Source organism: Comamonas sp. JNW (assembly GCF_003105075.1).
In the GTDB taxonomy this organism is placed as follows: domain Bacteria; phylum Pseudomonadota; class Gammaproteobacteria; order Burkholderiales; family Burkholderiaceae_C; genus Comamonas; species Comamonas squillarum.
In genome coordinates, this window is the sequence record NZ_QETI01000002.1 from 396,707 (window position 1) to 510,500 (window position 113,794).

Consider the following 113,794-nt stretch of genomic DNA (forward strand, 5'->3'; position numbering starts at 1 on the left):
TACGTTTGTTGGAAGCAGTGACCAATTGAATGCTTTGCCGCCGCCGCCGAACCCCTCGACATGGGCGTCGAGCAGGATGGCCTTGGCGTGTGAATATCGATGGGCATATTCTACGAGGTCGAACTGCACCGCAGCGTCGCCAAGGGGTATGCGTGCGGCGCGCAAAAAGCTGCGCTCGCCGCCGCCCGTCGACGCCAGGCATTGCTCCGGGCTCTCGTCGCCATGGAACTGGGCGATGGCGCCGGGCACGCGGGCGCAGGCAGCCATTACCTGGGCCGGGGTCTCGTTGACAAACAGCAGCACGGGGGTGACGAAGGCGGGCAGGCGGCGAGCCAGCTCAGCGGCGCGCTCGGCGGTCACGGCCCGGGGGCTGGCGGGGTAGAGCACAAAGCCGATGGCATCGGCGCCGGCGGCCACGGCCGCGTCCACATCCTGTTCGCGGGTCAGGCCACAGATCTTGATGCGGGTGCGGCCCGCAGTTGCTTGCATGGCGGTCAATGGAGCTCCTTGTTCAGGCAAACCAGTCAAACGATATGGCCTCGCTGGGCAGGCCCCAGTGCGCATCGTACTGCGGGCCCAGAAAGTACAGGCCATCGGGCGAGAAGGTGGGGGCGGCGGTCTCGCGGCTGCGCGCGTCGAGCACCTCTTGCATCCATTCTGGCGGCTTGGTGCCCTGGCCAATCACGACCAGGCAGCCCATGATGTTGCGGATCATGTGGTGCAGGAAGGCGCTGCCCTGGAAATCAAAGCGCCAGTAGCAGGACGGCACGCCATCGCGCGAGGCACTGGCGCGCTGGGCGCTGCGGCCAATATTGATCGCATACAAGGTCTTGACGGGCGACTTGGCCTGGCAGCCGGCGGCGCGGAACGAGGAGAAATCATGCTCGCCCAGCAGATACTGCACCGCGCGCTCCATGGCCTGCAGATCCAGCGGCTGGAACACCCAGCCGACCCTGCCATGCTCCACGCTGGGGCGCACCGGCGACTGCAGCAAGGCATAGCCATAGCGGCGGGATGTAGCGCAGGCGCGGCTGTGGAAGGCATCGGGCACGCTGCGCGCCCATTGCACGGCTATGTCCTTGGGCAAGAAGGTGTTGGTGCCACGCACCCAGGAGGCTTCAGTACGCTCGACAGGGGCGTCGAAATGCACCACCTGCATGAGGCCGTGCACACCGGCATCGGTGCGGCCAGCGCAAATGGTGGAGAGGGGGGAGGCGGCAAAGCGGCTCAGCGCCACTTCAAGATGGTCTTGGACAGTGTTGCCGCTGGGCTGGCTTTGCCAGCCCTGGTAGGCCTGTCCGTTGTAGGTGATGCCCAGGGCGATTCGCATGGCGCCATCATAAGGCTGCCGGCCCACCCGGCCATGAAAAAGCCCCGCAGAGCGGGGCTGGTGCCAAGGAGCGGCTGCGGGTTAGCGGCTTTGGTCCAGCAGGCGCTGGGCGTGGGCCTTGACCGTGGCGCTGGACGACTCGGCCATGACTTCTTCGGCCAGCGAGCGCGCGCCTTCCTTGTCGCCGATGGCCAGGAATTCCTGGGCCAGGGTCAGCTTGGTGGCCAGCGGATCGCTGTCATCGATCTCCAGACCGGCCATGTCATCGGCCAGGGTGACCGGATGGGTGTGGTCGGGCTCGCCACTGCTGGGCAGGTCCAGCGACAGCGAGGTCATGTCAAAGTCCATCGTCGGCATGGTCTTGTCGCCGATAGGCATCTGCGCCGTGCTTTGGCTGTCGAAGTCGCTCAGCTGGAAGTCTAGCGAGCCAGGCTGGGTCTCCAGGCTCTGCGCGGCGCTGTGGTTGGCACTGGGCGAGAGCTCGGACGGAATGCTCAGCGCTTCGGCCAGCTGGCGGTCAAAGTCTTCCATCGACAGTGCGGGCTTGCCTGCGGCAGGTGCCAGCGCTTCGAAAGCCAGGCCCGTATCAGCGGCCGGCGCAGCTGGCGCGGCCACCGGGGTGGCGGGCACTGCCGGTGCCTGGAACTGCGAGGCGGCATCCGGGGTTTCGGTCAGCTGGCTGCTCATCGCGAAATCCAGACCGGTGGAGGGGCTGAATGCGCTGGCAGGGCTGGAGGCTGCCATCGTCGTGGGTGGCAGTGTGTTCTCGAATGGAATCGGCTCGGCGCGCGCAGCAGCGGCGGCGGCGGCCAGCGCCGCAGGCGTGGCGATCTCGGCCGCAGAAGGCACCGCAGCGGTGCTGTTCTGGTAGATCGGGTTGGCCGCGTCCAGCTCCTGGCCCAGCGCGGCGATGCGCAACCAGTCGGGGCCGGTGCCACCGGTCAGCTGGCGGGCATCCTTGGCGATGCTCTCCAGCGCCAGGCGGTCCTTGCGCTTGGCGTAGATCTCGGCCAGCTTGGCATGCAGCGCGCTGCGGGTTGGGCTGGTGCGCAGCGCTTCCTTGAGGATTTCCTCGGCCTGCAGGTCACGGCCGTAGGCCAGGTAGACATCGGCTTCGGCCACCGGATCGACATCTCCGGCATCGAGCTGGCTGGGGGTGTAGGCCAGCGAGGAGTTGCCGGTGGTCATCGCGCTCACCGAGGTGTCGATGTGCTGGCCACCGCTGGCGCCAAAGAACGAGTCCTGGGCCAGGCTGCTCTCGAGCACCGAGTCGGTCGCGGCGTTGACGCCTTCGTTGCGTTTTTTGTTGCGGTACCACAGGCCGCCGAGCAGCGCGAGGATGGCCAGGCCGCCAGCCACGGGCATCAGAGGGTTGCCCAGCAGCTCATCGACAAAGCTGGGCTCTTCGACCGGCGCGGGAGCTGGAGTGGGCTTGGGTTTGGGTGCCGGGGCAGGAGCGGGCGCTGCTGCAGGCGCAGCGGTGTCACCGGTGCCAGCAGCAGGCGCTGCGGCGGGCGCGGTAGCGGGGGCTGCTGCCGGTGCTGGGGCCGTTGCCGCAGGCGTTGCGGGTGCAGCAGGTGCAGTCGTGCCTGCAGCAGGCGCCGGCGTAGCACCAGGTGCAGCGGCTGCAGGCCCATTGCCCGTGGCAGCAACGGTGGCCGTAGCGGCAGGCTTGGCGTCTGCCGGGACGCCCGCGGATGCCGCCGAGGCTGCGGTGCCCGCAGCGGCTTGCTTGAGCTTGTTGAGCTCTTCGATGTTCTTGTTCAGCTCGGAGCTGCGCTCCTGGGCCGCATTGGCCTGCTGGGCGCTGGCGACGCTGGCTTCGGCCGACTTCGTGCCCTTGGCCGCTTCCTTGCTCAGCTTGAGCTGGTCCGGTGCCACGCTCTGGGGCTTCTTGTCGTCCACCGAGGCCTCGACCTTGCCGCTGGCAGCGCGCGTATCGGTGGCGACCTGGGCGGGCGCGGCCTTGGCCGCGAGCTGGCTGCGGTAGCTGTTGAAGTCGCGGCTTTGTGCGGCCACCATCTGGCGCGCCTGGCGGGGCGATACCGCGCGGGCCTGCTCGGCCGTCGGCATGGTCAGCGTGACACCTGCCTTCATGCGGTTGACGTTGCCACCGACAAAGGCGTGCGGGTTGCTCTGCACCACGGCGATGAGCATCTGGTCGAGCGAGATATCAGCGGGCTTGTTCTGCGCGGCGATGCGGCCCAGCGTGTCACCCCGTTGGGTGCGCACGGTGTCGCCACCGCTGTTGTTGCTGGCGCTGGGCGGAATGTTGGCGCGTGGTGCTGGTGCAGGGCGTGGTCCTGCAGCACTGCGGGTGGCCGGGGCAGGCGCTGGCGTGGCCGATGCCAGGGGTTCTTCGATCACGCGCACAGGTGGCGCCGGTGGGCGCGCTGCTGGGGCGGCGGCTGCGCTCAGCTGTGGGGCCACCGTGACGGCGGGTTCGGGCTTGCGCAGGTTGGGCGGGTCGAACAGCATGGTGTAGCTGCGTACGACCTGGCCGGAATTCCAGTTGGCGTCGATCACATAGTCGACAAAGGGGTCGTTGACCGGCCGCTGCGTGGTCAGCACGATCACGGCTGTGCCATTGGCGCGGCGCTGCAGCTGGGCGCGCACGGCGCTGGCCGTGCCCGAGTAGTCCATGCCCTGGGTGCGGAAGACGGCCGACGAGGCCGTCTTGACCTGCAAGGTATCGGCCTCGGCGTCGGTGATCTGCGGAACTTCGATTTCCGCGCGCAGGGGCTCGCCCAGCGCGGATTTCACATTGATCTTGCCCAGCGCGAGCGCTGATGCTTCCCCTGTGTACAGGCCAAAGGCTGCCATGGCGGCGGCAAGCGCAGTGATTTTCCAGCGATGCATAGTGCTATTTGATTGAATAGTAGAAGCGCGCGGGGTTGTTTTTGTACCCATGAGAAAGCCCTCCCCCTAAGACGCGAAATCGGTAATTATCAGTAAAAAGAACCTTAACAGTAATGTGTTGGGGTGACAAGTTAAGGAATGGGCATCTCATTTGATAGGGTGCTTGGGCTCGCTCCGGCCTGTTCGATTGTTGTTCCGGAGCAACTCTCCAGAAGGCGGGCGCCGAGCAGCGCCGTGCCTGAGGCCTGCGCCAACGCACTATGAAAAACACCTTCCAGCTGCTGGGAGCAGATCCGGAAGGTGGGATGGTTGGGCTGCTGACGAATCAGGCGGGCATCAAGCGGCCAGCAGGATACGCAGCATGCGGCGCAGTGGCTCGGCAGCGCCCCACAGCAGCTGGTCACCGATCACGAAGGCCGAGACGTACTCGGGACCCATGTTCAGCTTGCGCACACGGCCGACGGCCACTTCCAGGCCACCGGTCACGGCAGCCGGGGTCAGTTCCTGGACGGTCACGGCGCGCTCGTTGGGCACCCACTTGACCCAGTCGTTGCCGCCCTTGATCAGTGCTTCGATCTCGGCCAGCGGCAGGTCCTTGTTGAGCTTCAGGGTCAGCGCCAGGCTGTGGCAGCGCATCGCGCCAATGCGCACGCACAGGCCGTCGACGGGGATGGTGGCATCGGTGCCCAGGATCTTGTTGACCTCGGCCTGACCCTTCCACTCTTCCTTGGACTGGCCGTTGTCCAGCTGGGCATCGATCCAGGGGATCAGGCCGCCGGCCAAGGGGGCGCCAAAGAATTCGGTGGGCACATCGCTGCGGATGGTTTGGGCCACCTTGCGGTCGATCTCCAAAATGGCCGATGCGGGCGTGGCCAGCTCATCGGCCACGGCCGCGTGCACCACGCCCATGCCCTTGAGCAGTTCGCGCATGTGGTTGGCGCCGCCGCCGGACGCGGCCTGGTAGGTCATCGACGAGACCCATTCGACCAGACCGGCGTTGAATAGGCCCGACAGGCCCATCAGCAAGATGGAGTTGGTGCAGTTGCCGCCAATCCAGTTCTTGCCGCCAGCGGCCAGCTTGCGCTGGATCAGTGCGTCATTGACCGGGTCGAGCACGATGACGGCATCGTCTTGCATGCGCAGCGAAGAGGCGGCATCGATCCAGTGGCCATTCCAGCCGGCAGCGCGGATCTGGGGGAAGACTTCCTTGGTGTAGTCGCCGCCTTGGCAGGTGATGATGATGTCGCACTTGGACAGCTCGGCAATGTCATTGGCATCCTTGAGCTGGGTGTGCACGGTCGCCATCGCCGGGGCCTTGCCGCCTGCGTTGGAGGTCGAGAAAAACACCGGCTCGATCAGCGCGAAGTCACCTTCTGCCTGCATGCGGTCCATCAACACCGAGCCGACCATGCCGCGCCAGCCCACCAAACCTACCAATTGCTTGCTCATAAAACGCCCTTGTGTACCTAAAGGAAATACCACGTGGGGCTGAGGGCCTGGCTCGTCGGCCAGGGGGAGGCGCACGACGAACCAGGCTGGATCAGCCGGTAATCTTCGTGGTGGTTGTGAATGTGTATGCGCGCGCAGCCATACCCGCCTCAATGGGGGTGATGGGGTTCAGCCAAGAAATAGGGCAGTGCGCAGACATAGGACCTATTCTAGCGCCAAATTTTAAAACCTGTGCAGAAATTTTTATAAATTTCGAGTGCTGGCGCATCGAAGCGCATGCATATACGACATTAAAAACTATTTTTCGACCATTTATGGTATTTTATTTCGTCGAAATGACTAAAGTCGAAAGCGTGCCGTGCTTCTGTCGTCGTTTTGGTGTTGAAACGGGGTGGCTACATGCGTTGTCGAAGCGCTTCATTGTTCTGCAGGCGCAAAAAAGCGACCCGCAGGTCGCTCTTGGAGAGGCCTTGTGAAGACGGTTGCTTACAGAGCGGCCACCACGGCGTCGCCCATTTGCTGGGTGCCGACCTTGGTCGTGCCTTCGCTGTAGATGTCTGGCGTGCGCAGGCCCTGGGCCAGCACCTTTTGCACAGCCGCTTCGATCTTCTGGGCAGCGGCTTCCTGGCCCAGGCTAAAGCGCAGCATCATCGCCGCCGACAGGATGGTGGCCAGCGGGTTGGCAACACCCTTGCCGGCGATGTCCGGTGCCGAGCCGTGGCTGGGTTCGTACAGGCCTTGCTTCTTGTCGTTGAGGCTGGCCGAGGGCAGCATGCCGATCGAGCCGGTCAGCATCGAGGCTTCGTCGCTCAGGATGTCGCCAAACATATTGCCGGTGACGACCACGTCAAAACGCTTGGGTTCCTTGACCAGCTGCATCGCGGCGTTGTCCACATACATGTGGTCCAACTGCACATCAGGGTACTGCTTGCCCACGTCGGTCATCACGTCCTTCCACAGCTGGAAGGTTTCCAGGACATTGGCCTTGTCCACGCTGGTCACGCGCTTGCTGCGCTTTTGCGCGGCCTGAAAGGCGACATGGCCGATGCGCTCGATCTCGGGGCGGGTGTAGCGCATCGTGTCGAAGGCTTCTTCGGCGCCGGGGAAGTGACCGTCCGGTGCGCTGCGGCGGCCGCGCGGCTGGCCGAAATAGATATCGCCGGTCAGCTCGCGGATGATCAGGATGTCGAGGCCGGACACCAGCTCGGGCTTCAAGCTGGAGGCGTGGGTCAGCTCCTTGTAGCAGATCGCGGGGCGGAAGTTGGCAAACAGGCCCAGCGCCTTGCGCAGGCCCAGGATCGCCTGCTCGGGGCGCAGCGCGCGCTCGAGCGTGTCGTACTTCCAGTCGCCCACGGCGCCAAACAGGATCGCGTCCGATGCCTTGGCAAGCTCCAGCGTGGCGGGTGGCAGCGGGTGGCCGGAGGCCTCATAGGCGGCGCCACCGACAGGTGCGCTTTGCAGGTGCAGGTCGAGCTTCAGGGCGTCGAGCACCTTCACGGCTTCTGCAACGATTTCTGGACCAATGCCGTCTCCGGGCAATACAGCGATTTTCATGGTTTTTTCTCAGTCAGGATGGCAGGGCTGCGCCCGGGGGGGCGCAGCGGGGATGGCGTGAAAGGGATGCGCGCGGCGCTCAGGCCTTGGCTTGCACCAGGCTGTGTGCCAGCCAGGGCTTGGTGGCCAGGCGGTTGGCTTCATAGGCCTGGATCTTGTCCTTGTGGCGCAGCGTCAAGCCAATGTCATCAAAGCCGTTGAGCAGGCAGTACTTGCGAAAGGCGATCACATCGAAAGGGATGGTTTCGCCACCGGGGCGCAGGATGACCTGCTGGTCCAGGTCGATGGTCAGGCTGTAGCCGGGATGCACCGCGACTTCGTTGAACAGCATGTCGATCGTGGCCTCGGGCAGCACGATGGGCAGCAGGCCGTTCTTGAAGCAGTTGTTGAAGAAGATATCGGCAAAGCTGGGGGCGAGAATGGCGCGGAAGCCAAACTGGTCCAGCGCCCAGGGCGCGTGCTCGCGGCTGGAGCCGCAGCCAAAGTTCTTGCGGGCAATCAGGATGCTGGCGCCCTGGTAGCGCTGCTGGTTGAGCACAAAGTCCGGGTTGGGCTTGCGGGCGGACTCGGGCACGCCTGGCTGGCCGGGCTGGTCCAGGTAGCGCCATTCGTCAAAGGCGTTGACGCCAAAGCCGGTCTTCTTGATCGACTTGAGGAACTGCTTGGGGATGATGGCGTCGGTGTCGACGTTCTCGCGGTCCATGGGTGCCACGAGGCCGGTGTGGATGGTGAATTTTTGCATGTTCAAGCCTTTGGGCTGGCCACGTTCATGGGCTGAGCGTGGCCAGCGGTGTATGGGAGGGGGTTAGCGTGCTGCGCGCGAGATGGCGTTGCCCGCCCCCTGCACGTCCTGGCCAATGCCGTGGACAGTGTTGCAGCCCGACAGCAGCGCGGCGAGCACGATGGTGAAGAAGGCAAAACGGTTTTTCATCGCATAGCTCCTGGGGTCATGCAAAACGGCGGATGTCCACAAAGTGGCCGTGCACGGCAGCGGCTGCAGCCATCGCGGGGCTGACCAGATGGGTGCGGCCCCCAGCGCCCTGGCGGCCTTCGAAGTTGCGGTTGCTGGTCGATGCGCAGCGCTCACCGGGCTCGAGGCGGTCGGCGTTCATCGCCAGGCACATCGAGCATCCGGGCTCGCGCCACTCAAAGCCGGCGGCGGTGAAGATCTGGTCCAGGCCCTCGGCCTCGGCCTGGGCCTTGACCAGACCCGAGCCCGGAACCACCATCGCCAGCTTCACATTCTTGGCCACTTTCTGGCCCAGTTTCTTGACCACGGCAGCGGCTTCACGCATGTCTTCGATGCGGCTGTTGGTGCAGCTGCCGATGAACACCTTGTCGACGAAGATGTCGTTGATCGGCTTGCCTGGTTCCAGGTTCATATAGGTCAGCGCGCGTTCGATGGCGCCGCGCTTGTTCGGGTCCTTTTCCTTGTCCGGATCGGGCACGGTGGCATCGACACCCAGCACCATCTCGGGGCTGGTGCCCCAGGTGACCTGGGGAACGATGTCTTCGGCGCGCAGGGTGACCACGGTGTCGAACTTGGCATCGACGTCGGAGTGCAAGGTCTTCCAGTAGCTGACGGCCTGGTCCCATTCGACGCCGGTAGGCGCCAGCGGGCGGCCCTTGACGTAGTCGATGGTCTTGCTGTCCACCGCGACGAGCCCTGCGCGGGCGCCGGCTTCAATGGCCATATTGCAGACCGTCATGCGGCCTTCGATGGACAGGTCGCGGATGGCCGAGCCGGCAAACTCGATGGTGTAGCCGGTGCCGCCTGCGGTGCCGATGCGGCCGATGATGGCCAGCACGATGTCCTTGGCGGTCACGCCGGGGGCGACCTTGCCGTCCACCTTGATCAGCATGTTCTTGGCCTTCTTGGCCAGCAGCGTCTGCGTGGCCATCACGTGCTCGACCTCGGAGGTGCCGATGCCGTGGGCCAGCGCGCCAAAGGCGCCATGGGTGCTGGTGTGGCTGTCGCCGCAGACCACGGTCATGCCGGGCAGGGTGGCGCCTTGCTCGGGGCCCATCACGTGGACGATGCCCTGGCCCTTGTCCATGAAGGGGAAGAAGGCGGCGGCGCCGAATTCGCCGATGTTGTCATTCAAGGTGACGATCTGCTCCTTGCTGATCGGGTCCTCGATGCCGTCATAGCCGCGTTCCCAACCGGTGGTGGGGGTATTGTGGTCGGCGGTGGCGACCACGGAGCTCACGCGCCAGAGCTTGCGGCCCGCCATGCGCAGACCTTCAAACGCCTGAGGGCTGGTGACTTCGTGCACCAGATGGCGGTCGATATACAGCACGGCGGTGCCATCCTCTTCGGTGTGGATGGTGTGCTCGTCAAAAATCTTGTCGTAGAGGGTGCGTCCGGTCATCGTGGTTCTCTTTGGGTCAAGGGTCTCATCAAGGGGCTAAATGCTGGATATCAAAGATGCGCAAAGGTCTGCAGGTGCACGGCCAGGTCCGCGTCCTGCTGGTCGGTGGCCTGGTCCTCATTGGCAGACCGGGGGCTCAGGTGCTCGACCAGCAGGCGGGCGGTGACCGGCAGCGCCTCAAAATCACGCGCCATCAGCCGCAGCTCGCGCTGCGCCCAGGCGTCGGCCAAGCGGATGCCGCGCAGGTTGCCCACGCCATGCATCAGCGCAAAGGCGCGGTCGGGCAGCAGGCCGATGCCCAGGCCGTTGTCGATCATGCGGCACATGGCGTCCAGGCTCGTGACCTGGATGCGCTGGCGCAGCGGCCGGCGCAGCTGGGCCGATGCGGTGCGCATGGCCTGGCTGATGCTGCTGCCCGATTGCAGGCCGACAATGTCCCATTCCAGCGCTTCTTCAAAACTGATGCTGTTGCGCTGGGCCAGTGCATGGTCCAGCGGCACCACCAGCATCAGGTGGTCGCTGCGGTAGGGGCGCGACTGCAGATCGAGCTCGGCGGTGTTGGCGACGGCATCGGGGTTGCAGATGCCCAAATCAGCTGTGCCTTCATGCACGGCCTGGATCACCTGCGCACTGAGGTGCTCCTGCAGGTCGATCTTGATCTGGCTGTGCGCGCGGGCAAAGCTGCCCAGGTCCTCGGGCAGAAACTGCACGATCGCCGAAATATTGGCATGGATGCGCACATGGCCGCGCACGCCATCGGCGTATTCGCTCAATTCGCCCTGCATGCGCTCCAGCCCGAACAGCACATTGCGGGCATGGTGCAGCAGGCTCTCTCCCGCTGGCGTTAACGTCACACCCCGGCTGTGGCGGTACAGCAGCTGGGTGTCGACGGCCGTTTCCAGGTCGGACAGGCGCTTGCTGACGGCCGAGGCCGCGATGAACTCCCGCTCTGCCGCCCGGCCAATGCTGCCCAGCTCGCACACCGCCACAAACAGCTGGAGCGAGGTCAGGTCAATGCGGCGCGCAAAACTGCGCTCTGAGCTTTTCATGGCGGGGGAGGTATCGTGTTTTTAGAAATCAGCAGCCATTTTATCGCCAAATATCGCGTTTGGTATCGCGGATGGCGATGGCTGATGTGTCATTTGCATGAAAACGTAGCAGCTTGCGCCAACTACGGCCTTCACCAATCTGCGCTGAATGTGTTCGTTTTTGTAAAGGCATCACCCCATGGGGCAGTCTCACCGCGATTGAGCAGACATCGCAAGCAGCGATGCTCTAGAAACGGAATCACCCATGTTTTCTCGCTCCCCTTCTGTTGGCTTGTTCAATGCGCGTCCTGGTGGCCTGGCGGCCATTGCCATCGCGGTGGCGGCCCTGCTGGCCGGCTGCTCGCCAGATGCCGGGCAGAGCGCATCGACGGCCGAGGCCCACATGGCCATCCCGGCTGCGCCCGCGCCGGTAGCGCCTATGGCCGCCCGCTCCATGGCCAAGATGGCGACGATGGAGGCAGCGCCCGCTGCCGATATGGCCATGGGCCAGGGCGGGGCGGCCGCGCCCAGCGAGCGCTTCTTGGCGATCAGCCACCGCATCCAGGTGGAGACGCCGGCGGCCGATCTGGCCGCGCTGTGGGAGGAGGTCAAGGCGCGTTGCGAGCGGCTGGACTGCTATGTCGAGGGCTCGCAGCTGCGCCGCGAAACCCCGCAGTCGGCGGCCGAGGCTATGCTGGCGATGCGGGTCAGCCCTCAGGACTTTGCTGCGCTGACCGCGTCGCTGGGCGCTGGGGCCCGCGTGCTCAACCACCAGACCACGACCGAGGACAAGACCTATGAGGTGGTCGATGTGGAGGCACAAATCAAGAACCGCACGGAATACCGCGACAGCCTGCGCGCGCTGATGCTGGAGAAGAATGTCAAACGCAGCCTGCAGGACCTGATGGCCATCCGCGACACGCTCTCCCAAGTGCAGGCCGAGATCGATGCGTCCAACACGCACCGCGCGCTGTTGCAGCGCGATACCGCCAAGCAGTTCGTGCAGATGCGCTTCCAGCCCACGCGCGCCATCGTCAGCGGCACCTACAGCCCCTGGCAGCAAACCTGGCAGCGCAGCTGGGATGGCCTGACCCGCAGCGTGCAGTCGCTGATTCTGACTGCGGCGCAGTCGCTGCCCTGGCTGCTGGCGCTCGCGCTGGTGGTGCTGCTGCCGCTGCGCTTCGCCATCCGGCGCTGGATGCGCCGCAGCGCCGCGCGGGCGCAGCGTGCAAACCAGGCAGAAACCCAGGATTGACAAGCGCAGCCGCCATGAAAAAAGCACCAGCGAGGCGGGTGCTTGGCTAGGCTTGGCGAAGGAAGGAGGCGCCGCATCGGATGGATGCGGCGTTTCTTTCTATCAGGTGAACAGGTTCTTCAGACGGTCGGCCCAGGACTGGTTGTTGGGTGTGTGCTTGGCGCCGCCCTTTTTCAGCGATTCATCGAGTTCCTTGAGCAGCTTGCGCTGGTGCTCGGTGAGCTTGACGGGGGTCTCGACGACGATGTGCACATACAAGTCACCAGGGTAGCTGGCGCGCACGCCCTTGATGCCCTTGCCGCGCAGGCGGAACTGCTTGCCGGTCTGGGTGCCTTCGGGGATGTCAATCGCAGCCTTGCCACTGAGCGTAGGCACTTCGATCTCGCCGCCCAAGGCAGCGGTGACCATGCTGACCGGCACTTCGCAGTGCAGGTCATCGCCATCGCGCTCGAACACCTCATGCTTGCGCACGCGGATCTCGATATACAGATCGCCGGGCGGGCCGCCATTTTGGCCAGGCTCGCCGTCACCGGTGGAGCGGATGCGCATGCCGTCGTCGATGCCGGCAGGGATGCTCACTTCCAAGGTCTTTTGCGACTTGGTGCGGCCCTGGCCGTGGCAGCTGGTGCAGGGCTCGGGGATGATCTTGCCGGTGCCCCGGCAGTGCGGGCAGGTCTGCTGCACTGCGAAAAAGCCCTGGCGCATCTGCACCTGGCCGCTGCCGTGGCAGGTGCTGCAGGTCTTGACCTGGGTGCCGGGCTTGGCGCCGCTGCCATGGCAGGTATCGCACTCGTCCCAGGACGGAATCTTGATCTGCGCGTTCTTGCCTGCGGCTGCCTCTTCAAGGCTGATGTCCATCGCGTAGGACAGGTCGTTGCCACGGTAGACCTGGGGGCCACCGCCGCCACGGCGCCCACCGCCAAACATCTCGCCAAAGATGTCGCCAAACGATTCGGCAAAACCACCAAAGCCCTCGCCGCCCATGCCCGAGCGCATATTGGGATCGACCCCGGCGTGGCCGTACTGGTCGTAGGCGCCACGCTTTTGGCTGTCGGAGAGCATTTCGTAGGCTTCTTTGCACTCCTTGAACTTCTCTTCCGCTTCCTTGGCCTTGTCGCCCTGGTTGCGGTCGGGGTGGTACTTCATGGCCATCTTGCGGTAGGCCGTCTTGATTTCGACTTCCGTGGCGGATTTGCTCAGGCCAAGGACTTCGTAGTAATCGCGTTTGGACATGGTGTTCTTGAATTCTGTGGGGTTTAACCAGCGGCGTTCAGGTACGCCCGGGCATGGGTGCCCACAAAGCTGCGGCCGGGATTGTCGCCGTCAATCCATTGCTGCGGTGGAAATAGCTCAAACAAGCCCACCTTGAACAAGGTGGGGATTGCCATCTTCAGCTCTTGTTCAACAGCGCCGCGCTCGCCGGCATTGTAGAGCGCGATGTTGTAGAGCATGGTGGCCACGGTGCCGGTCTGCACCCGGCTGCCGTCCTTGAGCGTGACGGCGGGCAGGTCTGCTGCGCCATCGGTGATCTTCTGGTTGACACGGCTGAGCTCTGCAACATGCAGTGCGTCGCTCGCAGGTGCTGTAGTAGATGTCATCGTGTGCCTTTGGATGCTTGCGTGAAAGGGAGACAGGGCCTGCAGCCCTCTGACCGGAGCTACGTGCTACAGAAGAAAGAGCGATTCTGTAGAAAAGCCATGCCGGAGTGCGGCAATGCGAACTCCGGCATGGGTGCTGGGTAGCGTCGGCTCCAAGCCTGTCAGAAGGCGATTAGTCCTTCTTGACTTCCTTGACTTCGGCGTCGACGACATTGTCATCGGCTGCCGCGGCGCCGGCCGCGCCAGCTGCTGCACCGGCGGCTCCGGCCTGTGCAGCCTGGGCGTCGGCATACACCTTCTCGCCCAGCTTCTGGCTGGCGGTCATCAAGGCCGTGGTCTTGGCTTCGATCGCGTCCTTGTCCTCGGTCTTCAGTGCTTCTTCCAGCGCTTGGACCGCAGTGTCGATGGCCGACTTCTCAGCAGCATCGAGCTTGTCGCCATGCTCGCCCAGGCTCTTCTTGACGCTGTGGACAGCGGCTTCGCCTTGGTTGCGGGCCTGCACCAGCTCGAGCTTCTTCTTGTCGTCGGCAGCGTTCAGCTCGGCGTCCTTGACCATCTTCTGGATCTCGTCCTCGGACAGACCGGAGCTGGCCTTGATGGTGATCTTGTTTTCCTTGCCGGTGCCCTTGTCCTTGGCAGAGACGTTCAAGATACCGTTGGCATCGATGTCGAAGGTCACCTCGATCTGTGGCGTGCCACGGGGTGCGGCTGGAATGCCTTCGAGGTTGAACTCGCCCAGCAGCTTGTTGGCGCTGGCGATTTCACGCTCACCCTGGAACACCTTGATGGTCACGGCAGGCTGGTTGTCCTCGGCGGTCGAGTAGGTCTGCGCGAACTTGGTCGGGATCGTGGTGTTCTTCGTGATCATCTTGGTCATCACGCCGCCCAGGGTTTCGATACCCAGGGACAGAGGCGTCACATCCAGCAGCAGCACGTCGGAGCGGTCACCGCCCAGCACCTGGCCTTGCACGGCAGCGCCCACGGCCACGGCTTCGTCAGGGTTCACGTCCTTGCGTGGGTCCTTGCCGAAGAATTCCTTGACCTTCTCTTGCACCTTGGGCATACGGCTCATGCCGCCCACCAGAATCACGTCGTCGATGTCGGACACAGCGATGCCTGCGTCCTTGATCGCGGTGCGGCAAGGGGCGATGGTGCGCTCGATCAGCTCGTCGACCAGGCTCTCGAGCTTGGCGCGGGTGAGCTTGATGTTCAGGTGTTTGGGGCCCGAAGCGTCAGCGGTGATGTAGGGCAGGTTGATGTCGGTCGCTGCCGAGCTCGACAGCTCGATCTTGGCCTTTTCAGCCGCTTCCTTGAGACGTTGCAGCGCCAGCACATCCTTGGACAGGTCCACGCCTTGCTCTTTCTTGAACTCGGCAATGATATATTCGATCACGCGTTGGTCGAAGTCTTCGCCGCCCAGGAAGGTGTCGCCATTGGTCGACAGCACTTCGAACTGCTTTTCGCCGTCCACATCGGCAATTTCGATGATGGACACGTCAAAGGTGCCGCCGCCCAGGTCATACACGGCGATCTTGCGGTCACCCTTGCCGCCCTTGTCCAGGCCGAAGGCCAGGGCTGCAGCGGTCGGTTCGTTGATGATGCGCTTGACTTCCAGACCGGCGATACGGCCAGCGTCCTTGGTGGCCTGGCGCTGTGCGTCGTTGAAGTACGCAGGCACGGTGATCACCGCTTCGGTCACGGGCTCGCCCAGGAAGTCCTCGGCGGTCTTCTTCATCTTGCGCAGCACTTCTGCGGAGATCTGTGGCGGGGCCAGCTTCTGGTCACGCACTTGCACCCAGGCGTCGCCGTTGTCGGCCTTGACGATCTGGAAAGGCATCAGGTCGATGTCCTTTTGCACTTCCTTCTCGTCGAACTTGCGGCCGATCAGGCGCTTGGCAGCGTAGATCGTGTTCTTGGGGTTGGTGACGGCCTGGCGCTTGGCAGAAGCGCCCACCAGGATTTCGCCGTCTTCCTGGTATGCAACGATCGAAGGCGTGGTGCGTGCACCTTCGCTGTTTTCGATCACGCGGGTGGTGTTGCCTTCCATCACGGCCACGCAGCTGTTGGTCGTGCCCAAATCAATACCGATAATCTTTCCCATTTCTCTACTCCTGTATTTGTTGGGGCGGCTCAGCCGCCCTGATTGACTGTTATCTGTGGCTTTTTGGCCGTTGTTCAAGTGCGCAGCGCAAAAAAGCCGGGAGCTGCGTTTTATTGTGGTGCCGCAACGGTCACCAGCGCCGGGCGCAGCACGCGCTCGGCAATGGCATAGCCCTTTTGCAGCACGGCGACCACGGTATTGGGGTCCTGCGCCGCAGGCACGGCCGAGATCGCCTGGTGGTGGTGGGGGTCGAACTTGTCGCCGGCAGCCGGGTTGATCGCGACCACCTTGTTGCGCTCCAGTGCGGAGACGAGCTGGCGCAAGGTGGCGTCCGAGCCTTCGCGCAGTTGCTCGGGGCTGGCGTTCTGGATCGCCAGCGCGGCGTCCAGGCTGTCGATCACCGGCAGCAGGCTCTCGGCAAAGCTCTCGACGCCGAACTTGCGGGCCTTGGCCACTTCGTCATCGGCGCGGCGGCGGGCATTTTCAACTTCTGCCTTGGCGCGCAGGTACTGGTCGGCGAGCTCGGCATTCTTGGCCTTCAACTCCGCCAGCTCTGCTTCCAGTTGCGACTGGTTGGCAGCGGCAGCGGCTTCCAGCTCTTCGGCGGACATGGGGTTTTGGCCTTCGGGGTGGAGGTTGTCTGACATGGTGCTGTTCGTATTTCGTTAACAAAAAGGACTCTTGTGGCCGCACCTGGGGGCATTTCCTTGCTTTTCAAGGGGCTTATTTGGCATTTCCGCTTGGGAAGATGCACGCCGAGGCGTCTGCAGCGGCCCGTGTTTATAAACCATGTTTGACGGTTTTTGAATTGGTTTGTATAATCGTTGGTTTCCCTTGCCACACCGCGCTGCATTTGCAATCAAGTGCACTAGCGGGTGGCGCAATCCACAAGGAGTTTGCATGCGTCACTATGAGATCGTGCTGCTGATCCACCCCGATCAGAGCGAACAAGTTCCAGCTATGCTGGAGCGTTACAAAGGCATGATTACCGCCGGCGGCGGTAAGATCCACCGCGTTGAAGACTGGGGCCGCCGTCAACTGGCCTACATGATCAACAAGCTGGCCAAGGCCCACTATCTGTGCCTGAATATCGAAGCCGACCAGGCTGTGATGGCTGAACTGGAACACGCGTTCAAGTTCAACGACGCTGTGCTGCGCCAACTGACTGTGCAGAAGAAGAAGGCTGACACCGCTCCTTCGGCCATGATGAAGACCGTGGAACGCGAAGAAGCGCGCAAGGCCAACCAGGCTGAGCACGCCGCTGCAGAGCGTTAATCACACAGGAGGTGGAGAACCGCGTACTTGTCACCGCCGTCATCGCTGAAATCAAGATTTTGCGATACACGCCGGCTGGGCTACCTGCTGTAGATGTTGTGCTGGAGCACCGCTCCACCCAGACCGAAGCAGACCAACCCCGACAAGTCAATGCCGTGCTCAAGGCGATTGCCTTTGGTGCACTGGCAGAGCGAATCGCTCGGCAGGCTGTAGGGAGCACCTGGACATTCCAGGGCTTTTTGGCCACACCGCGCAACAGCAAATCGCTGGTTCTGCACATCCAGGATATTCAACAAGATACTTATTGAGAGGTCCGAAAATGGCCACGTTCAAGAAATTCAACAAAGACAAGCGCCCAAAGCGCAACACCCAGTCGCTGCTGTTCAAGCGCAAGCGTTTCTGCCGCTTCACCGTGGCTGGCGTCGAAGAAATCGACTACAAGGATGTCGACACCCTGCGTGACTTCGTTGCTGAAAACGGCAAGATCATTCCCGCTCGTCTGACCGGCACCCGCGCCATCTACCAACGTCAGCTGAACACTGCCATCAAGCGCGCTCGCTTCCTGGCCATGGTTCCTTACTCTGACCAACACAAGATCTAAGGAGCACGAACATGCAAATCATTCTGCTCGACAAGGTCGTGAACCTGGGCAACCTGGGTGAAATCGTGAAGGTCAAGGACGGCTACGCACGTAACTTCCTGATCCCTTCGGGCCGCGCACGCCGCGCTACCGAAGCTGCCAAGGCTGAATTCGAAGCCAAGCGCGCTGAGCTGGAAAAGGCTGCTGCTGAAAAGCTGGCTGCTGCCCAAGCACAAGGCGAGAAGCTGTCCGGCCAGACCGTGAAGCTGACCCAAAAGGCAGGTGTGGATGGCCGTCTGTTCGGCTCCGTCACCAACCACGACATCGCTGATGAACTGGGCAAGATGGGCTTCCAAGTGGTCAAGTCGCAAGTGCGTCTGCCCAACGGTCCTATCAAGACCGTGAGCGAGACCGCTGTGGAAGTGGCTCTGCACACCGACGTGGTGGTGGAAGTGAATGTGTCCGTCTACGGCGAACACGTTTAATTCCTGCGCTCTGCGTTGACAAGCCGCCCTCGGGCGGCTTTTTCGTTCCCGGCCGCAGCGTTTCCGGGATGCGGGTTTTGTTTGTCGCTGCCAGCCTTGCGCGGCATCTGCGCTATTCTTGCGGATTGCTGGCTGCCGGGCCAGCGTTTGCTCATTTGGATTTCCCATGTCAGAGACCTTTCCCCCCCTGGATGACACTGCCTTCATCACCCCCGACAAGCAGGTGGCGCAGCTGCGCATTCCGCCGCATTCGATCGAGTCGGAGTCCAGCGTGCTGGGGGGGCTGCTGCTGGACAACAACGCCTGGGACCGGGTGGGCGATGTGCTGGCCGAAGACAACTTCTACCGCCATGAGCACAAGCTGATCTTCGCGGCCATGGCCAGCATGATCAATGCCGGCAAGCCCGCCGATGTGATCACGGTCTATGAGCACCTGCAAAGCATCGGCAAGGCCGAAGAGGTGGGCGGACTGGCCTACCTGAACCAGCTGGCCCAGTATGTGCCCAGCGCCACCAATATCCGCCGCTATGGCGAAATCGTGCGCGAGCGCTCGATCCTGCGCAAGCTGGTCACCGCCAGCGACGAGATCGCTACCAATGCCTTCAACCAGCAGGGCAAGACGGTGGACCGCATTCTGGACGAAGCCGAGCAGAAGATCTTTGCCATTGGCGAAGAGGGCTCGCGCATGAAGCAGGGCTTCCAGTCGCTGGACAACCTGGTCGTGGATCTGCTCGACCGGGTGCAGGAGATGGCGGACAACCCGGTCGATGTGACCGGTGTGCCCACCGGCTTTGCCGACCTGGACCGCATGACCAGCGGCCTGCAGGCCGGTGACCTGGTGGTGCTGGCCGCGCGCCCCTCGATGGGCAAGACCTCGTTCGCGGTGAACATTGCCGAGCATGTGGCGCTCAATGAAGGCCTGCCGGTAGCCATCTTCTCAATGGAAATGGGTGCCGCCCAATTGGCGGTGCGTATCGTCGGCTCGATCGGCCGGGTCAACCAGGGCAATCTGCGTACCGGCAAGCTGACCGATGAGGAGTGGCCGCGCCTGTCCGAGGCGATCGAGCGGCTGCGCACGGTCTCGCTGCACATCGATGAGACCCCGGGCCTGACGCCGTCGGAGCTGCGCGCCAACTCGCGCCGCCTGGCCCGCCAGTGCGGCAAGCTTGGCCTGATCGTGGTCGACTACCTGCAGCTGATGAGCGGCTCGGGCTCGGCCGCCAGCTCGGACAACCGGGCGACGGAGCTCGGTGAAATCTCGCGCGGATTGAAGATGCTGGCCAAGGAGCTGCAATGCCCGGTGATTGCGCTGTCGCAGCTCAACCGCTCGGTCGAGCAGCGCACCGACAAGCGCCCGATGATGTCCGACCTGCGCGAATCGGGCGCCATCGAGCAGGATGCGGACATCATCATGTTCATCTACCGCGATGACTACTACAACAAGGAGAGCAATGAGCCCAATGTGGCCGAGGTCATCATCGGCAAGCAGCGTAACGGCCCGACCGGCACGGTCAAGCTGTTCTTCCAGAAGAACCAGACCCGCTTTGAAAATCTGGCGGTGGGCGGCGACGACTATTGATGCACGCCAGCGCCGGGCAGGCTGGGGTGGGGCTCAGTCCTGCTGCCCCTGGCTTTGCTGGAGCACCCATTGCTCAAAAGCCTGCAGTGCGGCCGACGGTTCGCGGTAGGTGGGGTAGCTGAACCAGTAGCTTTGCGTGCCCGGCAAGGTCTGGGTATGGGCGGGGATCAGCTGGCCCGCATCAAGCGCCGGTTGCACCAGCACCTCGGGCACCAGGCCCACGCCCAGGCCGGCGGCGGCCGCCATGATGACCATCGAGAACAGCTCATAGCGCGGCCCGCGCGAGGCCTGCACCGAGTAGTCCCAGCCCAGGCCGTTGTACCAGTCGCGCCAGGCAGCGGGCCGGCTCTCCAGCCCGATGTGCACCAGCGGCTGCCAGTCCTCCTGCGTGGCCAGCGCATGCTGCGCTGCAAAGGCCGGGCTGCAGACGGGGATGCAGGCGCCATCGCGGGCAATGCGCTGCCCCTGGGTCTTGGACCAGAGGCCGTCGCCCGAATAGATGGCTCCGTCAAAACCGCTTTCCTCGAACGCAAAAGGCTCGGAGCGCACCGACAGGTGCACATGGATGTCCGGGTGCAGCTGCGCAAAGGCCGGCAGCCGGGGCACCAGCCACTGCGTGGCAAAGCTGGAGACGACGGCCAGGTGGATGGCATAGCCCTGGGCGCGGCTGTTGGCGATCTCTTGCGTATCGCGCTCCAGGCCGTTGAGGTGCACACGCACACGCTGCGCATATCGTTTACCCGCATCGGTCAGCATGACGCGGCGTTTGTGGCGTACAAAAAGCGGCACCCCCAGCCGGTCCTCCAGCGCCGCGACATGGCGGCTGACGGCACTGGCGGTCAACGCTAACTCATTGGCAGCGCGGGAGAAATTGCCGTGCCGGGCCGAGGCTTCAAAAGCCATCAACAGGCCGATATTGGGAATCGCGTTGCGCATGGGTGGGGACTTTGTTCAAAAAACGCACTATGTCTCACCATTTTCTCATTTTGTTGTTCCTGATAGTTCACATAGTATTTTTAAGTTTGGTGCTTCTGCCCCCGCCGCGCACTGCCGCAGGCGGGCCCTGTGCAGCCCTGTCACGGGCAGGGTGTACAAAGCGCTGTGCCCGTGTCCGGGCGCGCAGCGCTTTAAGCTGCGATGGCAGCACCCCCCATCATGGTCCGGGCCCGCACAGAGGGCCGGACAGTTTCTGTTGTGATAGTGAATAGGAAAGACGAGCGATGACGCAATCCACCCAACGTTTGAACGATATTCTCAAGGCGCTTGCGCTCGACCTCCAGCCCCTGGCAGGCCAGGACATCACCAGCCGCTCGCCCGCCGACGGCGCCACCCTGGCCGTGTTGAAAGCCCACAGCGCGCAGCAGGCGCAAGAGGCGATTGCCGCTGCCCACCAGGCCTACCTGCAGTGGCGCACCGTGCCCGCCCCCGTGCGTGGCGAGTTGGTGCGCCGCTTTGGCCAGACCCTGCGCCAGCACAAGGCGGCACTCGGCGCCCTGGTGTCGATTGAAGCGGGCAAGATCACCTCCGAAGGCCTGGGCGAAGTCCAGGAAATGATCGATATCTGCGACTTTGCCGTTGGCCTGTCGCGCCAGCTCCATGGCCTGACGATTGCCAGCGAGCGCCCCGGCCACCGCATGATGGAAACCTGGCACCCGATGGGCGTCGTGGGCATCATCTCGGCCTTCAACTTCCCCGTGGCCGTCTGGTGCTGGAACAGCGCTTTGGCGCTGGTCTGCGGCGACGCGGTGGTGTGGAAGCCTTCCGAGAAGACCCCGCTGACGGCCGTGGCCTGCCAGCACCTGCTGGAGCAGACGATGGCTGCCTTCAACCAGGAGCAACCCGGCGCCGTGCCAGCGGGCCTGGCCCAGCTGCTGATTGGCGCCCGTGAAGTGGGCGAAGTGCTGGTGGACAGCCCGCTGGTGCCCGTGGTCAGCGCCACCGGTTCGACCCGCATGGGCCGCCAGGTCGGCGTCAAGGTGGCCGAGCGCTTTGGCCGCTCCATCCTGGAGCTGGGTGGCAACAACGCGATGATCGTCACGCCGTCGGCCGACCTGGAGCTGGCCGCCCGCGCCATCACCTTTGCAGCCGTCGGTACTGCCGGCCAGCGTTGCACCACCTTGCGCCGCCTGATCGTGCACAAGTCGGTGGCCGACCAGCTGGTGGCACGCCTGGAAAAGATCTACGGCAGCGTCACCGTGGGTGACCCGCTGACCGACGGCACTTTGGTGGGTCCGCTGATCGACAAGGCCTCGTTCGACGGCATGCAGGCCGCACTGGCCCAGGCCAAGGAAGAGGGCGGCACCGTCATCGGCGGCCAGCGCGAGCGCGAAGACCTGGGCCAGGACGCCTACTATGTGCGCCCGGCTCTGGTGAAGATGCCTGCGCAGACCAAGGTGATGGAGCACGAAACCTTTGCGCCCATCCTCTACATCGTCACCTACGAAGGCAGCGCCGACGACGCGATCGCGGTGCAGAATGCGGTGCCCCAGGGCCTGTCGTCCGCCATCTTCACCAGTGACCTGCGCGATGCAGAGCGCTTCATGTCGCCCGCCGGCAGCGACTGCGGTATTGCCAACGTCAATATCGGCACCTCGGGCGCGGAAATCGGTGGCGCCTTTGGTGGCGAGAAGGAAACGGGCGGCGGCCGTGAATCGGGCTCGGACGCCTGGAAAGGCTATATGCGCCGCGCCACCAACACCATCAACTACAGTGGCGCGCTGCCACTGGCGCAAGGCGTGCGCTTTGACGTGTGATGAGTGGGCAGCCGCAGGCTGGCGCCGTGGGCATGCTGCCCGCTGCCCGGGCCTGCAGGTTTCGCCACCGGGGCGGCCACTGCGCCGCCGGGTGTGTGCTGCCAGCGCAGGCCACTGATATGCGGGTGCCCCATGCGGCTTCCCACCCAGACAGGGGCTTGGCGCTCCTGTCTCCAACCCCACCAGCATCTGCCAAGGGCTGGCCTGCCACCGTTGCAGGCCAGCCCTTGTTGCATCCGATGCTGCCGTTATTTGTGGCGCTGCGCAGCCATTTGCTGCGCTGGCGCAATGTGTAGCCAGGCCAGATCGGGTCCAATGCCCCGCTTCTGGCGCATCGATGACAAGACCAAGGAGACAAGACATGGCAGACAAGCAAGCAACACGCACCGGTGGCCAGCTGGTGGTGGACCAGCTGCTGGTGCACGGCGTGCAGCAGATTTTCACGGTGCCGGGCGAGAGCTTTCTGGCGGTGCTCGATGCGCTCTATGACGCGCCCATCGAGACGACGATCTGCCGCCAGGAGGGCGGCGCCGCGATGATGGCCGAAGCCCAGGGCAAGCTCACGGGCCAGCCGGGGATCTGCATGGTCACGCGCGGGCCAGGTGCTACCAATGCCTCGGCCGGCTTGCACATTGCGATGCAGGACTCCACGCCGATGATCCTCTTCGTCGGCCAGATCGAGCGCTCGGCGCGCGGCCGCGAGGCCTTCCAGGAGCTGGACTACCGCGCGGTGTTTGGCAGCATGGTCAAGTGGGCGACCGAGATCGATGATGCGGCGCGCATCCCCGAGACCATTGCCCGTGCCTTTGCCGTGGCCACCAGCGGCCGCCCCGGCCCGGTGGTGATTGCGCTGCCCGAAGACATGCTGCGCGATGCCGTCAGCGTGCCCGATGCGCGCCGCTACCAGCCCGCGCCCGCCAACGCCGCCGATGCCGATGTGGCCGCCGTCGTCGCCCAGCTGGCCGCCGCGCAGAACCCCATCATCATTGCCGGTGGCTCGCGCTGGACTGCGCAGGCCCATGCGGATATCGCCGCCTTTGCCGCCGCCCATGCGGTGCCGGTGGCCTGCTCCTTCCGCCGCCAGATGGTGTTCCCCGCCCACCACGGCAACTATGCTGGCGATGTAGGCCTGGGCGTCAACCCCAAGCTGATTGCCCGCATCAAGCAGGCCGATCTGGTCGTGCTGCTGGGCGGTCGCATGTCCGAGGTGCCCTCGCAGGGCTACAGCCTCTTGGGCATTCCGGCCAGCAGCGGCCAGCGGCTCATCCATGTGCATCCGGATCCCGATGAACTGGGCCGGGTCTACCAGGCTGACCAGGCGGTGGTGGCGGCGCCCGACTCCTTTTGCGCAGCCCTGGCACGCCAGCCTGCCGCTGCGCCGCGCGCCGAGCGCCAGGCGCTGGTGCAGCAGGCCCATGCCGACTACCTGGCATGGAGCAATCCTGCGCCCATCCAGGTGCCTGGCGCGCTGCAAATGGGCCAGCTGATGGCGCATCTGCGCGAGGTGCTGCCGGCCGACACGGTCTGGTGCAATGGCGCTGGCAACTTTGCCACCTGGGTGCACCGCTTCTGGCCGTTTACGCACTACGGCAGCCAGCTCGCTCCCACCAGCGGCAGCATGGGCTATGGGCTGCCTGCCGCCGTGGGCGCCAAGCGCCTGGACAAGCGGCGCAGCGTCGTCTGCATTGCCGGAGATGGCGACTTTCTGATGCATGGCCAGGAGTTTGCGACCGCCGTGCAGTACCAGCTGCCGGTCATCGTGCTGCTGATCGACAACGGCATGTACGGCACCATCCGCATGCACCAGGAGCGCGACTACCCCCATCGGGTCAGCGCCACCGAGCTGCGCAACCCCGACTTTGTCGCCTATGCCAAGGCCTTCGGCGGCAATGCCGCCCTGGTCGAGAAGACCGAAGACTTTGCGCCCGCGCTCGCTGCCATGCGCAGCTGGGCGGAACAGCACCAGCTGCCGGTGATCCTGCACTGCAAGCTCGATCCGCAGGCGATCACGCCGGCGCGCAGCCTGGACCAGATCCGCGGCACCGGCGTTTAAACGCAGGCTGAAGGCACGAAAAAAAGGCACCGAGTGGAGACTCGGTGCCTTTTGTGCTTAGGCGCGTTGGCAGCGGCTACAAAGCCCCCGCTGCAACCTAAAGTGGTTTACAGCACATCGCTGGCAAAGTCGGCCAGGCGCGAGCGCTCACCGCGTGCCAGCGTGATGTGGCCGCTGTGTGGCCAGCCCTTGAAGCGGTCCACCACATAGGTCAGGCCCGAAGAGCCTTCGGTCAAGTAGGGCGTGTCGATCTGGGCCAGGTTGCCCATGCAGATGATCTTGGTGCCAGGGCCGGCACGGGTGATCAGGGTCTTCATCTGCTTGGGCGTCAGGTTCTGCGCCTCATCGATGATCACGTACTTGTTCAAGAAGGTGCGACCGCGCATGAAGTTCATGCTCTTGATCTTGATGCGGCTGCGGATCAGGTCATTGGTGGCAGAGCGCCCCCATTCACCGGGGTTGCCGCCGTCGCCCTTGGCCAGGAACTCGAGGTTGTCATCCAGCGCGCCCATCCAGGGGCCCATCTTCTCTTCTTCGGTGCCGGGCAGGAAACCGATGTCCTCGCCTACGCTCACCGTGGCGCGGGTCATGATGATCTCGGTGTAGCGGCGCTCGTCGAGCACCTGGTTCAGACCAGCAGCCAGGGCCATCAAGGTCTTGCCGGTGCCTGCCGTACCAGCCAGGGTGACAAAGTCCACATCCGGGTCCATCAGCAGGTTCATCGCGAAGTTCTGCTCACGGTTGCGCGTGGTCACGCCCCACACATTGTTCTTCTGGTGGCCGTAGTCCTTCAGCGTCTCGAGCACGGCGGTCTTGTCGCGGATCTCGATCACGCGGGCAAACAGGCTGTTCTCGCCCGGTGCCTCGTAGAAGACGAACTGGTTGATGTGCAGCTGCTGGGTGATGGCGCCGCTGATGCGGTAGCAGGTGGAGGCGCCCGACTGCCAGCTCTCGACCTTCTTGCCGACCTTGGCCCAGAAGTCCAGCGGCAGCTGCAGCATGCCGGTGTAGAGCAGGTCGCCGTCTTCCAGCGTCTTGTCGTTCTGGTAGTCCTCGGCCTCCAGGCCCAGTGCGCGCGCCTTGACGCGCATGTTGATGTCCTTGGACACCAGCACGACGGGCCGGTCAGGGTGGCGCTGGCGCAGGGCCTCGACCACGCCCAGGATCTGGTTGTCGGCCTTGCCCTGGGGCAGGCTCTGGGGCAGCTGGTAGTTCAGCGGCTCGGTCTGGAAGAACAGGCAGCCGCTGGCGCCCTTCTGGCCGGTGGCATCGAGGCGAATGCCCTGGGCCAGGTGCGCTTCCTGGCTGGCCACCAGCGCGTCGGGCGTGCGGCTGGCCTGCCGGCCGTTGCGGGCCACTTCGGTCATGCCCTTCTTGTGGCCATCGAGCTCTTCGAGCACGATCATCGGCAGGTAGATGTCGTGCTCTTCAAAGCGGAACAGGCTGCTGGGGTCATGCAGCAGCACATTGGTGTCGAGCACAAAGAGCTTGGCCTTGTCGCTGCGCGGCTTGGTGGCCTTGGCCGGCTTGCTGGCCAGCACCGGGCTGGCTTCGGCCACGGCAGGGCTGCGGGCCGGTTGCGCAGGCTTGGCTGCTGCTGGCGCCTTGGCGCTTGCGGCCACGGTCGCAGGGGCTTGCACGGGAGCAGGGGCGGCCGCCGCTTTCTTGCTGCGGCTGCTGGTCCTGGGCGCGGCAGCGGCTTGCGTACCACGGCGCGGCGCAGGGCTTGCGGCCACGGTGGCGGGCGCCGTGTCCAGGTCTAGAAGATCGTTGTCTTGTTCATCGCGCGCAGCGGCCGCGGATGCACGGGATGGGGTGTTGGTCTTGGCGGAAAAGTCACCAGCGGATAGCTGGCTGCCACGGCGGGTAGGTGCGGGAGGCAAGGGCATGGAGCTCGGGGCCTTTATCTAAACACTCGCCAAATGGGCGAACTCACTCCGAACGCCTGCCACCCCGGATGCAAAAAAGGCCATCTCGCAAGCAAGACAGCCTTTTTCATGGGGAATGACAGAACAATCCGGACTCACATACATATGGAGCCCATTATGCACATTCTGGGCGTCCCGAAACCAGCAATCGCAGTCATGGATCGCGGTGTCGGCCCAGAAAGACGGAAACAGCAACGGCGCGCATCCGCAGATCGCGCGCCGCCGCACGGTCGCCGCCTGGCGCAGCGGCTTAGGCAGCCTTCTTTTGCGCAGCCTTCATCGACTTGACGGCCTTGAGCACTTCTTCGACATGGCCCAGCACCTTCAGGCCGCGCCATTCTTGCACCAAGATGCCATCAGGGCCGACCAGGAAGGTCGAGCGCTCGATGCCCTTGACCTTCTTGCCGTACATGATCTTGTTCTTGACGACGCCGAACATGTGGCACAGCTTCTCTTCGGTATCAGCGATCAGCTCGAAGGGCAGTTCAAGCTTTTCCTTGAAGTCGTCGTGCGACTTCATGTTGTCGCGCGACACGCCGAAGACGGCTGCACCAGCCTTGACGAAATCCGCGTACTTGTCGCGGAACTGCATGGCTTCGGTGGTACAACCGGGGGTGTTATCCTTGGGGTAGAAGTACAGCACCAGAATTTGCCCCTGATGCGACGCATTGGAGACCTTCAGGCCTCCCGTCGCTTGTGCTTCAAATTCTGGCAAGGGTTTGTTGACAACAACAGCCATAGCTCTCTATTTTCTCCGGAGTAATCGCAAAAAGGCCGCAGGAATCAAAGTATTCATCTAGTTGTTATTCAGGCCCGCGGCCGCAAGCGAGTATTTTAACCCGAATCGAAATATTTATCGAGCCCCACTGATAAACACAGGCTATCGATTGTGGTTATAGCGCAGGAGCCTCCAGCAGCACAGCCAGCAAGACCTTGCGTCCTTCACCAGCCAATACGTTGTAGGTACGGCATGCAGCGGGCGTATCCATGGTCTCGAAGCCGATACGTTTTGCAATCAGCGGAGCGAGCCAGGCCGGCGAAGGAAAACGTAACCGATTGCCACTGCCGAAAATGACCGTTTCAACATCGGCCTCCGCCAGCTGGGCGAAATGGGCGGGGCCCAGGTCTTCGAAGCGCGCGCAATCCCAGCGCTGCAAGGTACCGTTGGAGCCGACCACCAGGCTGTATGCGTAGGACTGCTGGTCCACGGCCAGCCAGCCCGGGCCATAGCCTGTGATGGTCAAAGTGTCGGATTTATCGGGCTGGAACTTCATGGCGCGGGCTTTCGGCAAACGGGGCAAGGACAGGGCAGGGCCCGGTGCCGCAGGCACTGGGAGCCACTACAGGGCGATCAACGCAAGGATCTGTGGTCAAATTATAGTTTTCACCTAGTTGGGTTGTGGGTTCGAGGTATTGGCATGGTTGCCAGCCGGCTGCAATCCCGTGTTTTCAGAGGTAGTGGTTTCTGTCATGAAGACGATTCAAAAATCCGCCAAGCTGGCCAATGTGTGTTACGACATTCGAGGGCCGATCATGGACGCGGCGAAGCGGATGGAGGACGAAGGACAGAAGATCACCAAGCTCAACATCGGCAACCTGGCGGTGTTCGGCTTCGATGCCCCTGAAGAGGTGCAGCAGGACATGATCCGCAACCTGCCCAACTCGGCAGGCTACTCCGACAGCAAGGGCATTTTTGCCGCGCGCAAGGCGGTAATGCACGAAACCCAGCGCCTGGGCATCAAGGGCGTGGGTCTGGACGACATCTACCTGGGCAATGGCGCCTCCGAGCTGATCAGCCTGGCCACCAATGCGCTGCTCGATACCGGCGACGAAATGCTGCTGCCGGCCCCCGACTACCCGCTGTGGACGGCCGCCACCAGTCTGTCGGGCGGCACCCCGGTGCACTACCTATGCGACGAGGAAAACGGCTGGATGCCCAACCTGGCGGACATCCGCGCCAAGATCACGCCCCGCACCAAGGGCATCGTGGTCATCAACCCCAACAACCCCACCGGTGCGCTGTATTCCGACGCACTGCTGCGTGACATCGTGCAGATCGCGCGTGAGCATGGCTTGGTCATCTTTGCCGATGAGGTCTATGACAAGGTGCTGTATGACGACGCCAAGCACACGCCGATGGCTTCGCTGTCGCAGGATGTGCTGACCATCACGTTCAATTCGCTCTCCAAGGCCTACCGCAGCTGCGGCTACCGCGCAGGCTGGATGGTGATCTCTGGCGACAAGAGTGGCGCTGCCGACTATATCGAGGGCTTGAACATGCTCTCGAACATGCGCCTGTGCGCCAATGTGCCCGGCCAGTGGGCCGTGCAGACCGCGCTGGGCGGCCACCAGAGCATTGACGAGCTGGTGCAAGAGGGCGGGCGCCTGCGCAAACAGCGTGACCTGGCCTGGGAGCTGATCAATGCCATCCCCGGTGTCAGCTGCGTCAAGCCCCAGGGCGCGCTCTACATGTTCCCCAAGCTCGACCCTGCGGTCTACCCGATCGAGGACGACCAGGAATTCTTCCTGCAGGTGCTCAAGGAGACCCGCGTGATGCTGGTCCAGGGCACCGGCTTCAACTGGCCACGGCCTGACCATTTCCGCATTGTGTTCCTGCCCCATGAGGCGGACCTGCGCGAAGCGATCAACCGCCTGGCCGCCTTCCTGGCCAAGTACCGCCTTCGCCACGGAACCGAGCAGCTTGCGCAAGCCCATAAGGCCGATATCAAGCTGGTCAAGACCAAGGCAGAAAAATCCGCTGCCTGAGTCGCCGCTTTTCCTATCTGACAACAACAGGCGTCCGGCTGGGCGCCTGGTTGGTTATTCAACGTATCCAAGAGAATTTATGAAACCGATCCAAGTAGGCTTGTTGGGCATCGGCACCGTCGGTAGTGGTGTCTTCAACGTGTTGCAACGTAACCATGACGAGATTCGCCGCCGCGCTGGCCGTGATATTGCCGTGACCATGGTGGCCGATCTGGACGAAGCCCGTGCCCGTGCGGTGGTGGGTGACCAGGCCGTCGTTGTCAAGGACGCGCGCGAGGTGATCGCCAATCCCGACATCGATGTGGTCATCGAGTTGATCGGTGGTTACGGCATTGCCAAGGCCCTGGTGCTGGAGGCCATTGCCGCGGGCAAGCATGTGGTGACGGCCAACAAGGCCTTGCTGGCCGTGCATGGCTCGGAGATTTTCAAGGCAGCGGCCGACAAGGGCGTGATGGTGGCCTACGAAGCGGCCGTGGCCGGTGGCATCCCGATCATCAAGGCGCTGCGCGAAGGCCTGACCGCCAACCAGATCCAGTGGATTGCCGGCATCATCAACGGCACCACCAACTTCATCCTCTCCGAGATGCGCGACAAGGGCCTGGACTTTGACGTGGTGCTCAAAGAGGCGCAGCGCCTGGGCTACGCCGAAGCCGACCCGACCTTTGACATCGAAGGCGTGGACGCCGCCCACAAGGTCACCTTGATGAGCGCCATCGCCTTTGGCGTGCCGGTGCAGTTCGACAAGGCCTATGTCGAGGGCATCACCAAGCTGTCGTCGGTCGATATCCGCTATGCCGAGCAGCTGGGCTACCGCATCAAGCTCCTGGGCATCACCAAGCGCACCGACAAGGGCATCGAGCTGCGGGTGCACCCCTCGTTGGTGCCCACCAAGCGCCTGATCGCCAATGTGGAAGGCGCGATGAATGCCGTGGTGGTGCATGGCGATGCCGTGGGCACGACCCTGTACTACGGCAAGGGTGCAGGCTCCGAGCCCACCGCCTCGGCCGTGATCGCCGACCTGGTCGACATTGCCCGCCTCGAAGGCGCCGATGTGGCCCACCGCGTGCCGCCACTGGCCTTCCAGAGCAGCACCTTGCGCGAAGCGGGGCAGGAGCTGCCCGTGCTGCCGATGGCCGATATCACCACCAGCTACTACCTGCGCATGCGCGTGGCCGATGAGGCTGGCGTGCTGGCCAAGGTCACCGGTCTGCTGGCGGGCGCCGGCATCAGCATCGATGCGGTGCTGCAGCGCGAAGCCGACGAAGTCGGTGGCGAAGGCTCGACCCAGACCGACCTGATCATCCTCACGCACGACACGCGCGAAGGCGATATGGACAAGGCGCTCGCCGAAATCCAGGGCCTGCCCACCGTGCTGGCGCCGATCACCCGTATCCGCAAGGAAGAGCTGAACTAAGCCGAGCGCTAGAGCCGCTGCGGCCGCAGGTCGCACCGCCCGGCGCCTGCCGCCTACCCAACCGCCTGTGGCCGATTCGGCCCAGGCGGTTTTGCTTTTTTGGGCCCAACGGCTGCGAACACATCCGCATCATTCTGTTACTTGTGGGTATTTGTTCACGTCATTATTTTTCTAAATAATGGCCGCTCACAAATGCAGCGCCCCCGGGGGCTGCAGATCGATAACAAAGACGGGGAGTTGCACTATGTCGGACACCGACAAGAAATGGCTGGCGCTGGCCAAGCGCTGGGGGGTGTTGTTTGGGATTCCGCTGCTGATGCTGGCCATTGGCATCTGGCAATGGTCGCGGGCAGATACGCCGGTCTCGGATGTGGGCGCGCAGATCGCCCAGTACCAGCAGGTGGTGCGCCAGCTCGAGGCGATCGAGGCCGAAAAGCCCGGCCGCCGTGCGACGGTGCGGGACAGCGAGGGCAAGGAATACCCGGTCTGGAAGGTCAAAAACGAGTACCTGATGGCCATCCAGGACCTGCAAAACCAGGGTCTGAATGTCACCACCCGTAACTTGCAGCCGGTGCTGGCGGGCGGCACCATCGCCTTCAGCGTGCTGGCGCTGCTGTGGTCGGCGCTGGGTGTGGTGTACCAGCGCGGCATGGGCACCAAGGCGCTGCAATCGCGCGAGCAGCTGCTCGCGACCTTCCAGAAGGGCCGCAAGCTCTTGCCGACCTATATGGTGGTCATGGTGCTGCTGCTGTTTGGTGCGGCCATCCCGCTGCTGCTCTACGAGATGATGCCCATCCTGCGCCACCGCAACTACAGCAAGGGCGACATGAAGCTGATGTTCATCCTCGGCGGCCTGGCGCTGTTCCTGCTCTACTCGGGCTGCAAGGTGCTGATCGATGTCTGGAAGGCATCGCGCAAGCCGCTGGAGAACGCGCCCATTGAGGTGATGGGCCAGACCGTCAGCCGCCAGCAGGCGCCCGAACTCTGGGCCTTTGTGGACCGCGTGGCCGCCAAGACGGGCGCCGGTATGCCCGATGCGCTGGTCGTGGGCCTGAACGAAGGCTTTTTTGTGACCGAGCACCCCGTGCAGCTGGCCAGTGGCGCCTTGCTGCCCCAGGGGCGGGTGCTGTACCTGCCCTTGCCCTATATGGCCTTTCTCAATGCAGGCGAGGTCGCTGCGGTGATCGGCCACGAGCTGGGCCACTTCATCGGCGAGGACACGCTCTACAGCCAGCGCTTCTCACCGATCTACAGCGCCACCCTCCACCACCTGGTGGCCATCAGCGGCGGTGAGCGCCATGAGGGCTCCTGGATGGACATCCTGCGCCGGCCAGCCACCTTGTTTGGCGAGATGTTCTTGGACAGCTTCCACGAAGCGGTGCGCTACTGGAGCCGCAAGCGCGAGCTGGCCGCCGATGCGGTGGGCGCGCAGGTCGTGAGCCCACAGGCCGTTGCGTCGTCCTTGCTGCGCATCAGCGCGCTGGCCCCGCTGGTGGATGAGGCGCTGCAGGCCAACTGGGACCGGGGCGAGACGGTCGCAGGCGGCGTGCTGGGCCATGTGCGCCAGCTGGTCGCTGCCAAGGGCATGACCGACCCGAGCGAGCACCTGGACCAGCGCCAGGCCCACCCGACCGATACCCATCCCGAGCTGGCCGAGCGCCTCGCTGCGCTGGGTGTGCCCGTCAGCCCCGAGCTGCTGGCCCGGGCGATGGATGCCCAGGGCAGCCAGCTGCTGCAGGAGTTTGGTCTGGAGCAGGGCGCGCCCGCTGCCGGCAGCCGCACCCTGGCCGGATCGGTCGCACCGGCCCCGGTCGCCGATCTGAATGCCGCCTTGCAGGATGAGCTCAGCAGCGCAGCCGCGGCCAACCGCAGCGCCAAGCTGGCCGAGCTGCGCGAGATCGCGGCGCTGGCTGCGCCCGAGACGGTGATCCATGAGCGCTCGACCTTCATGGTGGGCTTGTTCGGCTTTCTGGCTCTGGCCTGCTTTGGCGGCGCGGTGGCCTTGTTCATGGCGGGTCTGCACATGGCCATGGCTGCCGGCGTGCTCGCCGGTGGTCTTGTCTGCGTATGGGTGGCGTGGCTGTTCTGGCGCGACAGCCAAAGCCCGGCCATGGTGCTGCAGCCCGCGGGCCTGCGCCTCTTCAACGCGCAGGAGCTGCTGCCCTGGTCGGCGATTGATGATTTCGAGTTCAACCAGGCCAACCACATGCTGACGGTCATCATGGCCCTGGAGCCCGGTGTGCAGCCGCCCGCGATGGGTGTGGGTAAGCGCCGCGCCCAGTTCCAGAAGAAAAAGCAGCGCGTCGTCGTGATGCTCAAGGGTGTCAAGAAGATGAAGAACCAGGCCTTTGCCGAGCTGGTGCTGAACCAGTGGCGCGCCTACTACGCCCGCCAGGAGCTAGCGCGCATGGAAGAGCAGGTCTAACGGCTGCTCCACAACCCAGCCAGGCCTCGGACCCAGTCCGGGGCTTTTTTATGCCAGCGGCTGCCATCGGTGTCGCAGCCTGGCCGCTGCTGCCGGCTGCTGCGCCCCACATTCCTGCGCAAGCTGTGCCAGTACTGGCGACTGCAGGATAATAAGCAGTTGCTCCTTGCCCGTGCGCGGGCTGTGTCCACTTATTTCGCACCCTCCATGCTGTATCTCTCCACGCGCGGCCATGCCGAACAAAAACGTTTTTGCGACATTTTGCTCGAGGGCCTGGCGCCTGATGGCGGTCTGTACATGCCGGTGCACTACCCGCAGATTGACGACGCCAAGCTGACCGCGCTGCGCGAGACGCTCAAGAGCAAGGGCTATGCCGCGCTGGCGTTCGAGATCCTGTCGCTGTACATCGACGACATCCCCGCCGATGACCTGCGCGCGCTGTGCAACAAGACCTATACCGAAGCGGTGTTCGGCACGGCGGCGATTGTTCCAGTGCGCCAGCTCGAAGGCCAACTGATGATCGAGGCGCTCTCCAATGGCCCCACCCTGGCCTTCAAGGACATGGCCATGCAGCTGCTGGGCAACCTGTTCGAGTACGAACTGGCGCGCCGTGGCGAAGAGCTCAATATTCTGGGTGCCACCAGTGGTGACACCGGCAGCGCGGCGGAATACGCGATGCGCGGCAAAAAGGGTGTGCGTGTGTTCATGACCAGCCCGCACGGCCGCATGAGCCCCTTCCAGCAGGCACAGATGTTCAGCCTGCAAGACGAGAACATCCACAACATCGCCATCGAAGGCGTGTTTGACGACTGCCAGGACATCGTCAAGGCGGTCAGCAATGACCATGCCTTCAAGGCGCAGTACAAGATCGGCACCGTCAACTCCATCAACTGGGCCCGTCTGCTGGCCCAGGTGGTCTACTACTTTGCCGGCTACCTGCAGGCCACCAGCCAGAACAGCGAGAAGGTGAGCTTCACGGTGCCCAGCGGCAACTTCGGCAATGTCTGCGCCGGCCATGTGGCGCGCCAGATGGGCCTGCCGATTGCCAAGCTGGTGGTGGCAACCAACGAAAACGATGTGCTGGACGAATTCTTCCGCACCGGTGTCTATCAGGTGCGCGGTGCCGCCCACACCTTCGAGACCTCCAGCCCCTCGATGGACATCTCCAAGGCCAGCAACTTCGAGCGCTTTGTGTTCGATCTGGTGGGCCGCGATGGCGCCCGCCTGCAGCAGCTGTTTGCGCAAGGCGTGGCCCAAGAGGGCCGCTTTGACCTGCAGGCTGATCCGGCCTTCCAGGATGCGGCCGGCCGCTACGGCTTTGTCAGCGGCAAGAGCACGCATGCCGACCGCCTGGCCACCATCCAGGACACCTTCCAGCGCCTGGGCCAGATGATCGACACCCATACCGCCGATGGCGTGAAGGTGGCACGCGAGCACCTGGGTGCCGAGCCGATGATCGTGCTGGAGACGGCCTTGCCGATCAAGTTTGCCGCCACCATTGAAGAGGCGCTGGGCCGCACACCCGAGCGCCCGGCCAAGTTTGACGGCATCGAAGACCTGCCCAAGCGCGTGGTGGTGATGCCCGCCGATGTGGACCAGGTCAAGACCTATATCAAGGACCACTGCCGCTGAGCCGGCTAAGCTGCCGCTACCGCCGCGTGTCTGGGTGCCTTGGCGGGCCGTGGAATCATCAAGGAGGCGGGTATGCAGGTCGTGTGTTTTGCAGGCTATTCGGGCAGTGGCAAGACGACCTTGATCGAGCAGGTCATCCCCGTGCTGATCGCGCGCGGCCAGCAGGTGTCGGTCATCAAGCATACCCATCACCGCTTTGACATCGACACCCCTGGCAAGGACACCTGGCGCCACCGCCAGGCCGGCGCCTTTGAGGTGCTGGCTGCCTCCGACCAGCGCGTGGTGCTGATGCGCGAGCTGCCAAAGACGCAGGAGCCCGATGTGCATGCGCTGATCGCCCAGCTCGACAGCCGGGTGGACTGGGTGCTGGTGGAGGGCTTCAAGGACTGCGACCTGCCCAAGCTGGAGGTGCTGGCCAATGCGCCAGAGGCCAACGGCAAGGCGCCGCTTTATCCGCAGGATGCGGCCGTGCAGGCCGTGGTGCTGTCACCCGCCCGCCAGCTGCTGCCCGCCACCGCCCTGCCGCAGCTGCCCCGCGATGCACCCGCTGCCGTGGCGCAGTGGCTGCTGGTGCACAGCGCCCGCTTTGCCTATACCCCGCCTTGTGTATTTGCAACCGATACCGCCGGGTGAGCGGGCCGTTGCGATGGTCGGCCCGATTGCAGGCGGCCGATAACCGAAGGAATGATTGAGATGAACAGCCAGCCCCGTCCCCCCCTGAAATCCCTCGATGCCGCCCTGGCCGAGCTGCTGGCCCATGCCCAGCCGCTGGCGGGCCATGAGCTGCTGGACACCTTTGATGCTGACGGCCGCGTGCTGGCGCAGGACCTGGTCGCTGCCTTGCAGGTGCCGCCTTTCGACAACAGCGCGATGGACGGTTATGCGCTGCGCGCGGCCGACCTGAGCGGGCCCGCACTGGCCCTGCCGGTCAGCCAGCGCATTCCAGCGGGCAGCATCGGCGAGCCGCTGGCAGCGGGCACCGCCGCCCGCATCTTTACCGGGGCAGCGGTGCCTGCGGGCGCCGATGCGGTGGTGATGCAGGAAGAATGCACCGTGCTGGACGATGGCCGGGTGCAGATCAACACGGCCGTCCAAGCCGGGCAGAACATCCGCAAAAGCGGCGAAGACATGCAGTTGGGCAGCACGGTGTTGGCGGCCGGCACGCGCCTGGGCCCGGCCGAGCTGGGCCTGGCTGCCAGCATGGGCTGCGCCCGCCTGCCACTGGCCCGGCGCCCGCGCGTGGCCTTGTTCTCCACCGGTGACGAGCTGGTCATGCCCGGCGACGTGGCGCCCCAGGACCTGCCCTTGGGCAGCATCTACAACAGCAACCGCTTCTTTTTGCGCGCCATGCTCCAGCGCCTGGGCTGCGAGGTACGCGACCTGGGCATCGTGCCCGACAGCTACGAGGCCACCGTCGCTGCGCTGCAGACCGCCGCGCAGCACAGCGACCTGGTACTGACGAGTGGTGGTGTGTCGGTGGGTGAGGAAGACCACGTCAAGGCGGCCGTGCAGGCCTTGGGCAGGCTTGACCTGTGGGCGATTGCCGTCAAGCCGGGCAAGCCCTTTGCCTATGGGCGCGTGGGCCAGGCCCATTTCATCGGCCTGCCGGGCAACCCGGTGTCCAGCTTTGTGACCTTTGCGCTTTTGGTGCGGCCTTTTCTGCTGCGGCTGCAAGGCGTGCAGGCGCTGGCGCCGCAGGCGATCGATATGCGTGCCGATTTTGACTGGCCGCGAGCCGACAAGCGCCGCGAATTCTTGCGCGTGCGCGTCAATGCGCAAGGCGGGCTGGACCGTTTTGCCAATCAGGGCTCGGGCGTGCTGACCTCGGCCGTCTGGGCCGATGGCCTGGTCGACAACCCGCCCGGCCAGACCATTGCGCAGGGCGATACCGTGCGCTTTGTGCCCTTTGCCCAGCTGCTGGGCTGAGGAGGGCGAGGAGATGACGATGAAGACTTTGCAACTGCGCTATTTTGCAAGTATCCGCGAGGCCATTGGTAGCGGCAGCGAGGCCTTTGCCACCGAGGCCACCACCGTCGCAGAGCTGCGCGAGGCCCTGCTCGCGCGCGGCGAGCCCTATGCCAGCTGCCTGGCGCGGGGGCGCGCGGTGCGCACCGCCGTCAACCAGGTGCTCAGCGACGACAGCGCGGTGCTGGAGGCGGGGGCCGAGGTGGCGTTTTTTCCGCCGGTGACTGGCGGTTAGGAATCCTTAAGCAGCGCCATCTTCTGCGGGGTTGGGCAGCAGTAGCTCGGGCGCTTTCCATTCCAGCAGTTCGGCCAGGCGCAGCACCACCCAGCGCGCTTCCTCCGCGCTGACGCCCGCGTCTGGCGCCTGCAGGCCGCTGTAGATGGTCTGCAGGATGGCGCTCTCGGAGGGCGCACTTTGGTGGTAGAGGATCTGCGCCTGCTCGACCAGCATCTGCGCCAGGTCTTCGCACAGCTCATAGCGCTGGGCGATGTCAGCGAGCGGCTGGCGCAGGCGCTGGTTGCGGCCCTGGAACAGGGCGATGAAGGAATCAGGGACAAAGATTTGGCTGCCGTCTTGCATGGGTATCCATCAGGTGAGGTGCGCGTTCAGGGCGTAAAGCGCTTTTCAAAGCGGGCCACATCTTCTTCCAACTCAAAGGTCACGACCTGGCCCATTTTCCGGTCGCTCTCGCGGCAGGCGGCATAAACGCTGGTCTTGCCGACCAGGTCCATCGCCGGGATGTCGATGATCGCGTAAGGGTAGGGCACGAACACGTGGTGCTCAAACACAATGCGGTGCTGGTTGCGCGGATTGGGGTAGAGCAGGAAGCCGTGGGCATTCAGGGTCTGACTGGGCATGGAAAGCATCCAAAGAGAAAACAGGTCCTGCAAGCGTGCGGGCAGCCGGTGGAGCGTGGGCATTCCAGCAGCCCAAAGCTTGCAGAGGGCCACCAGTGTGCCGCAATCGCGAAGCTGGGGTGGCCTGCCATGGTTTGTGGCAGGGCCCGGTGGGCATGCTAGGCTTCGGCCTTGATGCTTTTTTCGCCGAGATACCGCCATGCTGCACACCCATATCGCCGTCCAGACCGCTGACTTTGATGTGAGCGAGGAGCTGCGCCTGCTGCGCGCCGCCGATGGCCGCATCGGCGCGGTCTGCAGCTTTGTCGGCACGGTGCGCGACCGCAATGCGGGCAGCGAGGTGGCGACGATGGAGCTGGAGCACTACCCGGGCATGACGGAAAAATCGATCGCCCAGATGGTTGAGGCCGCCAGCCAGCGTTTTGACATTTTTGGCGCCCGCATCATCCACCGCGTGGGGCTGCTCGCGCCTGGCGACCAGATTGTGCTGGTCGCCGTCTCCTCGGCGCACCGGGGTGAGAGCTTCCAGGCCTGCGAGTTCTTGATGGACTACCTCAAGACCGAAGCGCCATTCTGGAAGAAAGAAGACACGCCCCAAGGCGCGCGCTGGGTCGATGCCCGCGTCAGCGACGAGGCGGCGATGGCGCGCTGGGGCCTGCCCCAGCACCAGAGCTAAAAAACGGGCCTCATTGCAGCGGCATTGACCGGGCGCAAGCTTTTTCCGCCCCATTGCTGCTGCAATAGGCACGGGGAGCGTGGCCGCCTCGCTGCGATGTCCACAGGGCGTAGGAGACGGCGCACAGCACTTGGCGACGTGGGCCGACAGAAGCTATATGTGCGGCGAGGTTCTTGAAAATACGGCGTCCAGCGCAAAATATTCCCCAGTAACAATTGTTGAGTGGGGAACATTCATGCGAATCGACAAACTGACAACCAAATTTCAAGAAGCGCTGGCCGACGCCCAATCGTTGGCCCTGGGCAATGACAACGCCTATATCGACCCGGTCCATGTGCTGGCAGCCATGCTGCGCCAGCCCGATGGCCCCAAATCGCTGCTGGCGCGCGCAGGCGCCAATGCCACGGCGATGAGCACGGCGGCAGAACACGCGATCAAGCGCCTGCCGCAGGTGCAAGGCCAGGACCAGGTGACGGTGGGGCCCGATCTGCAGCGCATGCTGCAGGCCACCGAGAAGGAAGCCATCAAGCGCGGCGACCAGTTCTATGCCAGCGAGCTGTTCTTGCTCGCCCTCACCGATGACAAAGGTGAGGCCGGCCGTATCGTCAAAGAGGGTGGCCTCAGCCGCAAGGCGCTGGAGGCGGCGATTGACGCCGTGCGCGGCGGCCAATCCATGGACAGCGCTGACGGCGAAAGCCAGCGCGAAGCCTTGAAGAAATACACGCTGGACCTGACCGAGCGCGCCAAGCTGGGCAAGCTCGACCCGGTCATTGGCCGCGATGACGAGATCCGCCGCACCATCCAGGTGCTGCAGCGCCGCAGCAAGAACAACCCTGTGCTGATCGGTGAGCCTGGCGTGGGCAAGACAGCCATCGTCGAAGGCCTGGCCCAGCGTATCGTCGCAGGCGAAGTGCCCGACACCTTGCGCGACAAGAAAGTGCTGGTGCTGGATATGGCCGGCCTGCTCGCTGGTGCCAAGTACCGGGGAGACTTTGAAGAGCGCCTCAAATCCGTGCTCAAGGAAGTGGCGCAGGAAGAGGGCCGGGTGATCCTCTTCATTGACGAAATCCACACCATGGTCGGCGCTGGCAAGGCCGATGGCGCGATGGATGCGGGCAATATGCTCAAGCCCGCGCTGTCGCGCGGCGAGCTGCACTGCATTGGCGCGACCACCTTGGACGAGTACCGCAAGTACATCGAAAAGGATGCGGCGCTGGAGCGGCGCTTCCAGAAGGTGCTGGTCAACGAGCCCTCGGTGGAAGACACCATTGCGATCCTGCGCGGCCTGCAGGAAAAGTACGAAGCCCACCATGGCGTGGACATCACCGACCCGGCGATTGTGGCTGCGGCCGAGCTGTCGGCGCGCTATATCACCGACCGCTTCCTGCCTGACAAGGCCATCGACCTGATCGACGAGGCGGCTGCCAAGATCAAGATTGAGATCGACTCTAAGCCCGAGGTGATGGACAAGCTTGAGCGCCGCATGATCCAGCTCAAGATCGAGCGCGAGGCGATGAAGAAGGAAAAGGACGAGGCCTCGCAAAAGCGCCTGTCGCTGATCGAAGAGGACCTGTCCAAGATCGAGCGTGAATACGCCGACATGGAAGAGATCTGGAAGGCCGAGAAGGCCGACGCGATGGGCTCGGAGCAGCTGCGCAAGGAGCTCGACCAGGTGCGCTTCCAGATCCAGGAAGCCACGCGCAGCGGTGACTTCAACAAGGTCGCCGAGTTGCAGTACGGCAAGCTGCCCGCCCTGGAGAAGCAGCTGGCCGAAGTGCAGGCCGACGAGAAAAGCGAAGGGGCCAAGGACAAGGGCCACAAGCTGCTGCGCACGCAAGTGGGCGCCGAAGAGATTGCCGAGGTTGTCAGCCGCGCCACGGGCATTCCGGTCTCCAAGATGATGCAGGGCGAGCGTGACAAGCTCTTGCGCATGGAAGACAAGCTCCACGAGCGTGTGGTCGGCCAGGATGAGGCGATCTCTGCTGTGTCCAACGCCATCCGCCGCTCGCGCTCGGGCCTGTCCGATCCGAACCGGCCCACAGGCTCCTTCCTGTTCCTGGGCCCCACGGGCGTGGGCAAGACCGAGCTGTGCAAGGCGCTGGCGGGCTTTTTGTTTGACAGCGAAGACCACCTGATCCGCATCGACATGAGCGAGTTCATGGAGAAGCACTCGGTCTCGCGCCTCATTGGTGCGCCTCCGGGCTATGTGGGCTATGACGAGGGTGGCTACCTGACCGAGGCCGTGCGCCGCAAGCCCTACAGCGTGATCTTGCTCGACGAGGTGGAAAAGGCCCACCCCGATGTGTTCAACATCCTGCTGCAGGTGCTCGACGACGGTCGCCTGACCGATGGCCAGGGGCGCACGGTGGACTTCAAGAACACCGTGATCGTGATGACCAGCAATATTGGCTCGCAACTGATCCAGGCGATGGTCGGCGAATCGTATGAGGATGTAAAAGACGCGGTCTGGGGGGAACTGAAAAACCATTTCCGGCCCGAATTCCTCAACCGCATCGATGAAACCGTGGTGTTCCACGCTCTGGATGCCCAGCACATCGAGTCGATTGCACGCATTCAGCTGCACCAGCTCGAAAATCGCTTGGCAAAGATGGACCTGCACCTGCAGGTGTCCGATGCGGCCATGGCCGAGCTGGCCAAGGTGGGCTTTGATCCGGTGTTTGGTGCGCGGCCGCTCAAGCGGGCGATCCAGCAGCGCATCGAGAACCCGCTGTCGCGCTTGCTGCTTGAAGGTGTCTACCCGCCCAAGAGCCGTATCCCGGTGACAGTGGATCCGGTGCAGGCACCGGGCGAGTTCCATTTTGGCAAGGCCGAGGTGCAGTAGTACCCTTGGCGGTGGGCCATGCATAACCATGCATGACCCACCATCTTTACGCTGCGATATGCTTGTTGACAGTGCAAGGGGCTTGAAAAAGCCTGCCATCGGCATAACATGGGTAACAAGCGCTGTCATACAGCGATGAAAGGAAGTGCGTTGAACGAGTTGTTGGCAACTGTGGTGAGCTGGACTTTGCGAATTGCGATGGTGCTGGCTGGTCTGGTGTTTTTTGTCAGCCTGATGGTGGTGGCCGCCATCGCTGCCATGCTCTGGGCTGTGCGCCTGCTCTGGGCCAAAGTCACCGGCAAACCTGTGGTGCCTTTTGCGTTCAAGATGAATCCCGCGTCGGGCTGGACCACGGTCTACCGCAGCACGGCGCGCTGGTCTGCCAACAAGGGCGCACGCGCTGCTGAATCGGCCGCCAGCCCCTCGGGCATGCGTGCTTCCGTGATCGATGTGACGGACGTGGAGCCTCGTGAAATCCGTTCACAACACTGACTGACCTGACGCAGGCTGCGGCCTGCCTTGTGTACAAAGCCCGGTTGTGCCTGATGCAGACCGGGTTTTTTTATGGGGCCATGCTATGGATGTGAGCGAGTTGCACAGCCGTTTTGAGGCCATGCGCGCGGCCAGCCGCGCGCAGGCCGATACGCCGCTGCTGCTGCGGCGCGAGCGCTTGCTGCGGCTGCAAAAGCTGCTGCAGGACAACGAGGCGCGGCTGTGCGCCAGCGTGCAGGCCGATTTTGGCCAGCGCTCGGCGCGGGTGACGACCTTGACGGAATTGCTGCCGCTGCACAGCCAGCTGCGCCAGGCGCTGGGCGCTCTGCGGCGCTGGGCAGCGCCCCGGCCTGAGGCCACGCCCTGGCATTTGTGGCCTGCGCGCGCCTGGGTGCAGCCCATGCCGCTGGGCGTCATCGGGGTGATCGCTCCCTGGAACTATCCCCTGTTGCTGTCCTTGGGGCCGCTGGTCAGCGCGCTGGCTGCGGGCAACCGCGTGATCATCAAACCCAGCGAGTACACCCCGCAGACTATGGCGCTGCTCGCCCAGTTGCTGCCCAGCTATTTCGCCGATGACGAGGTGGCGCTGCTGGCGGGAGATGCCGGCGCTTCGGCCGAGCTGGCGGCTTTGCCGCTGGACCACCTGCTGTTCACCGGCTCGGCCGCCACTGGCCGCAAGGTGGCGCTGGCCGCTGCCAACCAGCTGGTGCCCACCACCTTGGAGCTGGGCGGCAAATCGCCCTGCCTGCTGGAGCAAAGCTGCGATATCCAGGACGCGGCCCGCAAGATTGCCCATGCCAAGCTGCTCAATGCCGGCCAGACCTGCATTGCGCCCGACTATGTGCTGCTGCCACGCAGCAGCGCTGCCGCCTTTGTCGAGGCCTATACCCTGGCCGTGCAACGCATGTACCCACAGCTGCAGGGCAACCCCGATTACACCTCGGTCATCCATGCCGCCCATGCCAGCCGGCTGCTGGGCATGCTGGCCCAGGCCGAGCAGGCCGGCGCCCAGGTGATTCGGCTGCAAGGCGGCGGCGCGGAGGTCTCCCAAAGCCGTATCGGTGATGGCATCAGCCGCCAGCTGGTGCCCGCGCTGGTGCTGGGCGTGGGCGCGCAGATGCAGCTGATGCAAGAGGAAATCTTTGGCCCGGTGCTGCCGGTGCTGCAGTACGACGACCGCGAGGAGGCGATTGCGGCCATCAACCACGGCGAGATACCGCTGGCGCTGTACTGGTTTGGCCAGGACCGCCGCCAGGGCCGCGATGTGGCGCAGCGCGTGCGGGCTGCTGGCATGTGCATGAATGACTGCCTGCTGCAGTTTGCCCATGGGGCCCTGCCGTTTGGTGGCTGGGGCAAGAGCGGATGGGGCGCACTGCATGGCTACCATGGATTCATGCGCTTTTCTCATGCCAAGCCTGTGCTGCGTCAAGGCAGCTGGTCGGGCGCGGCCTGGCTCTATCCGCCTTATGGCCGGCGCTTTGATGGGCTGATGCGGTGGTTGGCTCGCAGCTTCATGCGCTAAGACCTTGATTTATAGGCAGGGGTGTACTTCGGGTAAACGCCTAGCGCAAATGCAGTCATTTGCAAACCCCTGCACAAATTGACCTACAAGCCTATTGTGGGGCTACCCAAATGATGTCAGGAGTGAGACAATGGCGGGCTTTCGCGCACCATACTCTCTAGCGCGCTGTTCACGCGCTGACTCTTCCATATGCCCTTAAAAAAGCCTTCAGCAGTGCCTTGTTGCCTGCTGATGCTGCGTGAGCCATGGTGTGTTGCAGGTGGGTGGATGTTGAGCCTCAGGGTGCTCCATCCCCACTTGACACCCGGCCGGGCGTGATGGTCGCAGTGTACGACGAGATATACGTGCTTTTTGGTTAATTCATTGATTTTTGTTTTCGGTTATCCATGTCTGAAACTATCCAGGTTCGTCCCGCAACTCTCCGTGATGCCAAAGCCATTGCCCAAATCCATGCCGCCGCTTCGGTGGAGAGCTATCGCGGTGTTTTGCCCGATGACCAACTGAAGTCCATCTCTTCCGTCGAAAAGCGCCAGGCTTACTGGCGCGAAGCCATCGAATACTGTGAGCCGCAGGTGCAAGTGGCCGTTGAAAACGACAAGATCGTCGGTTTCATCGGTTTTGACCGCTCGCGCGATGCCAAGACCCGCCCCACGACCGGTGAGATCTGGGCGATCTATGCTGCCCCTACCCACTGGGACCAGGGCGTAGGCGTGGCGCTGTGGGATGCCGCGCGTGATGGCCTGTCCGAAGAAGGCTGCACCTCGGTGACCGCCTGGGTGCCGCTGCGCAATGAGCGCGCACTGCGTTTCCACGAGTCTGCCGGTTTCAAGCGCGAGATGTCGACCGCCAAGACGGCGACGGTGGGTGCCATCAAGATCGAAGAAGTGCGCATGCAGCGCTCCTTGATGAACCGCTGATCCTTGCTGGCCGGGCCTGCACCGGCCCTGCGTAGGCAGGGCGGGGCAGCCTTGCTCTCAAGAGGCCGTCTTGGACGGCCTCTTTGTTTTTTCCCCCTTGGCAGCTGGCGCCTCGCCGCTCTGCCCCAGAAAGCATTTGTATGACCACTGCCCAGCCAGAGAGTTTTCCCACCATCCACTGGGAGGAAGGCGGCGAGCCCCGCAGCGCCCGCTGGCGCTGCGAGCGCGGCACTGGGCCTACTGCCCGTGTGGTGCTGGCCGATGACACCATGCCCGCCGATGTGGCCTACCGCCTGGCCTGCGAGGGCACGGCGCTCTTGTGGCGCGGTGACTTTCAAAATGCCCGCATGCTGCTGCAGTCGCTGGCCCGCCGCCTGGACAAGACCGGCGAGCGCAAGGCCAAGAAAAAGCCTGCCGCAGCCAGCGCCACCGGCATGCCCACCCCCCAGGTGGCTTTGCCCTTCCACCAGCAGCGCCACCTGCAGGCGCAGCGCGCCCGTGTGCTGTCGATGGTGCTGATCGAGCTGGACCCGCAGTATGCAATCAGCCTGCGTCGCGCGCCGCAGGTGCAGGCCGCTTGTGTGGATGCCTGGGGCGAGCCCGTAGGCGACCTGCCCCAGGTCGTGTCGCTGCGCGAGCTGCAGGCCCTGGTGGGCGCGCATGAGTGGCGCAAAAAGGGCGTGGAAATTCCCGCGCTGGCCAAGCTGGCGCCCAAGGCCTATGACCGCATCCACCCGCACTACGGCGTGTTCTCGCCGGTGCGCGGCGAGTATGTCGACCTGATTGCGCAGGCGCCGCTGCCCACCGCGCTGGCCAAGCAGTCGCTGGCTTATGACATCGGCACCGGTACCGGCGTGATCGCTGCGGTGCTGGCGCGCCGCGGCATCCAGAAGGTGCTGGCCACCGATACCGACCCGCGTGCCCTGGCCTGCGCCAAGGAGAACCTGCAGCGCCTGGGCGTGGACCAGCGCGTGGAGCTGGCGCAGACCGATCTGTTCCCCGAAGGCAAGGCCGCGCTGGTGGTCTGCAACCCGCCCTGGGTGCCGGCCAAGCCCAGCGCGCCCGTGGAGCGCGCCGTGTATGACGAAGGCAGCCGCATGCTGCGCGGCTTTCTGGCCGGGGTGCCCGCCCACCTGGTGCCCGGTGGCGAGGCCTGGCTGATCCTGTCCGACTTTGCCGAGCACCTGGGACTGCGCAGCCGCGAGGAGCTGCTCAGCTGGATCGCCGAGGCCGGCTTGCAGGTGGTGGGCAAGAACCAGATCCGCCCGCGCCACGCCAAGGCCCAGGATGCGGCCAACCCGCTGCACCAGGCCCGCGCGGCCGAGATGACCACGCTGTGGCGCCTGCAGGTGGCCTGGTGATCGGCCCGATGGTCTGAACGGGGCCCACATGCGCTTGTTGCTCGCGCCCATGGAGGGCCTGCTCGATTTTGTGCTGCGCGATGTGCTCACCAGCATTGGCGGCGCCGACCGCTGCGTCTCGGAGTTCATCCGCATCACCGGCAGCTTGCTGCCCGACAAGGTCTACCTGCGCACCATGCCGGAGTTGCGCAACGGTAGCTGCACGGCAGCTGGCACCCCGGTGCGCGCCCAGCTGCTGGGCAGTGATGCCGCCAGCATGGCGGCCAATGCGGTGCAGCTGGCGGCGCTGTCGCCCGAGGGGATCGATTTGAACTTTGGCTGCCCGGCCAAGGTGGTCAACCGCCATGGCGGCGGCGCCGCCTTGCTGCAGGACCCGGCCGCCATCCATGCGGTGGTCAGCGCGGTGCGCGGCGCGGTGCCTGCGGCCATGCCGGTGTCGGCCAAGATGCGCCTGGGCTTCAAAGACCGGGCGCTGATGCTGGACTGCGCGTTGGCGATGCAGGAGGCCGGCGCCTGCGAGCTGGTCGTGCATGGCCGCACCAAGCTCGATGGCTACCGCCCGCCTGCCTACTGGGACCAGATTGCGCGCATCCGCGAGGCCGTGCGCATCCCCGTCGTGGCCAATGGCGAGATCTGGACCGTGGAGGATGCCTTGCGCTGCCAGGCCGAATCCGGCTGCCAGGACCTGATGCTCGGCCGCGGCATTGTGGCCGATCCGGGCCTGGCCTGGCGCATCCGCAAAGCGGTGGCCGAGCGCGATGGTCTGCCGCTGCCCGCCGGCATGCGCGATGTGCAATGGCCGGACCTGCTGCCCGCCTTGCTGCGCTTTTGGCAGCTGGTCTGCGAGGACCTGGAGCCACGCCAGCGCGCTGGCCGCTTGAAGCAGTGGCTCAACCTGATGCGCCGGGCCTTCCCCGAGGCCGAGGACGCCTACCAGCATGTGCGGGTGATGACCGACCAGGCAGCGATCACCGTGTGGCTGGATGACTTGCAGCGGCAGACGCTGCTGCAAGCGCCTGTTTATGGCAGCGTTTAAAGCAAAGAGTCGGGCGTAAAGGGGCTGATGATCTTGAGCATCAGCCGCAGCGGCAGACTGGCATCGGGCTCGGTGGTCTGGTCTTTCAAGCGGCTGTTCTGCGGCGCCTGCCACAGCAGCTTGCCGTCTTTGAGCACCACATGCCAAGCGGCGCTCTCCAGCCCCTTCTCGATCATGCCGGCAGCCTGCCCCGAGAGCTTGCGGCTGCGCACCAGCACGGCGATTTCGGTATTTTGCAGCTTGGAGCGCTGGTCCAGGTTCATCGACCCCACCACCAGCAACTGGCCATCGAGCACCAGCACCTTGCTGTGCAGCATCACACGCCGCCCTTCGCGAAAACTGTTCTGGCCGCTGCCCAGGCCAAAGGCGGCGCGCAGATCGCTCTCGTCGCTGACCAGCTCGTACAGCTCCACGCCATCGCGCAACAGGTTCTCGCGGTGGCGGGCGTAGCCGATATGGGCAATGGGCGCGTCGTTGGACGACAGCGAGTTGGTCAGAATGCGCACGCGCACCCCGCGCTGCACGGCATCCTTGAACGCCTGGCGCATCGATTCGCCGGGTACAAAGTAAGGCGAGACGATCAGCAAATCCTTTTTGGCATAACTTAGCAGCTGCACCAGGCCGTCCACCACCGAATCGGCACTGGGGCTGTGGCCAGGGTTGCGGGTTTCAGCCAGCGCCCGCAGCTGCGCCAGGCGCTTGTTGTCCAGCACGCCGGGCGCGGCGCTCAGCGCGTTGGTCTGGCCGTCGGAATCGACCGCCGGTATCTTGCTGGGCGCATCGGCCATCACCACCGAATGGGCCCAGACCAGCGGGACGGCCTGGAGGTCCACTGGCTGCATGTCCCAGGCGCGCTCGCGCTGCTCGTCGGAGATGGCGCCGCCCGGGCGGGGCTCGCCATCGGGCGGCGAGGGCAGCGCGCCGCCGCTGCTGGCGCTGCGGGCAGCGGGCTCGGATGCCACATTCGTCGTATCGTCATCGCCCCCTTTGCCGGGGCGGGCCTGGTAGGCCTGCTGCATATCTTCCAAGGTCTTTTTGCTGATCAGCGACTGCACCGGATAGGCGCGCTTGTTGTTCCAGTAGCTGTCAAAGCTGCTCGACAAGTCCTGCACAGCGGGTCCCATGACGAGCACATCGGTGTCCAGGAAGTTGGAGCTCTCGTCGTTGTCGAAATAGGCATCACCCAGGTTGCGCCCGCCCATGATGCCCATCACGTTGTCGGCCAAAAACAGCTTGTTGTGCATGCGCTGCTGCGCGCGCTGGAAATCGGTGGCCGCGTTCCACATGCGGCTGATCGGCGAGTCGCGGTCACCGGGCAGCGGGTTGAACATGCGCATCTCGATATTGGGCTCAAAGGCCAGGCGCATCACCTGGGCGTTGCGCCCGGTGCCATGGAAGTCGTCGAGCAGCACGCGCACGCGCACGCCCCGGCGCGCGGCATTCACGACGCTTTCGAGCAGGCGCGCGGTGCTGGCATCGGCATGGATGGCGTAGTACTGCACATCCAGCGTGTGCTTGGCGCCTTGCACCAGCGCCAGGCGTGCGCCGTAAGCGGCTTGCGCACCGGCCAGTATCTCGAAGCCCGACACCCCGGGGCCTGCCTTGCTCTCGGCCTTTTGGCGCTGCTGGCTGATCTGCACCAGCGGGCTGCTGGCCGCTGGCGGCTGGGCCGATGAGACCGGCCTGTCGACCTGGGTGGGCAGCTTGCTGGCGCAGCCGGCGAGCAGCACCGCCGCACACACTATCACCAGCCCGCGCCGCAGCTTGGGCCAGGATGTTGTCTCAGGGGGGCGTAATGGAGACAGGGCAGAGGTTGGCAAAGCAGTCGGCATGGCGGCAGGTTCAATCAGTGGGCTGGCGCTATTGTGCGTGAGCGCAAGCCCTTGCGGTGGCCGCGTGGCTGCTTTGGCGGTGCTGTCGTACAGCCAGATGCTGCTCCTGCGTCGTGGCGCAGCAACGCTGCAGCAAGCGGGGTGGCTGCTCAACAGGGTTTGTGCCTGGGCCGTTGCTGCAGGCCTGCCGCTAGGATTGCTGAAAACATTCGAAGATATTGCATCGATAGCCAATAGGAGGCCTGCTTATGCTGCGATCACTGCGCTTTTCCACACTGGTGCTGCTGCTGGCGGCCATGGCCATGCCGCCCGAGAACGCCTGGGCCGCGCGCAAGAAAAAGACCGAGGCCACGCAGGCGGCCAAGAAGCCGGCCAGAGTCAAGGTCAAACGCCAGCGCAGCAGCAGTGCCGAAACCCTGGCCGAGCGCGACCGCCGGCTGCTGCGCGAATGCAAGGGGCTGCCCAATGCGGGCGCCTGCCTGGGCTACGCCAAGAGCCCCTAACACCACCCTTGATACGTCGTTACCTGGCCGGCCGCACCAAGCCTTGTCGTACGCCTGCACTGCCTGCGGCTTGGCGCATCGTCTCAACCGCAAACCTTCGGTTTGCTGGGTCGTGTGAGAGGCTCTAATGCGCTTGAATCAGAAAGCGCCATGGCCCTGGATCCGGGCGAGCACGCGCAGGTCGGCGCCCAAGGGCTCGATCGAGCGAATATCCAAGGCGGGCGCCTGATCCAGCTTTTGCAGCGCCATGCCGGCAAACGCGGGCAGGCCCTGGCCGAGCAGCTTGGGCGCCAGGTAGAGCAGGCACTCGTCGACGAGGCCTGCCTGCAGCAGCGCGCCATTCAAGATGCCGCCCGCTTCGACATGCAGCTCGTTGACTTCCCGTTGGCCCAGGTCTTGCATCAGGGCGGCCAGGTCGATGCGGTGGGCAGGGCCTGCGGCGTGTGGAGGCGGTAGGCGCACGATGGTGGCGCCCACGGCTTGCAGCGCCGCCTGGCGCGCGCTGTCTTCGCTGTGGGTGTAGACCAGCACTTCGCGCTCTGCGGCAAAAATGCGGGCCTGCGGGGGAGTGCGCAGCTGGCTGTCCAGCACCACCAGGCGCGGTTGCCGAGGCGTCTGCACATAGCGCACATCCAGCGCCGGATCATCGGCCAGCACGGTGCCCACGCCCGTCAGGATGGCGCAGGCCCTGGCGCGCCAGTGGTGGCCATCGGCCCGGGCTGCTTCGCCGGTGATCCACTGGCTGCTGCCATCGGGCAAGGCGGTGGCGCCATCGAGCGACATGGCGGCCTTGAGCCGCGCCCAGGGTTGCTTGCGCACCATGCGGCTGAAAAAGCCGATGTTGAGTTCGCGCGAAGCCTCGCCGCCGTCCTCGGGCGCGCAGACCACGACCTCCACCCCCGCTGCGCGCAGACGCGCAAAACCCATGCCCGCGACCAGCGGGTTCGGATCGGTGATGGCGCCCACCACTTTGGCAATGCCAGCGGCGGCCAGCGCATCGCAGCAAGGCCCCGTGCGGCCCTGGTGTGCACAGGGCTCCAGGGTGACATAGGCGGTCGCGCCTGCGGTTCTGTGGCCGCGGGCGGCCGCATCGCGCAAGGCCATGATTTCTGCGTGCGGCCCACCCGCGCGCTGGGTGTGGCCCTGGCCGATCACCTGGCCGTCTGCGGCGACCAGCACGCACCCTACGCGGGGATTGGGGGAGGTAATGAACAGGGCGCTGGCAGCCAGTTCCAGCGCGGTTTGCAGGTGTGGATCAGTCATGGAGCTTGGTCGCAATAGGGCTGGTACGGAGGGGCAGGGCATGGAGGGTCAGCCCTGCTCGATGATTATCGGCGCAACACCGCGCCGGCTCTGCATTGGCACTGCTGTCAGCCCCAGCGCATTTAATTTTTAAATCGAAAAAAGACTTTACGCCGTCGTGTGAAGCATAAATAATCAATCACATGAATTCAATAGTTTTAATTAATTTATTGAAGCATCAACGCGGGTGCCGGCACAGCGGGTTGACCACGGTCGAGCTGATGGTAGTGGTCAGCGTGCTGGCCATTATCGCGAGCCTGGCCGTGCCCAGTGCGAGCGGGCTGCTGCAGCGCTGGCGCGTGCGGCAGTCGCTCGAGGCCATGCATTCTGCGGTATTTCTGGCGCGCTCCGAAGCCATCAAGCGCAGTGGCCTTGTGGCCTTGCAGAGGATTGCCGACAGCGGGCATTGCCGGGCACAAGCCACCAGCAGTGACTGGAGCTGCGGATGGCAGGTCTGTGTGCATGCGCTGGGCCAGCAGCAGTGCGCCGACGATGCACCGGTAGTGCAGCGCTTTGAAACGCCGCCGGGCCTGCAGGTGCAGCGCAACAGCCTGGGTGAAGGTATCCGCTTTGACCGCTGGGGCATGCCGGTGGCAGGTTTTGCCTTTGCGCTGCTCCCCGAGGGAAAAACGCTGGAGCACCCAGCCGCCAAGGGCCTGTGCACCAGCCGGGGTGGGCGTGTGCGGGTTGTCGACGGCCCCAGCTGCAGCCCCAGGAGCTAGGCGATGCGCATCTTCGTGCCCACCCACCCGCAGGCCTCATTCTCACGTGGCATCAGCTTGCTGGAGTCACTGGTGGCCATGGTGGTGCTGGTGTTGGGCGTGTTGGCGATGCTGGCCATGCAGCTGCGCACGCTCGCCGATGTGCAGACCAGCACCCGGCGTGTGCAGGCCATTCGATTGATCGAAGACCTGGGCGAGCGCATACGCGCCAACCCCCGTGCCTGGGACCAGCTGGAGCACTATCTGAGCGATTGGCAGCATGCTGCGGCAGCGCCGCCCAGGTCCTGCAGTGCGCAGGCTTGCAGCGCCGCTGAGCTGGCGCAGCATGAATTGGCGCAATGGCGCCTGCAGGTGGCGCGCAGTTTGCCACTGGGGCAGTCCCGGATTTTTCTGGCGCCCGGCGAAGCGGTGGGCGCCAACCGGCGCCAGCTGGGCGTGATGGTCCGCTGGCGTGACAGTACGCATGCCCCCTTGGGTGCCTCCGATCCGGCGCTGTACTGGGACTTGGTCGATGCCACCCGCCGAGTGGGCGAGGGAGGGGGCGCAGATGCAGTGGAGGAACGCGGCGGCGAGGTAGTCTGCCAGGATGGCGATGGCGGTCTGCGCTACAGCTGCCACCTGCAGTACCTGGCCTTGAACGCACGCTGCACGGCAGAGCGCATGGGCAGCGCCGTGCACTACCACTGCGGAGGGACTTGATATGCTGGACCAGCGTCATTCCGCATGGGCCTTCGATCTGATCGGCACGCGGCGCCGCGCCATGGATCGCGGACAGCATGGCTTTAGCCTGGTCGAGCTGATGGTGGGCCTGGCGCTGGGCCTGCTGGTGGTGGCCGCGGCCAGCGTCGCCTTGCTGACCTCGCGCAGCCTGGCAGGCACCGTGAGCGACGCCAGCCATCTGCAGCAGCAGGCCAGCTATGCCTTGCGCGTCATCGGCCAGCAATTGCGCCCATCGGGCAGCCTGTACCTGAACCTGCAGCTGCCCGCCGGTGCGGACCCCTCGCTCAGCACCGCGTTGACGCCAGCAGCTTTTGAGACGGCAGCCCCGGCGATGGGCAGCGCCCGCGGCTATGTGCCGCGCGCCGATGCCTTGCGGGGCAGCGATAGCAGCCTGGCGGCCGGCTTGCGGCGCTACATGCAGCCCGTCTTTGCCCAAGCCGGCCTGGCTGCCCAAGCGCGCAACTGCCTGGGCGGGCCGGTGGATGCCAGCGCCGATCTGCGGCTGGAATCGCGCTTTAGCCTGCGTGGTCAGGTGCTGCGCTGTGGTGGCAACGATACCGCTGCATCGCCGCAGCCCTTGGTGGACAACGTCGCGGCCTTTCGCCTGCGTTATTTGCGCATGCAGGCGGCGGGCGCGGCGCAGCCGCAGCTGCAGTACGTCAATGCGCAGCAGGCAAGCGGCGATTGGTCGCAGGTTGTTGCGGTCGAGGTCTGCCTGGTGCTATTTGGCCGCCAAGCTGGCCCACTGCCTGCCGGCAGCGGCTACACCGGTTGCGACGGTGAATGGGTGGAGCTGGCCGACCTGCCCGGCGCGCGCCAAGGGCGCATGCACCGCAGCTTTCGCAACCTGTTCCAGCTGCGCAGCCAGGGCAGCCTATGACAAGGCCCCGCCACGCTCGCTATTGCCATGGCCGTCACCGCGCCCGGGGCGCAGCCTTGCTGACGGTGCTGGTCTTTGGCATGTTGTCGATGCTGCTGGTACTGTGGTCGGCGCGCACGGCCTGGTATGGCGAGTTGGTGGCCGGCAACGATGCCGATTACCAGCGGGCGTTCGAGGCGGCAGAGGCCTTGCTGCTTGATGCCGAACTGGATATCCGTGGCGAACGGGCCGATGGCCGGCCCTGTGCCTATGGCGGCCTGCCCCAGGGTGCCTCGGCCCAGGTGTGCCGCAGCGGCGGCACCACCCGTGTGCCGTTGGAGAACGCCGACGTGCCGGTGTTTTTGGCCCAGCTCAGCGCCCAGCCGCAGCGCTGCATCGACGCGCTCTGTGCCAAGCGGGTCGGCCGCCAGGATATCTGGAATGCGCCGGCAGCGGGCACAGCAGCCCGTCGCGCGGGCGAGCAGGACCTGTTTGCGCTGATGCGGGCCGGCACCGGCGCGCGCTATGGCCAGTACACCGGCGCGCAGCTGGGCGATGCAGACCACCCGGCCCATCCCATCCTGGCGGACAGGAGCGCGCCCGACACCGGCGGCTGGTACTGGATCGAAGTCATCCCCTATACCGACAGCAAGCCCGGGCTCATCAGCAATGCGCCGGCCCACCAGCTGGAACTTGCCGGGCTGACGCCGCATGTGGTCTACCGCATCACCGCGGCGGCCTTTGGCAGAAAGCCGGACACCCTGGTGGTGCTGGAGCAAAGCTACGCCCGCCCCCGGCGCAAAGACTGAGAGGCAGCTATGGATGGAACAAGACCAAGCTGGGTTGTACTGCCCAATACCGCAAGCCAGCGGCAGGCTGCGCTGCTCAGCCTGGCGCTGCTGCCCGCCGCCGCCTGGCCCTTGGAGCTGGCCACCGCGCCTGCCAGCGGTGCCAGCGCCTGGGTGGCGCCCAATATCATCGTCTCCATCGATGACTCGGCCGCCATGCAACGCCGCATGGGCAGCGCCGAGCCTGGAGTCGCCAGCATCACGGCGCCGGGTGGCGACGGCCGCTGGGATGCGCGGGCGCAGCGCATCGCCGTGCTGCGCCATGCCCTCAAGGAGGTGCTGGGCGATGGACAGCAACTGCCCGATGGCACCATCCGCCTGGCCTGGCAGGCGATGTGGAACCATGGCGCTGCGCCTGGTGGCGGGCCCGGTGGCATGGTGCAGGGCCAGCGGCGCAGGCCCGGGGCCAGCACGGTCAACAGCCCGCGCTTGGCCACCAATGGCATGCAGGCGCTGCAGGGCCGCCATCGCCAGCATTTTCTGGCCTTTGCCGATTCGCTGGGCAGCGGCCACCGCAGTGACCTGCACCACCTGCTCGGCCAGGCCGATGCCTACCTGCGCCGGCCCCTCAGCCCGCAAGGGCCCTGGGCTAGCCAGCCGGGCGCTGCCACCGGCGCCAGCAATACCTACCTGGGCTGCCGCCGCAACTACCACATTGTGCTGGCGGGCAGCCGCTGGGCGGGGCCTGCTACCGGTGGTGCGCAAGACGACCACACCCGCGCCAAGGTGCTGCCCGACGGCCAGGTCTACGGCGGCGGCAGTGCCGCGCAAAGGGCTGCCACCCAGCTCTACAGCGATGCGGTTCCAAGCACCTTGGCGGACTGGGCGTTTCGCGGCTGGGCCGACCCTTTGCAGCGGGCAGGCCTGAGCGGCAGTCTGGCGCCTGACGCCGGTTACCGCCAGGCACCGCCCCGGGAGCGTTTTGGGGATGGAAGCGGCCGGAATGCCGTGCTGGAGCGCTACTGGAACCCGCGCTACAACCCCGCCAGCTGGCCCCATCTGCAGACCTACACGGTCGGCATTGGCCTGGATGCCAGCACCTGGCCGGGTGCGCAGCAGATTCTGGCGCCCACGCAGCAACTGCCATTGGGCTATGACGGCAGCTTTGCCGCGCTGGCCAGCGGCGACGTCCGCTGGCCCGATATGCAGGCGCACGGCGAGGGCGTGCGTGCGCTGGATTTGTGGCATGCGGCGCTCAATGGGCGGGGCCGCTTTTATGCCGCAACGCATGGGCAGGATGTGGCCCATGCGTTGCGCAGTATTTTCAGCGAGATACAGGCCCAGCAGGCAGGCGGTGCGGCCGGCAAAGGTGCGGCCGGCCCAGGCGCAGTCACGGCCAGCACTGGTGCCGCCAGCGCCAGCCAGGCGATTGCCCAGGATGCCTTGCTGTTCAGCGCCAGCTATGACCCGGGCCGGGCCTGGTCCGGCGCCATCCAGGCCCAGGCCATGGGCAGCAATGGCCGCTTGCAGCCGGCGCCCGGCTGGCGTGGGCAGACAACGGCTGACAAGCTCGATGCCATCGCCTGGCAGCAGCGCCTGGTGCTGACTTGGGGCGATGTGCAGCAGCGCGGCGTGCCTTTTCGCTGGGCGGCAGATGACATCTACTTGAGTGCTGCGCACAAGCGGGCCCTGCAAGGCCCTGCCGATAGCGCGCAAGGCCAGGCCAGCGGTGAGCAGCGCCTTAACTACCTGCGAGGCGAGCGCCGCCATGAAGTGCAGCATGGCGGTAACCTGCGCAACCGGCATTCGCGCCAAGGCGATATCGTGCATTCGCAGATCTGGTACCTGGGCAAGCCTTCGGCCCGCTACCACGAGGCGAGCTATCTGGACTTTGTGCTGCGCCACCAAAACCGCCTGCCCATGCTCTATGTCGGCGGCAATGACGGCATGCTGCACGGCTTCTCGGCCCATACGGGCGAGGAAAAAATAGCCTATGTGCCCCGGGGCGTGATCCCCAGCCTGCAGGGCTTGACCAGCCCGGCCTACGATGGCCAGCACCGCTATTTTGTCGATGGCTCGCCGCTGGCGGGTGACGCCAACCTGGGCAGCGCCAGCAGCCCGCGCTGGCGCAGCTTGCTGGCCGGCACCCTGGGCGCCGGGGGCAAGGGCTATTTTGTGCTTGATGTCACTGAACCGGAGACGGCCTTTGCCGAGGGGCAGGCGTCAGAGTTGGTGCTGATGGACCGCAGCTGGCATGCGACGGAATCTGCGCCGCGCTGCGATGCGGAGACGGGCGCCGCGCTGCAGGCTTGCACACAGCTGGCCGAGGCCTTTGCCGATATCGGCCATATCACCGCCAGCCCGTCCCGCGATGACATCGACCCGCAGCGCACAACGCAGATCGCACAACTGAACAATGGCCGCTGGGCGCTGGTGCTGGGCAATGGCTACAACAGCGCCAATGGCCGCCCGGTGCTGTTGATCCAGTACCTCGATGGCGGGCGTGAGCTGCTGCGCTTGGTGGCGACGGGCAATGCATCGGCGCAGGCCTGCAGGCAGCAAACGCCGCCCCAGGCGCATTGCAGCCAGCTGGAGGACAACGGATTGTCGGCCCCGCGCCTGGTCGACATCAATGGCGACGGCCGCCCCGATGTGGTCTATGCCGGCGACAACCAGGGCAATCTTTGGAAGTTTCTGATCAGCTCGGACGATGACACGCAATGGGGTGTGGCGCAGTGGGGTGCACTGGCGGCAACGACCAGCAACCATGGCACTGCCGGCGTGCCACTCTACCAAGCCCGGGGCGGCGCGCGCAGCGCGCCTGGCCAGCGCACATGGCGCCAACCCATCAGCACGGCGCCCTTGGTGCGCAGCAATGACCGTCTGCGCACGCTGCAGCAGGCGGGCGGCCAGCGCCAGGTGCCTGTCGGTGGCTTGGTGGTCGCCTTTGGCACCGGCCGCAATGCCAGCCGCCAGGATCCGCAAGACGACCGCGTGCAGAGCCTCTATGCGGTGCTCGATACCACCCGCTACAAGCTCGTGGGCGAGCGCGGCGAGCGGGTGGCGGTCTGCGCGTCGGCGGCCGATGCGGATTGCCAGTCGGCGCTGGGCAGCGATGCCGATCTGCCCGGGCCGGTGGCGCACAGCCAGCTGCTGCAGCGCCGCATCAGCCCCCGCCCCGTGCAGGCGCGCAGCAGCGACCGCCGCATGTTCTGGCGCACTGACGAAAGCGAAGGCGCCGATGCGCTGGATTGGAACCGCCACCGGGGGTGGTTCCTGGATTTGCCCGTGGCAGGCGAGCGCCTGCTGCAGCCGCTGCGCTTTTACAGCGGCAGCAACCTGCTGGCGGTGATCAGCGAGGTGCCGGCGCATGCCAGCCATGGCGCGCAGGGAGAGCCGGGCCAGGAGCGTTGCGAGCCGGGGCCAGGCACAGCGCAACGCCAGTTTTTCAGCCTGCTCAATAGCATCGATGGCCTGCGGCCGCGCTTGCAGCTGCTCGATACCGATGGCGATGGGCTCTTTGATCCGCAGGCCGATGGCCAGGCCTCGCGCATGTCGCTGGGCGCAGGCCCGCATGCGCTGCTGCGCCTGCGCGATGACGAGGGCCAGCAGCGCATCCGCATCGATGGTGAATCGCTGCGCGACCTGCCCGAAGTGCCGATCCGGCCCACCTGGCGCCAGGCGCGATGAAAGGAGTCACTATGCAGAATCGCGCCTCCACGACACGCGCAGGTTGGACCTTGGTGGAGCTGATGGTGGTGCTGGCCATCATCGGCATCCTGAGCGCGGTGGCCTGGCCCAGCTACAGCGAATACCTGCGCCGGGGCCACCGCACGGAGGCCCGCACGGGGCTTTTTCAGGCCGCGCAATGGCTGGAGCGTGCCGCGACGGCCAACGGCGTCTATCCGCTGGAACTGCCCACCCAGCTTAGCTGGCAGGACCTGCCCGACAAGCGCTACACCATCGGCTTTGCCCAAGGCAACAGTGCTGCGCGCTATACCCTGGTGGCCACGCGCCGGCCCGGGGCGCAGCAGCAGGACCGCTGCGGCAACTACACGCTGACCCAGGACGGCCGGCAAGGCAATCTGCAGCTGGCGCAGGGCAGCAGCACGGCCGATTGCTGGCGCTGATCTGCAGCGCAGGTCACCGCATGCTGCGCATGCAGACGCTTATTGCGCGCTCCAGCGGTCGTTCCAGCTGCGCAGCTCCTGCATGTCGCGGCGGTCTTTCTTGGTGGGGCGGCCGGCTTGCAGGCTGTTGGCGGGCTCGGGCGCCAGGCGGCGCTGCTCGCTGAGCACTTCGCGCTGGCGGATGCTGTCGGCTGTTTCCTCGTACATCTGCTGGGCCACCGGGGCCGGGCCGCGTGTCGCCGCCATGCCCAGCACGGCTACGGTGCGCGGTGTCTGCGCCTGCAGCAGCTCGACGGTGTCCTGCGCGCGCACTTCCTTGGAGGGTTTGGCCACCGTGCCATTGACCTTCACATGGCCCTTGTGGATGGCCTCGACGGCAATCGCGCGGGTTTTGTAAAAGCGGGCGCACCACAGCCATTTGTCGATGCGCATCGTGGGAGTCTGTTCGGTCTCAGTGTGGGCCATCTTCGGCGGGTGGTTGGACATTCGGTTTGAACTCTACTACAGCATCGAAACCTTGGACAAGCCCCTGGTGCAGGCGGTTGTGCAAGGACAGGCGCGCGCCCAGCGCGGTGACGATGGAGTGGCAGATCGCCAGGCCCAGGCCCGAGCCGTCGCGCAGGTTGCCGCTGACAAATGGCTCGGTCAGGCGCGCCTGCATCTCGGCGCTGACGCCTGGGCCCCAGTCGCTGATGCGCAAGGTGGCTGCCGGGCCTTGCTGCACCAGCTGCAGCAGCAGTGGTGCGTCGGGCGGCGAATGCTGGATCGCATTGTGCAAAAGGTTGCGCACCAGCTCGCGCAGCATCCAGGGATGGGCGGCCAGCAGCACCTCGTCGCTTTGCAGCTCGAACTGCAGGTTCTTGTCGGCCAGCAGCGGCGACAGCTCAATCACCATGTCGCGCACGATGGCCGTCAGGTGGGCGGTCTGGGGGTGCTCGGACTGGTGCAGCTGCTCGACCTTGGCGAGCGACAGCATCTGGTTGGCCAGCAAGGTGGCGCGGTCCACGGTGGCGGCAATTTCGCGCAGCGCCTGCTCGGGCTCCACATCACCACGCTGGGCCGACTGCACCTGTACCTTGAGCACCGCCAGCGGCGTGCGCAGCTGGTGCGAGGCGTCGCGCACAAAGCGCTTTTGGTGCTGCACCAGGTGCGAGAGCCGCGCCATCACGCGATTGGTCGCATCGACCAGCGGCAGCACTTCCGAGGGCGTGGCCGCCGGGGTTTTGAGGGGCTGCAAGGCATGGTCGCTGCGCGCATTGAGCTGGTCGCTCAGCTGCAGGATGGGCAAGGTCGCGCGCCGCACCACGACTACCACCACGGCGGCAATGCAGCCAAACAGCAAGGCCTGCTGCACCAGCGTGCCCCAGAGAATGTCGCGCGCCAGCGATTCGCGGATCTCCAGCGTCTCTGCCACCTGGATCAGGGCCATGCCCCTGCCGGTGGCGCTGGCCACCGGCTGCAGCAGGGCGGCCATGCGCACCGGCATGCCCCGGAACTCGGCATTGTAGAAATCGACCAGTGCGGCATAGGGCGGCTGCTGGGCGATGCGCCCGCGCCAGATGGGCAGCTCGGCAAAGCCGCCGATGAGCTCGCCGCTCATGTTGGAGACGCGGTAGAACAGCCGCGACTGGTTATCGGCCTCGAAGGCCTCCAGCGCCGAATAGGGCACGGCCGAGTCGACAATCGCCAGGTCGTCATAACCGGCCACGGTCAGCTGCTCACCAATCACCTTGGCTGAAGCGAGCAGGCTGCGGTCGTAAGCGGTGTTGATGGCCTGCAGCGACTGGCGGTAGAGGCTGCTGGTGTTGTAGATGATGAAGACTACCACCGGCAGCAGGATGCCCAGCAGCAGGTTGCGGCGCAGCGAGCGAATGCGCGGCGCCTGGGATCGGCCGCTGTCCTTGCCGGTGTCAGGCGCCATCGGCGGCACCGGGCTTGAGCAGGTAGCCCAGGCCGCGCAAGGTCATCAGCTGCATATGCGTGGGCGCCAGCTTTTTGCGCAGGCGGTAGGCCACCACTTCCACCGCTTCGAGCTGCACATCGCTCTCGCCGGCAAAGACGGCGCTGAACAAACGCTCCTTGGTCACGGCCTGGCCCATAGGTTGGCTCAGCACGCGCAAAAAAGCCACTTCGCGTGGCGTCAGCTCAAACAGCGTGCCGCGCCAGTAAAACGATTCGGAGGCCTTGTCATAGCGCAGCGCCATGCCGGAGGGGGGCGCGGCCGGCGCGGCGGGTTCGGCCACCAGTGGCTGCGCGCGCCGCACCAGCGCGCGGATACGGGCTTCGAGCTCGTCCAGGTCAAAGGGCTTGGCCAGGTAGTCATCGGCGCCTGAGTTCAGGCCCAGAATGCGGTCGCCGACGGTGCCGCGTGCCGTCAGGATCAAGGTGGGGGCGGCCAGGCCTTCGCTGCGCGCCTGGGCGATGATCTCCAGCCCGTCCATGGTCGGCAGGCTCAGGTCCAGCACCACCACATCGGGCTCGAGCTTGCGCCAGGCCGGCAGCGCTGCACCGCCATCGGTGATGGGCGTGACCTCCATGCCCCGCCGGCGCAAGGTGCGCTGCAAGGTGGTCTGCATGGTGGGGTCGTCTTCGATCAGCAAGAGGTGCATGGCGGGAGTGTGCACCAATTCGCCAGCGCCTCCGGGCTCGGTGTTTTCCCTAGCTTCGGACGGCCTGGCTGACAGCCATTTGACAGCTAGCGCAGCGATGATGCAAGCACTAACAACACGATCAGGAGACAACCATGCGCCGTGATGCGTTCCTCAAATCCATGCTCGCTCTGGCTGCTGCCGGCAGTTTGCCCCTGCAGGCCTTGGCCGCCACCAATGTCAAGATGCTGCTGCCCGCCAACCCCGGCGGCGGCTGGGATACGACTGGCCGCGCGCTGGGCAAGGCGCTGCAGGATGCCGGCGTGGCTGGCTCCGTCACCTATGACAACAAGGGCGGCGCGGCAGGCGCCATCGGCCTGGCGCAGTTCGTCAATGGCAGCAAGGGCGATCCCAACGCGATGATGGTGATGGGCGCGGTCATGCTGGGCGGCATCATCACCGGCAAGCCGCCGGTGGACCTGAACCAGGCCACCCCGCTGGCGCGCCTGACCAGCGAATACAACGTCTTTGTGCTGCCTGCCAACTCGCCCTACAAGACCATGGGCGAAGTGGTCGCCCAGCTCAAGAAGGACCCCGGCTCGATCAAATGGGGCGGCGGCTCGCGCGGCTCCACCGAGCACATTGCTGCGGCAATGATTGCCCGCGCCGTGGGTGTCGATCCAGCCAAGATCAACTATGTCGCCTTCCGGGGCGGCGGCGAGGCGATTGCTGCGGTGCTGGGTGGCAATGTCACCGTCGGGGGCAGCGGCTTTAGCGAGTTTGCCGAGTACATCGCCACCGGCAAGATGCGCCCGATCGCGGTCACCTCGGCCCAGCGCCTTGAAGGCTCGACCGTGCCCACGCTCAAGGAGCAGGGCATCGATGTTGAAATCGGCAACTGGCGCGGCGTCTATGGCGCGCCCGGCATCTCGGCCGACCAGCGCGCGCAGCTGATTGCGATGCTGGAAAAAGCCACCAAGAGCGCCAGCTGGGCCGAGTCGATGAAGAAGAACGACTGGACCTCGGCCTGGCTTGCCGGCGACGCCTTCAGCCAGTTCGTCACGGCAGAGTTCGCCAATCTCAAGGACACCATGACCCGCGCAGGCATGGTCTAAGCGCAGCAGGCATGGCCCCTGGCGGCCATGCCGCGCGCGTTGCGCTCTCTATAGCAACCCGCCCGAGGAACCGGCCTGGCCCGGTGCCCGGCTGGGCTGTTGCCGCCCGCAGGGCGGAGGGGCGCCACGGTCATCTTTTTCAGGAGTTTCGATATGAGCAACACCGCAGATTCTTCGGAGCCGGCCGCCAACGGCGCAGCCGCGCCTGCGCCAGAGGCTTTCGAGCATGCGCACACGCCGCGTACCACCTCGCAGCTGCTGGTCGGCATAGCGGTCTTGGTCATCGCCGGCCTGTTGTCCTGGGGTGCTTTGCACATCCCCTCGCAGGCGGGCTACAGCGGCGTGGGGCCGGATTTTCTGCCCTGGCTGTCGGCCAGCGTGCTGGGCCTGTGCGGCATCTGGCTGTGCTGGGAGGCACTGAGCGGCGGTTTTCACCACCTCGATGCCCCCGATGGCGCCCAGCATGGTGACTGGGGCGCGCTCACCTGGGTGTGCGCGGGGCTGCTGAGCAGCGCGGCGCTGATCACCACCTTGGGCTTCATTCTCAGCTGCACCTTGTGCTATGTGCTGGCCACGCAAGGACTGCGCCGCGCCACCGGCCAAACGCAGGCGGGCTCGTTCAAGACCATGGGCAAGGACCTGGTCACCGGCCTGCTGATTTCTGCGCCCGTGTTCTGGGCCTTTACCCAATTCCTGGCAATCAACTTGCCTGGACTGACCGAGACAGGGTGGCTGTGATGGAAATTTTCAATGCACTGATTCAAGGCTTCATGACGGCGGCCACGCCGGTGAACCTGCTCTGGGCGCTGGTGGGCTGCGCCCTGGGCACGGCGGTTGGCGTGCTGCCGGGCATTGGCCCTGCGGTGGCGGTGGCCATGCTGCTGCCCATCACTGCCAAGGTCGAGGTGACCGCCTCGATGATCTTCTTTGCCGGCATCTACTACGGCGCCATGTATGGCGGCTCGACCACCTCGATCCTGCTCAACACCCCGGGAGAGACAGCGAGCATGGTGACCGCGATGGAGGGCAACAAGATGGCCAAGAGCGGGCGCGCCGGTGCGGCGCTCGCGACCTCGGCCATCGGCTCCTTTGTGGCCGGCACGATTGCGACCGTGGTCGTGACCCTGTTTGCGCCCACCGTGGCCGAGTTTGCCGTGCGCCTGGGCCCGCCCGAGTATTTCATGCTGATGGTGCTGGCCTTCACCACCGTGAGCGCGGTGTTGGGCAAGAGCAGCCTGCGCGGTCTGACCGCCCTGTTCCTGGGCCTGGCCGTGGGTTGCATCGGCATGGACCAGATCACCGGTGCGGCGCGCTACACAATGGGCAAGCCCGAGCTGCTCGACGGCATCGACATCGTGCTGGTGGCCGTCGGCCTGTTCGCCGTGGCCGAGGTGCTGTACTTTGCGCTCTATGAGGCCAAGACCCGCGATACGCAAAACACCATGGGCCGCGTGCACATGACACGCCGCGACTGGAAGCGCTCGGTGCCCGCCTGGATCCGTGGCACGGTCATCGGTACGCCGTTTGGCTGCATCCCTGCAGGTGGCACCGAGATCCCGACCTTTCTGAGCTATGCGGCCGAGAAGAAGCTGGCCAAGGGCGACGACAAGGCCGAGTTCGGCACGAGCGGCGCCATCGAAGGCGTGGCCGGCCCCGAGGCCGCCAACAATGCGACGGTGACGGCGGCGCTGATTCCGCTGCTGACCCTGGGCATTCCCACCAGCAACACCACGGCCGTGCTGCTGGGCGCATTCCAGAACTACGGCATCAACCCCGGCCCGCAGCTCTTTACCAGCTCGGCCACGCTGGTGTGGGCGCTGATTGCCTCGCTCTACATCGGCAATGTGATGCTGCTGGTGCTGAACCTGCCGATGGTGGGCATGTGGGTCAAGCTGCTCAAGATCCCCAAGCCGCAGCTGTACGCCGGCATTCTGATCTTCGCCACCGTTGGGGCCTACGGCATGCGCCAGAGCACCTTCGATCTGTTCCTGCTGCTGGGCATTGGCGTGCTGGGCGTGGTGATGCGGCGGTTTGACTTCCCTACCGCGCCGGTGGTCGTCGGCATGATCCTGGGGCCGCTGGCCGAGGCACAGATGCGCAACGCGGTCGCCATTGGCGAGGGCAGCTGGACCATCTTCCTGCAGCGCCCCATGTCACTGACTCTGATCATCATCGTGTTGGCGGTGCTGATCGTTCCCCGGGTTCTGAAGTGGATGGGCCACAAAAAGGCGCTGCAGGCTGCAGCGGCCTGATGCCCGGCGCTGGCAATGCATCCTTCTCTTGGCACCCTGCGGGGTGCCTTTTTTATGGCGTTCGCTGCGCGAGCGTTCTAAAGCTGCAACACTGTATTGCCCATTTGCGGGCTAGGCAGCAGCTATTGCATGGCCTACCATCCATGCATCAAAAACTGTCGCTGCGCCTGCAGCATATGAACGGCTTGTCTCCATGGATCTGATTGTCGCCCTGGTGCGCGAATACGGCATTGGCATCGTCTTTCTCAATGTGCTGATCGAGCAATTGGGCGCGCCCATTCCTGCCTATCCGGTGCTGATGGTGACCGGCGCCATCCATGGCCATTCGCTGGCGCAGCAGTTGCTGCTGATTGCAGTGGCCGTGCTGGCGGCGCTGATTGCCGATAGCGTCTGGTATGCCATGGGGCGGCGCTATGGCCGGCGTGTGCTTGCCAGGGTGTGCAAGGTCTCGCTCTCGCCCGATTCCTGCGTGCAGAACACCGAATCGCTCTATGGCCGCTGGGGTGCCAAGTCGCTGCTGATTGCCAAGTTTGTGCCCGGCTTTGCATCGATTGCCAGTGCGCTGGCCGGGGCCGTGGGCACGACGCCCGCCCGTTTTGTGCTGTTCGATGGAATAGGCGCGCTGCTGTGGGTGGGCTCGGCCGTGCTGCTGGGGGGGCTGTTCAGTTCCACGGTCGAGGACCTGTTGGCGGTGCTCGCGCAACTGGGCCAGTGGGGCTTGCTGCTGCTGGGGCTGGCGTTTGCCATTTTTATCGCGCGCCGCTGGTGGAGCCGGCGCCAGGTGATCCGTTCGCTGCGCATGGAGCGGCTCACGGTCGACGAACTCAATGACATGCTGGGCGGCGGCGATCTGCCTGTCATCCTTGATGTGCGTGCCGGCACCGCGTTCGAGGCATCGCATATTCCCGGGGCGCATTCCTATGACCCGCATGCCAGGGGGGCGCGGCTGCCGGCCATCGATCCCGACGCTGCGGTGATCGTGTACTGCGCCTGCCCCAATGAGGTCTCGGCAGCCCGTATTGCCCAGCTGCTGCGCCGCGCGGGCATCCAGCGGGTGCGGCCGCTGCTGGGCGGCATCGATGCCTGGATCGATGCGGGCTACCAGGTGCATGGCAAGAGCGCTGCCCCGGCCTTATAAGCCGAGCTTTATAAGCAGAGGAAGGCCAGCGCCGCAATGGCCGTCGGCAGCAAGGCGCCCAGCAGCAGGCCGCCAATGCTGATGGTTGCGTTGCTGAAGCCGTGCTTGAGCAGCGCCACACCGGCAGGGTTGGGCGCATTGGCGATCACCGTCAGGCCCCCGCCGGCGACGGCACCGGCCATCAGCATGTACTTGGCCGCATCGCTCATGCCTTCGATCTGCGAGCCCAGGTAGGTGAGGGCGGCGTTGTCGGTGATGGCGGTCAGCCCCAGCGCACCAAAGAACAGCGCGAGCGGCACCATGCTGGCCACCAGTGGCTGCAGCCACCAGCTTTGCAGGCCGCCCAGCACCACCAGGCCCGCCAGGAAAAAGCCCACCAGCAGCGCCTCCTTGAGGATCAGCGGGCTTTGGTACCTGGCATAGGCATGGGTGTAGCCCAGAAACAGCAGAAATACGCCCAGGAACAGCACCGGATGGTGGGCCAGCACCACCACGGCTGCCAGCAAGGCCGCATGCACGGCCACCACGCCCAGCGGCATGGACGCTTGCGCATCGCCGCTTTGCGGTGCTGCCGTCAGATGGCCGCGCATGCACCAGGTCGCAATGCTGGCGTTGATCAAGACGGCAATCACCGCTTTCCAGCCAAAGTGGCTCAGCATGAAGGCGCTGTCCCAGCCCCAGGTCGCAGCGACCATCAGCACCGGCGGCGCTGCATAGGAGGTGAGGGTGCCGCCAATGGAGATATTGACGAAGAGCACACCCAGCGCCAGGTACTTGAGGCGGGTGGGCATCTGAGGGGTGAACACCAGCGGCGCCAGGGTCAGTGCGGCAATGGTCATCGCGGCCGGCTCGGTGATCAGCGAGCCCATCAGCGGCACGGCGGCCAGGCCCAGCCAGGCCAGGCTCAGGGCCGTGGGCAGCGGCGTGGCGCGGGCCAGCGCCGCCAGGGTGCGCTGCACCGTCATCACGATGGGGCGGGAGGCGGCCATGACCATGACGACAAAGACAAACAGGGGCTCGGTGTAGTTGCGCGATTCGGCGTAATCCACCGCCTGGGCCGGCCCGCTGGCAAACGCCATGACGCCGATCAGCACCATGGCCCAGAAACCGAAGACGATCTCGACCTCGCCCAGCAGATGGAAGACGCCCGCATGGCGCGGGTAGCGGTGCGACAGGCGCTCGAACTGCTTGGCAAGAAAGGTGTGGGCCAGCGCGATGGCAAAAATGCCAGCTGCCAGATGCTCGATGGCAAACATGGTGTGCTCCGATGCGAAGCATGCAGCCGTTTGCAGGCCATTGGGCGCGCACGGGGGTGTCAGCGCCCCGCAGGCCAAACGGTGCAGGCAACAGGGTTCCAGCGAGGCGGCCCGACCTTCGCTAACAACCTGCCGCTACACCCTATGTGACGACACCCAAGCCTTCTATTTTACAAAAAAATAATCAGTGATGGGTTTTCAATGTCTTTTTGCAGACGCTGAACAGCTTCTCAGGCCGGCGGGTTGCGGCGCTTGCTGCGCAGCCACCAGGCCGCGATCAACGAGAACAGCACGATCACCCCCACCAGCAGCCAAAAGCCCATCGGGTCCTGGCTGAGCGGGATGCCGCCCACATTCATGCCGAACAGGCCAGCCATCATGTTCACCGGCAGGGCCAGCACGGTGATCATCGTCAGCGTGTAGAGCGAGCGGTTGGTGTCTTCGTTGATGCCGGCGGCAATCTCTTCTTGCAGCAGCTTGATGCGCTCTTCGAGCGACTGCATGTCGCGCAGAAAAACGGAGAACTCTTCGCTGGCCGCGCGCAGCGCATGCAGGTCCTCGTCCAGCATCCACTGCGGGGGCATCTGCAGCAGGCGGAACATCGCCGAGGGCTCGGGCGCGAGCAGGCGCTTCAAGCGCACCAGCAGGCGGCGCAGCGCACCCAGCTGGCGCGGCTGCATGCGCGTGCGCCCGCCCAGCATGGTGTCCTCGATCTGGTCGACGCGCTGGGTCACATCGCGCACGATGCGCACCAGCACATCGGCCTGGGCGCGCAGCAGGCGTTCGAGCAGCTGGGGGCTGGAGCCGGGCGTGTCGCCCTGGCGAATCTGCTGGCGCAGCGCATCGACCGAGCGCAGCGGGTGGGCCCGGGCCGATATCACCCACTGGGGCGAGGCCTGGATCCACATCGTGTGGATATCGCTGGACTCGAACTGGAAGTCGAAATCGATGTCGTTGATGACGGCCAGCAGCGCGTCATCCATGCGCTCGATACGGGTTGAGGCCAGGCCATCGCGCAGCGCCTCAAAGTACTGCTCATCGAGCGCCGCATACTGCTGCAGCCAGCGCAGGCAGTGGGCATGCGAGAGGTTGAAATGCAGCCAGACAAAGCCGGTGCTGCTGGGCGGTGCGGCCAGCCAGGCCTGCGCTTGCTCGGCGGTCAGCGCCGAGGCGGGGCCCTGGCCGTCAAAGGCATAGCCCCAGATCAGGCCGCTGTTGTCATGGGGGGAGACCAGCGGGGCCGTATCAGGCGTGCGCGGCAGGGGTTCAGTCAAGATAGCACTCCGGGGACGGGCGGATGCCCCGCGCCAAACCCCGTATTTTTGGCAGCTACCGTGACTGTTTCATGACAAAGCCATGACGCGCGCGGGCGTGCTCAGTCGGGCATCGAGCAGTGGCCGCCGCTGGCATGCTGGCCCGAGCCCGCGGCGATCAGCGGCGCCTCGTAGCGCAGGTCCACGGGCTGGCTGTGGACGTAATCCCAGGCGATGAAGGCGACCAGCAGCAGCCAGAAGCTGCTGCGCAAAAGGGTGGTGTTCATGTGCGGCTCCTCGCGCTTAAAAACCAAAATGGCGGCGAATGCGCAGCCCGAAGATCGTGCCGGCAAAGGCGAGCGGCACCCAGATCCAGCCATGGATGCTGCCGGTGCTGATGCCAGACAGCATCGCGCCCACATTGCAGCCAAAGGCCAGGCGCGAGCTGTAGCCCAGCACCAGGCCTGCGACCAGGGCCACCAGCCACTGCGTGCCGGTCAGCGCCTTGGCAGCAGCCGGCTTGCCCGCAGCAATCCACAGCGCACCGGCCAGAATGCCGATGTTGGTGATGCTGGTGATGTCCAGCAGCACGGTCTCGTGCAGGCGCTGGGCATTGCCCGGCTGGCTCCAGAACCAGTTGCCCGCCAGGTCCACGATGCCAGCGCCATTGGCCACCTTGGCGGCCCAGAGGCCAAAGCCATAGACCACGCCCCAGGGCTGGCCGGCAATCACCAGGTTCAAGGTGGCGAAGATGGCCAGGCCAATGGCGCCCATCACCCACTTGCGCTGCCACAGGCCGGGCATGCTGCGCTGCTGCGCGGCATGGGCCTTGGCGCAATAGGCCTTGACCGCAAAGCCGATGACGGCCAGCGCCGCCAAGGTGGCGAGCAGGGCCGGCAGCCAGCCCCAGGTGCTGACCAGGCCGACTGCCGGCATGCGGCCCAGGTCCAGCCACCAGCCCAGGTGCAGCGACCCTAAGAAGCTGCCAATCGCAAACATCGGCAGGATGGCCGTGTTCATCGGGATGCCCATACCGGCCTTGTACAAGGTGCCGCTGCCGCAGCCGTCAGCAATCTGCATGCACAGCCCAAATACAAAGGCACCCACCAGCAGGCTGATGCTGGGCGGGCCCAGCGCGGCCGTCAGCTCCGGGTAGTGGCCCAGCAGCGGCATGGCCATCGCGGCGGCCAGTGCCAGCAGCAGCAGCTGGCCAAACACGCCGCGTGGGTCCTTGTCCTCGACCAGCATGCGCCAGCCGGTGGTAAAGCCAAAGCGCTGGCCAGCCAGGATGGCACCCAGGCCGATGCCGACCAGGAACAGCGCCGCCTGGCGCAGCGATACCGACCACAGCAGCCAGCCAAAAAAGGCCGCCATCAGGATCGACAGGGGAAGTCGTTTCATCACGATCACCGTTGAGAGTCAATACAACAAAAAGCTGCCAGCGCTTCTGCAGAAGTGCTGGCAGCCAAAGAACCGGGTCCGGCTTATTTGAATTTGCGCTGCCACCATTGCTTGGCGTCATAGGCCAGCGATTCGGCGCGGCCGGGCTGGTTCTCCATCGCCGGGGCGTCGGGCTGCTGGGTCCAGTCCACCATCGAGCCGGCATACAGCTTGACATTGGGCAGGCCGGCCATCTCGCTCAGGCCAAACCAGTCGGTAGCGGCCCAGTGGCCGGTATTGCAGAAGGCGACGGTGTCCTGGCCGTCCTTGCGGCTGACCTTCTGCGCAATCTGCCGAGCGGTGGCCGGGTCCACAAACTGGGCCGTGCCCTTGACGAACCACTGGTTGAAATCGAGCTGTTGCGCGCCGGGCAGGGTGCCCGAGAGCTTGGCCGCTGGCGCGCGGGTCTTGCCCTGGTAGAACGCATCGGGGCGGGAATCGACCAGCGCGGCATTGCTCAGGTCGACATGGGAGCGCACCTGGTCGCGCGTGGCGATCAGGCTCTCGTCCAGCACGGGCTGGTAGCTGCTGGCCTGCACCTGGGGCGTCTCGGTGCTGACGGGTTGGCCCTCGGCCACCCAGGTCTTCATGCCACCGTTGACGATGGACAGGTCCTTCAAGCCCAGCACCTTCAGGCTCCAGTAGACACGCGCCATCGCACCAAAATCGGTGGCATCGGCGCCGGTCGATACCACGACGGCATGCGTGGCAGGGGTCAGGCCCAGCGACTGCACCAAGGCCGTGAGCTTGGGCAGATCGGGCAGCTCACCGGGGTTGGTGGCCGGGCCGCGCCACTTGCCATAGGGCGCGTTGAGCGCGCCGGGAATATGGCCTTCGGTATAGAGCTTGGGCTCGCGGATATCGATGACGACAGGCGCGGCCGCGCTTTGTTGGGCGCTGGCCAACTCGGCCGGGCTCAAAAGGGGCTGGGCGGCATGGGCTGCCGTGAGCCAACTGCTGGCAAACAGGGCGCTGGCCACAGCCAGCTGGCGAAAGGTTGTCATGGCAATAGCATGTGGGGGCAAATCAATGGGCCTATTGTCCCGCGATTGCGGTCTGCAAGCAGGCTATGCGCGGATTGAATATATCGCGGTAAGGTTATATGCTCCCAGGGAATATGGATGGTGCTGCACCAACCCCTGCCTGTGTTAGACCCAGAGGCCGGCGCGAAAGCCGCGCGCCGCGTAATAGGACTGCACGCCATTGTGGTAGGTGAACACGCGCTCATAGCGCCGGTCGCCAAACAGCGCGCCACCCAGGCGCCGCATCTCGTCAGGCGTGGCCAGCCAGCTGGAGGTCTTGCCGTCAAACGCGCCCAGGGTCTGCAGATGGCGGTACTGCGCCTCGTCCAGCAGCTGCACACCCATCGCATCGGCCATGCCCTGCACACTGCCTGCGGGTTTGTTTTCCTTGCGCGCGGCCAGCGCCTCTTCGTCAAAGCACAGGCTGCGCCGCCCCGTGGGGCTTTCGGCGGCGCAATCGGCAAACAGCAGCTGGCCGCTGGCGCTGTCCTGCAAGATCACGTCGGGCTCGCCGCCGGTCGCTTCCATCTGGGCCAGCGCTTTATGGGCCGTAGTGTTCTTGTCCAGGCGCTGTAGCACCAGGGCCCAGTCCAGCGACGGGTGGCGGGCGGAGTGGGCCTCAAAGCGGGTTTGGAGTACGGCGATCAATGCCTGCAGTTCGGTCTTGTTCATGGCTGTCAAATCCTTGTCAAGCGGCTGCCACTTTTGCGCACTTCTACAATCGGCGCAAGCTTTTTTAAGGATTACCAGCGGCGGCACCCTGCCGCCGCTCTGCATTATGGATATTGTTGTCAACGAAGAACTCAAGGCCTACATCGACCCACTGACCCCGGACGAGCATGCCTCGCTGGAGCGCAGCATTCTGGCCGAAGGCTGCCGCGATGCGCTGGTGCTCTGGGGCAATGTACTGGTCGATGGCCACAACCGCTACGGCATCTGCCAAAAGCATGGCCTGCCTTTCAACACGGTGCAGAACACCCAGTTCCAGTCGATGCAGGATGTCTACCTGTGGATGATTGACCAGCACCTGGGGCGCCGCAGCGTCTCCGATTTTCAGCGTGGCGTGCTGGCACTGCGCAAGCGCGAGATTCTGGAGCACCGCAAGCTGGAGAAGGCCCACCCGGTGCCCGCGCAACAGGCCGAAGGCGAGGCGCCAGCCGTCAGCAATGCCGATGATGCGTTCTCGCCGGTCGATGCGGCCGAGCTGGAAAAAGTAGCCACGCGCGAGGCGATTGCCAAGGCGGCGCGCTTGTCGAGCAGCCAGGTTGCGCAAATCGAGAAGATCCAGAAAAGCGCCGCGCCTGCGCTGGTCGAGGCTTTGAAGGCCGGCGATATCTCCATCAACGCCGCGGCCGTGGTCGCGACCCTGCCGCACGAAGAGCAGCAGGCCGCTGCCCAAGGCGGCAAGGATGGCTTGAAGCAGGTGGTCAAGCAGGTGCGCGAAGCCAAGCGCAAGCCCAAGGAAGAGGCGCCCGAGTCCGCCGAGCCGGCCAGCGCCCCCTCGGCCGCGCATGGCGCCGAGGCGGTGGATGCTGCGCTGGACAAGGCCCAGCAGCAGATCAGCGACCTGCGCGCCCGCGTGCAGGCGCTGGAGCTGGAAAACGCCCAGTTGCGCCTGCAGCTGGCGGCAGCGTCGTCACAGGACCTGCCCGTCCCGGACGAAGCCTGAACGATCCAGCGCTCAATCCAGCGGCGGGCGCTTGACGGGCTTGGGCATTTGCCGTTGGCGCGCCCGTTGGGCACGGGGCCGCGCCGCATCGGCACGCTGGCAGGCCAGGCGGTACTGCAGCAAGGTCGCCTCGGCCGCCTGCAGCACGGCGATCGGCAGGCGCTGTGCTTCTTCCACCGGGTGCGCCGCGTTGGCGGGCAGCTCGCACTGGCCCGTCAGCAAGGCCAGGCCCTGGCCCACATGCTCGGCCGTGTAGACATGGAACTGCCCGGCCTCGACGGCCTGCACCACGCGCTCGGCCAGCATCAGGTGGCGCTGGTTGCGCGCCGGGATCAGCACCCCATGGCTGCCGTCCAAGCCCTGCGCGGCGCAAAGGTCAAACCAGCCTTCGATCTTTTCATTGAGGCCGCCCACCGGCAGCACCTCGCCATGCTGGTTGAGCGCGCCGGTCACCCCAATGCTCTGGCGCAGCGGCATGCCCGACAGCGATGACAGCAGCGCGTAGAGCTCGGCGCAGCTGGCCGAGTCGCCCTCGACACCGCTGTATTCCTGCTCGAACACCACCGAGGCATTGAGCGCCAGCGGGGCCAGGTGGCCAAACAAGGCCGTCAGATAGCCCTGCAAAATCAGCACGCCCTTGTCATGGATGGGGCCGGACATGGCGACCTCGCGCTCGATGTTCATCACCCCTTCCTGGCCGGCATGGGTACGCGCGCTGATGCGCACCGGCAGCCCAAAGCGGTGGTCGCCGGTGTCGATCTGCGACATGCCATTGATCTGGCCGACCTGGCTGCCGGCAAACGAGATCAGGTGCTCGCCGTCGGTGATGGCGGCATGCAGGTCCTGCTCCATCGCGTTGTGGCGCAGGCGCTGGGCGGCCAAGGCGGCCTCCACATCGGCGGCCTGCACCAGGCGGTGCTGGCCCGATGGCTGGCCGGATTGGCGGGCGCGCTGGGCGCTCTCCAGCAGCAGGGCCTCCAACTGGTTCAAGCGGCCGCTTTGGCGCTGCTGGTCATCGGCTTCGCGGTGGGATTGCTCCAGCAGCCGGGCCACCGCGCCGGCGTCGCAGTGCGGCATCTGGTAGAGCTTGCAGCGCTGCGCCATCAGCGCCGCAGTGGCGCGGTAGGTGGCGAGCGAGGCCTGGAACTGGTCGGCAAAATCGACCTTGACGCGAAAGCGCCGGGCCATGTCCGGGTCGCTCTCCTGCAGCTGGTAGTAGGCCTCTTCGGAGCCGACCAGCACCAGCTTGAAGTTCAGCGCCAAGAGCTCGGGCAGCATCGCGCCGCTGCTGCTGGGGCCTTGCGCGGCATGCGCATCCTCAATGCGCAGCTGGCGCGTGCGCAGCACCCGGCGCAAGGCCTGCCAGCTGTCTTCGTCGCCCAGCAGATCGCGCAGGTGCAGCATCAAGAAGCCGCCGTCGGCGCGCAGCACGCTGCCCGCGCGGATGCAGGAGAAATCGCTGCGGCGCTCGTCGTCTTCCGGCGGGTCGATGGTGCCAAACAGGTTGCGCAGGCTGGGCTGGTCTTCCAGCACCACGGGGGCATGGGCCTCGCCATGGTGGTCCACGATCAGGTTGAGCTGGCTGAGCGCGCGCAGCGCCTTGCGCTTGGCCTCCAGCAGGGCGCGGGCATCGTCGCGTGCGTCCTGGCTTTCGCCTTCGCCCTCGATGCTGTCGGTCTGGTCGAGCAGCGCATCGGCGTCCTGCGCAATGCTGCCCGGCACCCACAGCGCCATGTTCTTGAGCCACTCGGCCTGCATCTGCGACAGCCAGCGCTGCAAGGTGGCCCCATGCTCGGCGCTGGGCGTCAGGCCATCGAGCACCTGCGCGGATGCCGCCTGCCACAGCGGCGTGGCCAGCGATTGGTAGAACAGGTTGAGCGCCGCATCGCGCGCCATCTGTGCCTGCCGCACCAGGCCGCGGAACTGCGCCAGCTGCACACGCAGCTGGTATTCCAGATCTCCGGCGGGTGCCGTGGCATTGGGGGCGTCTGCGCCATCCTCGCCTTCTTGCTCTGCGCCTTCGCCAGGAGACAGCAGCAGGGCCAAGTCGGCCTCGGTGTCGGCTGGGGGCTGAGAGTCGCTTTGCAGCGCTGGCGTCAGCTGATCGTTGTTAGCGGCGGACGGCTCCTGCAGCCGCTCTGCGGCAGTCAACGCGGCAGGCGCATCGGCAGCGGGCTGTCCGGCGTCCGGGCATCCGGCATCCCCTGGGCCGGCAGGGCCGCTGTCCTGGCTCTCCACCACCAGCTGGCCCTCTTCACGGCGGATGCGCAGCCCGGCGCCCTGGGCCCAGTCGTGCAGCGTGCCAAAAGCGGCCTCTTCGGCCTGGCGGGCCTGGTTGTAGAGCTGCTCGATCTGGCTGCGGTGCTGCGCTTGCTGCACGGCCTTGTCGAGCTGCTCGGGCAGCTTGTCCACCATGGCCTCGATGCGGCGGCGCAGGCTGCGGCCCTGGCCGGCGGGCAGGCGCAGCGCCTGGGGACGCTCGGGCACGGCAAAGTTGTGCACAAAGGCGATGTCCTGCGCGGCGGGGCGGCGCTGTGCCTCGGCCTGCATGGCCTGGCGCAGCAGCGATGTGCGGCCGCTGCCTTCTTCGCCCAGCACAAACAGGTGGTAGTCGGGCGGGTCCATCGCCAGGCCAAACTCGGCCGCCGCCTGCGCGCGCTGCTGGCCGATCCAGGAGAAGGGCTCCTGCACCAGTTCGGCCGTGCTGGCAAAGCCGAGTTGGGCCGGGTCAATGCGCAGGCGCAGCTCGTGGGCCTGCAGCAGCTCGGCGCAGAGCAAGGAGGCGGCAGGTGGGGAAGGGGTCAATGGCGTGTCGGACAAGGGAATCTTTTTTAGAGGGCCACAGGCGCGCGGGGCGGCAGGGGCCTTGTGGTGGGTCAATGTGGCTGTCTGGGCAAGGCGAAAGCGCTGCGTTACAGCGCCAGCCGCATGATGTGCTGTGGGCCGTAGCCGCCGCCCAGGTACAGCTCGCCGGTGTCTGCAAAACCGCACTGGCGGTACAGCGGGATGGCGGCGGCGTTCTTGCAGTTCACCGTCAGGAACACGGCTGTGGCGGCCATGCCTTGCGCCTGCAGGTAGGCGGGCAGCGCCTGCAGGCTGCGCTTGGCCAGGCCCATGCCCTGAAAGCGCTGGTCGACAAAGAAGCTGCGCAGGCCCACGCTGTCCGCCGAGGCAAAGGGGTAGCGCTGCGCGTAGTCCCGGTCGATCAGGAAAAAGCCGGCGATCTGCTCGCCATGGCCGATCAGGTGGGCGCTGAGCCGTGGGTGGAGCTCGGCCAGCGTCTGGGCCATTGGCGCGACATAGGGCTGCTGCGCCTCGTGCAGGGACAGGGCCAGCACGCGCTCGCGCTGCTCGGGCCGGTAAGGGGTGAGGAGGGTCATAGGCTACGGTCTCGGGCAGCGTGGGCGGGTGTTGTGCGGGTGGGCCGCTCAGCGCGGATGGGGCGGCGGGGCGCTGGTGTCCCAGCCTTGCAGGTGCTGCAGGGCCAGCTCGCGCAGCGCCTGGATCCAGCGGGGCTGGTCGTTCAAGCAGGCAATGTAGTCGAACTGCTGGCCGCCTGCATGGACAAAGGCTTCGCGCACCTCCTGGTTGATCTCCTCGAGCGTCTCCAGGCAATCGGCGGGAAAGCCCGGGCACATCACCTGCACATGGCGCAGGCCTTGCTGGGCCAGCGCGATCAGGCTGGGCTCGGTATAGGGCTCCAGCCATTTGGCCTTGCCAAAGCGCGACTGGAAGGTCAGCAGGTACTCGCTCTCGGCCAGGCCTAGCTCGGCGGCCAGCAGGCGGGCCGTCTCCTGCGATTGCTGCTGGTAGGGGTCGCCCAGGCGCACATTGCGCTCAGGAATGCCGTGGAAGCTCATCACCAGCTTGGGCGCGCGGCCATCCATCTGCCACTGCTTGCGCACGCTCTGCGCGAGCGCCTGGATATAGCCCGGGTCGCGCTGGTAGCTGCGCACAAAGCGGATCTCGGGGATGTCGCGCGCGCTGGCGCACCAGGCGTTGACCGCATCGACCACGCTGGCCGTGGTGGTGGCCGAATACTGCGGGTACAGCGGCAGCACCAGCACACGGCGCACGCCCTCGGCCTTGAAGGCATCGAGCTGGCGGGCAATCGAGGGGTTGCCATAGCGCATCGCCGGCCGCACCAGCACCTGGTGGCCCGCTTCGCCCAGGCTGCCGCGCAGCAGTTTGGCCTGCTTGTCGGTCCAGACGGCCAGCGGCGAGCCCTCGGGCATCCAGATGCTGCGGTACTTGGCGGCCGACTTGGCCGGCCGGGTGCGCAAAATGACGCCATGCAGTATCGGCTTCCAGACCAGCGGCGGGATCTCGACGACGCGCTGGTCGCTCAGAAACTCGGCCAGGTAGCGGCGCGTGGCCGCTGTGGTGGGCGCATCGGGTGTGCCCAGGTTGCACAGCAGGATGCCGGTTCGGTCAGGGAGGGGTTGGCCAAGGGGCTCGGGTCGAAAGCGTGAAACCATGGCTAGGATTGTCGCAGCTTGGCGGCCGGCCCCGGTGCATACCCCTGGGCGCAGCGGGCCCGCGCGCGCTTGTCGGGTTGCGGACGGCTGCGGCGCGCCAGGCGGCCGCGATCCGCTATGCTGGGCGCCATGCTCGATCTCTCCCGAATCCGTGCCATCAGCCTTGACCTGGATGACACCCTCTGGCCCGTGCTGCCCACCTTGAAGGCGGCCGAGGCCGCACAGCACGCATTTTTGCTGGACCATGCCCCTGCCACTGCGGCGCTGCTGCAGGACCCGGCCGAGGCCCAGCGCATCCGCCAGTCGGTGCGCGATGACTTTGTACACCTGGCGCATGACATGACGCATTTCCGCCAGCAGTTCATCCGCCGCGCGCTGCAGCAAAGCGGTGGCGATGAAGCGCTGGTCGAGGCCGTTTTTGCCCAGTTCTTTGCGGCCCGCAACCGCGTGACCTGGTTTGCCGAAGTCGAGGATGCGCTGGTTTGGCTCTCCTCGCGCTACCCGCTGGTCGCCGTCTCCAACGGCAATGCGCAGCTGGACCTGGTGGGCCTGTCGCCCTGGTTTGTGGCCAGCACCAGCGCGCGCGAGGTGGGGGTGGCCAAGCCCGATCCGCGCATTTTTGCCGCTGCTGCCGAGCGCGCAGGTATCGATCTGCCGGCCTTTTTGCATGTGGGCGACGACGCCGAGCTGGATGTGCAAGGCGCGCTGGCCTGCGGCATGCAGGCCGCCTGGGTGCAGCGCAAGGAGCTGGACCACCACCAGCGCAGCGAAGCAGGCCTGGCCTTGCGCTGGCCCTTGAGCAGCCCCCCGCCCCAGGCGCTGGTGCGCAATCTGACCGAGCTGTGTGATCTGCTGGGGCGGCGCGCTGCCTGACAGCTCGGTAGCGCCACGGCGGTGATTGCTGCACCCACTGCAGCTATCTATTGTATGGCGCACTATTTATCCGTATCCATGCAGGCTCTAAGCTGGCGCCATCGACAAAACCGCAAGGAGTGATAGATGGCGCAAGTGATTCGTTTGGCAGCGGCCGGTGGCCCGGAATGCATGCAACTGCAGCAGCTGGATGTGGCCGCACCCGGCCCGGGGGAGGTCCTGCTCGCGCAGGAGGCGGTGGGCGTGAACCCGCTCGATGTGCTGCAGCGCAAGGGCATAGCGCCCATCCCGCTGCCATCGGGCCTGGGTCTGGAGGGCGCGGGCACCGTGCTGGCGCTGGGCGCCGGGGTGAGCCAGGTGGCGGTGGGCGACCGGGTGGCCTATGCCACCGGCCCCTTGGGCGCCTATGCCAGCGAGCGCCTCTACCCGGCCGAGCGCCTGGTCAAGCTGCCCGATAGCATCAGCGCCGAGCAGGCCGCCGCCGTGCTGTTCAAAGGCATTACCGCGCAGTACCTGCTGACGAGCACCTATGCCGTCGGCCCGGGCACCGTTGTGCTGCTCTATGGCGCATCGGGCGGTGTGGGCCAGCTGATGGCCTCCTGGGCCAAGCACCTGGGCGCCACCGTCATCGGCGTGGTCTCCAAACCGCAAAGCCAGGCGCGGGCGCTGTCTGCCGGTTGCGACCAGGCGCTGGTGTTCGATCCCCAGACCCTGGCCGCCCAACTGCGCGAGGCCACTGCCGGGCGCATGGCCGATGTGGTCTATGACGGCCTGGGCAAGCTGTCGTTTGCCGCATCGCTGGACTGCCTGCGCCCACGGGGCCTGATGGTGTCCTTTGGCGCCACCACCGGCGCGCCGCCCGCCGTCGAAATGGGCACGCTCAACGCCAAGGGCTCGCTCTACATCACCCGCCCCTCACTGGCCGCGCACACTGCCTCGGCGGCCGAGTACCAGCAGCGCGCCACTGCCGTGCTGCAGGCAGTGGCGCAAGGCATCCTCCAACCGGCCATTGGGCGCCGCTATGCGCTCGCCGACGTGGCTGCCGCCCATGCCGATCTGGAAGCGGGGCAGACACAGGGGGCGGTGGTGCTGCTGCCTTGAAGCCAGGCGGCTTGTATGGCGGCATGGCCGCCCAGGCAAGGGCCGCCACCGCGTCTTCGTCTATAGTGCGGACACCAACCACTCCGCCAGCGACCATGCCCCTGCTCGACAGCCAACACGCCGATGAACTCAGCGCCTTGCTGGCGGTGTTCGATGCCGGCTCGTTTGTCGCAGCGGCCGCGCAGTTGCAGCGCCACCCGACGGTGCTGTCGCGCCGGCTGAGCGCGCTGGAGGCGCGGCTGGGGATTCGGCTGCTGGAGCGCTCCACGCGCCAGCTGCGGTTTACCAGCGAGGGCCAGCATTTTGTGGCCCAGGTGCGCGAGGCGATGGCCTTGCTGGAACAGGCCCAGCGCCAGGCCAGCGAGGCCGCGGCGGTGGTGCGCGGGTCGCTGCGGCTGTCGCTGCCGGCCAGCATGGGGCGGCGCTGGCTCAGCCCCATGGTGGCGGGGTTTGCCAAGGCCCACCCGCAGGTGGTGCTGGATGTGGAGTATGCCGAGCGCTTTGTCGACATCATCGGGGAGCGTTTTGATGCGGCGATCCGCATCGGCTCGCTGGCCGACAGCAGCCTGGTGGCGACCCGGCTGTGTGACCACCGGCGCCTGGTCTGCGCCGCGCCCAGCTATCTGGCAGCGCAAGGCTGGCCGCAAACGCCGCAGGACCTGGCCAGCCACCGCTGCCTGGGTTTTACCGGGCTGCGCAGCTACCCGCAGTGGCAGTTCTCGCGCGCGGGGGAATCCTGCACGGTCAGCATCCGCGCCAGCATGGTGAGCAATGACAACGAGGCCTTGCTGGTCGCCGCGCGCCAAGGGCTGGGCATCATTGCGGGCGGCGACTGGTTGCTGGGCCCCGAGGTGGCAGCGGGCCATCTGCAGGAGGTGCTGCCGCAGTGGCAACTGCAGGCCGATGCCGGCATTTACCTGGTGCGGCCTTCCAGCCAGTGGCGCAGTGCCGCATCCAGCGCCTTGCGCGACTGGGTGATGGCGCATTTTGCGCAGGGCGCGCCCTGGCGCCAGCCAGAAGGCGCTGCTTGAGGAAGGGTCAGGCCAGCGCGTGGGCGGCGGCAATGCCGCTGCGCACGGCGCCTTCCAAGGTCGCGGGGTAGGGCCCGTCGATATAGTCGCCGCAGGCCAGCAGACCGGGTGCAATGGCCATGCCAGGGCGCTGCAGCCCAGGCGTGCAGGCAAAGGTGGCGCGCTTTTCCACAATGGTTTTGAGGGGCTGCAAGGCCAGGCCCAACTGGGCCTGTGCCTGGGCGATGACCTGCTGCTCGATCTCGGCGCGGTCGCCCTCGCTAGTACTGATGACAAAGGCCAGCAGGCCCGCCGGGTCACCCAGCTGGGCGCGGTCGAACACAAACTGCGCGGGCTGCAAAGGGCTGCTCTTTAGCGCCAGCCAGGGCGCAGTCAGGCTGTGGCCCTGGGCGTTGGGGGCCGGGTTCCAGGCGTAGACGGTGGCAATGGCGGTGTGTGCCAGGCGCTGGGCGTCGTCGGCCCAGGCCTGAGCCTCTGCCTGCTCGGGCGCTGACGGATCGGCAAAGGCCGCTTGCACCAGGCGCGCGGCCTCCCAGGCCGGGCAGGCCAGCAGAATCTGGTCATAACGCTGGCCGTTGACCCGCCAGCCGGACTCGGACCTGGCCAGCTGTTGCACCCGACCGCTCAGGTGGCAGTCATGGCCCCGGGCTTGCAGCCAGCTGGCGGCAGCATCGGGGAAGAGCCTGCCAAGGTCCACCAGCGGTAGCCAGAAATGCGAGCCTTTGTGGGTGGCAAACAGGCTGTCTTGCAGCACGCGCAGAAAGACCTGGCCGCTGGCTTCGTGCAGGGGCGTGTTCAGCGCCGAGATGCACAGCGGGTCAAAGAACTCTGCGAGCAGGCGCTGGGGCAGACCGGCGCAGAGATCGGCCACGCTGGCCTGCGGTGCGCAGCGAAAACCCTGGCGTTGCCAGGCGGCGGCGCGGCGCAGCAGTTGCAGGCGTTCGATCAGCGACCAGCCCCTGGCCGTGGCAATGCCGATCAGCGCATCCCAGGGCGGGGCGGTATCGGGAAACTGAATGCCCCGGCCGTCGGGGTAGCGCATGGCCAGTGGTCGCTTGATAAAGGACGCATCGGTGCTGACACCCACCCGCTCCATCAGCGCGCGGCAGGCGGTGTAGGCACCAATCAGAATGTGCTGGCCGTTGTCGACGGTGATCTCGTCGCCGCCGGGCAAGGCCAAGGCCAGACCGCGCGCGCGGCCGCCCCAGTGGGCGGAGGATTCCCAGACCGTCACCTGGTGGGCGCTGACCGCAGCGAGCTCGACGGCAGCGGCCATGCCGGCCCAGCCGCCGCCGATCACGGCGATACGTTGGTTGCGGTCCACTTACATGCGGCCCAGCGCTTGCATGCGCCAGGCCAGCCAGAGCTTGCGCAGGGGAGTCAGGCTCACGCGCTGGTGCAGCACCTGGAACTTGTCCTGCTCGATCTCGCGCAGCAAGGTGCGGTAGATGCTGGCCATCATCAGCCCGGGCTTTTGCGCGCGGTAATCGGCCTGCGGCAGCAGGGCCAGCGCCTCGTCATAGAGCTGGTGGGCGCGCTGGGCCTGAAAGCGCATCAGCGCTTCGAACCGGTCCGAGTACTTGCGGTTGAGCACCTCATGCGCCTTGACATCGAACTGCTGGAGCTCATTGACGGGCAGGTAGATGCGGCCGCGCATCGCGTCCTCGCCCACATCGCGAATGATGTTGGTGAGCTGGAACGCCAGGCCCAACTTGTGGGCGTACTGCGTGGTTTGCGGGCTGGTCTGGCCAAAGATGCGGGCTGCCACCTCGCCCACCACGCCTGCCACCAGGTGGCAGTAGCGCTGCAGGCCGGGAAAATCCAGATAGCGGGTTTGCTCCAGGTCCATCTGGCAGCCTTCGATCACCGCCAGCAGGTGCTCGGCCTGGATGGAGAAGGCGCTGGCATGGGGCATCAGTGCCTGCATGACCGGGTGGCTGGGCTGGCCGGCAAAGCTCTTGCGCACTTCGCTCTGCCACCAGGCCAGCTTGGTCGCTGCCACGCCCGGGTCGCTTACCTCGTCGACCACATCGTCGACCTCTCTGCAAAAGGCGTAGAAGGCGGTGATCGCTGCACGCCGGTCTTTGGGCAGGAAGAGGAAGGCATAGTAAAAGCTGCTGCCGGAGGCTGCGGCCTTGTTTTGAACATACTGCTGGGGCGTGGTCATAAGCGCCGTATTGTCCCATGGGCCGGATGCCCGGGAAGAGTACCCCAGCGACAGAGATGCAAGTCATCACGGCGCCTTGCCGGGCTCCTCTACATGCCTGGACAAGGCGTGCTGCACTGCCACGATGGCGGGGGTGAGTGCTTGCACAGCTTTGTTGACAATGCCTGCCGGAGTGGCTGGGGTGCGAATAAAAGGGAAAAATTATAAATAAATTCAAAGATCTTTTTCCATGTAGCGGAAAGGCAGGGTGCGGCGGGACGGCGGATCGAAGTCTTTTGTTGCAATAGTTGTTGGGTATTGACATGTCGATCTCCATATAATCGCTGTCGCCATTGAGCACAAGGGGAGATGCATGCCGCCCGGGCACCAGGACCAAAGCCAACAACAAGTCCGGGATCCCACACTGACGGCGGCATGTGTGGAGGGACGCTGCAGGCACCACGATTGACGGGGTGCCTGTGGCGGATCTTTCTGTATTGGATCTAGCGGGTACGGGCTGAGCACCATTGAGGGGTTCAGCCCGTTTTCCTTCTGGGTCTGTCAGCCATCGCGTGATGGGCCGCTTGCATAATGCTGCCATGCGCATACTCCTGGTAGAAGATGATCAGATGATTGGCGAAGTGGTGCTCGATGCACTGCGTGCCGAATCCTGGGCGGTCGATTGGGTCAAGGACGGGGCGATGGCGCAGACGGCGCTGGCGACTGCCGGCTACGACTTGGTGCTGCTGGACCTGGGCCTGCCCAGGGTGGATGGACTACAGGTGCTGCGCGAGATGCGCGCGCGCCAGGTCCGCATCCCCGTGCTGGTGGCCACCGCGCGCGATGCCATTGCAGAGCGCGTCGCGGGGCTCGATGCCGGTGCCGACGACTACATCATCAAACCCTATGACCTCGATGAGCTGCTGGCGCGCATCCGCGCGCTGCTGCGCCGCGCCAGCGGCCGGGCCGAGCCCGAGTACTGCTGGGGCCAGGTGCGCCTGGTGCCCGCCTCGCGCGAGGCCTTTGTGGCCGGCCAGCCGGTGCAGCTGTCGGCCCGTGAGTGGGCGGTGCTCGAGCCCTTGATCGCCCGGCCCGGCCGCGTGCTCTCGCGTGCGCAGCTGGAAGAAAAGCTTTATTCCTGGCGCGATGACATCAGCAGCAATGCCGTCGAGGTTTATATCCACGGCGTGCGCAAAAAGCTCGGCGCCGATCTGATCCAGAATGTGCGCGGCCTGGGCTACCTGGTGCCGGTCGAGTCGCTGCCAAGCGGGGTGGCGCCTTGAGCCATGCGCTGCGGGCCGGGCGGCCTTTTTCGCTGCGCGCGCGGCTGATCTGGGCGCTGCTGGCCGTTGTGGTGGTGGCCGCGGGCCTGCAGGCTGTCAGCATCTACCGCACGGCGCGGGCGGAGACCGAGGCGCTGTTCGATGTGCAGATGCAGCGCATTGCGCTGGCGCTGTCGGCCGGGCTCGCGTCCGAGGTCGCGTCGGACGCGCTGGCCGATCCGCAGGCCAAGGCGCAGGACATGATTGTGCAGATCTGGCGCGCCGACGGCATCATGCTCTACCGCTCCAGCAACTCGCGCCTGCTGCCGCAGGTCGCCGTGCTGGGTTTCAGCGATGCGCGGGCGCACGGCGTGGCCTTTCGCATCTATGCGCTGCAGACGCCGACCCAGGTGATCCAGGTGGCGCAAGAAGCGGCATCGCGCGGCCAGATGGCGGGCAATGTGGCCTTGCGCTCCATCGTGCCGGTGCTGCTGTTGGCCCCGCTGATCATGCTGGTGGTGTGGTGGGTGGTGGCCCATACCTTGGCGCCGTTGGCGCGCACCCGCGCGCAACTGGCGGCGCGCCAGGCTGATGACCTCTCGCCGCTGGCCGATGCCGACCTGCCGCTGGAAGTGCAGCCCCTGGTGCAGGAGATGAACCTGCTGCTGGCGCGCTTGCAGGCGGCCTTTGATGCGCTGCAGCGCTTTGTAGGCGATGCTGCCCATGAGCTGCGCACACCGCTGGCGGCCTTGCGGCTGCAGGTGCAAGGCCTCGCCCGCGCGCCCGACGATGCCGCGCGGCGCGTGGCCAGCGAGCGGGTGATGGCCGGCATCGACCGGGCCACGCGCATGGTCGAGCAGTTGCTGCACCTGGCCCGCCAGGAGGCCGGGCAGATGCAGGCGGCGCCTGCGCAGCCGGTTGCGGTCGCTGCGCTATGCGAGATGGCGGTCGATGAACTGCAACCGCTGGCTCAGCAAGCCGGCTTGACCTTGCAGCACCAGCTGGACGACACCCTGGAGCCCGTGCAGGGCCAGGCCGATGCGCTGGGCCTGCTGCTGCGCAATCTGCTGGAAAACGCGCTGCGCTACACCCCCGCTGGTGGCCAAGTGCTGTGCCGCTGGTACGCCGATGCCGAGTGCCAGCGCGTGCTCAGCGTTGAAGACAGCGGGCCCGGTATCGCTCCCGAAGAGCGCGAGCGGGTTCTGGACCGCTTCTACCGCGTGCCCGGCACCACCGCGCATGGCAGCGGGCTGGGGCTGGCCATTGTCAGCGCGGTGGCGCGCCAACATGGTGCGCAGTTGCTGCTGGATGCATCTCCCAGCTTGGGTGGCCTGCGGGTGCGGGTGATTTTCTAAGCCCACACGGCGCAACTGATTCGTTGTAAATATCAGCTTATTCAATCTGCGAACTTCTAGGGTTAGCAGGGGGAGGGGGCTGTCGGTACCTAGGGGATAAAGGAGCGCACAAGAACCTCAGGAGACCGGCTTGAACCCGTGGAACATCGCGCTCAGTGCAGCGCTGTTGGGGGTGTGGGGCGCTGCAGCGCAGGCCCAGCCCAAGGCCTATCCGCAGCAGCCCATCAAGCTGGTGGTGGGCTATTCACCGGGTGGCTCGGTCGATATCGTGGCGCGCCAGTACGGGCAAAAGCTCTCCGAGCTTCTGGGCCAGAGCGTGATTGTCGAGAACAAGGCGGGCGCGAGCGGCACCCTGGCCGCCCATGCGGTCAAAAACGCAGCGCCCAATGGCTACACCCTGTACTTTGTGGCCAGCCCCACGATCAGCATCACGCCGGCGGTGACCAGCACCAGCTTTGACCCGGTGGCCGATTTCTTGCCCATCGGCTCGGTCGTCAAGTACACGAATGTGCTGCTGGTGGGCGCGCAGTCGCCGTTCAAGTCGCTGCAGGAGCTGGTGGCCTTTGGCAAGGACCAGCCGGGCCAGCTGAGCTATGCCTCGGCGGGCAATGGCTCGTCCAACCACCTCTCGGGCGTGCTGCTGGCCAAGTACGCGGGCATCACGATGACGCATGTGCCTTTCAAGGGCAATGCGCCGGCCATGGCCGAGCTGATGGCCAACCGCGTCTCCATCCTGTTCGATCTGAACACGACGGCTGTCACGCAGGTGCAGGGCGGCAGCGTGCGCGCGCTGGCACTGACATCGCCGCAGCGCAACCCGCAGTTGCCCCAGACGCCGACGATGGCCGAGTGCGGCTATCCCGACTTCAATTTCGAGGGCTGGATCGGCCTCTTGGCACCGGCCAAGACCGCGCCCGAGGTGGTCGAGGCGCTGGCCCAGGCCAACCAGAAAATCCTGGCCGATGCCCGCTTTGTCGCCGACATGGAGCGCTCGGGCTATGCCATCGACCCGGTCAGTACCGCTGATCTGAAAAAACGCATTGCCAGCGACTACGCCTTCTTCAAGCCATTGGCCCCGGACGTTCAGGCCAGCCAATAAAACCACTATGCCCCACACCTTCAATATCGGCGACCTGGTCGCCCAGTTCCTGCACGCCATCGGTACCGAGCTGGTCTTTGGCATCATCTCCGTGCACAACATACCGATCATGGACGGCATCGCGCGCCAGGGCGGCATCCGTGTGGTGATGACGCGCGGCGAGATGGGCGCTGCCCATATGGCCGATGGCTATGCCCGCCGCAGCGGCAAGCTGGGCGTGCTGGTCTCCAGCACCGGGCCGGGCGCGGCCAATACCGTGTCGGGCTTGCTGGAGGCCTCGTTTGCCTCCAGCCCGCTTTTGCATATCACCGGCCAGGTGCCGCGCAAGTTCTTGGGGCGCGATACCGGCGCCACCCACAATGTGCGCGACCAGCTGGGCATGCTGCAATCGGTCTGCAAGGCCAGCTACCGCATTGAGCGGGCTGAAGACGCGCTGCGCATCTTGCAGCAGGCGGCCAGCGAGGCGCTGACGGCGCCGATGGGGCCGGTCAGCATCGAGATTCCGATCGATGTGCAAAAGCAGCCCATCCCGCAGGCCGATGCGGACACCAGCCTGGCGCTGCCGACCCTGCCTGCGCGCCCACGGGCCAGCGATGCCGATATCGCGCAGCTGGCCGAGCGCGTGCGGGCTGCGCGGCGGCCCATGCTCTGGGTGGGGCGCGGCGCCATCGATGGCGGCGCAGCGCTGCAGCAGCTGCTGGACAGGGGCTTTGGCATGGCATCGAGCTGGGCCGGGCGCGGCATCGTGCCCGAGGACCACCCTTGCAATCTGGGCGGCCTCAACGGCACCGGCGCGCCGGAGGTGATTGACTTCTACAAGACCGTGGACCTGATGCTCGTGGTGGGCTCGCGGCTGCGCGGCCAGGAGACCGTGGACCAAAGCCTGGCCTTGCCCGGCCAACGGGTGCAGATCGACCTGGACCCCGCGGCCGAAGGGCGCAGCTATGACTGCGCGCAGTTTGTCTGTGGTGATGCCCGCGATGTCTTGGAGCGCCTGGTCGCGGCGCTGGGCAATTACCAGGCCGAGCCCGGCTACCGCGCGCAATTTGCCGAGATGAAGCAGCGTGCCCGCCAGGCCTTTGCCCGCACCCTGGGCCCCTATGCCGGCTTTGCCGAGCAGCTCCGAATCCAGCTGCCGCGCAACGCCGTCTGGGCGCGCGATATCACCGTCGCCAACTCCACCTGGGGCAACCGTTTGTTCGAGGTCTATGGCCCGCGCGATGCGATGCACCCGGTGGGCGCCGGCATTGGCCAGGGCCTGCCGCTGGGCATCGGCGCGGCCTTTGCCGCTCGTGGCGCCAAGACCGTGGTGCTGAGCGGTGATGCCGGCTTCATGATGAATGTCTGCGAGCTGTGGACCGCCATGCAGGAAGCGCTGGACATGCTGTTCATCGTCATGAACGACGCCGGTTACGGCGTCATCAAGCACATGCAGGATGCGAACTTTGGCGGCCGGCGCGTCTATGGCGATCTGGCGCCGCCGGACTTTGCGTTGCTGGCCCAGTCGGCGGGCATCGCCTACCGCAAGCTCAGTGAGGCCCATGGCTTGGCAGAGGCCGTGGCGCAGCTGGCGAGGCAGCCCGGGCTGGCATTGCTGGAGGTCGATATGCTGGCCATTGGCGAGGCACCGCCGTATTTCCCCTACCAAAAGTCCTGAGGCCGAGAGTGATGCGCGTCTAAGTTTCTTCTAAGTCTGGGCAGGCACATTAGCTCCATCGACCTCATGCAAGTGGTATTCAGGAGTACAAAATGTCTGTTCCTTCTTTTCAACTCGGTTCGCGCAAACTGGTGGCTGCCTTGCTGACGGCAGGGGTGTTGGGCGGCGTGGGTGCCTCTGCGCTGCAGCATGTGCAGTGGAGCGCCCATGCCCAAGGCGCGCCTGCGGTCATCGCCCAGTCCGCCCCGGCGGCCGCGCCCATGGTGAGCCTGCCCAATTTCAGCGCCATCACCCAGCAGGCCGGGCCTGCGGTGGTCAATATCAGTGTGCGCGGCACGCGCAAGGTCTCGGACGATGAGGACGACGGCGATGATGCCGATGCCGCACCCTCGGCCAACCGGGGCCAGCAAATCGACCCCAATGACCCGATGCTGCAGTTCTTCCGCCAGTTCGGCTTTGGCGTGCCCCAGCAAGGCATGCCGCGCGGCTTTGGCCGCCAGGTGCCGCAAGAGGTGCCGATGGCCGGCGAGGGCTCGGGCTTTATCATCAGCCCCGATGGCACCATCCTGACCAATGCCCACGTGGTCAAGGGCGCCAAGACGGTGACGGTCAAGCTCACCGATCGGCGCGAGTTCAAGGCCAAGGTGCTGGGCTCGGACCCCAAGACCGATATCGCGGTTATCAAGATCGATGCCAAGGATCTGCCAGTCGCCAAGATCGGTGACTCCAAGGCCATCCAGCAAGGCGAATGGGTGCTGGCCATTGGCTCGCCCTTTGGCTTTGAGAACTCGGTGACCGCCGGTGTCGTCAGTGCCAAGGGCCGTGCGCTGCCCGATGACAGCTCGGTGCCCTTTATCCAGACCGATGTGGCGATCAACCCCGGCAACTCCGGCGGGCCGCTGATCAATGCGCGGGGCGAGGTGGTGGGCATCAACTCGCAGATCTACAGCAAGAGTGGTGGCTACCAGGGCCTGTCCTTTGCGATCCCGATCGACCTGGCGGTCAACATCAAGGACCAGATCGTCTCGCACGGCAAGGTCGACCATGCGCGCCTGGGTGTCGTGATCCAGGAGGTCAACCAGGCCTTTGCCGATTCCTTCAAGCTGCCCAAGCCCGAAGGCGCCTTGGTTGCCAGTGTGGAAAAGGGCGGCCCTGCCGACAAGGCCGGCCTGCAGCCCGGCGATGTGATCACCGGCTACAACGGCCAGGCAATTGTCTCGTCCAACGACCTGCCTGCGGCCATTGCCACGGCGCGCCCCGGTACCCAGGCCGAGCTGCAGGTCTGGCGCGGCGGCAAGGCCACCACCTTGCAAGCCACCCTGGGCGGCAATGTCAGCAAGGGCGAGCAGGTGGCCGGCAACGAGAAGGTCGGCAAGGGCAAGCTGGGCCTGGCGCTGCGCGAGCTGACGCCCCAGGAAAAGCAGGCCAGCGGCAGCCAGCAGGGCTTGATCGTCGAGCAAGCGGCCGGGCCTGCTGCGCTCGCCGGTGTGCAGCCCGGTGACGTGGTGCTGTCCGTCAATGGCGCGGCGGTGAAAGGGATTGAGGATCTGCGCAAGCAGGTCGCCCAGTCCGACAAGTCGGTGGCGTTGCTGATCGAGCGCAATGGCCAGAAGATTTTTGTGCCGGTGCAGCTGGGTTAAGAAAGTTGAGAAAGGCTAGACCATGACCAACGTATTGCCCACGTGGGCCAAGGATGGCTGAGCCCTGAGCCGCCTGGCCGCAAGGCCCGTAAACACTCTCCTCGGGGGTTCCCATAACCCCTTTAGGCCGGATCGCAGAATTCGGCCTTTTTTTGTGGGGGCGGCAAGGGGGCGAACAGCGGGCGAACAGCGGCTCACATGCGCCAGGCGCGCCACAGCATCAGCGGCACATCGCCCTTGCCAATGGTGCGGCGCTGCCACAGGCTCTGGCCTTGCAGGGCTTCCACCTTATCGAGAATACGCAAACCCCCTTGCACCACCAGGCGCAGCTCCCAGCCGGCGCGGCCGGGCACGCGGTGCACCAGCGGCGCGCCTTCTTCCATCAGGCGGCGCGCCCAGGCGGCCTGGTCCATCACCAACTGGCGCAGCGCCGGGCTGTCCTGGCGCTGCTGCATCGCGGCGGCGCTGATGCCGGCGGCCTGGCAGTCGGCATCATTGAGGTAGTAGCGGCCGCGCGGAATATCGACCCCCAGGTCCTGCCAGAAGTTGATCAGCTGCAGCGCGCTGCAGATGGCATCGCTCTGAGCGAGGGACGGGGCATCGTTCACGCCATACAGATGCAGCAGCAAGCGGCCCACTGGGTTGGCCGAGCGGCGGCAGTAGTCGAGCAGCTCGCTGCGGTCGGCATAGCGCGCGCCTTGGGCGGTTTTGTCGATGTCCTGCATGAAGGCGCTGATCAGGTCATCGAGCAGCGCCACCGGCAGCTGCCACTGCACGATGGCCGCCTGCAGCGGCGCGAACACGGCCTGCCAGCGCGCGAGCGGCGGTTGGCCCTGGGCGATATGGGCGAGCGCATCGCGGTAGGCCTGCAGCTCGGCCAGGCGGGCGGGGGCATCGGCATCGCCCTCGTCGGCAATGTCATCGGCCGTGCGCGCAAAGTGGTAGATGGCCGCAATGGGCGGGCGCAGCGCCGGTGGGCACAGCCAGGAGGCCACCGGAAAATTCTCGTAGTGGGTGACGGGCGTGGTCACAGCGGGCGTGGCGGCGGTCGCAGAAGGGGAGGGCGTGGAATCTTTCACAGCGCCGATGCTAGCGCATACCGCGCTGACCACAGGCAAGCATTGACAGCCGACATCGAACTGTCTAAATTAGTGACCGTTTGGTCATTAAGGATCCTCTGCACAGCGCTCCTCCGGAGTGTTTTGCAGAGGGTCCTTGCTGCGTCTCTCCCCTTTTTATCTGCCGGGCCAGGGTCTTCTTGGCCGCTTAACGCCCGATTGCACACCATGTCCCTACCTCTTCGAGCGCCCAGCGCACGTGCCGCAGTGCTGCTGCTGTCTATTGCTACCGTGGCCACATTGACGGCCTGTTCACGCCAGGAATCCCCGCCCGAGCCAATCCGGGCGGTCAAGCTGCAAACAGTGGGCGCGGCGCCCTTGCAGGCGCAGACGGCGTTTGCCGGCGATATCCGCGCCCGCACCGAGGCGCAGTTGGGTTTCCGGGTGGCGGGCAAGGTGCTCAGCCGCAACGTGGAGCTGGGTCAGGCCATCAAGCCCGGGCAGTTGCTGGCGCAGCTCGATGGCACCGACTACGCGCTGGCTGCGCAAGGCGCGCAGGCCCAGGTGCAGGCGGCGACCACGCAGCGGGACCTGGAGGCGGCCAACTACCGCCGCTTCAAGGAACTGCGTGACAAGAACTTCATCAGCGCCGCGGAGATGGAGCGCCATGCGGCAGCGCTGAAATCGGCCCAGGCCCAGCTCGACCAGGCCAAGGCCAATGCGGCCAGCCAAAGCAACCAGACGGCCTATACCCGCCTGGTGTCCGATGTGGCGGGCGTCGTGACCGCCGTGAATGTGGAGCCCGGCCAGGTCGTGTCTGCCGGCACCCCGGTGCTGCGTGTGGCCAAGGATGGTGCGCGCGATGCCGTGTTTGCCGTGCCCGAAGACCGCATTGCCCAGCTCAAGCCCGGCCAGCCGGTGCAGGTCAAGGTCTGGCCTGAGGAGCAGTCGCTGGGCGCCCATATCCGCGAAGTGGCCGCCAGCGCCGATGCTGCCACGCGCACCTACCAGGTCAAGGCCTCGCTGGATGCGGCGCCCAATGATGTGCTGCCCAAGCTGGGCGCCACCGTGACCGTGCTGCCGCCCGAGCGCGCTGCCGGCGCGGACAAGGCGAGCGATGTGATCAAGCTGCCGTTGTCGGCGCTGTGGGACAAGGCCGGCAGCAGCCAGGTCTGGGTGTTTGACCCGGCCAGCTCCACCGTGCAGCCCCGGGCAGTGGCGGTGGCGCGCATGGACGGCAATGACGCCGTGATCCAAAGCGGTCTGCACGCGGGGCAGCAGGTGGTGATTGCCGGCGTGCATGTGCTCAATGCCGGGCAGAAGGTGACGGTGTTCCAGTCCAAGTATGCGGCTGCTGCGCCTGCGCAAACCCAGGCCGATGCACCAGTGGTCAATGCGCCCGCCGCTGCGGATGCTGCGGCTCCTGCCGCCAAGCAGTAAGAGGTGGCCATGCAAACACCTCCGAACACGCCGCAAGGCGCTGCAACGTCCGCTTCGGCCCCCGAGCCCGATGGCGAAAAGCACAGCAGCAGCAAGGGCTTCAACCTCTCGCGCTGGGCGCTGCAGCATGTGCCGCTGACGCGCTACCTGCTCATCATGCTGCTGGTGCTGGGCATCGGTGCGTATTTTCAGCTGGGTCAGGATGAAGACCCGCCGTTCACCTTCCGCGCGATGGTGGTCTCGGCCGCATGGCCGGGCGCCACGGCCCAGCAGATGGCCGAGCAGGTGACCGACAAGGTCGAACGCACCTTGCAGGACGTGCCCAATGCCGACAAGATCGTCAGCTACTCCAAGCCCGGCGAGATGCTGGTCATCCTGAACCTGCGCGAAGACACGCGCCCACAGGATGTGCCGCAAACCTGGCTGGCGGTGCGCAAAAAGGTGGGCGATATGCGCGCCAGCTTGCCCCAGGGCGTGCTCGGCCCCTTCTACAACGATGACTTTGGCGATGTCTATGGCGTGATCTATGCGCTGCAGGGCGAGGGCTACAGCTACGCCGAGCTCAAGGAATATGCCGACAGCGTGCGCCAGAGCCTGCTGCGGGTCAAGGACGTGGCCAAGGTCGAACTCTTTGGCGTGCAGGATGAGAAGCTCTATATCGAGATCTCGCGCAGCAAGCTGGCCCAGCTGGGGCTGGACATGAACCAGGTCATCGCCCAGCTCGGCCAGCAAAACGCGGTGCAAAGCGGTGGCGAGGTGCAGGCCGGCGCCGACCGGGTGCAGGTCGAGGTGACGGGCGAGTTCCGCCAGCTCGACGACGTCAAGGCCATGCCGATCCGGGGTCCCAACGGCAACCAGCTCAAGCTGGGCGATATCGCCGACATCTACCGCAGCTACCTGGACCCGGCCAAGACCAAGGTGCATTTCCAGGGCCAGCCCACGGTGGCCCTGGGCATCTCGATGCGCAAGGGTGGCGATGTGATTGCACTGGGCAAGCACCTGCATGAGGCGGTGGACAAGATTGCGCCCACCCTGCCGGCCGGCCTGAGTCTGGAGAACGTGCAGGACCAGCCCAAGGCCGTGTCCACCTCGGTCAACGAGTTTGTGCGCGTGCTGATCGAGGCGGTGGTGATTGTGCTGGCCGTGAGCTTTGTGAGCCTGGGCATGCATATACGCAAGGGCAAGGACCCGCTGTGGCGCCGCATCACGCTGGACCCGCGCCCCGGGCTGGTGGTGGGTATCACCATTCCGCTGGTGCTCTGCGCCACCTTCCTGGCGATGTGGTACTGGGGCATTGGCCTGCACAAGGTCTCGCTGGGCTCGCTGATCATTGCGCTGGGCCTGCTGGTGGACGACGCCATCATTGCCGTCGAGATGATGGTGCGCAAGATGGAAGAGGGCTATGACAAGCTGAGCGCGGCCACCGCCGCCTATGACATCACCGCCAAGCCGATGCTGACAGGCACCTTGATCACGGCGGCGGGCTTTATGCCCATTGGCATCGCCAAGTCCACCACCGGCGAGTACACCTTTGCGATCTTTGCGGTGACGGTGATTGCGCTGGTGATCAGCTGGGTGGCCTCGGTCTACTTTGTGCCCTACCTGGGCACGGTGTTCCTGAAGAAGCCCAGGCATGCGCCGCAAGAGAGTGAGGGTGGTGAGGGCGGCGAGCATGCGATGTTCGACACCCCCTTCTACAACCGCTTCCGCCGCACTGTCTCGTGGTGCGTGGAGCACCGCTGGCTGACGATTGGTGCCACGGTGCTGGTGTTTGCGCTGGGCCTGTTTGGCATGAGCCGGGTGCAGCAGCAGTTCTTCCCCGACTCCAACCGCACCGAGATCCTGATGGATGTCTGGCTGCCCGAGGGCTCGAGCATGGCCGCCAACGAAGAGGTGACGCGGCGCATCGAGCAGCGCATGCAGGCGCAGGACGGCATCGAGTCGGTCACCTCCTGGATTGGCTCGGGCGTGCCGCGCTTTTACCTGCCGCTGGACCAGATCTTCCCGCAGTCCAATGTGTCGCAGCTGATCCTGCTGCCCCACAACCTGGCCGACCGCGACAGCCTGATGAAGCGGCTGCCGACCTTGCTGGCCCAGGAGTTCCCGGAGGTGCGGGCCCGCGTCAAGCTGCTGCCCAGCGGCCCGCCGGTGCCCTACCCGGTGCAGTTCCGCGTGATGGGCCAGGACCCCAAGCTGCTGCGCACGCTCGCCAGCGAGGTGCGCGCCAAGCTGGAGGCATCGCCCGATTTGCGCGGCGTCAACGACAACTGGAACGAGTCCATCAAGGTGCTGCGCCTGGAGGTGGACCAGAGCAAGGCGCGTGCGCTGGGTGTGAGCAACCAGAGCATTGCCCAGGCCACGCGCACCCAGCTGTCGGGCAATACCATCGGGCAGTTCCGCGAAGGCGACAAGCTGCTCGACATGGTGCTGCGCCAGCCGGTGGACGAGCGCCAGGCCGTCACCGACGTGGGCAATGCCTATGTGGCCTCGAGCAGCGGCCAGGCCATCTTGCTGTCGCAGATTGCCAAGCCCAGCTTTGTCTGGGAGCCGGGTATTCTCTGGCGCCAGGGCCGGGAGTATGCGATCACCGTGCAAGGCGATGTGGCCGCCGGCCTGCAAGGCCCGACGGTGACGCAAAAGCTCTGGCCCGATCTGCAAAAGCTGCAGCAGGGCTGGGCCGACAAGGGCCTCAACCAATACCGCATCGAGATTGCCGGTGCGGTGGAAGAAAGCGCCAAGGGCTCGGATTCCATCATGGCGGGCATGCCGATCATGGTGTTCATCGTCTTCACCCTGCTGATGCTGCAGCTGCACAGCTTTAGCCGCTCGGTGCTGGTCTATATCACCGGTTTCCTGGGCATTGCGGGCGTGACGGCGGCATTGCTGCTGCTCAACCGGCCCTTTGGCTTTGTCGCCTTGCTGGGCGTGATCGCACTGATGGGCATGATCCAGCGCAACTCGGTGATCCTGATCGACCAGATTGAGGCCAACCATGCGGCGGGCCTGTCGACCTGGGATGCGATTGTCGAGGCCGCCACCCACCGGCTGCGCCCGATTGCGCTGACCGCTGCGGCTGCCGTGCTGGCGATGATTCCGCTGTCGCGCAGCATTTTCTGGGGGCCGATGGCCGTAGCCATCATGGGCGGCCTGGTCGTTGCGACGGTGCTGACCTTGCTGGCGCTGCCGGCGATGTATGCGGCCTGGTTCCGCGTGAAAAAGGAGCACAGCGAGGTGCCACTGTCGGCAGCGGTTTGAACCCGGTGTGGCAGAGGCCGGCCAGAGGCGGCCGGGCCCTTGCAACATGGACGGTTTTCGGCCGGTCTTGCTGAAAATGCCCATGCCTTGCATTAGAATCTTGGATTGACCTAAAAACAGGCGGGTTGGCTCACAAGCTGGCTGCAGCCGCAACCGCGCGGGTGGCGAAATTGGTAGACGCACCAGGTTTAGGTCCTGACGCCAGCAATGGTGTGGGGGTTCGAGTCCCCCCCCGCGCACCAAAATTTGATAGCAGAAGGTATAAGCACCGTCTGATTTTTTGCTGAATATGAGCCGAATTTCCTGCTGGAGATTCGGCTTTTTTGTTGGTGTTTGGCGCCAGCGGCTGCCGGCATCCGGGTTCTGACCCTGCAGCAAGACGGTATTGGCAGCCAGGAAAAGAGCTGGCTTTATATATAATGTTCGGTTTCGGTCGATGGCGCCTTGCGCTGCACCGCTTTCGTGACAACGCTGGTTTTTGCCGCGTCACGCCTGGTGTTGCTTGCTACTGAATGCGCTGTCATCGTTTGATTTTTGGGTGTGCTGGGCTTAGGGCCAGTCGCCTATCTACTGGGACCCCAGGTTGTAAAACGGTGCCAATCCCCGTTGATGCCATCCCCGATGTGACACGGACAGTCCTCGCATCGGACGCAAGCTTTGCCGCTTGCAGGCTGGCTTCAATGGCGTTTGCACACCGTGGCCGGAAGGGTTCGTGCCTAACTAGGATTAACCATGGCAGTGAATGTTGAAACCCTTGAAAAGCTCGAGCGCAAAATTTCGCTGAGCTTGCCTCTCGCATCCGTGCAAACCGAAGTGGACAGCCGCCTCAAGCGCCTGGCCCGCACCGTGAAGATGGACGGCTTCCGTCCAGGCAAGGTGCCGATGAACGTGGTGGCACAGCGCTATGGCTATTCCGTGCAGTACGAAGTGCTCAACGAGAAGGTCGGCGAGGCTTTTGCCAAGGCCGCCAACGAAGCCGAGCTGCGCGTGGCCGGTCAGCCCAAGATCACTGAAAAAGAAGGCGCACCTGAGGGTGAGCTGGCATTTGACGCCGTGTTCGAAGTGTTCCCCGAAGTCAAGATCGGTGACCTGGCTTCCGCCGAAGTCGAGAAGCTGGCTGCCGACGTGGATGACGCTGCTATCGAAAAGACCATCGACATCCTGCGCAAGCAGCGTCGCACCTTCGCCCAGCGCCCAGCCGATACGGCTGCAGTGGACGGCGACCGCGTGACCGTGGACTTCGAAGGCAAGATCGACGGCGAACCCTTCGCTGGCGGCAAGGCTGAAGCCTTCCAGTTCCTGATCGGCGAAGGCCAGATGCTCAAGGAATTCGAAGACGCCGTGCGCGGCATGAAGACCGGCGAATCCAAGACTTTCCCCCTGGCATTCCCTGAGGACTACCACGGCAAGGAAGTGGCTGGCAAGACCGCCGACTTCCTGGTGACCGTCAAGAAGGTGGAAGCGGCCAACCTGCCCGAAGTGAACGAAGCACTGGCCAAGTCCCTGGGCATTGCTGACGGCTCCGTCGAAGGCCTGCGCGCTGACATCAAGAAGAACCTGGAGCGTGAAGTCAAGTTCCGCGTTCAGTCGCGCAACAAGCAAGCCGTGATGGAAGCCCTGGTGTCCAAGGCTGAGCTGGACCTGCCCAAGGCCAGCATCGACGCCGAAGTCGGCCGTCTGCTCGAAGGCGCCCGTGAAGAGCTCAAGCAACGCGGCATCAAGGACGCTGAAAAGGCGGAAATCCCTGCTGACGTGTTCCTGCCCCAAGCCGAGCGCCGCGTGCGTCTGGGCCTGGTGGTGGCCGAGCTGGTCAAGGCCAACAAGCTGGAAGCCACGCCTGAGCAGATCAAGGCCCACATCGACGAGCTGGCATCGAGCTACGAGAAGCCAGAAGACGTCGTGCGTTGGTACTTTGGTGACCGCCAGCGTCTGGCCGAAGTCGAAGCCGTTGTGATCGAAAACAACGTGACCGAATTCGTGCTGGGCAAGGCCAAGGTCAGCGACAAGACCGTGTCCTTCGACGAACTGATGGGCCAGCAAGGCTGATAGGACGCGCGCCGGGCGGCCATGGCCGCCAGCGCTGCCGCCAGCTACAAAACAGGGGCTTGTGCTTTTGGGCGCAGGCCCCATTTTATTGGGGTACAGTTAGCGCAGTCACAGTGCATTGACGCTAGCTTCCACCAATCCTGAACGGAGATGTAATGAGCGCACAAGATATTCAGAACTTGGGTTTGATCCCGATGGTGATCGAGCAATCGGGCCGTGGTGAGCGCTCGTTTGACATTTACTCGCGTCTGCTCAAGGACCGCGTGATTTTTCTGGTCGGTGAAGTCAACGACCAGACCGCCAACCTCGTGGTGGCCCAGCTGCTGTTCCTGGAAAGCGAAAACCCCGACAAGGAGATTTCGCTCTACATCAACTCGCCAGGCGGCAGCGTGACCGCTGGCATGGCCATCTATGACACCATGCAGTTCATCAAGCCGCAGGTCTCGACCATGTGCCTGGGCTTTGCTGCCAGCATGGGCGCTTTCCTGCTGGCCGCTGGCGAGAAGGGCAAGCGCTACTCGCTGCCCAACTCCAAGATCATGATCCACCAGGTGCTGGGCGGTGCCCGCGGCCAGGCCACGGACATCGAAATCCATGCCCGCGACATCATTCGCACCAAGGAGCAGATGAACCGCATCCTGGCAGACCGCACCGGTCAGCCTTATGACAAGGTCAAGGCCGATACCGAGCGCGACTACTTCATGACGGCGCCAGAAGCCCAGGAATACGGTTTGGTCGATACTGTGGTAGAAAAGCGCCCATAAGTAGGCTTTTCCGGATAAGCGGCCCCAACCCTACCGGTTGAGGCCGCTTTGTAGTTGGTTATCATTGTTTCCACATAGATTCGATTGAAGGCATTGCCCCCATGGCCGAGAAAAAAGGCTCATCCAGCGAAAAAACCCTGTACTGCTCCTTCTGCGGCAAGAGTCAGCACGAGGTGAAGAAACTCATTGCCGGACCGTCCGTGTTCATCTGCGATGAGTGCATCAACCTGTGCAATGACATCGTGCGCGACGAAGTGGCGGCAGAAGGCAAGGAGGGCGAGAAGGCCAAGGGCAATGATCTGCCGACACCGGCCGAGATCAAGGCCACCCTGGACAACTATGTCATCGGTCAGGATCCCGCCAAACGCACCCTGGCCGTGGCGGTGTACAACCACTACAAGCGCCTGGCGCACAAGGACAAGGCCGGCAAGGACGATGTGGAGCTGGCCAAGAGCAATATCTTGCTGATCGGCCCCACCGGCTCGGGCAAAACCTTGCTCGCCCAGACCCTCGCTCGCCAGCTGAACGTGCCCTTTGTGATGGCGGACGCCACCACGTTGACGGAAGCGGGCTATGTCGGCGAGGACGTCGAGAACATCGTGCAAAAGCTGCTGCAAAGCTGCAACTACGATGTCGAGCGTGCCCAGCGCGGTATCGTCTACATCGACGAAATCGACAAGATCACCCGCAAGGCGGACAACCCCTCGATCACCCGCGACGTATCGGGCGAAGGCGTGCAGCAGGCGCTGCTCAAGCTGATCGAAGGCACGATGGCCTCGATCCCGCCTCAGGGCGGGCGCAAGCACCCGAACCAGGATTTCCTGCAGGTCGACACGACCAATATCCTGTTCATCTGCGGCGGCGCCTTTGCTGGTCTGGAGAAGGTCATCGAGAACCGCTCCGAGGCCTCGGGCATCGGTTTTGGTGCCACCGTCAAGAGCAAGCAGCAGCGCTCCATCTCCGAGGCCTTCCGCGATATCGAGCCCGAAGACCTGATCAAGTTCGGCATCATCCCCGAGCTGGTGGGGCGTCTGCCCGTGGTCACGGCGCTGGCCGAGCTGTCGGAAGACGCGCTGGTGCAGATCCTGACCCAGCCCAAGAATGCGCTGGTCAAGCAGTACAACAAGCTGCTGGGCATGGAAGGCGTGGAGCTGGAAGTGCGCCCGGACGCACTGACCGCGATTGCGAAGAAGGCGCTGGCCCGCAAGACCGGTGCCCGGGGGCTGCGCTCGATTCTGGAGCAATCGCTGATGACCACCATGTTTGACCTGCCCACCACCGACAACGTGGCCAAGGTCGTGGTAGAAGAAGCGACGATCAACGAAGGCAAGCCGCCCCTCCTGGTGTACCGGGAAGCGGCCAAGAAGGCCTGATGGGCCCGATGGCAGAGGCCGCTTGGACTCTGCCCTCTGTGTTTACCAGGATCGCCCGGCGCTGCCGGGCTGTATCCAAAGGGTTTGAGGGTGTCTTTCTGGCCTGCACCCGCCCTGGCCCCTGGTTTTTGATGGCCAAGGGTTGAAATATCGCTTTTACGGATCATCTTCGTAGAAGTTTCAAAAGGATTTTCATGTCCGACAACCAAACCCAATCCTCCCACCCCCTGGAATTGCCCATGCTCCCGCTGCGGGACGTGGTCGTGTTTCCGCACATGGTGATTCCGCTGTTCGTAGGCCGCCCCAAGAGCATCAAGGCGCTGGAGACGGCGATGGAAGGCGACCGCAAGATCATGCTGGTGGCCCAGAAGACGGCGGCCAAGGACGATCCCACCGTCAACGACATGTTCAGCGTTGGCTGCGTCTCGACGATTTTGCAGATGCTCAAGCTGCCCGATGGCACCGTCAAGGTGCTGGTCGAAGGCGTGCAGCGTGCCCAGGTGCAGGAAATCGCCGAAGGCGAGGACTACTTCACCGCGCAGATCGAGCCCGTGGAGCCCGGCGACAGCGCCGACAAGGCCAGCGAGATCGAGGCCTTGCGCCGCGCCGTGATGCAGCAGTTTGACCAGTACGTCAAGCTCAACAAGAAGATCCCATCCGAGATCCTGACCTCCATCTCCGGCATCGATGACGCAGGCCGCCTGGCTGACACCATCGCCGCCCACCTGCCGCTCAAGCTCGAGAACAAGCAGGCCGTGCTGGAGCTGCAAAAGGTGCAGGACCGCCTGGAAAACCTGTACGACCAGCTTGAGCGCGAGGTCGACATCCTCAATGTCGACAAGAAGATCCGTGGCCGCGTCAAAAAGCAGATGGAAAAGAGCCAGCGCGACTTCTACCTCAACGAGCAGGTCAAGGCGATCCAGAAGGAACTGGGCGAGGGCGAAGACGGCGCCGACCTGGAAGACCTGGAAAAGAAGATCAAGCTCGCCAAGATGACGCAGGATGCGCGCAAGAAGGCCGAGGGCGAGCTCAAGAAGCTCAAGCTGATGTCGCCGATGTCGGCCGAGGCCTCGGTGGTGCGCAACTACATTGAGACGCTGGTGAATCTGCCCTGGGGCAAGAAGACCAAGGTCAAGAAGGACCTGGTCATCGCCGAGGATGTGCTTAACGAAGACCACTATGGCCTCGACAAGGTCAAGGACCGCATTCTTGAGTACCTCGCGGTGCAGCAGCGCGTGGACAAGGTCAAGGCACCGATTCTGTGCCTGGTCGGCCCGCCTGGCGTGGGCAAGACCTCGCTGGGCCAGTCGATTGCCAAGGCGACCGGGCGCAAGTATGTGCGCATGGCGCTGGGCGGCATGCGCGACGAGGCCGAGATCCGCGGTCACCGCCGCACCTACATCGGCGCGATGCCCGGCAAGGTGCTGCAGAACCTGTCCAAGGTCGGCACGCGCAATCCGCTGTTCCTGCTCGACGAAATCGACAAGCTGGGCATGGACTTCCGGGGCGATCCTTCGAGCGCCTTGCTGGAAGTGCTCGACCCCGAGCAGAACAGCAAGTTTGGCGACCACTATGTAGAGGTCGATTTCGACCTCAGCGATGTGATGTTTGTCGCTACCTCGAACTCGATGAATATCCCGCCCGCGTTGCTGGACCGGATGGAAGTGATCCGCCTGGCCGGTTACACCGAGGACGAGAAGACCAATATCGCGATGCGCTACCTGCTGCCCAAGCAGATCGAGAACAACGGCGTCAAGGCCGGTGAACTGGAGCTGCGCGAGGACGCCGTGCGCGACATCGTGCGCTACTACACCCGCGAAGCCGGTGTGCGTTCGCTCGAGCGTGAGCTGTCCAAGATCTGCCGCAAGGTGGTCAAGAACATCCAGCTGGGCAAGGCGCAGGCACCGGTGCAGGTGACGGCCGACAACCTGCCCGACTACCTGGGTGTGCGCAAGTTCAGCTACGGCCATGCCGAGCAGAAGAACCAGGTCGGTCAGGTCGTGGGCCTGGCCTGGACCGAGGTGGGCGGCGATCTGCTGACCATTGAAGCGGCTGCCATGCCCGGCAAGGGCGTCATCAACCGCACCGGCTCGCTGGGCGATGTGATGAAGGAATCGGTCGAAGCGGCTCGCACCGTGGTGCGCAGCCGGGCCCGTTCGCTGGGTATCCGCGATGACGTGTTCGAAAAGCGCGACATCCACATCCACGTGCCCGATGGCGCCACCCCCAAGGATGGCCCCAGCGCTGGTGCGGCGATGACGACGGCGCTGGTGTCGGTGCTGACCGGTATCCCGGTGCGTGCCGATGTGGCGATGACCGGCGAGATTACCTTGCGCGGTGAAGTCACCGCCATCGGTGGCCTGAAGGAAAAGCTGCTGGCCGCGCTGCGTGGCGGTATCAAGACCGTGATGATCCCGGAAGAGAATGTCAAGGACTTGGCCGAGATCCCCGACAACGTCAAGAGCGGTCTGGAGATCGTGCCGGTGCGCTGGATCGACAAGGTGCTGGAAGTGGCGCTGGAAGTCACTCCCACACCGTTGAGTGACAGCGATGTGCCTGCCGCCGAGCCGGTGCCCGTGGTGCCTGCTGTGGCCGTTGCGGCAACGGCCGCCAAGGCGGCACCTGCGCGCCGCTCGCGTGCCATCAAGCACTAGATCGGCTACTGGTCTGCACGGAAAACCGGCCCGTCATCAAAAACGGGCCGGTTTGCCAAAAAGACCAAAAAATATGCGTTACAATGCATACCATCGCGGAGCCCGGTATATAATAGCGGACTTCCGGTAAAGCGGATACGCGGGAATAGCTCAGTTGGTAGAGCGATACCTTGCCAAGGTATAGGTCGACGGTTCGAACCCGTTTTCCCGCTCCAAATTGGCTGTGTTGATGGTTTCAGCATGGCAACAATCCATGGCGCGATAGCAAAGCGGTTATGCCCCGGATTGCAAATCCGGTTAGACCAGTTCGACTCTGGTTCGCGCCTCCAGGACATGCTTGTCAGTACGTTTTGGGTTCGTGGTGAAACGAACAATGTATGCGGGAATAGCTCAGTTGGTAGAGCGATACCTTGCCAAGGTATAGGTCGACGGTTCGAACCCGTTTTCCCGCTCCAGTTTTCAAAGCTGGTGTGGATCCGTTCATGCTAGTTTTTGCGGGAATAGCTCAGTTGGTAGAGCGATACCTTGCCAAGGTATAGGTCGACGGTTCGAACCCGTTTTCCCGCTCCAGTTTTCAAAGCTGGTGTGGATCCGTTCATGCTGGTTTTTGCGGGAATAGCTCAGTTGGTAGAGCGATACCTTGCCAAGGTATAGGTCGACGGTTCGAACCCGTTTTCCCGCTCCAACACATTGCGAAAAGAGCCTCAGGGCTCTTTTTGCTTTTTCGGCGCCGGTTTTTGCGTTGCGGGGCGTGCTGTTGCCTCTGCCAACGGGTCGCGCAGCCTCTGCATCGTCATCCCGTCTCTTTCACGTTTTACGCCCTCGGTAGTGCCCGCATGTCCGCATGGGAGTAGGGCGGATCTGCCTGGCGCGTCGCAAAGCGCCACCCCCCCATAGCCTTCATTGAACTGCAGCGTTGCCCAGAGCCACGATCCATGCCTGTCTTGCTCCAACAGCGCAGCGGGAGCAGCTAGAATGGCAGGCTGCGTGCCCCGATGGTGAAATTGGTAGACACCCGGGACTTAAAATCCCGTGCCGCGAAAGTGGCGTGCCGGTTCGATCCCGGCTCGGGGCACCACCAACATGATGAATTTCAAAAGAAATTCACGCGGCGGATTGCGTGGTGGGGCTCCAGAGGCATTCAGGGGCAGCGACAGCAGATGCAGCGCAGCGCCAAGACTACGCTGGGCATCCACTGTCCCATGTGCAGGCACCGGCACACTAGCGGTCTTTCTTGGGCGCAGACCGCTGCTCTGGAAAAAACACCCGCTCAATCTCTCGCAGCGTTCCAGTGCCAATGGTGCGAATCATCAACAATTGGCGGGGATAGGCCTCGCGCAGCTGCTCGGGTGTCTTGATGCCTGCGCGGGCGAGTGCGCGCACCGTTACCAGCGGCAGCTTGCCATTCAATGATGAGTCGTAGGCATACCGGATCGCCGGCGCGGCAAAACCGGGCTCATAGCGCTGGCCGGGGAAGAGCGCCATCTCGATCCTGCGCAACCGCAGCATGCCTATGCCATGCATTCTGAGCAAGCCCAGCGGATAGGCTTGTCTGACGGCTTCGACCGAATCCACGCCATTTTTGGCCAGTATGCGGATGGTGCGCTCGGACAGCAGACCGTCCAGAGGCGTGTGAGACGGGATAGATTTGTTGTATTCATTCGACATCCGGCCAGATCGTAGTGGCTGGTATCGCGTGGCAATGACGGCCAACCCAGGGCAGATTCTGTAGGCGTTGGTAGACAGCAGATGCCAGTGCCCTGCCGCCGCTGCACAACAGGTAGAGGCCTGGCCTGCGCTTGTTGTTCAGCGGTCTTGCGGGCTTTGTTTCACTGCGCCAGTCTGTCTCTCCTTGTGCTCTGTCAAGTCTGTCTCTTCGAGCATATGCAGCGGCCCCATCCACCGAAAGGGCCTGCGGTGCGGGCTTTGCTGGCGGGCCAGCGCGTCGACCGATTGCAGCCACTGGGCGAGTTCCTGGGCGGGCATGGTGGCGCTGCGCTGGTCGCCCAGCCGGCGCAGAAAGCGGCCCAGTTCCTGGTGCCAGGCGGCATAGTCACCGCAGCCATGGGTGCACCAGTGCGGGCGCATGCCCAGCCAGGCTTTGATGCTGGGGTGCTGGCTCAGCGCGCTGGTGTCCAGGATGCAGTGCACATCCATATGGGGCGGCAGCATGGCGTCGACCTCGCGCAGAAAAACCAGAAACTCCTGGTGCCGCAGGCGCGGCTTGCACTGCAGGGCCGGGCTTTTGCAGGCGGTGCTGAGTGCCTGGCAGAGTGCGGCCGATAGCGGGTGCTGGCAGCCCTCGTTGCCGGAGATGCGCTGGGGCTCGCTGGCTTCTGCGGGCGCAGCGGGCAGGCTCAGCGGGCTCTTGGTGTCCAGGCAAATGACCAGGGCCTTGTCGCTGCCGCTCAGGTAGAGCGCTGCAGGTGCCTGCAACTGCTCCATGAGGAGCGGGTCGCTGAACAGCGCAAAGTGGGGGCGGGACTTGGTTTTTCCCAGCAGCTGCAGATAGCGGGCCACGCTGCTTTTGGACATGCCCGTGCGTGCGGCCAGCGCGCGCACGCTGCCCTGGGGCGTGTCTGCGGACACCAGCGCTGCTTTGGCGCTGGCAGCGATGGCTTGCAGCTGGCGCTCATCAATGGTGCGGGGTTTGCCCGGGCGCATGCTGTCATACAGGCCCACCACGCGGTGGCTCGCAAAGCGTCGGCGCCACTTGCCGACGGTTGCCTGGGTCAGCGCCATGCTGTTGGCGATGGTGACGTTGCTGTCGCCTTCCACGCTGCGCAAGATGATTTTGGCGCGAGTGGCGATGTGGCCGTGCTGGTCGGGGTTGCTGGCCAGGTCTTCGAGTTGCTCGCGTTCCCGCGCACTCAGCGTAATCCCTGATTTCGGTCTTCCTTTTTCCATTGTGTTTTCTCCGTCGCCCGCTATGTATTGGGGCAGCAATTAATGCTGCATAGTTATTGGACAGATGAAATGATTACTCGCTACTTATGGCAAGTTATTCTGGGACGGTATCGAATATCGATTGCATATTTATGTTGTGTAGTTATGGGACGGGTGGTGGGTTGGCTGCTTTGGGTCATGATTTATATGAAATTATTGTGGAATCTGTGCATCTCTGCCTAGGATTGTTCAATAACCCATGGATGTCATCAATATGACAGTTGAAAAATTTCATCTAGCAACAAATAAATTTTGACAAATAAGCTTATTCAGTCTATTTAGGATAAGAAACACTTTGTTAACATTTTAATGAAAATGGCATGTACATGGGCAAAACAGATAGATACCATTGCGCCGTTCAGTAATTGCGCTGCGCGGTCGCATGGCATGGTTTCTGAAATCACTGAATTTTCTTCTGAATGATCCATGAATGAGGAGCTAGCCTTGACTATGACAAATCACACCAATTCCCATAGTGCAACTATTGCCAAGCCTGTTGCCCAGCGCAAATCGCGCGGCCAGGGTATGACGGAATACATCATTATCTTGGGCCTGATTGCGATTGCCGCGATTGCCGCTTTCAGCTTTTTTGGCCAAACCGTTCGCAGCCAGGTCGCAGGTATGGCCAAGGAAGTGGGCGGTGAATCGGGCAAGGAAGGTATTACTGCTGCACAGGCTGCTTCGGGTAAGGCGCTGACCAATGCCCAGAAGAATATGAATATGTCGACCTATACCGAAGGCGGTAACGACGGCGCCAAGTAAGAGCCGCTATCGCAACCCCGAAACCTTGCTGCCAAGTCGCAGGCACCTGGTATTTCCTTGCGCTGCCAGGGTCTGTGACGGTGTGCCGCATATGCAGTGCATACCCTGGGATGTGCGGGGTTGAGATAATGGCTTGAGGTTATCCATGGGAGGGAGGGCCTCCGGAATTCAACGAATTACATAACAGTGGCCATCATGCATAAACCATCTTCGTATCGGTCTGGAGATCGCGTACAAAAAGGGCAGGTGATTGTCTATTTGTTGGCCATGATTCCGGTGGTTTGTCTCAGCATATTCTTGGTCTATAACACGGCCATTGTTGCGCGAGACAAAATGAAGCTGCAAAACAATGCCGATGCGATGACCTATAGCGCATCCACGGTATTTGCGCGGCAATTGAATTTTCTGGCCTATACCAATCGGGCCATGGCCGCGAATGAAGCAGGCGTGGCGATGCTGGCCAGCTTTCAGACATCGATTGGCATGGTGGTCAGCACGGCGGCCAATATACAAGTGGCGCGGGTGGAGATCGAAGGCCAGAAGGGCGTGTGGAACCTGGCCCAGGCATCGGCAGCGGCTGCGCGTTATGACTTCATCAGCGCCATCAATTACCTGGTCAAGTGGGGCCGCAATGTGCAGGCCGCGGCCAAGTACCAGCGCCAGGCCAACAACATCGCCAAGGCGATCGAGCCTTCGGCCCGGCCGTTCCAGATCATGGTCGATGCACTGCGGGTGCTCAACACCGCCATTTCGCTGGCCCAGGCGGCCACCACGGGCGTCAGCATTCCCGAGGCCATCGTTGTCGCCAAGGATGTGCTCAACGACAACGACGACAAGGCCTATTTGCCGGTGGCGGCCAATGCACCGCTGATTGCCAGCTCGTCGCTGGAGTTTCTCAACTTCATCAAGCTCTACAGCACCACGTCGGACCGCCGCAACGACGACGACGATTTTTTTGATGCGATGCGCTTTGCCCATGCAGCCCAGGCCACGCGCGATGATTTCACCAAGGACCGGCGCATTTTCCCGGGCCTGATCGGTCAGGGCATCAGCGGTATGCAGAACGATGGCTCGAGCTTTGACCTCTCCAGCGGTCCGATTGCAACCGCCATGCAGGAGCTGCTCAAGGGCACGGTGTCCTGGAAGGGCGGCACCGAGCTGGTCGCCACCCAGGGCTCGGACCTGGCCGCTGAGCGTGGCCGCATCCGCTGGCAATCTGCTGATTCGGTAAACATTTTCGGCGCCGGGGTGCTGCTGGGCGAGCGCTTTGTCGGCGACTTCGGGCTGGGCGCGGCCGCTGCCACGGGCGGCTCCGGCTATGCGGACAAGGGCTGGTCCGGCAACCGCCTGGCCTTGCGCTCCTATGACAAGAACTTCAAGCCGCGCAATGTCGACCCCGAATACCAAAGCGATGAAAAGCGCAACTACGGCAAGCTGACCTCAGACGGCCTGTCCGACAGTGCCATCTACGCCGCAGGCCGTGACCGCGATGGCAACAATTTGCTGGTGCCTTATGCCGTGCTGCAGTTCAACTCGGCCTACAAGTACAAGCCGCGCACCGACATTGGCCTGGTCACCAAGAATTTCTCCTTGCCCCGCTACTGGGATGTGCGCCAGCTGCGCACGCTCAAGGGCCGGGACCAGGACAAGTGGTATGGCGACCTGTCGATGACCAGCATCAACCCGCGCAAGTGGGGCAGCCTGACCGACAAGGGACCCACCATCTCGGTGATGGTGGCGCGCCGGGGCAGCGATGTGCGCACCGGCGAGCAGGCGGGCTTTGGCTATGCCAAGGATGACTACAGCATTGGCCTGCGCGACCGCATGTTTGGCGGTGACATGAGCGCGCTGTCGTCGGCCCAGCTGTATTTCAAGCGGCCGCAGGACCGCTGGCAGCGACGCGACATGACCAAGGACCAGTACAAGTCGCTGCAGATTGCCGGGCGCACGATCAAGGTCGGCTTTACCGGCGGCTATATCGAGCACAAGAACCTTTTCTCACCGTACTGGCAGGTCCACCATGTCGAGCCCTCCATCTGGGCGCGTGGCGTGGCCGTGGCTGGCTCGGCCCTGGGCGGGTCGGACGGCCTGTTCGGGGGCGGTGAGCCCGACAACCAGGATGCGGCGCAATGATGTCCCAGACTCCCCCGATGAAGACCCTGCGCCGCCGTGCCCGGCGCCGCGCGCAGCAGGGCAGTGCGCTGGTCGAGGTGACCTTGATCAGCGGTTTTGCGGCATTGCTGATGGCGGCTATCCCCTTGATCGCCGACTACGGCCAGGCACGCATGCAGGTTACCGCAGCGGCCAAGCTCAATGCCTGGCAGCGCTCGGTCTGGTTTCCTGCAGCGACGGAGACCGAGGTCATGTCGGCCGACCAGTACAAGGGCGCGAGCGGGTCCATCCGCAAGTCCGATGCCGAGCTGAGCAATGACTTGCGCCGCCATGTGTTCCGTGATCCGGCGCAGGACACCGACACCGGCGTGCATGGCGAGACCGTGTCCGAGTTCACGTCGGGCCAGGCGCGTATGCCCGACTTCAACGAGTCGCTCACGGCCAAGACCACGGCCGCGCCGCTGCCTTCGGTCGCCGCCTTCATGGACACCATCTTCTCCAAGGTCGGAGAGGTGCAGAACCTGGCCAAGGGCGAGTCGATCGCCAAGTTCCGCTTTGTCACCCAAGGCTATATGCGCACCGAGGTGGCGCTGGAGCGAGGTGCCGGTTTTTCTGCCGAGCGCTTCCCAACCGAATTTGGCAAGGTGGAGTCGGCCTTGCACAAGAACGACACGCCGCTGCCGCTCAAGCTGCAGATCAAGGACCATGTGACCATGCTGTCCGAGCCCTGGAGCGCCGGCGGCACCAACCGCGAGGAATCCAAGATCCAGGGCCTGGTGCCGATGAAGCTGCTGGACCGGCCCGAGTACCAGGATTTCCGCGCGCCACTGGGGCAGCTGGGCAGCACGCTCAAGTGGCTCTGGCCCACCTTCGACCACAACCTGCTCACCATGGGCCTGGCGCCAGGCGATGCGCAGGAGAAGTCGGTACCGCTGGATCGCTACGAGTGGCTGCAGAAGGTGCCGGCCGACGACACCTACAACGACAACCCGGGCGCGCATGAGTGCGGGCCGTTGGAGAAGCCCGACGGCAAGGACTGCTTCCGCTTCTACCGCGCGTTCCCGCCGCCGCCGGTCGTCAACACCTTGCCATGACGATGATGCTGTTGCACCGGCGCACACGGGGAGCGCTGGCAGCCCGCCGGCCAGCAGGGCTGTGGGGCCCATTGGCCTGGTTGCTGTTGACCGCGCTGGCTGCCGCGATGCCGCTGGCAGCGCGCGCTGCACCCGCCAGCGCCATTGCCTGGCCGGCCATCCTGTTCCCCGAGAAGAACCTGTCGCCCTACTGGGTGGCCGAGCTGATCGTGCAGAACAAGATTCCGATGCAGATCCAGGCCTTCGATGTCGATGGCGACACCCGTAAGGCCCAGCGCTTCTACCAGGAATGGCTGGGCGGCAAGGCCGATTTTTCAGAGACCACGCTCGACGGCATTCCGATCCTCGGCGCGCGTGACGGTAATTTCCGCATCACGGTGGAGTTCCGGCCCCTGCCCAGCGGCAAGCAGCAGGTGCGCATCTCCTCGGCCTGGCTGCACGGCGCGGTGCCGCAACTGGTCAGCGACCAGCTGCAGCGCCGCAGCCACCTGGCCGTGCCGATCGGCAGCGATGAGTTCTCCGACACCTTTTCGTTCGATGCAGACCGGGTCAACCGCACCAGTGTCTGGGGCAATACCTTGAGCGTCGAGGCCAATGAGCTCTACATCCGCGAGCAGGCGCTGGTGGTGGGCTGGACGGTGCTGAGCCGCAAGACCATCAAGGGCGGCACGCGCGCCCAGGTGGTGCTCCGGCGTGGCGGGCAGGAGGCGGTGATCGCCATCGCCCACAACGGCGTGGGTTGCTCCATCGTCATCAGCAACACCTTGCCGCAGGCCTAGCCGCGTCCCTCTATGCCGATACCCAAGCACCTCACCCCTGTTCCTCGCGCCAGCCGGCAATCCGGGCAGATCATGACCGAGTACGTGATCGTTGCCGGCGTGCTGGCCGCCGTTTTTTTTGCACCGATGCCGGGTGCCGACAAGTCTTTGTTTCAGCTGCTGATTGATGCCTTTCGCGCAGCCTGGGCTTCCTATTCCTACACGATCTCTTTGCCATGGTGACCCCAAACTCTCCCAAACCGAATCGTTTCTCACGGCTGGCCAATGGCTCGCGCCGTGCCGCCCCGCTGATCGCCGCCATCACCCTGGGTGTGGTGGCCGCGGGCCTGGGCTGGTACTACCTCAAGACCTCCGAGGCCGAGATTCAGGCCAACCTGGAGTCCGAAGCCGAGCGACTGCGCACCGATGTGGTGGTGCCGATCCAGAACATTCCCGCCGGCACCGCGCTCTTGCCCGAGATGGTGGCCAAGCGCAGCGTGCCCTCGGCCTATGTGCATGCCGATGTGCTGACGCCGGACATGATCGACGGCTTTCTGGGCCGCCAGCTGTCGGTGGACATCAGTGCCGGCAAGCCGTTGCTGGCCAACTTTTTTGTCACGCCACGCAAGCTGTTCTCCGAAGAGCTCGAAGCGGGCGTGCGCGCCGTGACCATTCCGGTCGATGAGGTCAGCACCATCTCGGGCATGCTGCGCGCGGGCGACCATATCGACTTTCTGTTCATCGCCGACAAGGATGGCGGCACCCAGGCCGAAGACGCCATCGTCGTGCCGCTGTTGCAGGACGTGGTCGTGCGTGCCACCGGCCAGATCACCTCCGAGCAGTTCTCCGAGCTGCGCAAGCGCCCCGAAATTGCCAACACCGTCGATCCCTACCGACAGCGCAGCTACACCACGGTGACCGTGGGGCTGCCGCCCGTCGATGCCCAGCGCCTCATCCTGGCGCAAAAGCTCGGCAAGATCGTTGCGGCCCTGCGCAATGCCGATGACCGCCAGAAGCTCGACACCGGCACCAACGCCCAGCAGCTGGCCAGCTATATCGACAGCTTCCGTCCCCAGCAGCCCGTCGTGCGCGCAGCGCCCACCCGCGCACCGGCGATGGTCGAGTACATCGTGGGCGGTGGCGGGGTCAAGACCCAGATGCAAACCCCGCTGGCGGCCTTGCTGGGCGCCGCGGCCGTGCCTGGCGCTACGGTGCCCGCGCCCCAGGCGCCTGCCGTCACCGGCTCCTACTGATTCCCACCCCGTCCTGCATTCCTCCCCGGCCACGCTGCGCCATTCGCTCCATAGAGTTGGTAGACCATGAATTCCTCGATGATCTGTATGCCTCGTCCCCGCCCAGCCGTCCCGACCTTGGGGGCAAGGGCCTGCGTTGCGCTCGCCCTGGCCTTGCCCATGGCCCCGTTGCTGGCCGCGCAGGCCTCCACGGGCACCAGCTCGCCCACTGCGGGCGGCGCACTGGGCGATATGCTTCGCGCCGCGCAGCGCGCGTCGCTGCAGGCCGAGGCCGAGCAGCGTGACGGCGATGGCAGTGATTTCGCCCGCGATACCGAGGGGGGCGCGGCGCCTTCCGCATCGCCGGGCTTTCGCACCTTGCCCACTGTCAGCGTCAACACCCAGCCCGCCTCTGATGTATCGGGCATCGGCGGTGTGCAGCCCTTGGTCATCAAGCACCTGCCCACGTCGCTGTCGCTCTATGTGGGGCAGATGACCTTGATCGAGCTGCGCGACGTCGTGCGGGTGGCCGTCGGCAACGGCAAGGTGATGGAGGCGCGGGTGGTGGACCAGAAGAGCCTGCTGCTGACGGCGCTGGACGCCGGCGAAAGCACGGTCCATATCTGGCGCAAGGACGGCCAGGTCAGCAGCCTCAAGGCGCGCGTCAATGTGGTCGATCTGGACCGCATCGAAAGTGAGATATCGATGCTGACCGCCGGTATCACCGGTGTGAGCGTCTCCCGCGTGGGCGAGAAGATCATCCTTGATGGCGCCAACCTTGACCCGGCGGCGGTCTCGCGGCTGCGGGAGATTGCGCGCATGTACGGCCCGGCCGTGGTGTCCTTCGCCACCTCCGAGCGCCTGCGTGTGGACCGCATGATCGAGATGGATGTGCGCATTGTCGAGTTCTCGCGCTCGGCGCTGGACGACCTGGGCATGAAGTGGGACACCACGGGTGGTGGCTTCAACTTTGGCCTGTTCTCCGATATCGCCTCCAACGGCGGCTACCGCATCCTGCCGGAGAACTCGCCCTTTCTGAACATGGACAGCGGCTACGGCCAGGGCTTTTTGGACCAGCGCCGGCGCAAGGCGCGCTACTACTTTGGCCTGAGCACGGCGCTGACCTCGGCCATCAACTTGCAGGTGCAGCGCGGCAATGCGATGCTGTTGGCATCGCCCAAGCTCACCACCCGCAGCGGCGGCGAGGCGCGCTTCCTCTCGGGCGGTGAAATCCCCTTGCCCGCGATGAGTGCGCTGGGCACCGGATCGGTCAACTACAAGCCCTATGGCCTGCGCCTGCATGTCAAGCCGATGGCCGATGGCGCGGGCAACATCTCCGGCTCGATCCTGGCCGAGGTCAGCAACATCGACCAGTCGGTCTCGGTCGATGGCATCCCGGGGCTGCTGACGCGCCGTACCGAGAGCGAGTTCAATGTCGATGACGGCGACACCATCATCCTCTCGGGCCTGCTCAGCCGCCAGTCCTCGCGCGCCACCGATGGTCTGCCGGGCCTGCGCAATGTGCCGGTACTGGGCTGGGCCTTCAAGAACAACAACGACAGCGACACCCAGATCGAGACCGTGGTGTTCATCACCCCGCGTGTGGTGACCGCGCGCGATTCGCGCCCCCGCCTGGAGCGCACGCAGCAGATGGAAGAGCAGATCTCCAACGGCTTTACCGACCTGACCGAAGACCTCTACCGCAACTCCAAAAAGGCCGAGCCGCCCCTGCCCGAGCGGGGTCTGGACCCCGAGAGCTATTCGCACAACTGATGGCTGCGGCCGCTGATCCCGGAGAAGACCGTGCATAAGTTACTAGTCAATTCGCCCCGCCAGAAGGCGCAGGAGTTCGAGCTCGGCGCCGAGACCTTCACCATCGGCAAATCCAGCGACCGCTCCTTGCACCTGACCGGCTGGAACGTGGCGCGCGACCATGCGGTGGTGATGCTGCATGACGGCGACGTCTTCATCGAAGACCGGGGGAGCCTGTTTGGCACCTGGGTCAACAACGAGCGCGTGACCCGCTATGGCCCCTGCCGAGGGGGCGAGGAAGTGGTGGTCGGCGGGCATTCGATCATCGTTGTGCTCGATGACAAACTGGGCGGGCAGCGCGAAGAAGCGCACAGCCCGGGCCAGACAGCGCAGCCCGCGCTGGAGCACCAACGCCCCACGCGCAACGAGCCGCGCCCCGAGGACCCGATGCTGCAGTGGCGCCGCCTGCTGCACCGCCAGTTGCTCGAGCAATTGGAAGCGCGCCGCATCGACACCATCAAGATGAAGGACGATGAGCTGCGCTCCAACGTGCGCGCGCTGATTGCGGAGATCATCCGCGACACGCCCAACCTGCCCGAGACCATTGACCGGGCCGAGCTGAGCCAGCAGCTGCTCGACGAGGCCATTGGCCTGGGCCCGCTGGAAGTGCTGCTGCAGGACGATTCGGTGACCGAAGTGATGGTCAACCGTTTTGACGAGATCTGGATCGAGCGGCGCGGCCGGCTGGAGCGCACCGATGTGTCCTTCACCAGCGATCTGGCGGTCAATGGCGCCATCGAGCGCATCGTGACGCCGCTGGGCCGGCGTATTGACGAGAGCTCGCCAATGGTCGATGCGCGCCTCAAAGACGGCTCGCGGGTGAACGCCATCATCCCGCCGCTGGCGATTCGCGGCCCCAGCATCACCATCCGTAAGTTTCCGAAGAAGCGCATGGGCGCCGAGGGCATGGTGCAGTACCAGTCGATCTCGCAGGCCATGGTCGATTTCCTGCAGCTGGCGGTCGAGAACAAGCTCAACATCGTGGTCTCGGGCGGTACCGGCACCGGCAAGACCACCTTGCTGAACATGATGTCCAACTTCATCCCCAACGACGAGCGCATCCTGACGGTGGAGGATGCCGCCGAACTCTCGCTGAACCAGCCCAACCTGGTATCGCTCGAAGCACGCCCGGCCAACGTCGAAGGCAAGGGCGCGGTGTCGATCCGCGACCTGGTCAAGAACTCGCTGCGGATGCGCCCGGACCGCATCGTCGTCGGTGAGTGCCGAAGCGGCGAGGCGCTGGACATGCTGCAGGCGATGAACACCGGCCACGATGGCTCGCTCACCACCTTGCACGCGAACTCGCCGCGCGATGCGGCAGCCCGTATGGAGGTGCTGGTGACCATGGCGGGCATGAACATCCCTGTTACCGCGATCCGCGAGCAGATCGCCTCGGCCATCCACCTGATGGTGCAGCTCACCCGCTTTCCCTGCGGCAGCCGCAAGATCACCCAGATCACCGAGGTGCTCAACTGCACCGATGGCGTGATCCAGATGCAGGATATTTTTGTCTTCCGCAAGACCGGGCTGGATGCCGAGTTCCGCACCCAGGGCCGCTTTGAGGCGACCGGGGTGATCCCGGACTTTGTTGCCAAGCTGGTTGAGCACGGCGTGCCGGTGAACATGGAGGAATTGTTCTTCCAGGGAGAGCCGGCATGAAGAACTGGCAGTTCCTCGGCTTTTTGCTGGCCGCCGCCGGCTTTGTGGTGCTCTCGGGCTGGCTGGTCTACAGCCGCATGGGGGAGTGGCGCGACAAGTCCAATGTCTACCTGCGCGGCCGTGGCCTCCGGATTCTGGGCATCTCGGAGTTCCATGCGCAAAAGGCGCTGACCCTGGCGACCGGCCATGTGGCCATGGTGGTCGTGGCCGGCATCATCACCTACCTGATTGCGCGCAACTGGTTGCTGGTGGTGGTGGTCTGCGGCGCCGTGTACTTTCTGCCAGCGCGCTGGTTTGCCTGGCAGCGCAAGAAGCGGCGCGAGCGCATCGAGGCCGAGCTGCCCGACGCCTTGCTCTTCATTGCCAGCGCATTGCGCGCGGGCAGTGCGCTGTCGGTGGCGCTGCAGATTCTGGTGCGTGACCAAAAAGGCCCGCTGGGCGATGAGTTCGCGATCGTGCTCAAGGAGCAGCGCATTGGCCTGTCGTTTGACGACGCGGTGCAGAACATGTCGCGGCGCATCCAGATTCCGGATTTTCTGCTGGTGGTGGTGGCCTTGCGCGTGGCCAAGGAAGTGGGCGGCAACCTGTCGGAGCCCCTGCAGCTGCTGGCCGAGACCCTGCGCAAGAAAGCGATGCTGGAGGGACGCATCAAGGCGCTCACGGCCCAGGGCCGCATCCAGGGGCTGGTGATGACCATGTTCCCGGTGGTGCTGGGCGGCATTCTGTACCTGATGCAGCCGACCATGCACCTGCTGTTTGTCACGCCCATCGGCTGGGGGGTGCTGGCCGTGATGGTCGTGATGCTCACCTTGGGCTATATGTCCATCAAGAAAATTGTCGCCATCGACATCTGAGCCATGAAAAACGCCATTCTGCTTGCCGCCATTTTTCTATCCGCTGTGATGGCCGGCATCATCTTGCTGTACTTCGTCGCCATCGTGCGCAAGGCCCGGCCATCGGTGCGCGAGCACATGGACCCGCTGCCCTGGGGCATTCGCCTCATCTGGCCAGCGGTCAACGTGCTGCAGTTCCATGTCTCGGAGATTGCGCCCACCTCCAGCCTGCTGCGCTGGAAGCGCAAGCTGCAGCTGGCTGGCCTGGAGTATGTGCTCAAGGCCGAGGAGATCATCGCCGTGCGTGTGATCTCGATGGCATTGGTGGGGCTGGCCTTCACCGGCGCTGCGATGGCGCTGAAGATCGATGGCCAGTGGGTGCGCCTGGCCTGCCTGGCAGGCCTGCTGCTGGGCTGGATGCTGCCGGCGATCTGGGTCAATGACCGCAAGAAGCGCCGCGACAAGGAAGTGCTGCGCACCTTGCCCGGCTACCTCGACCTGATCACCCTGTGCTGCCAGGCGGGGCTGGGTTTGACGGCCGCGATCTCGCAGGCGGTGCAAAAAGGCCCCAGCGGTGCGATGCATGAGGAGCTTGAGCGCCTGCTGCGCGAGATGCGCACCGGCATGAGCCGTATGGATGCCTTCAACGCCATGGCCGAG

97 protein-coding genes and 7 tRNA genes (2 of these 104 cut by a window edge) are annotated in these 113,794 nt (G+C 64.8%); 66 read left to right on the top strand and 38 right to left on the bottom strand.

Features of this window, described 5'->3' with window-relative positions:
- The 4 genes from DCO45_RS04880 to asd all read right to left on the bottom strand — a co-directional run.
- Positions 1–489: the 5' portion of a phosphoribosylanthranilate isomerase gene (locus DCO45_RS04880; protein ID WP_116924921.1), read on the bottom strand. The gene continues 234 nt to the left of window position 1, outside the view; 489 of the gene's 723 nt are visible here — the first part of the coding sequence; its start codon is at positions 487–489; its stop codon lies off the left edge, out of view.
- Between the two features lie 22 nt (positions 490–511).
- Positions 512–1,330, bottom strand: a complete 819-nt coding sequence (truA, locus tag DCO45_RS04885) for a tRNA pseudouridine(38-40) synthase TruA (RefSeq protein WP_116924922.1) — start codon at positions 1,328–1,330, stop codon at positions 512–514.
- Positions 1,331–1,411: 81 nt separating this feature from the next.
- Positions 1,412–4,189: a FimV/HubP family polar landmark protein gene (locus tag DCO45_RS04890; protein ID WP_116924765.1), complete on the bottom strand. Its 2,778-nt coding sequence runs from the start codon at positions 4,187–4,189 to the stop codon at positions 1,412–1,414.
- 336 nt (positions 4,190–4,525) lie between these two features.
- On the bottom strand, positions 4,526–5,638 hold the full coding sequence (asd, locus tag DCO45_RS04895) for an aspartate-semialdehyde dehydrogenase (RefSeq protein WP_116924766.1): 1,113 nt from the start codon (positions 5,636–5,638) through the stop codon (positions 4,526–4,528).
- Positions 5,639–5,745: 107 nt separating this feature from the next.
- Between asd and DCO45_RS22550 the strand changes: the two genes are divergently transcribed.
- A complete protein-coding gene (locus DCO45_RS22550) occupies positions 5,746–6,114 on the top strand; it encodes a hypothetical protein (RefSeq protein WP_133248070.1) in 369 nt (122 codons plus the stop codon).
- A 10-nt stretch (positions 6,115–6,124) separates the two neighbouring features.
- Here the strand turns inward: DCO45_RS22550 and leuB are convergent, their stop codons facing one another.
- The 5 genes from leuB to DCO45_RS04920 form a co-directional block, all read right to left on the bottom strand.
- Positions 6,125–7,192, bottom strand: a complete 1,068-nt coding sequence (gene leuB, locus DCO45_RS04900) for a 3-isopropylmalate dehydrogenase (RefSeq protein WP_116924767.1) — start codon at positions 7,190–7,192, stop codon at positions 6,125–6,127.
- A gap of 79 nt (positions 7,193–7,271) precedes the next feature.
- The gene (gene leuD / locus DCO45_RS04905; RefSeq protein ID WP_116924768.1) at positions 7,272–7,934 is read right to left on the bottom strand and encodes a 3-isopropylmalate dehydratase small subunit; all 663 of its coding nucleotides are present in this window, start codon (positions 7,932–7,934) and stop codon (positions 7,272–7,274) included.
- 63 nt (positions 7,935–7,997) lie between these two features.
- The gene (locus DCO45_RS04910) at positions 7,998–8,123 is read right to left on the bottom strand and encodes an entericidin A/B family lipoprotein (RefSeq protein WP_116924769.1); all 126 of its coding nucleotides are present in this window, start codon (positions 8,121–8,123) and stop codon (positions 7,998–8,000) included.
- 16 nt (positions 8,124–8,139) lie between these two features.
- Positions 8,140–9,564, bottom strand: a complete 1,425-nt coding sequence (gene leuC / locus DCO45_RS04915; protein WP_116924770.1) for a 3-isopropylmalate dehydratase large subunit — start codon at positions 9,562–9,564, stop codon at positions 8,140–8,142.
- 50 nt (positions 9,565–9,614) lie between these two features.
- Positions 9,615–10,613, bottom strand: coding sequence for a LysR family transcriptional regulator (locus DCO45_RS04920; protein WP_116924771.1), 999 nt, complete (start codon positions 10,611–10,613; stop codon positions 9,615–9,617).
- Positions 10,614–10,857: 244 nt separating this feature from the next.
- Between DCO45_RS04920 and DCO45_RS04925 the strand changes: the two genes are divergently transcribed.
- On the top strand, positions 10,858–11,847 hold the full coding sequence (locus DCO45_RS04925) for a DUF4349 domain-containing protein (RefSeq protein WP_116924772.1): 990 nt from the start codon (positions 10,858–10,860) through the stop codon (positions 11,845–11,847).
- 102 nt (positions 11,848–11,949) lie between these two features.
- Here the strand turns inward: DCO45_RS04925 and dnaJ are convergent, their stop codons facing one another.
- The 4 genes from dnaJ to grpE form a co-directional block, all read right to left on the bottom strand.
- Positions 11,950–13,080 (bottom strand): molecular chaperone DnaJ, encoded by a 1,131-nt coding sequence (dnaJ, locus tag DCO45_RS04930; RefSeq protein WP_021028340.1) that lies wholly within the window; start codon positions 13,078–13,080, stop codon positions 11,950–11,952.
- Positions 13,081–13,103: 23 nt separating this feature from the next.
- Complete coding sequence (locus tag DCO45_RS04935; RefSeq protein WP_116924773.1) at positions 13,104–13,445, bottom strand: hypothetical protein; 342 nt, start codon at positions 13,443–13,445, stop codon at positions 13,104–13,106.
- 172 nt (positions 13,446–13,617) lie between these two features.
- On the bottom strand, positions 13,618–15,546 hold the full coding sequence (gene dnaK, locus DCO45_RS04940; RefSeq protein ID WP_116924774.1) for a molecular chaperone DnaK: 1,929 nt from the start codon (positions 15,544–15,546) through the stop codon (positions 13,618–13,620).
- Between the two features lie 110 nt (positions 15,547–15,656).
- A complete protein-coding gene (gene grpE, locus DCO45_RS04945) occupies positions 15,657–16,193 on the bottom strand; it encodes a nucleotide exchange factor GrpE (RefSeq protein WP_116924775.1) in 537 nt (178 codons plus the stop codon).
- A 253-nt stretch (positions 16,194–16,446) separates the two neighbouring features.
- On the opposite strand from grpE, the gene rpsF reads away from it, so the two are divergent.
- The 5 genes from rpsF (at position 16,447) to dnaB (ending at position 19,465) form a co-directional block, all read left to right on the top strand.
- A complete protein-coding gene (rpsF, locus tag DCO45_RS04950) occupies positions 16,447–16,821 on the top strand; it encodes a 30S ribosomal protein S6 (RefSeq protein ID WP_021028344.1) in 375 nt (124 codons plus the stop codon).
- A gap of 11 nt (positions 16,822–16,832) precedes the next feature.
- Positions 16,833–17,129: a primosomal replication protein N gene (gene priB, locus DCO45_RS04955; protein ID WP_116924776.1), complete on the top strand. Its 297-nt coding sequence runs from the start codon at positions 16,833–16,835 to the stop codon at positions 17,127–17,129.
- An 11-nt stretch (positions 17,130–17,140) separates the two neighbouring features.
- A complete protein-coding gene (gene rpsR / locus DCO45_RS04960) occupies positions 17,141–17,422 on the top strand; it encodes a 30S ribosomal protein S18 (RefSeq protein ID WP_021028346.1) in 282 nt (93 codons plus the stop codon).
- Between the two features lie 11 nt (positions 17,423–17,433).
- Complete coding sequence (gene rplI, locus DCO45_RS04965) at positions 17,434–17,886, top strand: 50S ribosomal protein L9 (protein ID WP_116924777.1); 453 nt, start codon at positions 17,434–17,436, stop codon at positions 17,884–17,886.
- A gap of 166 nt (positions 17,887–18,052) precedes the next feature.
- Positions 18,053–19,465, top strand: coding sequence for a replicative DNA helicase (dnaB, locus tag DCO45_RS04970; RefSeq protein WP_021028348.1), 1,413 nt, complete (start codon positions 18,053–18,055; stop codon positions 19,463–19,465).
- Between the two features lie 33 nt (positions 19,466–19,498).
- Here the strand turns inward: dnaB and DCO45_RS04975 are convergent, their stop codons facing one another.
- Complete coding sequence (locus DCO45_RS04975) at positions 19,499–20,401, bottom strand: LysR substrate-binding domain-containing protein (protein WP_021028349.1); 903 nt, start codon at positions 20,399–20,401, stop codon at positions 19,499–19,501.
- A 284-nt stretch (positions 20,402–20,685) separates the two neighbouring features.
- Here DCO45_RS04975 and DCO45_RS04980 point away from each other — a divergent pair, with 284 nt between their 5' ends.
- Both DCO45_RS04980 and DCO45_RS04985 read left to right on the top strand, forming a co-directional pair.
- Positions 20,686–22,218 (top strand): aldehyde dehydrogenase family protein, encoded by a 1,533-nt coding sequence (locus DCO45_RS04980; protein ID WP_116924778.1) that lies wholly within the window; start codon positions 20,686–20,688, stop codon positions 22,216–22,218.
- Between the two features lie 361 nt (positions 22,219–22,579).
- Positions 22,580–24,271 carry a thiamine pyrophosphate-binding protein gene (locus DCO45_RS04985; protein ID WP_116924779.1) on the top strand — a complete coding sequence of 564 codons (1,692 nt, stop codon included), beginning with the start codon at positions 22,580–22,582 and terminating at the stop codon, positions 24,269–24,271.
- A 107-nt stretch (positions 24,272–24,378) separates the two neighbouring features.
- On the opposite strand, the gene DCO45_RS04990 is transcribed toward DCO45_RS04985, so the two are convergent.
- From DCO45_RS04990 to DCO45_RS05000, 3 genes are all read right to left on the bottom strand, one after another.
- The gene (locus DCO45_RS04990) at positions 24,379–26,160 is read right to left on the bottom strand and encodes a PhoH family protein (protein ID WP_116924780.1); all 1,782 of its coding nucleotides are present in this window, start codon (positions 26,158–26,160) and stop codon (positions 24,379–24,381) included.
- Positions 26,161–26,449: 289 nt separating this feature from the next.
- Positions 26,450–26,938, bottom strand: coding sequence for a peroxiredoxin (locus DCO45_RS04995; protein WP_021025569.1), 489 nt, complete (start codon positions 26,936–26,938; stop codon positions 26,450–26,452).
- A 154-nt stretch (positions 26,939–27,092) separates the two neighbouring features.
- Complete coding sequence (locus tag DCO45_RS05000) at positions 27,093–27,473, bottom strand: Mth938-like domain-containing protein (RefSeq protein WP_116924781.1); 381 nt, start codon at positions 27,471–27,473, stop codon at positions 27,093–27,095.
- A 196-nt stretch (positions 27,474–27,669) separates the two neighbouring features.
- Here DCO45_RS05000 and DCO45_RS05005 point away from each other — a divergent pair, with 196 nt between their 5' ends.
- The 7 genes from DCO45_RS05005 (at position 27,670) to moaD (ending at position 36,636) form a co-directional block, all read left to right on the top strand.
- Positions 27,670–28,965 (top strand): pyridoxal phosphate-dependent aminotransferase, encoded by a 1,296-nt coding sequence (locus DCO45_RS05005; protein WP_116924782.1) that lies wholly within the window; start codon positions 27,670–27,672, stop codon positions 28,963–28,965.
- Positions 28,966–29,044: 79 nt separating this feature from the next.
- Entirely contained in the window at positions 29,045–30,379 is a 1,335-nt protein-coding gene (locus DCO45_RS05010) for a homoserine dehydrogenase (protein WP_116924783.1), read from the top strand.
- Between the two features lie 244 nt (positions 30,380–30,623).
- Positions 30,624–32,804 carry a M48 family metallopeptidase gene (locus tag DCO45_RS05015; RefSeq protein ID WP_165841122.1) on the top strand — a complete coding sequence of 727 codons (2,181 nt, stop codon included), beginning with the start codon at positions 30,624–30,626 and terminating at the stop codon, positions 32,802–32,804.
- Positions 32,805–33,011: 207 nt separating this feature from the next.
- Complete coding sequence (thrC, locus tag DCO45_RS05020; protein WP_116924785.1) at positions 33,012–34,436, top strand: threonine synthase; 1,425 nt, start codon at positions 33,012–33,014, stop codon at positions 34,434–34,436.
- A gap of 72 nt (positions 34,437–34,508) precedes the next feature.
- Entirely contained in the window at positions 34,509–35,069 is a 561-nt protein-coding gene (mobB, locus tag DCO45_RS05025; RefSeq protein WP_116924923.1) for a molybdopterin-guanine dinucleotide biosynthesis protein B, read from the top strand.
- Between the two features lie 60 nt (positions 35,070–35,129).
- A complete protein-coding gene (glp, locus tag DCO45_RS05030) occupies positions 35,130–36,362 on the top strand; it encodes a gephyrin-like molybdotransferase Glp (RefSeq protein WP_116924924.1) in 1,233 nt (410 codons plus the stop codon).
- 19 nt (positions 36,363–36,381) lie between these two features.
- A complete protein-coding gene (gene moaD, locus DCO45_RS05035; protein WP_116924925.1) occupies positions 36,382–36,636 on the top strand; it encodes a molybdopterin converting factor subunit 1 in 255 nt (84 codons plus the stop codon).
- Between the two features lie 6 nt (positions 36,637–36,642).
- Here the strand turns inward: moaD and DCO45_RS05040 are convergent, their stop codons facing one another.
- A complete protein-coding gene (locus DCO45_RS05040) occupies positions 36,643–36,981 on the bottom strand; it encodes a hypothetical protein (protein ID WP_116924786.1) in 339 nt (112 codons plus the stop codon).
- A 26-nt stretch (positions 36,982–37,007) separates the two neighbouring features.
- A complete protein-coding gene (locus tag DCO45_RS05045; protein ID WP_116924787.1) occupies positions 37,008–37,259 on the bottom strand; it encodes a hypothetical protein in 252 nt (83 codons plus the stop codon).
- A 199-nt stretch (positions 37,260–37,458) separates the two neighbouring features.
- On the opposite strand from DCO45_RS05045, the gene moaE reads away from it, so the two are divergent.
- The 7 genes from moaE (at position 37,459) to DCO45_RS05080 (ending at position 46,105) form a co-directional block, all read left to right on the top strand.
- Positions 37,459–37,935: a molybdopterin synthase catalytic subunit MoaE gene (gene moaE / locus DCO45_RS05050; protein WP_116924788.1), complete on the top strand. Its 477-nt coding sequence runs from the start codon at positions 37,459–37,461 to the stop codon at positions 37,933–37,935.
- A 235-nt stretch (positions 37,936–38,170) separates the two neighbouring features.
- Positions 38,171–40,777, top strand: coding sequence for an ATP-dependent chaperone ClpB (gene clpB, locus DCO45_RS05055; protein ID WP_116924789.1), 2,607 nt, complete (start codon positions 38,171–38,173; stop codon positions 40,775–40,777).
- A gap of 150 nt (positions 40,778–40,927) precedes the next feature.
- On the top strand, positions 40,928–41,269 hold the full coding sequence (locus DCO45_RS05060; RefSeq protein ID WP_021025923.1) for a hypothetical protein: 342 nt from the start codon (positions 40,928–40,930) through the stop codon (positions 41,267–41,269).
- Positions 41,270–41,315: 46 nt separating this feature from the next.
- Positions 41,316–42,791, top strand: a complete 1,476-nt coding sequence (locus DCO45_RS05065; RefSeq protein ID WP_279324799.1) for an aldehyde dehydrogenase family protein — start codon at positions 41,316–41,318, stop codon at positions 42,789–42,791.
- A 386-nt stretch (positions 42,792–43,177) separates the two neighbouring features.
- Positions 43,178–43,708: a GNAT family N-acetyltransferase gene (locus DCO45_RS05070; RefSeq protein ID WP_021025922.1), complete on the top strand. Its 531-nt coding sequence runs from the start codon at positions 43,178–43,180 to the stop codon at positions 43,706–43,708.
- A 140-nt stretch (positions 43,709–43,848) separates the two neighbouring features.
- Positions 43,849–45,069, top strand: a complete 1,221-nt coding sequence (locus DCO45_RS05075; protein ID WP_116924791.1) for a class I SAM-dependent methyltransferase — start codon at positions 43,849–43,851, stop codon at positions 45,067–45,069.
- A 28-nt stretch (positions 45,070–45,097) separates the two neighbouring features.
- Positions 45,098–46,105, top strand: a complete 1,008-nt coding sequence (locus tag DCO45_RS05080) for a tRNA-dihydrouridine synthase (RefSeq protein WP_116924792.1) — start codon at positions 45,098–45,100, stop codon at positions 46,103–46,105.
- On the opposite strand, the gene DCO45_RS05085 is transcribed toward DCO45_RS05080, so the two are convergent.
- On the bottom strand, positions 46,102–47,937 hold the full coding sequence (locus DCO45_RS05085; RefSeq protein WP_116924793.1) for a phospholipase D family protein: 1,836 nt from the start codon (positions 47,935–47,937) through the stop codon (positions 46,102–46,104). The genes DCO45_RS05080 and DCO45_RS05085 overlap by 4 nt on opposite strands.
- 248 nt (positions 47,938–48,185) lie before the next feature.
- Between DCO45_RS05085 and DCO45_RS05090 the strand changes: the two genes are divergently transcribed.
- The gene (locus tag DCO45_RS05090; RefSeq protein ID WP_116924794.1) at positions 48,186–48,440 is read left to right on the top strand and encodes a hypothetical protein; all 255 of its coding nucleotides are present in this window, start codon (positions 48,186–48,188) and stop codon (positions 48,438–48,440) included.
- Between the two features lie 138 nt (positions 48,441–48,578).
- Here the strand turns inward: DCO45_RS05090 and ribD are convergent, their stop codons facing one another.
- Positions 48,579–49,703, bottom strand: a complete 1,125-nt coding sequence (gene ribD / locus DCO45_RS05095; protein ID WP_116924795.1) for a bifunctional diaminohydroxyphosphoribosylaminopyrimidine deaminase/5-amino-6-(5-phosphoribosylamino)uracil reductase RibD — start codon at positions 49,701–49,703, stop codon at positions 48,579–48,581.
- 260 nt (positions 49,704–49,963) lie between these two features.
- Between ribD and DCO45_RS05100 the strand changes: the two genes are divergently transcribed.
- The 6 genes from DCO45_RS05100 to DCO45_RS05125 are packed head-to-tail and all read left to right on the top strand — an operon-like array spanning position 49,964 to position 56,961.
- Entirely contained in the window at positions 49,964–50,464 is a 501-nt protein-coding gene (locus tag DCO45_RS05100; protein ID WP_165841123.1) for a GspH/FimT family pseudopilin, read from the top strand.
- Between the two features lie 3 nt (positions 50,465–50,467).
- Complete coding sequence (gene pilV / locus DCO45_RS05105; protein ID WP_243419244.1) at positions 50,468–51,163, top strand: type IV pilus modification protein PilV; 696 nt, start codon at positions 50,468–50,470, stop codon at positions 51,161–51,163.
- Between the two features lies 1 nt (position 51,164).
- Positions 51,165–52,064 (top strand): prepilin-type N-terminal cleavage/methylation domain-containing protein, encoded by a 900-nt coding sequence (locus DCO45_RS05110; RefSeq protein WP_243419245.1) that lies wholly within the window; start codon positions 51,165–51,167, stop codon positions 52,062–52,064.
- Positions 52,061–52,852: a pilus assembly protein PilX gene (locus DCO45_RS05115; protein ID WP_243419246.1), complete on the top strand. Its 792-nt coding sequence runs from the start codon at positions 52,061–52,063 to the stop codon at positions 52,850–52,852. The genes DCO45_RS05110 and DCO45_RS05115 overlap by 4 nt, the downstream gene beginning before the upstream one ends.
- A gap of 9 nt (positions 52,853–52,861) precedes the next feature.
- Complete coding sequence (locus DCO45_RS05120; protein ID WP_116924797.1) at positions 52,862–56,521, top strand: PilC/PilY family type IV pilus protein; 3,660 nt, start codon at positions 52,862–52,864, stop codon at positions 56,519–56,521.
- 11 nt (positions 56,522–56,532) lie between these two features.
- Complete coding sequence (locus tag DCO45_RS05125; RefSeq protein ID WP_116924798.1) at positions 56,533–56,961, top strand: type IV pilin protein; 429 nt, start codon at positions 56,533–56,535, stop codon at positions 56,959–56,961.
- Between the two features lie 39 nt (positions 56,962–57,000).
- Here the strand turns inward: DCO45_RS05125 and DCO45_RS05130 are convergent, their stop codons facing one another.
- The 3 genes from DCO45_RS05130 to DCO45_RS05140 are packed head-to-tail and all read right to left on the bottom strand — an operon-like array spanning position 57,001 to position 59,570.
- Positions 57,001–57,447, bottom strand: a complete 447-nt coding sequence (locus tag DCO45_RS05130; RefSeq protein WP_116924799.1) for an RNA-binding S4 domain-containing protein — start codon at positions 57,445–57,447, stop codon at positions 57,001–57,003.
- Positions 57,413–58,882, bottom strand: coding sequence for a sensor histidine kinase (locus DCO45_RS05135; RefSeq protein WP_116924800.1), 1,470 nt, complete (start codon positions 58,880–58,882; stop codon positions 57,413–57,415). The genes DCO45_RS05130 and DCO45_RS05135 overlap by 35 nt, the downstream gene beginning before the upstream one ends.
- On the bottom strand, positions 58,872–59,570 hold the full coding sequence (locus DCO45_RS05140) for a response regulator transcription factor (RefSeq protein ID WP_116924801.1): 699 nt from the start codon (positions 59,568–59,570) through the stop codon (positions 58,872–58,874). The genes DCO45_RS05135 and DCO45_RS05140 overlap by 11 nt, the downstream gene beginning before the upstream one ends.
- A gap of 134 nt (positions 59,571–59,704) precedes the next feature.
- Between DCO45_RS05140 and DCO45_RS05145 the strand changes: the two genes are divergently transcribed.
- The 4 genes from DCO45_RS05145 (at position 59,705) to DCO45_RS05160 (ending at position 64,054) form a co-directional block, all read left to right on the top strand.
- A complete protein-coding gene (locus DCO45_RS05145; RefSeq protein ID WP_116924802.1) occupies positions 59,705–60,664 on the top strand; it encodes a tripartite tricarboxylate transporter substrate-binding protein in 960 nt (319 codons plus the stop codon).
- 153 nt (positions 60,665–60,817) lie between these two features.
- A complete protein-coding gene (locus DCO45_RS05150) occupies positions 60,818–61,402 on the top strand; it encodes a tripartite tricarboxylate transporter TctB family protein (RefSeq protein WP_116924803.1) in 585 nt (194 codons plus the stop codon).
- Positions 61,402–62,916 carry a tripartite tricarboxylate transporter permease gene (locus DCO45_RS05155; protein ID WP_116924804.1) on the top strand — a complete coding sequence of 505 codons (1,515 nt, stop codon included), beginning with the start codon at positions 61,402–61,404 and terminating at the stop codon, positions 62,914–62,916. The genes DCO45_RS05150 and DCO45_RS05155 overlap by 1 nt, the downstream gene beginning before the upstream one ends.
- A 193-nt stretch (positions 62,917–63,109) precedes the next feature.
- Positions 63,110–64,054, top strand: coding sequence for a DedA family protein/thiosulfate sulfurtransferase GlpE (locus tag DCO45_RS05160; RefSeq protein ID WP_116924805.1), 945 nt, complete (start codon positions 63,110–63,112; stop codon positions 64,052–64,054).
- An 8-nt stretch (positions 64,055–64,062) separates the two neighbouring features.
- On the opposite strand, the gene DCO45_RS05165 is transcribed toward DCO45_RS05160, so the two are convergent.
- The 6 genes from DCO45_RS05165 to DCO45_RS05185 form a co-directional block, all read right to left on the bottom strand.
- Positions 64,063–65,310: a putative Na+/H+ antiporter gene (locus DCO45_RS05165; RefSeq protein WP_116924806.1), complete on the bottom strand. Its 1,248-nt coding sequence runs from the start codon at positions 65,308–65,310 to the stop codon at positions 64,063–64,065.
- Between the two features lie 230 nt (positions 65,311–65,540).
- A complete protein-coding gene (locus tag DCO45_RS05170) occupies positions 65,541–66,584 on the bottom strand; it encodes a transporter (protein WP_243419247.1) in 1,044 nt (347 codons plus the stop codon).
- A gap of 101 nt (positions 66,585–66,685) precedes the next feature.
- Positions 66,686–66,850, bottom strand: coding sequence for a hypothetical protein (locus DCO45_RS22895; protein WP_021026986.1), 165 nt, complete (start codon positions 66,848–66,850; stop codon positions 66,686–66,688).
- Between the two features lie 16 nt (positions 66,851–66,866).
- Positions 66,867–67,964: a YeeE/YedE thiosulfate transporter family protein gene (locus tag DCO45_RS05175; protein WP_116924807.1), complete on the bottom strand. Its 1,098-nt coding sequence runs from the start codon at positions 67,962–67,964 to the stop codon at positions 66,867–66,869.
- An 83-nt stretch (positions 67,965–68,047) separates the two neighbouring features.
- A complete protein-coding gene (locus DCO45_RS05180) occupies positions 68,048–69,007 on the bottom strand; it encodes a rhodanese-like domain-containing protein (RefSeq protein ID WP_116924808.1) in 960 nt (319 codons plus the stop codon).
- Positions 69,008–69,151: 144 nt separating this feature from the next.
- Entirely contained in the window at positions 69,152–69,697 is a 546-nt protein-coding gene (locus DCO45_RS05185; protein ID WP_116924809.1) for a DUF4256 domain-containing protein, read from the bottom strand.
- A 106-nt stretch (positions 69,698–69,803) separates the two neighbouring features.
- Between DCO45_RS05185 and DCO45_RS05190 the strand changes: the two genes are divergently transcribed.
- The gene (locus DCO45_RS05190; RefSeq protein WP_116924810.1) at positions 69,804–70,694 is read left to right on the top strand and encodes a plasmid replication/partition related protein; all 891 of its coding nucleotides are present in this window, start codon (positions 69,804–69,806) and stop codon (positions 70,692–70,694) included.
- Positions 70,695–70,706: 12 nt separating this feature from the next.
- Here DCO45_RS05190 and DCO45_RS05195 read toward each other — a convergent pair whose 3' ends face one another.
- From DCO45_RS05195 to hemH, 3 genes are all read right to left on the bottom strand, one after another.
- On the bottom strand, positions 70,707–73,514 hold the full coding sequence (locus tag DCO45_RS05195) for an ATP-binding protein (protein ID WP_133248071.1): 2,808 nt from the start codon (positions 73,512–73,514) through the stop codon (positions 70,707–70,709).
- 92 nt (positions 73,515–73,606) lie between these two features.
- Positions 73,607–74,074: a GNAT family N-acetyltransferase gene (locus DCO45_RS05200; protein WP_116924812.1), complete on the bottom strand. Its 468-nt coding sequence runs from the start codon at positions 74,072–74,074 to the stop codon at positions 73,607–73,609.
- Between the two features lie 48 nt (positions 74,075–74,122).
- Positions 74,123–75,172, bottom strand: a complete 1,050-nt coding sequence (gene hemH, locus DCO45_RS05205; RefSeq protein ID WP_116924813.1) for a ferrochelatase — start codon at positions 75,170–75,172, stop codon at positions 74,123–74,125.
- Between the two features lie 129 nt (positions 75,173–75,301).
- On the opposite strand from hemH, the gene DCO45_RS05210 reads away from it, so the two are divergent.
- From DCO45_RS05210 to DCO45_RS05220, 3 genes are all read left to right on the top strand, one after another.
- Positions 75,302–76,045: an HAD-IA family hydrolase gene (locus tag DCO45_RS05210; RefSeq protein WP_116924930.1), complete on the top strand. Its 744-nt coding sequence runs from the start codon at positions 75,302–75,304 to the stop codon at positions 76,043–76,045.
- Positions 76,046–76,171: 126 nt separating this feature from the next.
- Positions 76,172–77,146 (top strand): quinone oxidoreductase, encoded by a 975-nt coding sequence (locus DCO45_RS05215; RefSeq protein WP_116924814.1) that lies wholly within the window; start codon positions 76,172–76,174, stop codon positions 77,144–77,146.
- Positions 77,147–77,241: 95 nt separating this feature from the next.
- Positions 77,242–78,177, top strand: coding sequence for a LysR family transcriptional regulator (locus DCO45_RS05220; protein ID WP_116924815.1), 936 nt, complete (start codon positions 77,242–77,244; stop codon positions 78,175–78,177).
- 7 nt (positions 78,178–78,184) lie between these two features.
- On the opposite strand, the gene hpnE is transcribed toward DCO45_RS05220, so the two are convergent.
- Positions 78,185–79,501 (bottom strand): hydroxysqualene dehydroxylase HpnE, encoded by a 1,317-nt coding sequence (gene hpnE / locus DCO45_RS05225; protein WP_279324800.1) that lies wholly within the window; start codon positions 79,499–79,501, stop codon positions 78,185–78,187.
- A complete protein-coding gene (hpnD, locus tag DCO45_RS05230) occupies positions 79,502–80,344 on the bottom strand; it encodes a presqualene diphosphate synthase HpnD (RefSeq protein WP_116924816.1) in 843 nt (280 codons plus the stop codon).
- A 578-nt stretch (positions 80,345–80,922) separates the two neighbouring features.
- Here hpnD and DCO45_RS05235 point away from each other — a divergent pair.
- The 5 genes from DCO45_RS05235 (at position 80,923) to DCO45_RS05255 (ending at position 87,336) form a co-directional block, all read left to right on the top strand.
- Positions 80,923–81,606: a response regulator transcription factor gene (locus DCO45_RS05235; RefSeq protein ID WP_116924932.1), complete on the top strand. Its 684-nt coding sequence runs from the start codon at positions 80,923–80,925 to the stop codon at positions 81,604–81,606.
- Positions 81,603–82,940, top strand: a complete 1,338-nt coding sequence (locus DCO45_RS05240) for an ATP-binding protein (RefSeq protein WP_243419248.1) — start codon at positions 81,603–81,605, stop codon at positions 82,938–82,940. Before DCO45_RS05235 ends, DCO45_RS05240 begins: the two co-directional genes overlap by 4 nt.
- A gap of 130 nt (positions 82,941–83,070) precedes the next feature.
- On the top strand, positions 83,071–84,039 hold the full coding sequence (locus DCO45_RS05245) for a tripartite tricarboxylate transporter substrate binding protein (RefSeq protein WP_116924817.1): 969 nt from the start codon (positions 83,071–83,073) through the stop codon (positions 84,037–84,039).
- Between the two features lie 7 nt (positions 84,040–84,046).
- Positions 84,047–85,696 (top strand): thiamine pyrophosphate-binding protein, encoded by a 1,650-nt coding sequence (locus DCO45_RS05250; protein WP_116924818.1) that lies wholly within the window; start codon positions 84,047–84,049, stop codon positions 85,694–85,696.
- 92 nt (positions 85,697–85,788) lie between these two features.
- Positions 85,789–87,336, top strand: a complete 1,548-nt coding sequence (locus tag DCO45_RS05255) for a DegQ family serine endoprotease (protein WP_116924819.1) — start codon at positions 85,789–85,791, stop codon at positions 87,334–87,336.
- Positions 87,337–87,530: 194 nt separating this feature from the next.
- Here the strand turns inward: DCO45_RS05255 and hpnC are convergent, their stop codons facing one another.
- Entirely contained in the window at positions 87,531–88,415 is an 885-nt protein-coding gene (hpnC, locus tag DCO45_RS05260; protein ID WP_243419249.1) for a squalene synthase HpnC, read from the bottom strand.
- A gap of 207 nt (positions 88,416–88,622) precedes the next feature.
- On the opposite strand from hpnC, the gene DCO45_RS05265 reads away from it, so the two are divergent.
- From DCO45_RS05265 to DCO45_RS05325, 13 genes are all read left to right on the top strand, one after another.
- On the top strand, positions 88,623–89,834 hold the full coding sequence (locus DCO45_RS05265; RefSeq protein ID WP_116924821.1) for an efflux RND transporter periplasmic adaptor subunit: 1,212 nt from the start codon (positions 88,623–88,625) through the stop codon (positions 89,832–89,834).
- A 9-nt stretch (positions 89,835–89,843) separates the two neighbouring features.
- Complete coding sequence (locus DCO45_RS05270; protein WP_116924822.1) at positions 89,844–93,089, top strand: efflux RND transporter permease subunit; 3,246 nt, start codon at positions 89,844–89,846, stop codon at positions 93,087–93,089.
- A gap of 155 nt (positions 93,090–93,244) precedes the next feature.
- Positions 93,245–93,331: transfer RNA gene (locus DCO45_RS05275), tRNA-Leu, on the top strand.
- Positions 93,332–93,821: 490 nt separating this feature from the next.
- A complete protein-coding gene (tig, locus tag DCO45_RS05280) occupies positions 93,822–95,135 on the top strand; it encodes a trigger factor (protein ID WP_021027444.1) in 1,314 nt (437 codons plus the stop codon).
- A gap of 155 nt (positions 95,136–95,290) precedes the next feature.
- Entirely contained in the window at positions 95,291–95,899 is a 609-nt protein-coding gene (clpP, locus tag DCO45_RS05285) for an ATP-dependent Clp endopeptidase proteolytic subunit ClpP (RefSeq protein ID WP_021027443.1), read from the top strand.
- Between the two features lie 101 nt (positions 95,900–96,000).
- Positions 96,001–97,272 (top strand): ATP-dependent Clp protease ATP-binding subunit ClpX, encoded by a 1,272-nt coding sequence (gene clpX / locus DCO45_RS05290; RefSeq protein ID WP_021027442.1) that lies wholly within the window; start codon positions 96,001–96,003, stop codon positions 97,270–97,272.
- Between the two features lie 194 nt (positions 97,273–97,466).
- Complete coding sequence (gene lon / locus DCO45_RS05295; protein WP_116924823.1) at positions 97,467–99,926, top strand: endopeptidase La; 2,460 nt, start codon at positions 97,467–97,469, stop codon at positions 99,924–99,926.
- A 139-nt stretch (positions 99,927–100,065) separates the two neighbouring features.
- Positions 100,066–100,141 (top strand) — tRNA-Gly (locus DCO45_RS05300).
- 40 nt (positions 100,142–100,181) lie between these two features.
- Positions 100,182–100,255: transfer RNA gene (locus DCO45_RS05305), tRNA-Cys, on the top strand.
- A 50-nt stretch (positions 100,256–100,305) separates the two neighbouring features.
- Positions 100,306–100,381, top strand: a tRNA-Gly gene (locus DCO45_RS05310).
- 39 nt (positions 100,382–100,420) lie between these two features.
- Positions 100,421–100,496, top strand: a tRNA-Gly gene (locus DCO45_RS05315).
- A gap of 39 nt (positions 100,497–100,535) precedes the next feature.
- Positions 100,536–100,611: transfer RNA gene (locus DCO45_RS05320), tRNA-Gly, on the top strand.
- Positions 100,612–100,915: 304 nt separating this feature from the next.
- Positions 100,916–101,004: transfer RNA gene (locus tag DCO45_RS05325), tRNA-Leu, on the top strand.
- A gap of 143 nt (positions 101,005–101,147) precedes the next feature.
- On the opposite strand, the gene DCO45_RS05330 is transcribed toward DCO45_RS05325, so the two are convergent.
- Together DCO45_RS05330 and DCO45_RS05335 are read right to left on the bottom strand one after the other, a co-directional pair.
- Positions 101,148–101,594, bottom strand: a complete 447-nt coding sequence (locus DCO45_RS05330) for a hypothetical protein (protein WP_116924824.1) — start codon at positions 101,592–101,594, stop codon at positions 101,148–101,150.
- Between the two features lie 138 nt (positions 101,595–101,732).
- Entirely contained in the window at positions 101,733–102,833 is a 1,101-nt protein-coding gene (locus DCO45_RS05335) for a helix-turn-helix domain-containing protein (protein ID WP_116924825.1), read from the bottom strand.
- 489 nt (positions 102,834–103,322) lie between these two features.
- On the opposite strand from DCO45_RS05335, the gene DCO45_RS05340 reads away from it, so the two are divergent.
- The 10 genes from DCO45_RS05340 to DCO45_RS05385 form a co-directional block, all read left to right on the top strand.
- Positions 103,323–103,634 carry a pilus assembly protein gene (locus DCO45_RS05340; RefSeq protein ID WP_198424365.1) on the top strand — a complete coding sequence of 104 codons (312 nt, stop codon included), beginning with the start codon at positions 103,323–103,325 and terminating at the stop codon, positions 103,632–103,634.
- Between the two features lie 333 nt (positions 103,635–103,967).
- Entirely contained in the window at positions 103,968–105,767 is a 1,800-nt protein-coding gene (locus tag DCO45_RS05345) for a hypothetical protein (RefSeq protein WP_116924826.1), read from the top strand.
- Positions 105,767–106,840 (top strand): hypothetical protein, encoded by a 1,074-nt coding sequence (locus DCO45_RS05350; RefSeq protein ID WP_133248072.1) that lies wholly within the window; start codon positions 105,767–105,769, stop codon positions 106,838–106,840. The genes DCO45_RS05345 and DCO45_RS05350 overlap by 1 nt, the downstream gene beginning before the upstream one ends.
- 2 nt (positions 106,841–106,842) lie before the next feature.
- On the top strand, positions 106,843–107,619 hold the full coding sequence (locus DCO45_RS05355; RefSeq protein ID WP_133248073.1) for a hypothetical protein: 777 nt from the start codon (positions 106,843–106,845) through the stop codon (positions 107,617–107,619).
- Positions 107,620–107,631: 12 nt separating this feature from the next.
- Positions 107,632–107,841 carry a hypothetical protein gene (locus DCO45_RS05360; protein WP_116924829.1) on the top strand — a complete coding sequence of 70 codons (210 nt, stop codon included), beginning with the start codon at positions 107,632–107,634 and terminating at the stop codon, positions 107,839–107,841.
- Positions 107,835–108,851 (top strand): Flp pilus assembly protein CpaB, encoded by a 1,017-nt coding sequence (cpaB, locus tag DCO45_RS05365; RefSeq protein ID WP_116924830.1) that lies wholly within the window; start codon positions 107,835–107,837, stop codon positions 108,849–108,851. Before DCO45_RS05360 ends, cpaB begins: the two co-directional genes overlap by 7 nt.
- An 87-nt stretch (positions 108,852–108,938) precedes the next feature.
- Positions 108,939–110,603, top strand: coding sequence for a pilus assembly protein N-terminal domain-containing protein (locus tag DCO45_RS05370; RefSeq protein WP_243419250.1), 1,665 nt, complete (start codon positions 108,939–108,941; stop codon positions 110,601–110,603).
- 30 nt (positions 110,604–110,633) lie between these two features.
- Positions 110,634–112,301 carry an ATPase, T2SS/T4P/T4SS family gene (locus DCO45_RS05375; RefSeq protein ID WP_116924831.1) on the top strand — a complete coding sequence of 556 codons (1,668 nt, stop codon included), beginning with the start codon at positions 110,634–110,636 and terminating at the stop codon, positions 112,299–112,301.
- Positions 112,298–113,155, top strand: coding sequence for a type II secretion system F family protein (locus DCO45_RS05380; protein WP_116924832.1), 858 nt, complete (start codon positions 112,298–112,300; stop codon positions 113,153–113,155). The genes DCO45_RS05375 and DCO45_RS05380 overlap by 4 nt, the downstream gene beginning before the upstream one ends.
- A 3-nt stretch (positions 113,156–113,158) precedes the next feature.
- Positions 113,159–113,794, top strand: partial view of a type II secretion system F family protein gene (locus DCO45_RS05385; RefSeq protein ID WP_116924833.1) — the 5' portion only. 252 nt of this gene lie beyond the right edge of the window; only the first 636 of its 888 coding nucleotides appear in the window; its start codon is at positions 113,159–113,161; its stop codon lies beyond the right edge, outside the window.

Excerpts from the sequence above, each read along its gene's own strand:
- truA (WP_116924922.1), bottom strand. The coding sequence starts at position 1,330 with ATGCGAATCGCCCTGGGCATCACCTACAACGGACAGGCCTACCAGGGC.
- DCO45_RS04890 (WP_116924765.1), bottom strand. The coding sequence starts at position 4,189 with ATGCATCGCTGGAAAATCACTGCGCTTGCCGCCGCCATGGCAGCCTTT.
- asd (WP_116924766.1), bottom strand. The coding sequence starts at position 5,638 with ATGAGCAAGCAATTGGTAGGTTTGGTGGGCTGGCGCGGCATGGTCGGC.
- leuB (WP_116924767.1), bottom strand. The coding sequence starts at position 7,192 with ATGAAAATCGCTGTATTGCCCGGAGACGGCATTGGTCCAGAAATCGTT.
- leuD (WP_116924768.1), bottom strand. The coding sequence starts at position 7,934 with ATGCAAAAATTCACCATCCACACCGGCCTCGTGGCACCCATGGACCGC.
- DCO45_RS04910 (WP_116924769.1), bottom strand. The coding sequence starts at position 8,123 with ATGAAAAACCGTTTTGCCTTCTTCACCATCGTGCTCGCCGCGCTGCTG.
- leuC (WP_116924770.1), bottom strand. The coding sequence starts at position 9,564 with ATGACCGGACGCACCCTCTACGACAAGATTTTTGACGAGCACACCATC.
- DCO45_RS04920 (WP_116924771.1), bottom strand. The coding sequence starts at position 10,613 with ATGAAAAGCTCAGAGCGCAGTTTTGCGCGCCGCATTGACCTGACCTCG.
- DCO45_RS04925 (WP_116924772.1), top strand. The coding sequence starts at position 10,858 with ATGTTTTCTCGCTCCCCTTCTGTTGGCTTGTTCAATGCGCGTCCTGGT.
- dnaJ (WP_021028340.1), bottom strand. The coding sequence starts at position 13,080 with ATGTCCAAACGCGATTACTACGAAGTCCTTGGCCTGAGCAAATCCGCC.
- DCO45_RS04935 (WP_116924773.1), bottom strand. The coding sequence starts at position 13,445 with ATGACATCTACTACAGCACCTGCGAGCGACGCACTGCATGTTGCAGAG.
- dnaK (WP_116924774.1), bottom strand. The coding sequence starts at position 15,546 with ATGGGAAAGATTATCGGTATTGATTTGGGCACGACCAACAGCTGCGTG.
- grpE (WP_116924775.1), bottom strand. The coding sequence starts at position 16,193 with ATGTCAGACAACCTCCACCCCGAAGGCCAAAACCCCATGTCCGCCGAA.
- rpsF (WP_021028344.1), top strand. The coding sequence starts at position 16,447 with ATGCGTCACTATGAGATCGTGCTGCTGATCCACCCCGATCAGAGCGAA.
- rpsR (WP_021028346.1), top strand. The coding sequence starts at position 17,141 with ATGGCCACGTTCAAGAAATTCAACAAAGACAAGCGCCCAAAGCGCAAC.
- rplI (WP_116924777.1), top strand. The coding sequence starts at position 17,434 with ATGCAAATCATTCTGCTCGACAAGGTCGTGAACCTGGGCAACCTGGGT.
- dnaB (WP_021028348.1), top strand. The coding sequence starts at position 18,053 with ATGTCAGAGACCTTTCCCCCCCTGGATGACACTGCCTTCATCACCCCC.
- DCO45_RS04975 (WP_021028349.1), bottom strand. The coding sequence starts at position 20,401 with ATGCGCAACGCGATTCCCAATATCGGCCTGTTGATGGCTTTTGAAGCC.
- DCO45_RS04980 (WP_116924778.1), top strand. The coding sequence starts at position 20,686 with ATGACGCAATCCACCCAACGTTTGAACGATATTCTCAAGGCGCTTGCG.
- DCO45_RS04985 (WP_116924779.1), top strand. The coding sequence starts at position 22,580 with ATGGCAGACAAGCAAGCAACACGCACCGGTGGCCAGCTGGTGGTGGAC.
- DCO45_RS04990 (WP_116924780.1), bottom strand. The coding sequence starts at position 26,160 with ATGCCCTTGCCTCCCGCACCTACCCGCCGTGGCAGCCAGCTATCCGCT.
- DCO45_RS04995 (WP_021025569.1), bottom strand. The coding sequence starts at position 26,938 with ATGGCTGTTGTTGTCAACAAACCCTTGCCAGAATTTGAAGCACAAGCG.
- DCO45_RS05000 (WP_116924781.1), bottom strand. The coding sequence starts at position 27,473 with ATGAAGTTCCAGCCCGATAAATCCGACACTTTGACCATCACAGGCTAT.
- DCO45_RS05005 (WP_116924782.1), top strand. The coding sequence starts at position 27,670 with ATGAAGACGATTCAAAAATCCGCCAAGCTGGCCAATGTGTGTTACGAC.
- DCO45_RS05010 (WP_116924783.1), top strand. The coding sequence starts at position 29,045 with ATGAAACCGATCCAAGTAGGCTTGTTGGGCATCGGCACCGTCGGTAGT.
- DCO45_RS05015 (WP_165841122.1), top strand. The coding sequence starts at position 30,624 with ATGTCGGACACCGACAAGAAATGGCTGGCGCTGGCCAAGCGCTGGGGG.
- thrC (WP_116924785.1), top strand. The coding sequence starts at position 33,012 with ATGCTGTATCTCTCCACGCGCGGCCATGCCGAACAAAAACGTTTTTGC.
- mobB (WP_116924923.1), top strand. The coding sequence starts at position 34,509 with ATGCAGGTCGTGTGTTTTGCAGGCTATTCGGGCAGTGGCAAGACGACC.
- glp (WP_116924924.1), top strand. The coding sequence starts at position 35,130 with ATGAACAGCCAGCCCCGTCCCCCCCTGAAATCCCTCGATGCCGCCCTG.
- moaD (WP_116924925.1), top strand. The coding sequence starts at position 36,382 with ATGAAGACTTTGCAACTGCGCTATTTTGCAAGTATCCGCGAGGCCATT.
- DCO45_RS05040 (WP_116924786.1), bottom strand. The coding sequence starts at position 36,981 with ATGCAAGACGGCAGCCAAATCTTTGTCCCTGATTCCTTCATCGCCCTG.
- DCO45_RS05045 (WP_116924787.1), bottom strand. The coding sequence starts at position 37,259 with ATGCCCAGTCAGACCCTGAATGCCCACGGCTTCCTGCTCTACCCCAAT.
- moaE (WP_116924788.1), top strand. The coding sequence starts at position 37,459 with ATGCTGCACACCCATATCGCCGTCCAGACCGCTGACTTTGATGTGAGC.
- clpB (WP_116924789.1), top strand. The coding sequence starts at position 38,171 with ATGCGAATCGACAAACTGACAACCAAATTTCAAGAAGCGCTGGCCGAC.
- DCO45_RS05070 (WP_021025922.1), top strand. The coding sequence starts at position 43,178 with ATGTCTGAAACTATCCAGGTTCGTCCCGCAACTCTCCGTGATGCCAAA.
- DCO45_RS05075 (WP_116924791.1), top strand. The coding sequence starts at position 43,849 with ATGACCACTGCCCAGCCAGAGAGTTTTCCCACCATCCACTGGGAGGAA.
- DCO45_RS05080 (WP_116924792.1), top strand. The coding sequence starts at position 45,098 with ATGCGCTTGTTGCTCGCGCCCATGGAGGGCCTGCTCGATTTTGTGCTG.
- DCO45_RS05085 (WP_116924793.1), bottom strand. The coding sequence starts at position 47,937 with ATGCCGACTGCTTTGCCAACCTCTGCCCTGTCTCCATTACGCCCCCCT.
- DCO45_RS05090 (WP_116924794.1), top strand. The coding sequence starts at position 48,186 with ATGCTGCGATCACTGCGCTTTTCCACACTGGTGCTGCTGCTGGCGGCC.
- ribD (WP_116924795.1), bottom strand. The coding sequence starts at position 49,703 with ATGACTGATCCACACCTGCAAACCGCGCTGGAACTGGCTGCCAGCGCC.
- DCO45_RS05100 (WP_165841123.1), top strand. The coding sequence starts at position 49,964 with ATGGTAGTGGTCAGCGTGCTGGCCATTATCGCGAGCCTGGCCGTGCCC.
- pilV (WP_243419244.1), top strand. The coding sequence starts at position 50,468 with ATGCGCATCTTCGTGCCCACCCACCCGCAGGCCTCATTCTCACGTGGC.
- DCO45_RS05110 (WP_243419245.1), top strand. The coding sequence starts at position 51,165 with ATGCTGGACCAGCGTCATTCCGCATGGGCCTTCGATCTGATCGGCACG.
- DCO45_RS05115 (WP_243419246.1), top strand. The coding sequence starts at position 52,061 with ATGACAAGGCCCCGCCACGCTCGCTATTGCCATGGCCGTCACCGCGCC.
- DCO45_RS05120 (WP_116924797.1), top strand. The coding sequence starts at position 52,862 with ATGGATGGAACAAGACCAAGCTGGGTTGTACTGCCCAATACCGCAAGC.
- DCO45_RS05125 (WP_116924798.1), top strand. The coding sequence starts at position 56,533 with ATGCAGAATCGCGCCTCCACGACACGCGCAGGTTGGACCTTGGTGGAG.
- DCO45_RS05130 (WP_116924799.1), bottom strand. The coding sequence starts at position 57,447 with ATGTCCAACCACCCGCCGAAGATGGCCCACACTGAGACCGAACAGACT.
- DCO45_RS05135 (WP_116924800.1), bottom strand. The coding sequence starts at position 58,882 with ATGGCGCCTGACACCGGCAAGGACAGCGGCCGATCCCAGGCGCCGCGC.
- DCO45_RS05140 (WP_116924801.1), bottom strand. The coding sequence starts at position 59,570 with ATGCACCTCTTGCTGATCGAAGACGACCCCACCATGCAGACCACCTTG.
- DCO45_RS05145 (WP_116924802.1), top strand. The coding sequence starts at position 59,705 with ATGCGCCGTGATGCGTTCCTCAAATCCATGCTCGCTCTGGCTGCTGCC.
- DCO45_RS05150 (WP_116924803.1), top strand. The coding sequence starts at position 60,818 with ATGAGCAACACCGCAGATTCTTCGGAGCCGGCCGCCAACGGCGCAGCC.
- DCO45_RS05155 (WP_116924804.1), top strand. The coding sequence starts at position 61,402 with ATGGAAATTTTCAATGCACTGATTCAAGGCTTCATGACGGCGGCCACG.
- DCO45_RS05160 (WP_116924805.1), top strand. The coding sequence starts at position 63,110 with ATGGATCTGATTGTCGCCCTGGTGCGCGAATACGGCATTGGCATCGTC.
- DCO45_RS05165 (WP_116924806.1), bottom strand. The coding sequence starts at position 65,310 with ATGTTTGCCATCGAGCATCTGGCAGCTGGCATTTTTGCCATCGCGCTG.
- DCO45_RS22895 (WP_021026986.1), bottom strand. The coding sequence starts at position 66,850 with ATGAACACCACCCTTTTGCGCAGCAGCTTCTGGCTGCTGCTGGTCGCC.
- DCO45_RS05175 (WP_116924807.1), bottom strand. The coding sequence starts at position 67,964 with ATGAAACGACTTCCCCTGTCGATCCTGATGGCGGCCTTTTTTGGCTGG.
- DCO45_RS05180 (WP_116924808.1), bottom strand. The coding sequence starts at position 69,007 with ATGACAACCTTTCGCCAGCTGGCTGTGGCCAGCGCCCTGTTTGCCAGC.
- DCO45_RS05185 (WP_116924809.1), bottom strand. The coding sequence starts at position 69,697 with ATGAACAAGACCGAACTGCAGGCATTGATCGCCGTACTCCAAACCCGC.
- DCO45_RS05190 (WP_116924810.1), top strand. The coding sequence starts at position 69,804 with ATGGATATTGTTGTCAACGAAGAACTCAAGGCCTACATCGACCCACTG.
- DCO45_RS05200 (WP_116924812.1), bottom strand. The coding sequence starts at position 74,074 with ATGACCCTCCTCACCCCTTACCGGCCCGAGCAGCGCGAGCGCGTGCTG.
- hemH (WP_116924813.1), bottom strand. The coding sequence starts at position 75,172 with ATGGTTTCACGCTTTCGACCCGAGCCCCTTGGCCAACCCCTCCCTGAC.
- DCO45_RS05210 (WP_116924930.1), top strand. The coding sequence starts at position 75,302 with ATGCTCGATCTCTCCCGAATCCGTGCCATCAGCCTTGACCTGGATGAC.
- DCO45_RS05215 (WP_116924814.1), top strand. The coding sequence starts at position 76,172 with ATGGCGCAAGTGATTCGTTTGGCAGCGGCCGGTGGCCCGGAATGCATG.
- DCO45_RS05220 (WP_116924815.1), top strand. The coding sequence starts at position 77,242 with ATGCCCCTGCTCGACAGCCAACACGCCGATGAACTCAGCGCCTTGCTG.
- hpnD (WP_116924816.1), bottom strand. The coding sequence starts at position 80,344 with ATGACCACGCCCCAGCAGTATGTTCAAAACAAGGCCGCAGCCTCCGGC.
- DCO45_RS05235 (WP_116924932.1), top strand. The coding sequence starts at position 80,923 with ATGCGCATACTCCTGGTAGAAGATGATCAGATGATTGGCGAAGTGGTG.
- DCO45_RS05250 (WP_116924818.1), top strand. The coding sequence starts at position 84,047 with ATGCCCCACACCTTCAATATCGGCGACCTGGTCGCCCAGTTCCTGCAC.
- DCO45_RS05255 (WP_116924819.1), top strand. The coding sequence starts at position 85,789 with ATGTCTGTTCCTTCTTTTCAACTCGGTTCGCGCAAACTGGTGGCTGCC.
- DCO45_RS05265 (WP_116924821.1), top strand. The coding sequence starts at position 88,623 with ATGTCCCTACCTCTTCGAGCGCCCAGCGCACGTGCCGCAGTGCTGCTG.
- DCO45_RS05270 (WP_116924822.1), top strand. The coding sequence starts at position 89,844 with ATGCAAACACCTCCGAACACGCCGCAAGGCGCTGCAACGTCCGCTTCG.
- tig (WP_021027444.1), top strand. The coding sequence starts at position 93,822 with ATGGCAGTGAATGTTGAAACCCTTGAAAAGCTCGAGCGCAAAATTTCG.
- clpP (WP_021027443.1), top strand. The coding sequence starts at position 95,291 with ATGAGCGCACAAGATATTCAGAACTTGGGTTTGATCCCGATGGTGATC.
- clpX (WP_021027442.1), top strand. The coding sequence starts at position 96,001 with ATGGCCGAGAAAAAAGGCTCATCCAGCGAAAAAACCCTGTACTGCTCC.
- lon (WP_116924823.1), top strand. The coding sequence starts at position 97,467 with ATGTCCGACAACCAAACCCAATCCTCCCACCCCCTGGAATTGCCCATG.
- DCO45_RS05330 (WP_116924824.1), bottom strand. The coding sequence starts at position 101,594 with ATGTCGAATGAATACAACAAATCTATCCCGTCTCACACGCCTCTGGAC.
- DCO45_RS05335 (WP_116924825.1), bottom strand. The coding sequence starts at position 102,833 with ATGGAAAAAGGAAGACCGAAATCAGGGATTACGCTGAGTGCGCGGGAA.
- DCO45_RS05340 (WP_198424365.1), top strand. The coding sequence starts at position 103,323 with ATGACAAATCACACCAATTCCCATAGTGCAACTATTGCCAAGCCTGTT.
- DCO45_RS05345 (WP_116924826.1), top strand. The coding sequence starts at position 103,968 with ATGAAGCTGCAAAACAATGCCGATGCGATGACCTATAGCGCATCCACG.
- DCO45_RS05350 (WP_133248072.1), top strand. The coding sequence starts at position 105,767 with ATGTCCCAGACTCCCCCGATGAAGACCCTGCGCCGCCGTGCCCGGCGC.
- DCO45_RS05355 (WP_133248073.1), top strand. The coding sequence starts at position 106,843 with ATGATGCTGTTGCACCGGCGCACACGGGGAGCGCTGGCAGCCCGCCGG.
- DCO45_RS05360 (WP_116924829.1), top strand. The coding sequence starts at position 107,632 with ATGCCGATACCCAAGCACCTCACCCCTGTTCCTCGCGCCAGCCGGCAA.
- cpaB (WP_116924830.1), top strand. The coding sequence starts at position 107,835 with ATGGTGACCCCAAACTCTCCCAAACCGAATCGTTTCTCACGGCTGGCC.
- DCO45_RS05370 (WP_243419250.1), top strand. The coding sequence starts at position 108,939 with ATGCCTCGTCCCCGCCCAGCCGTCCCGACCTTGGGGGCAAGGGCCTGC.
- DCO45_RS05380 (WP_116924832.1), top strand. The coding sequence starts at position 112,298 with ATGAAGAACTGGCAGTTCCTCGGCTTTTTGCTGGCCGCCGCCGGCTTT.